Raw genomic sequence first — 114,830 nt, 5'->3', positions numbered from 1 at the left:
GACGACCGGCACGCACTGCGCGAGGCGGCCGTCGCGGTGCGCGACAGCGTGCGCGACCACCTGGACCACGAGGAACCGGTTCTGTTTCCCGCCCTGCGGGCGCACATCACGCCCGTGCAGTGGGCGGAGTTCGCCCAACGAGTCATCGCCACCACGCCCCCGGTGGCCGGGCATCTGATGATCGGCCTCCTCGACGAGGCGGGCACACCGGCCGAGGTGGAATCGATATTCGTGAACATGCCGCCGCCGATGAAGTCCCTGCTGCCCGCCCTGCGCGACCAGGCCGCCGCCGACCTGCGAGTGCTGCGAGGTATCGGCTCGTGACGGACACACACCTCGCCTGGCCGGACACGGCGTACGAGGCGATCACGGGCGACCTGACCGTCGCGGTCGCCTACCTCACCCCCGCCGGAGGGGCGGTGGTCACCAGCGTGTCACCGGTAGGGCTCGCGAACCGGGCAGCCAACCAGGTCAGTTTCACCACCTCGCTGGGCTTCCCGAAGAAACTGGAACGCATCCTGAACAACCCCCGCGTCGCCCTCGCCTATCACACGCGCACGCACGGATTCGCCGCCCACAGCCACTACGTCCTCGCCCAGGGCAAGGCATCGGTGGACCTTCAGCCCTCGGCGCAGCGGCTGGCAGAGCTGATGGACGCCACAGAGCCGTTCTTCGGGAAGACCAAGCACGGAAGAGTGTGGGACTGGCTGCTGCGCGAGTACCACCAAGAGCGCGTCTTCGTCGACGTAGGCCTGGAGCGCATCACCACCTGGCCCCACCTCTCGGCACACGGACCGGCAACCGTGACCGGCCCGTCCTGGCCACAGCACCCCGTCGAACAACGACCCCCGAAGAACGGCACGACACCCCGGATACCCGTCTCCCGGCTCGCCCGGCGGATCGCCGCCCTCCCGCATCGTCTGCTGGCGTACGAGGGGGCCGACGGCAGCCCCGTCATCCTCCCGGTGACGGTCACCGGACACGACGGGACCGGGCTGCGCCTCGGCGCACCGCCCGAACTCCTGCCACCAGGCGGACGCCGAGCCGGATTCCTCGCCCACGCGTTCCGACGGCAGTGCGTCGGTGTGAGCATGCGCACCGCCACCGGCTGGCTGACCGTCGACAACAACGGAGAGGCGTTGTACGCCCCCCACACATCGGTCGGCATGACAGCGCCGCCCAGCAGGACGGTCATGACCGTGGCCAACGGCCTGCTGGCCAAACAGGGACTGCGCCGCGCACGACGCAACGGCACCACCGCGCACCTGCACGACCTCGCAGCCGGCGTCCGCCCCGGCGCGTAGCCCGGATTCCGGGCCTTCAGGTGTGCAGGGCCGCGGCCCAACGCGTCGTCAGTCCGTTGACGGCTCCGACCGTGCCGTGACTGATCACGCCCGCCCCTCCGTCGCTTCCGGTCCTCGCGAGGGCAGAGCCGGAAGCGCCCGACCGACGAGCGGATTGAACTCCGCGGCCACCGGCCGGCGTCCCGGATCTCCGTCGTCCCGGAGTGGCGGTCGGACGGGGGCGGGGGCGAGTGTGGCAGCCCGTACGGTGAGTCAGCGTACGGACACGAAGAGTGGACGGTACGTCTGGTGAACCGTCAGGCTGGAGGTGGGCGCGGGCGGCGTGAGGAGCCGTCGTGGTGCGCGGTGCGGAGCAGAGGAAAGGGGCGGCGGATGGACGTGGTCGGTGTCGAGGGGGAGGCGGCGGCCGGGGGAGGCGCCGGTGCGCGGGCGGTTCCGGTGGGGGAGTGGGAGCGGGAGCCGCATCCGTCGGACAGCCTGCGGACGTTCGGGGCGTTCGTTCAGGCGCTGCGGGAACATGCTGGGCTGAGTCGGGCCGAGCTGGCCGCCCTTGTCCAATACTCCAAACACACGGTCGAGTCGGTGGAGTTGGGCCGGCGCATGCCGGACGAGGCGTTCGTGGAGCGTGCGGAGGAGGCCCTGGGCAACACGGGTGCGCTGCGGAAGGCCGCGCGGCATCTCACGCGGGGGGAGGCGGGGCTGGCGGCGTGGTTCCGACGGTGGGCTCGGCTGGAGCGGGAGGCGGTGAGCCTGTGCACGTACGAGTGCCGGCTGGTGCCGGGGTTGTTGCAGTCGGAGGCCTACGCGCGGGCGGTGTTCGACAACAGCATCCCGTTGCTGACCGACGAGCAAACAGAGGCGCAGGTCACGGCCCGAATGGAGCGACAGGCGATGATGCGGGAGCGGCCGACCGTGCCGTTCGGCTTCATCGTGGAGGAGTCGGTTTTCCGGCGTGGGCTGGGTGGGCTGCAGGTCCAGTCGAACATGCTGGACCACGTGCTTGAGCTGACCGCGCCGCGCAACGTGACGCTTCAAGTGGTGCCGATGGAGTTGGAGTTCCACGGGTGCCTGGACGGGCCGGTGCGAATCCTGGAAACCGCGGAGGGGCGGCGGCTCGGGTACTCGGAGGGGCAGCAGAACGGACGGCTGATCTCCGACGCGAAAGAGATGAGTCTGCTCTGCCGACGCTATGACACACTGCGCTCGCAGGCCCTCAACCCCAGGGAATCCCGGGACCTGCTGGAGCGACTGCGAGGAGAGCTATGAGTAGCGGCACGTCGGAACTCGCCTGGTTCAAGTCCAGCTACAGCGGCACCCAGGGGGACGACTGCGTGGAGGTCGCCGTCACCGAACAGGCCGTCCGCGTACGGGACTCCAAGGACGTGACCCGCCCGTCCTTCGCCGTCGGCCGCGAAGGCTGGGGGCAGTTCGTGCGGTTCGCGTCGGAGCGCTGAGCGACGTGAGGGCGTGCCGTCCGCTGGAGTGGCGGACGCCACGCCCTCACCGCGTTCGGGAGCCCCTGGTCTCGTCCGTGGGGCCGTGGCCGAGGGCCGCGCGGTTGATGAGACGGTCACCGAGGTCGCGCACAGGTGCGGGCTTCGGCTGCTGAGCTGTGCCCTTCGCCGTGGATGCGGTGCCGGGCCCGTACGCGACACCGCCGTGGCCGCGCACATCCACTGCACCGATAGGCGTCGTTCCCTCCTCGACATGGTCGCCGACGGCGGCACACCCGAGGCAACGCGATTCCGTGATGGCTGACTTGCGCCCTTTCGGTGTCCCCTCGCGGCGATCAGACTGCCGCCCACGAACGGGTACGAAGGGGAGGGGCTTCGCTCGTGGCTCGGCGTGGTCGGGGGGCCGTCGCCCGCAGGCGGCGGGCACGGCTGAAAGCGGTGGCAGTCGGTGGGGGCCTGGCGCTGGCCCTGCTGGTGGTGTTCTGGTCGGCCGTGTGGCCCTACGTCACCGGTGCGCTGGTCGTCGGCGGCGCGGGCGCAGCCGGCTGGCGGCTGTGGCGTACGGACCGGCTCCTGCGCGGACGGGACCGTCTCTGGCGGCAGGAGGAAGAGGTACGGGCCGGCCGGCGGACGCTCGGGGAGGTGGACGCGATGACCGGCACCGAGTTCGAGGACCTGATCGCCCTGCTCTGCCGGCGGGACGGCTGCACGGAGGTCCGGCGGGTGGGCGGCGCGAACGACAACGGCGCCGACGTCGTCGGGCGGCTCCCGGACGGGCGGACCCTGGTGATCCAGTGCAAGCGCTACGCGCCGAACCGCACGATCCCCAGCCGGGAGCTGCGCGACCTGCTGGGCGCCCGGGTGCACTTCGGCGCCGACCTCGCGGTGTTCGTGACGACGACGCGCTTCAGCCGGCCCTCCGAGGACTTCGCGCTGCGGAACGGGATCCTGGCCGTGCACCGGGATCTCCTCGGCCTGTGGAACAACGGGGCCACCTTGCAGTCCCTGAGCACGGTGAACGGGCGCGGGCAGGGCGACTCCCGCCACCGCTCGCGCTGGAAGCACGCCTACGGGAAGTGACCCCGCCCCCCACCTGCGGCGCGGACCGGCACGGCAGGGGGGAATCCGGGTCGGACGCACGCCCTCGATGCCCCTGACCCGGGATGTCGTCCGCATCGCGAGGCGGGTGTCCCAGCGGATTCTCACCGAGTGGGCCGCCGACCCCGCCCTGCCCCTCGAAGCCGACTGACGCACGGACGCCGCGCCCTCCCCGCCTCGACGCACGGGGGCGGGCGGCGCGGAGCGACTCGACGTCGGCCCTCCCTGGCTCGCGGAGTGCCCACCCCCCTGTTGCCGTGGCCCGAATGTATCCGCGCGACGTATCCCTGTTCGGGGCCGGCCGGAGAGGCCGATCTGCTCCAGGTCCTCTGGTGTGCCTACGACCACGCGCCGGACTGAGGAGGAGGAGCAGTCGGTGCGCTTCCGGAACGGGCACTCATGAGGCGTTGGGGACCGGGCCGGGAACCGAGTGGGCCGCACCCCGGAGTGGGGTGCGGCCGGGTGCGCGCCCTTGGTGTCAGCTGGCCGAGGATCTGGGGTCCGTCAGCCCTTGGCTGGGGACTGCGGTGTGCTCCGGGCTCGGGGCGGGGGCGGGGACGCGGTCCGTAGAGGAGGGGGTGGCGAAGATCTCGTCGAGGGTGGTGGCGTCGATGGCGCGGTCGAACCAGAGATTCAGGAGCGGCAAGTCGGTGCAGGTGGTGACGCGCTGTCGGGTCTCTTCCGTCAGCGAGAAGCCGCGGCGCTCCATCAGACGCAGCAACTGCTCGGCCTTTCCGGCCACGCGTCCTTCCTTGAGTCCTTCTTCCTGTCCTGCGAGGCGGGCGTCGCCCACGATGGCGCCTCGCCTGGGGGTGAAGAGGGTTTCCATCAGGTTCCTCCAGATTTTACGGGCGTGTTCGCTGCCCAAGCCGTCCTCGATCAGTCCCGCCAGGTCGTCCCGCGCCTCGCGGTCCGTGTCCTGGGCCAACGCCTCGCCCATGACCGTCAGTATGCCCTCGATGTCCGGGTCGTTGCTGTGGATCCACAGGCAGAACGCGGCGAAGTCCAGGTCGGCCGACGCGTCCTGGGTTCGGCTCAGACGCGGCACGTTGGCCGGGCCCAGCACGTGGGGCACTGTCACCTGAGGGGAGGGGACTGTATGTGCCCGACGCGGACAGGCCTGATGCCAGGCTGTGTGCCTGGTCAGGCCCGCAGGTCTTCCGTCAGGGGCAGGCACTCGGCGAGCAGGTCGACGACGTCGCGCCAGGCTCGCTGCGCGTGCTGTGGGTGGTACCCGACGCCGGGGACCGTGGGGTGGTCGACCGGCGGGTGGTGGAAGGCGTGCAAGGCGCCGCCGTAGACCGTGAGGCGCCAGTCGACGCCCGCGGCCTGCATCTCGGCGGTGAAAGCGTCCCGTTGCGCGGGCGGCATGATCGGGTCTTCCGACCCGACCCCGGCCCACACCGGGCAGCGAATGCGCGCTGCCTCGCCCGGTCGGCCCGTGGTAGTTGCGTTGACTGTCCCGATGGCGCGCAGGCTGACGCCGCCGCGCCCGAGTTCCAGCCCGACGGCGCCTCCGGTGCCGTAGCCGATGGCTGCGATCCGGTCGGGGTCGGTCCGCGGTTCGCTGCGCAACACGTCGAGCGCCGCATGGCCGATGCCCCGCATCCGGTCGGGATCAGCGAGCAGCGGCAGGCAACGGGCCAGCATCTCCTCGGGATCGCCCAGATAGCGCCCGCCGTGAAGGTCGAAGGCCAGCGCTACGTATCCCAGCTCGGCGAGAGCATCGGCCCGGCGGCGTTCGACGTCGCCGAGCCCCATGCCCTCTGGTCCGAGCAGCACCGCGGGCCGGCGGTCGACACCGGCCGGGAGCGCGAGGTGCCCGATCATCGTCAAACCGTCGGCCGGATACTCGACCGTACGCGTCGCAATCGTCGTCATGGGACTGGACTGTAGTGATCGTCGAGCCCGGCCCGGCCGGTGTTCTGCCGTCGGCAGAGCAGCGCGCGTGTCCTCTGGGATACGGGGCCGAGCCCTCACGGCTTCAAGATCATCCCGTTGCCCCGACGCGCCGGCCACGACCGGGGCGTTCCAACGGGCCGTCCCGCTCTCGGCCGGCGGTGTCGTACTCCAGGCAACCGAGACCGCGGCGGAACCGCCCGGGATGCCGCAGCTCGACTCTGCCCACCCGGAACTGCGCCACTTCCCCGCGGACGCCTCCCGCCTCGGCGGGTGACGTGGCGGTGCCGGCGAAGCTGTCCGCCGGGCAGGGCGTCGAACGGCTTCCCCTACTCCCCGAGCGTGGCGACGGCCTCCTCGTAACCGCCTGTCGGCGGCGCCGTGTCGGGCCCGTACACGAGGTTCAGCACGCCGGTCGTGAACGTCTCCGACTTCAGCAGCTTCAGCGGGATCGACGGCTCGCCCTCGTCGAACAGGCGCATGCCCTTGCGTACGGCGACGGGGTGGACCAGGAGGTGCAGTTCGTCGAGGAGGCCCGCGGCCAGCAGCTGCCGGACGACGGAGACCGACCCGCTCAGCGCGATGTCACCGCCCGGCTCGCCCTTCAGCGCGGCGGCGACCTCGGCGACGTCGCCCTCCGCCTGCTCGCTGTTCCGCGCCACCGCAGGTCGAGCCGGCTGCGGGAGAACACGATCTTCCGCATGTCGCCGAGTTGCTTGGCGAATCCGGCGTCCTCGCCGCCGGCCGTCTCCCGCCCGGGCCAGGCGCCGGCGAAGCTGTCGTACGTCGTGCGGCCGAACAGCAGCACCTCCGCGGTGTTCAGGCCCGCACCGACGGCGGCCCCCATCTCGTCGTTGAAGTACGGGAAGTGCCACTGGTCGGGCGCCTCGACGACGCCGTCGAGCGAGATGAACAGGCTGGCGGTGATCTTCCGGGGCATGGTGTCCTCCGACTCCGGGTGCTTGTGCTGGATACGACCGTGCCACCCGCCGGAACTCATCGGTGGGCGGCGCGCGACGGTTCGGACCGTGACCGGTGTCGTCGGAACCGCCCGGACGGTCTGCCACCCGCGCCCGCACCCGCACCCGCGCCCGAGCGGGCCGGCGTCTCACTCGCTGTGCAGCACCTGCGCGATCGTCAGCCGCGCCGCACGGCGCGCCGGGACGAAGGCGCCGAGGACGGCGATGGCCACGCCTGCCAGGGCGAGGCCGGCCAGGACCGGCACCTGCCAGACGTCCACCATGTACGGGGGGAGCGTGATGTCCACGGCGTCGGCCATCCGGGGCACGACCCAGTGGTGGCCCGCCATCCCCAACGGGACACCGGCCAGTGAGCCGGCCGCGCCGAGCACCGCCATCGACGTCACCGTCATGGTCGTCACCTGCCGTGGTGTCATGCCGATGGACTTGAGCACGCCCAGATCACGACGGCGGTCACGGGTGTTGAGGACGGCCGTGTTGAAGACGCCGAGCGCGGCGACCACGGCGAGCATGAGGGTGAGCACCGAGGCCGAGCCGACGATGGTCCGCGTGACGTTGTTCGGGCCGACCGGCACCGGATCGATCCCCGGGTCGGCGAGCCGGGCGGAACGCGCGTACGCCGCCCGGTCCGCGCCGTCACCGAGCTTCACGTGATAGGCGATCGGCTCCTCCCGCGGGGCGAACCGCGTCAGCGTCGCCCAGTCGGTGACGACCGTCTCGGCGTTGTTGTTCATGAGCGCGCCGACGACGGTGAACCCCTGCCGCCGGCCGTCCTTCTCCAGCCGGACGCGGTCGCCGAGCTCCAGGCCGTGCCGGTTCAGGAAGGCCGACGTGGCCACGATCTCACCGGTGCGGCCCGCCCAGCGGCCGTCGGTGAGGACGTCGTCCAGCCGGGGCCGGTCACCGCGGCGGCCCTCCAGCCACACCCGCTGGGCGGTGCCGGCGAGGCGCGTTTCGGCGTCCGCCCGTGCCGTGACCTCGCTCGCGCCGGGCAGGGAGCCGAGCTGGGCGTGGAGTTCGCGGTCGTCGTGGCGCGGGAGGATCTCCTTGCCGTCCTGGTATTTCGTCGCGTACACGGTGACGTCGTAGGCGTCCCGCCCGGCATCGCCGAACCGGGTCATCGTGGTGGCCAGCCCGGTCGCGAACGTCACGGTGGTCACGCCCAGGACGATGGCGGCCAGTGTGAGGGCGCTGCGACCCGGCCGGGCGAACGGCAGCCCGACGCCCAGGCTCACCGAACGCGGCAGCCGGCTGCCCGCCAGGCGGCGTTGCACGCCGAGCGCGCGCCCGGCGCGCGGAGCGCCGCCCGCGCTGATCGCGCGTGCCGCGGGGAGCCGGTGGGCGCGCAGTCCCGGAGCGAGCGCGGCCAGGACACACACGAGCGGCATGCCGAGCAGGGCGAGCGCGTTCACCCAGCCGGCGATGCCGACCTCGCCGTGGAACACGCCCGACGCGGGTCCCATGAACACGGCGTCGAAGAACGGCCGCGCCACCGCGTTGCCGAGTACGGTGCCCAGCGCGCAGCCGAGGAGCGAGGGGACGCCGGTCATCGTCAGGTAGACGGCGAGCACCTGCCCCGGTGTGAAGCCGAGGGACTTCAGGACGCCGATGTGCCGGAACCCCGAGATGACGGCGCCGCTGACCACGTTGGCGACGATGAGTACCGCCACCACGATGCCGAGGACGCCGAACGCCATCAGATAGGGGGTGTACGCCCGCGCCGAACTGCCGATCTGGTCCTTGAGGGTGAGATACGACTGCGAACCGGTCAGGGCGTCCTCGGGCAACCGGTCGGTCACGGCGGCCAGCCCGTCCCGCAGCCGGTCGGCCGACGAGGCGTCCTCGAAACGCAGGAGCATCTGTGTGGCCGTCGGGCGCAGGGCCGTGATCTGGCCGGGGGCGACCCAGGCGTTCGCCGTGCCGCTGAGGTCGAAGGCGAACCCGACGATGGTGAGGTCGGGCCCGGACCGGAGCTGGATCCGCCTGCCCAGGTCGTCGGCGCTCCAGTCCGACTGCCGGTTGACGACGACCTCGCCCGGCCGGGTCGCCCAGCGTCCGGCCCAGAGGTCCACCCGCCCCACCGGACCGCCGGGACCGGGACGGCCCGCCACGGTGATCGTGGACCCCAGACCGTAGTCCGCGGAGTCGGCCCGCAGTTCGACCGTCGCCTGCCGGAACGGTCCGGCGGCGCTCTCGACGCCCGGCTGCCGGGCCGCCCGCGCCAGTTCGGCGTCCGAGACCGCGTCGGAAGCGAACGAGGCGACGACGTGGGGGCCGCGCTGCTCGGCGAAGGCCCTGTCGAACGGCGCGGAGGCCGCGTCGACCAGTCCCAGCGCGATGACCGTCGCCCCGGTGGACACCAGCGTGACCAGACCGATCACCAGGGTCTGCAGCCTGCGTCGCCGCACGGCCGCGCGGGCCGCCCGCCAGACCGCCCTCACGCGGCCGGCTCCAGCCGGTGCTCGCCGGTCACCCGGCCGTCGGCCAGCAGCACGAGCCGGCTGGCGCAGCGCCGGGCCAGGCGCTCGTCGTGCGTCACGAGGACCAGCGTCTGGCCGATCTGGTTGAGGTCGAGCAGCAGGTCCATCACCTGCTCGCCGGTACGGCTGTCCAGTGCTCCGGTCGGCTCGTCGGCCAGCAGCAGGGCGGGACGGTTCATCAGCGCACGGGCCACCGCCACCCGCTGCCGCTCGCCACCGCTGAGCACCGCCGGGTAGGCACGGGCGCGGTCGGCGATCTCGAGCTCGTCGAACAGCTCCAGCGCGCGGCGGCGGGCCTGACCCGCGGGGGTGCCGGTCAGCTGTGCGGCCAGGGCGACGTTGTCGAGCGCCGACAGGTCGTCGATGAGGTTGAAGAACTGGAAGACCATCCCGATGTGCCGCCGCCGGTACAGGGCGAGCCCCTTCTCACTGAGCTCCCCCACGTTCTCGCCGCGCACGACGACGCTGCCGGCTGTCGGACGGTCCAGACCGGCGATCATGTTGAGCAGGGTGGACTTGCCGCACCCCGACGGCCCCATCACCGCCACCGCCTCCCCGGCCCGGATCTCCAGCGACACACCGTCCAGTGCCGTCGTCCCGCCGTACTCCTTGCGCACGCCGTCGAGTCGTACGACGGCCTCTCCCCTGATGTCCTCGGTGACCATGCACAGGACGCTAGGCCAGGCGCCGAGCGGCGGCATCCCTCCCCGGACGGCACTTCGGCGCCCGTCTCATCCCGGGGATGCAGGGGCCTGGACCCGTGGACGGATGCGTCCTCGGCCGGCGGTCTGCGAGAGTGAACTCCGTGTGGGACGGGGAGCCCGACGGGCTGATGGTGGCGCTGGGGGCGGTGTGTGCGGCCGTCGTATGGCTGGCCGTGGCACTGGTGAGGACGCGGCGCCGGTGGCGGGCGGCCGTGGGGGAGCGCGGTTGGCTGCTGGAGCGGGAGCGGGAGAGCGCCGCCCGGGCGGCCGTCGTCGCCGAACGCGACCGCATGGCCCGCGAGTTGCACGACATCGTCAGCCACAACGTCAGCCTCATGGTGGTGCAGGCCTCGGCCGCCCGTGAGGTGCTGGGCACGATGCCGGACGAGGCGGCGGGAGCCCTGCGCGCGGTGGAGGACGCGGGCCGGGGCGCCATGACCGACCTCCGCCACCTGCTGGGCGTGCTGGCGCCGTCACCGGACGGCGAGGACAGCGGTCCGGAGGCGGGCGGGGCCGGTGCCGACGACACGGCCGACCTGGCGCCACAGCCCGGCCTCGACCGGCTGGGCCCCCTGGTGGACCGGATATCGTTCGCCGGACTGCCCGTCGACGTGCGGATCTCCGGCGAGCCGCGACCGCTGCCGCGGGGCGTCGACGTGACCGCCTACCGCATCGTCCAGGAGGCGCTGACCAATGCGCTGCGGCACGGCGACGGTGGGAGGGCCGAGGTGACCGTGCGCTACAGCGACCACACCCTGCGCGTGGAGGTGTTGAACACGGGCCCCAGCGTGCTGACGGGCGCGCCGCCCGCGCCACCGGCGCCGGCCCGCACGGCCGCCCTGCGGCGGCAGGGCGCCGGCCGGGGGCTGCTGGGCCTGCACGAACGGGTCGCGGTGTACGGAGGGGACCTGGACGCCCGGCGCCGCCTCGGCGGCGGCTACCGCGTGCGGGCCCGCATCCCCCTGGACCGCCCATGACACCGGACGCGGCCGGGCCCGGGCCTCGCGTACTCGTCGCCGACGACCAGACACTGATCAGGACCGGCTTCCGGCTGATCCTCACCGCCCGCGGGATCGAGGTGGTGGGCGAGGCCGCGGACGGGGTGGAAGCGGTCGCGGCGGCACGCCGACTCCGGCCGGACGTCGTGCTGATGGACATCCGTATGCCGAACATGGACGGTCTGGAGGCCACCCGCCGCATCCTGGAGCGCGCCCCCGAGTGCAGGGTGATCATGCTGACCACCTTCGACCTGGACCGCTACGTGTACGGCGCGCTGGCGCTCGGGGCCAGCGGCTTCCTGCTCAAGGACGTCACCCCGGAGCACCTGGCGGCGGCCGTACGACTGGTCGGCACCGGTGACGCCCTGCTCGCCCCGTCGATCACCCGCCGCCTGGTGGAGCGGTACGCCGCGCAGGCCGCCCGCACACCCGCCGTGCCCGCCGGCCTCTCGGCCCTGACCCCCCGTGAGACCGAGGTCCTGTCCCTGCTGGGACGCGGCCTGTCCAACACCGAACTCGCCGCCGAACTGACCCTGAGCGAAGCCACGGTGAAGTCCCACGTGGCGCGGATCTTCGCCAAGCTGTCGCTCAGGGACCGGGCCCAGGCCGTCGTACTCGCCTATGAGACGGGACTGGTCAGGCCCGGCGGGTGAAGCAACGGTGAGCGGTGAGATCGCCTGGGCCGCCCTGGCGTCCCTCCCGGCCGGGTGTGCTGTGTGCCGGGTACCTCTCGCGGAGCGCTGACAGCCGGACCGTCCGTCCTACCGGATGAGTAAGGGGGAGGCGGACCCACGGACGGCTCAGACGGAGTCCAGCCGACTGGGGTGCTCCGCCCCCGGCACATCGCCCGCCATCCGGCGCGGATCCGTGACGCTGCCCAGCCAGCCCAGCAGGAAGCCGGCCGGCGCCGTCACCAGGCCCGGGATCGTCACGTCCCAGACCCGGAAGTCCAGCCCCGGGAAGATCGCCCCGGGGGTGCCGGACACGTACGGCGACAGCGCGAGCGCGGCGACGCTCAGCGCCGTCGCCCCCCACAGGCACCACAGGGCGCCGCGCGAGGTGAACCCGGGCCAGTAGAGGGCGTACAGCAGGACGGGCGCGAGGGCGGCGCCGCAGACGGTCAGCCAGAGCGTGGAGACGACCACCAGGTTCCAGTCGGCGACGACGACCGCCACGACCGAGCACACCGCCCCCGTCACGGCGGCCGACCACCGCGACACGGCAGCCTCCCTCGTGCCGTACGCACCCAGCACGTCCCGGCCCAGGGCGATCCCGGCGGCGAGGGTCACGTCCACCACGGCCGCGAGCGCGGTGAGGAAGAGGACGCAGGCCAGGGCCGCGACCAGGAATCCGCCGCTGTCGAGCGCCCGCCCGAGCATCAGCGGCGTGAACACCTGCGCCGCCGGGCCCGCCTCACGCAGTGCCTCGCCGACGAGGGCCGCCGCGCCCACACCGACGACGGCCAGCGCGCCGTACAGCAGGACGAGTTCGCCGAGCATCCAGCGGCCGCCGGCCCGGGCCCCGCGCGGACTCTTCGTCGAGATCGCCCGCATCAGCACGGCGGGCATCGCCAGCGTGGCCAGCGACATGCCGAAGATCTGCCCGATGCGGTTCACGGCACCCACCCAGCCGTCACCGGTGTAGCCGCCCGGACGCAGGTACGCCTCGCCCATCCCGGAGCCGAGCGCGGCCGCGTCGAGCAGCCGCCCCATGTCCCCGCCGAAGCGGTCGAGCACGAGCACGGCGGCGACCACCAGCACGGGCAGGGCGATAGCCGACTTCGTGATCATCACCACACCCGTGCCCCGGATCCCGCCACTGACGGCCAGCGCCGTCATCACGCAGCCGATCACCGCGATGCAGCCACTGCGCACCCCGGGCTGACCGATCAGCGCCGCGGCGACGTTGCCGACCACCACCAACTGCACGATCAGCAGCGGGAAACAGACGAACAGGGTCACCGCGCCCCACGAGACGCGCACCGCGGGCCCGCCACTGTCGCGCGCGTCCAGCACGTCCGCTGCGGTCAGCGAGGCGTGCCTGCGCAGCGGCTCGACGACCAGCACGAGGAACAGCATGACCCCGACCAGACTGCCCAGCATGACGCCGAGGCCGTCGAAGCCGAACGTGGCCACCATGCCCACCAGCACGGTGACCGTGGCGACTGTGGTGGTGTCGCCGCCCATCGCGATGCCCTGCTGCCAGGAGCGCAGGCGGCGGTGGTCGGACCGTACGAGCGCCCGGTCGTCCTCGTCGGCGCCGGTGACGACGCACAGCATCAGGCAGACCACGACGAACACGCAGAACACGGCGAAGACCAGGGACCGGGACGAGGGATCGAGCAGCGTGGTCACTCCCACCTCCGGGCGCCCGGCTGCGGCTCGACCAGGTCGACCCGCCGCCCGTACGTCACCAGCGCGTGCGCACCGACGGCGAGGGGCACCACGGCCAGCAGAACGCCGAGGCTCACCGGTCCGGTGACCCGCGTGCCGTACACGTCCGGGACGAGGGCGGCGAGCAGCACGTAGAGCAGCCAGACGGCGGCGATCCGCAGCCCGAGCCGCAGCCCGACGGCCAGCCGCGCCGCCTCCTCGGCGTCCTGCCGTTCGTGCTCCGCCGCGGGGGGTGCGGAGGCTGTGGGTTCGTCGGGGTGCGGCGGCCCGTGCTGCCAGGGCTGCGGTCCGAAGGACATGGGGTGGCTCCGCTCACGTCGGTCCGGCACCCCGGAAGGGGGTGCGCGTCGGGGTGGGGGTGGGCGGGGAGTCAACCAGACTCCCGCCCACCTCCACGCGCCTGGAGCGCAGATCTGTTCCCCCGCCCAATCCGGAGCCGCGCGGACAGTGAGCGGGCACTGCCCGACCGGACACCGGGGAGGCGCCGCGCGAACGCCTCCGAACGTCATGGAAGGATCGGTGGAACAGCAGAACGACAGGGGAAGCTGAGACGTGGTCGCCCTCTACTCCTCCGCGCTGGACGGAGTGGCCGCCAACCCGGCCCTCCCCACACCGCTGCTGCTGCGGCTGATCGCGTTCGACGGCGGAGGGCACGGCCCGCCCTTCCAGGCCCTCCACCGGCCGGGGCTGCCCGAGACGGCCGTGGCCGCCGTCCTCACCCACCCGGTGCTGGACGTGCGCGTCCAGTTCGCGGTGAGCGGCCAGGCGGAGCCCGAGCAGCGTGCCCGGCTCGCGGACGACCCCTCGCCCAAGGTGCGGGCCGCCGTCGCGGGCGGACCCGAGTGGACCCACGATCCCCGGAAGAAGGTCCGTCCGCTGCCGGACGCCGTGTGCCGGCGTCTCCTCGACGACCCCGAACCGGCCGTACGGGGCGCACTGCTGAGCTCGCCCCACGTGTCGCCGTCCTTCCTCGCCTCCCTGGTCCGGCATCCGGACCCGGCCGCACGACGTGCCGCCCTGCGCGTCTGGGACGAACTGACGGCGGACGGGCGCGCCACCCTGCTCGACGACTCCGACCCCGAGGTGCGGCGGTCGGCCGCGCTGTGCGCGTGCCCGCGCGACGCACGGCTCACGGCGGCGCTGCTCCGCGACCCCGCCACCGCGCCCGAGGCGCTTCGCCGGGGGCTTCTCGACCGCGCGCACGCCGAGCGGTTCCTCGCCGAGGGCGCCCACCTGGTCGAGCTCGCCGGCAATCCGTCCCTGCCGGCCGACCTCGTGGACCGGCTCGCCGACGACCCCGACGACGAGGTGCGGCTCGCCGTCTCCCTCCGGCCCGAGCTGACCGAAGCCCGACGCGCCGCGATCGACGTCACTGTCGCCGCGCACGCACGGGGGGACGTGGACTGGGTTGCGGCCGGCATCGCCGACCCGGAGGTGCTGCGCCGGGCCGCGACCTCCACCCACCCCCTGCTGCGCCGCGCCGCGGCCCGCAGCCCCCATCTGCCCCCGGATCTCCTGACGCTCCTGGGCGAAGACGCGGACGTCATCGTGCGCACCCACCTGGCCGTGCATCACCCCGACACCCCCGAAGAAGTCCTGATGAGCGTGTACGCACGGCTCGGCGGAACCTTCTCCGCCTGGATGGCGACCGGCCATCCCCGCTTCCCCCGCGAAGGGATGGCCGCCCGCTACGCCGGCCATCCGGAGGGGATCTACCGGCAACTGGCCGTCCGCGACCCCGCCGCCGGCCCCGATCTGATCGAGCGGCTCAGCCACGACCCGGACGTCCGGACGCGCCAGGCGGCGACCCGCGACCCGCGCCTGCCGCTTCCCCGTCTCCTGGAGGCCCTCGCCCTGCCCGAACTGGCTTACAGCGCGGGCGCCAACCCGGCCCTTCCCCCTGATGAGATGGCCGCCGTCATGGACGAGGCGGGCGTGCCCGGATGACGTCGGACACCCGGTGACGCCGCGACCGAGGTGCTCGGGTCGTCAACAGACAGGCGGCCACACCGCGAAGGGCGAAGGGCCGACCCCGCGCCCTCTTCCGGGTGGTCGACGCGGGCTGGGTACCCGCGTCGACACCAGCATTCAGGACGACACCGTCGCGTCAGATGTCGCGGAAGATCTCGATCTGTGCCCCGATCGAGTTCAGCCGCTCCGCCAGGTCCTCGTAACCGCGGTTGATGACGTACACGTTGCGCAGGACGGACGTGCCCTCCGCTGCCATCATGGCCAGCAGGACGACAACGGCCGGGCGCAGGGCCGGCGGGCACATCATCTCGGCGGCGCGCCAGCGGGTCGGGCCCTCGACCAGTACCCGGTGCGGGTCGAGGAGCTGGAGCCGGCCGCCGAGGCGGTTGAGGTCGGTCAGGTAGATGGCGCGGTTGTCGTAGACCCAGTCGTGGATGAGGGTTTTGCCCTGGGCCGTCGCCGCGATCGCGGCGAAGAAGGGGACGTTGTCGATGTTGAGGCCGGGGAACGGCATCGGGTGGATCTTGTCGATGGGCGCCTCCAGCTTGGAGGGCCGGACGGTGAGGTCCACCAGCCGGGTGCGGCCGTTGTCGGCGAAGTACTCGGGTGTGCGGTCGTGGTCGAGGCCCATCTCCTCCAGGACCGCCAGCTCGATCTCCAGGAACTCGATGGGGACCCGGCGGACCGTCAGCTCGGACTCCGTCACGACGGCCGCGGCCACCAGGCTCATCGCCTCGACCGGGTCCTCGGAGGGGGAGTAGTCGACGTCGGCGTCGATGGTGGGCACGCCGTGCACGGTGAGCGTGGTGGTGCCGATGCCGTCGACCTTGACGCCCAGGGCCTCCAGGAAGAAGCACAGGTCCTGGACCATGTAGTTGGAGGAGGCGTTGCGGATGACGGTGGTGCCGTCGTGCCGGGCGGCGGCGAGCAGCGCGTTCTCGGTGACGGTGTCGCCGCGCTCGGTCAGCACGATCGGGCGGTCCGGGGCGACGGAGCGGTCGACCACCGCGTGGTACTGGCCCTCGGTCGCGGCGATGTCCAGGCCGAACCGGCGCAGCGCGATCATGTGCGGTTCGACGGTGCGCGTGCCGAGGTCGCAGCCGCCGGCGTACGGCAGCATGAAGCGGTCCGCGCGGTGCAGCAGCGGGCCGAGGAACATGATGATGGAGCGGGTGCGGCGGGCGGCGTCCGCGTCGATGGCGGCGAGGTTCAGCTCGGCCGGGGGCACGATCTCCAGGTCGACGCCGTCGTTGATCCAGCGGGTGCGCACGCCGATGGAGTTCAGCACCTCGAGCAGGCGGTAGACCTCCTCGATGCGGGCGACGCGGCGCAGCACCGTGCGCCCGCTGTTGAGCAGCGAGGCGCACAGCAGCGCCACACACGCGTTCTTGCTCGTCTTGACGTCGATGGAGCCGGACAGGTGCCGGCCGCCGACCACGCGCAGGTGCATCGGGCCCGCGTAGCCCAGGGAGACGATCTCGCTGTCCAGCGCCTCGCCGATACGGGCGATCATCTCAAGGCTGATGTTCTGGTTGCCGCGCTCGATGCGGTTGACGGCGCTCTGGCTGGTACCGAGCGCCTCGGCGAGCTGTGTCTGTGTCCAGCCGCGGTGTTGCCGGGCGTCGCGGATGAGCTTGCCGATGCGTACGAGGTAGTCGTCTGCCATGAGGTTGAGGCTATCTCAGATATGAGATGGCGCCTCTTGGGGGGTCCGTTCGGGTGATGTGACGTCAGGGGCCCCCGCCTCAGCGGGACCGAGTGGTTCGGCGCCACCCGAAAGGTCCGGGCAAATCCATCGATGTCGTACGACGTCCCGTGCTGCTGCGGGTGTGGCGGGGGCCGTTCTTGCCGCCGGTGGTGATGGACCACGAACGCTTGTTGATGTTCAGCCGCACCCCCGGAAGGATCCGGAAGCTCTTGCGGAACGTGAGCGGCATCCCTGCCTCCTCTGTGTGGGAACTGACCCGGTCTCAGTCGCCTACCCCGTCCGGGCGTACTGATGACAGTCCTCACCCGGGTCGGGTGGGCGCCGTCACGCGTCCTCCCGTGGCGGGGCGTGGCGGGGGAGTGTCCTCCAGGGTGAGGCGGTCCGGGCGGGCCGGGCGGGCGGAAGGGTGACGGCTCCGCCCGTCGAGCGACCGACGAGGTCACCGTCTCCGGTCCCAGTGTGTCCAGTGCGTCCAGGCGGCCGGCGTCGTCGTCGCGCATGAACTCCGGTGGGTGGACCCCGGGACGCTCACTGCGCGTGCGCCGGTGCCGCCGGCGGGCCGCAGGTGCGGCAGGGCGGCCGGGTTCCGCCGACGGGCGGTGCGTGGTGGCCGACCATGGCCGCTCGCCTTCCGGGTACCCGAAGGGCGGACCCGGGGATCCGGAAGGGCGAACCGGGTTCACCGAAGGCCGAACCGCGCACGGGCCGGGTGCGCCGGACTCCGGTGCGATCACGCGCACGAGCGGGTTGACTGGCGGCAGCAGTCCGCACGACCGGGTCGGCCGGGCCGCGCCTCGACGGGCGGGGTCGCCGGCCGGGCCCGGGCATGACCATTCCGTCCGCGTGTACTAGAGTTATCTCGACATCGAGATATCTGCCGAGGCGCACCGCAGCCGCCACCCTGGTGAGGGTTACCTAACTTAGCCTTACCTTAGCGGATCGGCCAGGGCGGCGTGGCGGCAGGATGCGGTGGTACGTACGCGCACATCAATGAAGGAGACTGTCGTGTCGGCGAACAGCTTCGACGCCCGCAGCACGCTGCAGGTGGGCGACGAGTCGTACGAGATCTTCCGGCTGGACAAGGTCGAGGGCTCCGCGCGCCTTCCCTACAGCCTGAAGGTGCTGCTGGAGAACCTGCTCCGCACCGAGGACGGCGCCAACATCACCGCCGACCACATCCGTGCCCTGGGCGGCTGGGACTCCCAGGCGCAGCCGTCGCAGGAGATCCAGTTCACGCCGGCGCGCGTGATCATGCAGGACTTCACCGGCGTGCCCTGCGTCGTCGACCTCGCCACCATGCGTGAGGCCGTCAAGGAGCTCGGCGGCGACCCGAACAAGATCAACCCGCTCTCCCCGGCCGAGATGGTCATCGACCACTCCGTCATCGCCGACAAGTTCGGCACCCCCGACGCCTTCAAGCAGAACGTCGACCTGGAGTACGGCCGCAACAAGGAGCGCTACCAGTTCCTGCGCTGGGGCCAGACCGCCTTCGACGACTTCAAGGTCGTCCCGCCCGGCACCGGCATCGTCCACCAGGTGAACATCGAGCACCTGGCCCGCGTCGTCATGACCCGTGACGGCAAGGCCTACCCCGACACCCTGGTCGGCACCGACTCGCACACCACCATGGTCAACGGCCTCGGCGTGCTCGGCTGGGGCGTCGGCGGCATCGAGGCCGAGGCCGCCATGCTCGGCCAGCCGGTCTCCATGCTGATCCCGCGCGTCGTCGGCTTCAAGCTCACCGGTGAGCTGAAGCCGGGCACCACCGCCACCGACCTGGTGCTCACCATCACCGAGATGCTGCGCAAGCACGGCGTCGTCGGCAAGTTCGTCGAGTTCTACGGCGAGGGTGTGGCGGCCACGAGCCTCGCCAACCGCGCCACCATCGGCAACATGTCGCCGGAGTTCGGCTCCACCGCCGCGATCTTCCCGATCGACGACGAGACGCTGAACTACATGCGTCTGACCGGCCGCAGCGACCAGCAGGTCGCGCTGGTCGAGGCGTACGCCAAGGAGCAGGGCCTCTGGCTGGACCCGACGGCCGAGCCGGACTTCTCCGAGAAGCTCGAGCTGGACCTGTCCACGGTCGTCCCGTCGATCGCCGGCCCGAAGCGCCCGCAGGACCGCATCGTCCTCGCCGACGCCAAGGCCCAGTTCGCCCAGGACGTGCGCACCTACGTCAAGGACGGCGGCGACGTCGACGAGGCCAGCAAGGAGTCCTTCCCGGCCTCCGACGCCCCGGCCATCTCCAACGGCGCGCCCTCCCACCCGGTCGAGGTCACCGCAGCCGACGGCACGACCTACACGCTCGACCACGGCGCGGTGACGGTCGCGGCCATCACCTCCTGCACCAACACCTCCAACCCGTACGTCATGGTCGCCGCCGCGCTCGTGGCCAAGAAGGCGGTGGAGAAGGGCCTGACCCGCAAGCCGTGGGTCAAGACCACCCTCGCCCCGGGCTCCAAGGTCGTCACCGACTACTTCGACAAGGCGGGCCTGACCCCGTATCTCGACAAGGTCGGCTTCAACCTGGTCGGCTACGGCTGCACCACCTGCATCGGCAACTCCGGCCCGCTGCCGGAGGAGGTCTCCAAGGCGGTCAACGAGCACGACCTCGCGGTCACCTCGGTGCTCTCCGGCAACCGCAACTTCGAGGGCCGGATCAACCCCGACGTCAAGATGAACTACCTGGCGTCCCCGCCGCTGGTCGTCGCCTACGCGCTCGCCGGTTCCATGAAGGTGGACATCACCCGCGAGGCCCTCGGGTACGACCAGGACAACAACCCGGTCTTCCTGAAGGACATCTGGCCCTCCGAGGCCGAGGTCAACGACGTCGTGGCGAACGCCATCGGCGAGGACATGTTCTCCAAGTCCTACGCCGACGTCTTCGCCGGTGACGCCCAGTGGCAGGCGCTGTCCATCCCGACGGGCGACACCTTCGAGTGGGACGCCGAGTCCACCTACGTGCGCAAGCCCCCGTACTTCGAGGGCATGGGCATGGAGCCGGCCCCGGTCGAGGACATCTCCGGCGCCCGGGTGCTCGCCAAGCTGGGCGACTCGGTCACCACCGACCACATCTCCCCGGCCGGTGCCATCAAGGCCGACACCCCGGCCGGCAAGTACCTCACGGAGCACGGCATCGAGCGCCGTGACTTCAACAGCTACGGCTCGCGCCGCGGCAACCACGAGGTCATGATCCGCGGTACGTTCGCCAACATCCGCCTGCGCAACCAGATCGCGCCGGGCACCGAGGGCGGCTACACCCGCGACTTCACCCAGGACGGCGGTCCGGTGTCGTTCATCTACGACGCCTCCCGCAACTACATCGAGCAGGGCATCCCGCTCGTCGTCCTGGCCGGCAAGGAGTACGGCTCCGGCTCCTCCCGCGACTGGGCGGCCAAGGGCACCGCGCTGCTCGGCGTCAAGGCCGTCATCGCCGAGTCCTACGAGCGCATCCACCGCTCGAACCTCATCGGCATGGGCGTCCTGCCGCTGCAGTTCCCGGAGGGCCACACCGCCGAGTCCCTCGGCCTGACCGGCGAGGAGACCTTCTCCGTCTCCGGTGTCACCGAGCTCAACGAGGGCACCACCCCGCGCACGGTGAAGGTCACCACCGACACGGGCGTCGAGTTCGACGCGGTCGTCCGCATCGACACCCCCGGTGAGGCCGACTACTACCGCAACGGCGGCATCCTGCAGTACGTGCTGCGCAGCCTGATCCGCAAGTAAGCGGCAGGGCAGGGCAGTCGGGGGCCGCATCCCCGTGGTCGGGGATGCGGCCCCCGGCGCCTGTTTACAACGGGTGGCGCGTGACGTTACCTTCCCCTCACGGCGAGGTGGGAGCGCTCCCATGCTGTCGGTGGACCGGAACCCGCCGTCGGCGGCGCTACCACCCCGGCCGCGTGCGAGGCGGGCCCGGACGAGGTTCCGGGCCCGCCTCGCGACGAGCGGTCAGCTCAGCAGTTCCACCTCCGCCAGCGTCGCCTCACCGCTCAGGACCAGCCGGTAGCGGCCGTAGGAGCCCGGCTCGTCCACCGAGAAGGCGCGGGTCTGCCGGTCCCAGCGGAAGGACTCGTCCGTCCGCCGGTCCAGGTCCGTCCACGTCTCCCCGTCGGCCGAGCCCTGCAGCACCCAGCCCGTGGGCGCCCCGGTGCGGTCCGAGGAGGTCAGCGTGTACTGCACGGCCTTGGTGGCCCCGGTGACGGGGAGGTCCACGGCGGACACGGTGGCGGCGGTCGCCGACGTGTTGTCGAACAGCGCGCCCGTGCCCTTGAGCGCGTCCTCGCGCGGGGTGGGCACCTCGTCGTCCTGGGTGATGGACACGGGTGCCGCGTCCTTGCCCGTGCCCCACGACGACGGACGCGGACCCATGTCGAACTCCAGCACACCGCCCCTGGCGATCACCGAGTGCGGCAGCGAAGTGGACTTCCACCGCTTGCCGTTGACCTTCAGCCCTTGCACATAGACGTTCTTCGCGCTGTTCTTCGGCGCCTTGACGACCAGTTCGCGGCCGTTCTCCAGGTGCACGGTCGTCTTGGTGAACAGCGGTGAGCCGATGGCGTATTCGCCGCTGCCCATGACCAGCGGGTAGAAGCCGAGCGAGGAGAACAGGTACCAGGCCGACTGCTCGCCGTTGTCCTCGTCGCCGTGGTAGCCCTGGCCGATCTCGCTGCCCGTGTAGAGGCGGGCCAGCACCTCGCGCACGTTCTTCTGCGTCTTCCAGGGCTGCCCGGCCGCGTCGTACATGTACAGGGCGTGGTGGGCGACCTGGTTGGAGTGGCCGTACATGCCCATCCGGACGTCGCGCGCCTCGATCATCTCGTGGATGACCCCGTTGTAGGAGCCCTTCAGCTCCGGGGAGGCCGTCTCGGGCGTGGACAGGTACGCGTCGAGCTTGTCGCCGAGTCCCTTGCGGCCGCCGTACAGGTTCGCCAGGCCCCGGCTGTCCTGGGCGGCGGTGAAGGCGTACCCCCAGCCGTTGGTCTCCGTGTAGTCGTACCCCCAGACCCGCGGGTCGTACTTCGAGGACTCCACCCGCCAGTCGCCCTTGGCGTTCCTGCCCTGGAAGAACCCGGCCCCGGAGTCGAAGAGGTTGACGTAGTCCTGGGCGCGGTCGAGGAAGTAGGCGGACTCCTCCTGGTAGCGCCGCTCGCCCGTCTTCTTGTACAGGGCCTGGCCCATCCTGGCGATGCCGTAGTCGTTGAGGTAGCCCTCGAGCGCCCACGACAGGCCTTCGTGCGTCTCGGTGCCGGTGTAGCCGAGGAACGGCGAGGTCGCCATGCCCTTGCGGCCCACACCGGACGACGGCGGCACCACGGTGGCGTTCTTCACGGCCGCGTCGTAGGCGGCCTCCGCGTCGAAGCCGTCGACCCCCTTGACGTACGCGTCCGCGAACGCGACGTCCGAGGAGGTGCCCGTCATCAGGTCGGCGTAGCCGGGGGAGGACCAGCGGGAGGTCCAGCCGCCGTCCTTGTAGTGCTGCACGAACCCGTCGACCAGCTCACCGGCCTTGGTGGGGGTCAGGAAGGAGTACGCCGGCCAGGTGGTCCGGTAGGTGTCCCAGAAGCCGTTGTTGACGTACACCTTGCCGTCCACGATCTTCGCACCGGTGTGCGTCGGGGTGTCAGGACGCTCCATCTTCGAGAACGGCGAGGCGTACCTGTCCTTCCCGCCGACCTTCTCGAAGCCCGAGTTCGGGTACAGGTACAGCCGGTAGAGGCTGGAGTACAGCGTGGTCAGCTGGTCCGGTGTGGCGCCCTCCACCTCGACCTTGCCGAGGATCCGGTCCCACTGGCGCCGCGCGTCCCGCTTGACCTCGTCGAAGGTGGTGGTGCGGCCGATCTCCTGGCGCAGGTTGTCCTTCGCCTGGTCGACACTGATCAGGGAGGTGGCCAGGCGCAGGGTGACCGTGCGGTTCCTGCCCGCGTCGAAGCGCAGGTGCCCCTTGACGCCCTCCGCGGCGCCGTCGGTGACCTTGCGGTCGAACTCGCCGTACACGAACATCCGGGTCGCACCCGTGGACAGACCGGACTTGACGTCGGAGTAGCCGGTGAAGGTGCCGTTCTCCTGGTCGAGGGTCAGCCCGGCCTGGTCGTTGACGTTGTCGAACAGCACGCTCGCGTCGTCACCGGGGAAGGTGAAGCGCATCATCGCGGCGTGGTCCGTCGGCGCCATCTCGGCCTTCACGCCGTTCTCGAACCGCACCCCGTAGTAGTACGGCCGGGCGGTCTCGTTCTCGTGCCGGAAGGCCAGCTCGCGCGCCTCACGGCCGGTGTCCGGGGTGCCGGAGGCGGCCGACGGCATCACCTGGAAGGTCTGCCGGTCACCCATCCAGGGGCTCGGCTCGTGACTCGCGCTGAACGCCTGGACGGTCGGCAGGTTGTCGTCGTTGTTGCCGCTCGCGTAGTCGTACAGCCAGCTGGTGGAACCGGCGTTGGTGACCGGCGTCCAGAAGTTGAACCCGTGCGGCACGGCCGTCGCGGGGAAGGTGTTGCCGCGGGAGAAGGCGCCGCTGGAGTTGGTGCCCCGGGTGGTCACCGCGTAGTCGGACAGATAGGCCTTCGGCCGCTCGGGCTCCGCCTGCCGCAGCGCCACGTCGTCGAGCCAGCCGCGGAACTTCGCCGGGCCCTTCGGGGAGTCGTAGGCCACCAGGATCCGGTCGACGGTCTTGCCGGCGGCGACCGAGCCGATCGCGGAGCGCACGCTGTTCCACTGGTTGACGTACAGCACCTTGGAGGCGCCCTGGCCGCGCGGCGACAGCGGGAAGCCGTGCTGGTCCGTCGCCCTCAGGTCGCTCAGGTGGGTGCCGTCGGTGAAGGCCAGGTCGACGGCGACGTTCGTGGCGTCGTAGTCGAGGTCCCGGTCCGCCATCGACGGGAAGATCTTGTACGACAGTTCCGTGCGGCGCTCGACCTTCACGTTCACGTCGAAGACCTTGTTGTACGAGTACGCCCGGCCGTCGGCGGTGTGCCGGCCCGCGTACCGCAGGGCGCGCCTGCCGGTGAAACCGGCGTCCGCCTTCGCCGTGGGCGAGCCGCTCGGGCCGCGGTCGACGAGCGAGAGCATGTCCTCGGGTATGGGGTCCGCGACGCCGGTGGACAGCTGGATCTCGGCCAGCTGGAGCGCGTCGCCCGCCCCGTTGTTCTTGGTGAACTCCACCCGCCAGTGGCGGAATTCGGCGGCTTGGGCGAGGTCGTAGGTCCTGGTCTCGAACCGCTCGGGGAAGGACTGTCCGGAGCGGGTGTCCAGCGTCCGCCAGTCCTCACCGTCCGCCGAGCCCTTCAACGTCCAGTCCGCGGGGTCGCGTTCGGCGTGGTCGTTGGCCGAGGTCAGGGCGTACTCGACGATCCTCGCCGGCTCGTCCAGCTCGAACTCGATCCAGCCGGTCGGCGCGAACGTCAGCCACTTGGTGCCGGGTTCCCCGTCGAAGAGGTTCCCCTTCACCTCCTTGGCGCCGGTGTTCTCCCCGCTGGCGCGGACGTCGGTGACGTGGTCGGTGACATTGCCCGGGATGCCGGACGTGAACCCGCCGTCCACGCCCGAGGCGCGTTTGCCGCCGCCCGGAGTGGTGTCCACGGTGTTCAGCCAGTCCGGAGCCGGCTGACCGGCCTCGAAGGAGGAGGCGAACTCCCGGTCCGCCTTCTCCGGTGCCGCGGGCAGGGCGACCGCGGCGCCCTGCGAGCCCGCGGCCAAAGCAAAGGCGGTCGTCGCGACGACCGCCGTTCCCCATCTGTGCCGGACCCTACGTTGCATGCGCGAGCACCCTCCCTGTGCTGGACAACGTTGTCAGTCGAGATGCGCAAGGACCAGTAGTGCGGCAAGTGGCCCGTGGTGTCAAGGGGGTTGAATGCGGCATTCAGGTGCGGCGGCGGTGATTTCTCCGCTGGGCGGCGCGCGACGGGCCCGTATTTCCGCGAGGTCTCAACTCGGAAAAGACAGGTGGGGAACCTTGCATTCGATCTTGCTCCGTCGCCCTGAAGTGGACTATACCTGTCGGCACTCCGGGGCATCTTCACCGCACCCGACCCCAGCACGGCCGCACTTCCTGCACGACCCAGCGTGACCCGAACGCGGTGCCGGTAAGGATCCGGTTCACCGCCTGAGTCCTGGAGAAGGCGAGGACTTGAGCATGGGATCCACTTCCGGCGAGAACAACGGCACCGGTGAGAACGGCACGACCGGCGTGGGGCGCCGCGCACTGATCAAGCGGTCCGCCGCACTCGGCCTGGTTTCGGTACCGGCGATGGGCTTTTTGTCCGCGTGTGCCAGCGGGGGCGGCGACGACGACTCCGGCCAGAACGAGGGAAAGACGTCCGAATCCAACCCGTTCGGCGTCAAGAAGGGGACCAAACTCGACGTCGTCATCTTCAAGGGCGGTTACGGCGACGCCTATGCCAAGGCGTGGGAGGCCGACTTCGAGAAGAAGCACGGCGTCACGTCCGTGCACACCGGAACCCAGGAGATCACGGGCAAGCTCCAGCCGCGGTTCAACGCGGGCAATCCGCCGGACATCGTCGACGACTCCGGCGCCCAGCAGATCCCGATCGACGTGCTGCACAAGAACGGCCAGCTCCTCGACCTCGCGAAGGTGCTGGACGCCCCCTCGGTCGACGACCCGTCCAAGAAGGTGCGCGACACCCTCATCCCCGGCACGATCGACGCCGGCATGCAGGAGGGCAAGGTCGTCGCCCTCAACTACATCTACACGGTGTGGGGCCTGTGGTACTCCGGCAAGCTCTTCAAGGACAAGGGCTGGGAGGCGCCCAAGACCTGGGACGACTTCCTCGCCATCTGCAAGGACGCCAAGGCCCAGGGCATCGGCGGCCTCGCCCACCAGGGCAAGTTCCCCTACTACATCAACGTCGCCATCATGGACCTGATCGCCAAGAAGGGCGGCCTGGACGCCATGAAGGCGATCGACAACCTCGACCCCAAGGCGTTCGTCGGCTCCGACGCCGCCACCGAGGCCATCGAGGCGATCTACGAGGTCGTCGAGAAGGGCTACCTGATGCCCGGCACGAACGGCCTGACCCACACCGAGTCGCAGACCCGCTGGAACCAGTACAAGGCCGCCTTCATCACCAGCGGCTCCTGGCTGGAGAACGAGCAGCTCAAGACGACTCCGGACGACTTCGACATGAAGTTCCTGCCGATGCCGGTGCTGGCGGACAGCGCGCTGCCCTTCGAGGCGATCCGGGCCGGCTCCGGCGAGCCCTTCATCATCCCCTCCAAGGCCAGGAACCTCCCCGCGGCCCAGGAGTTCATGCGGATGATGCTCTCCAAGGACTGGGCGACCATGTTCGCCAAGGAGGCCAACTCGCTGACCATCCTCAAGGACGGCGTCGACCCGAACGTCCAGCTGCGGCCGGGCACCCAGTCCACCGTCGAAGCCTCCCGGGCGGCAGGCGACGACACCTTCCGCTACCTGTACACCGAGTGGTACAGCGAGATGGGCACCGCCATCGAGAACGCCTCCAACGAGCTGATGGCCAAGCGCATCCAGCCCAAGGAGTGGCTCAAGCGGGCCCAGGCCGCGGTCGACAAGCAGGCCAAGGACCCGGCCTCGAAGAAGAACCGCCGCGACTGATCTCGCTCGACCGACGACCGCCGCGGGCCGGGAGGAACACCGGCCCGCGGCGGCCACACCCAGGGGCAGGACGTCATGCGCAAAGGGCAGCACCGGTTCGTCGCGGGATTCCTCTTCCTCCCCGTGGCGCTCTATCTGATCTTCGTGATCTGGCCTTACATCCAGACCTTCGGTTATTCACTGACCGACTGGAAGGGGCAGTCGCAGAGCTTCGACTTCGTCGGCCTGGACAACTACGCGGCGTTGTTCGAGGACGACATCTTCATGGGTGCCATCTGGCACAACATCCTGTTCCTGGTGTTCATCCCGGTGATCACCATTCTGCTCGCGCTGTTCTTCGCCTTCATGCTGAACGCGGGCGGACGCGGACGTTCCGGAGGTGTCTCCGGAGTCGCCGGATCGAAGTACTACCGGGTCATCTACTTCTTTCCGCAGGTCCTGTCGCTGGCCATCCTGGCGGTGCTCTTCGGAGCCGTCTACCGCAGTGACGGCGGCGGCATGCTCAACGGCGTCCTGATCAAGCTCGGACTGGTCGACAGCCAGAATCCCGTGGAATGGCTCAACGAGCCGAACTTCGTGCTGTGGGCCCTGATGGCCGTGGTCGTCTGGCACGGCGTCGGCTTTTATCTGGTGCTTTTCTCCGCCGCCATGCAGTCCATTCCGCGCGACATCTACGAGGCCGCGCTCATCGACGGAGCGAGCCGCACCCAGTCCTTCTTCCGCATCACCCTGCCGCTGCTGTGGGACTCCGTGCAGACCGCCTGGGTCTATCTCGGCATCGCGGCGATGGACATGTTCATCCTGGTCTCCACCATGACCGCCGGCGACTACGGCGGTGGCCCGGACCACCACAGCGAGGTCATGTCCACCGTGATGATGCGCAACTTCCTGCTGTACGGCCGGAGCGGCTACGCCTGCGCCATGGGCGTGGTCATGCTGGCCCTCACCCTGATCGTGTCCGTGGTCATGCTGCGCGCCACCCGTCGCGAGCGCATCGAGTTCTGAGGCGGAGCAACGACGATGAGCGCACCTCTCAAGGAAACCTCCCCCACCCAGGGCCCCACCCCGCCCTCCCCGCCCGCCGGCAAGGCCACCCTCCGCCCCGGAGACCGGCGCGGCGAAGGCGTCGTGCTGAACGTCTTCTCGCACGGCTTCCTCGCCGTGTGGGCGGTGCTGATCGTGCTGCCGCTGGTGTGGCTGGTGCTCAGCTCCTTCCGGACCGACGCGCAGATCGGCGGCTCGGCCTTCGGCCGGCCGCAGAACTGGGACCTGGGCGTCTTCTCCCGTGCCTGGGAGAAGGGCATCGGCGACTACTTCACCAGCACGGTCATCGTGCTGGCCATCTCCGTGCCGCTGACCATGCTGTTCGGCGCGATGGCCGCCTACGTGCTCGCCCGCTACGAGTTCCGGGGCAACCGCCTGCTGTACTACTTCTTCGTCGCGGGCGCCATGTTCCCCGTCTTCCTGGCTCTGGTGCCGCTGTTCTTCATGGTCAAGCGGCTGGACATGCTGAACACCTACCACGGCCTGGCCCTGGTGTACGTCGCCTACTCGCTGCCGTTCACGGTGTTCTTCATGCACGCCTTCTTCCGGACCCTGCCCACGGCGGTCTTCGAGGCGGCCGTCCTCGACGGGGCCTCGCACACCCGGACCTTCTTCCAGGTGATGATGCCGATGGCCAAGCCCGGCCTGCTGAGCGTCGGCATCTTCAACACGCTGGGCCAGTGGAACCAGTACATCCTGCCGACCGTGCTGATGCAGCCGCAGAGCGGGGACGATCCGGAACGCTACGTGCTGACCCAGGGGCTCATCCAGCTCCAGCAGCAGCAGGGCTACGCCTCGGACCTGCCCGTGCTCTTCGCCGGTGTGACCATCGCCATGGTGCCGATGCTGGTGGTGTACCTGTCCTTCCAGCGGCAGGTGCAGGCCGGCCTCACGTCCGCAACCTTGAAGTAACGCTCCGGAATCCACCCTTCACACGCCGCTCCCGCCGCAGGGAGCGGCGTGTCCGTGTGTGTCCATGCACCCGGAAACGGTTCAACCTCTTGACGGGAGGCAACCCGAACAGCTCATCTTAGAGTTCACTAGTTGGACATGAGAGGGGCCTCACCGATGCGGCCCCGCGCGCAGGAGGTCGTCGTGGAGACTCCGGGGTCGCAGTCGTCGCTGCACCGAGCCAACCTGGAGCGGGTCGTCCGGGCAGTACGTCTTGCGGGTTCCCTCACCCAGGCGGAGATCGCGAGGACGACCGGCCTGTCCGCGGCCACGGTCTCCAACATCGTCCGGGAGCTGAAGGACGGCGGGACGGTCGAGGTCACCCCGACCTCGTCGGGTGGACGCCGGGCCCGCAGCGTCTCCCTGAGCGGGGACGCCGGCATCGTCATCGGCGTCGACTTCGGGCACACCCACCTACGGGTCGCGGTCGGGAACCTGGCCCACCAGGTGCTGGCCGAGGAGTCCGAGCCGCTGGACGTGGACGCCTCCTCGACCCAGGGCTTCGACCGGGCGGAACAGCTCGTCAGCAGGCTGATCGAGGCGACCGGCGTGGACCGCTCCAAGGTCGCCGGGGTGGGCCTCGGCGTGCCCGGTCCGATCGACGTGGAGTCCGGCACCCTGGGCTCGACCGCGATCCTGCCCGGCTGGACCGGCACCAAGCCCGCCGAGGAGCTGCGGGGGCGGCTCGGCGTGCCGGTGCACGTGGACAACGACGCCAACCTCGGCGCCCTCGGCGAGATGGTCTGGGGGAGCGGCCGAGGGGTGCGGGACCTGGCGTACATCAAGGTGGCCAGCGGTGTCGGCGCGGGACTGGTGATCAGCGGCAAGATCTACCGCGGACCGGGCGGTACCGCGGGTGAGATCGGACACATCACACTCGACGAATCCGGCCCCGTGTGCCGCTGCGGCAACCGCGGCTGCCTGGAGACCTTCACGGCGGCGCGCTACGTGCTCCCGCTGCTCCAGCCCAGTCACGGCACCGACCTGACGATGGAAGGCGTCGTCAGGCTCGCGCGGGACGGTGACCCGGGCTGTCGTCGGGTGATCGCCGACGTCGGCCGCCACATCGGCAGTGGAGTCGCCAACCTCTGCAACCTGCTGAATCCCAGCCGGGTGGTCCTCGGCGGCGATCTCGCCGAGGCCGGCGAGCTGGTGCTGGGGCCGATCCGGGAGTCCGTGAGCCGCTACGCGATCCCCAGCGCGGCGCGTCAACTGTCGGTCCTTCCCGGGGCACTTGGCGGCCGTGCGGAGGTCCTCGGAGCGCTCGCCCTCGCCCTGGGTGAGATGGGCGATTCGACCCTTCTCGACGGGACTGCGACGGGGTCCCTCAAGTCGGCCAGCCCTGCCTTCACTTAGAGAACGGATGGCACCGTTGCCATCTCGTTAAGGATTTACTTCTTGACGTCGCACGTGTGGCCGAGTTGACTTCCAGCCACCTCGGCCGCAACGACGCGGCCTCGTCAGGGAGGTTTCTGAATGAACACGCGTATGCGTCGTGTCGCCTTTGCCGTTGCCGCCGGTGCGATGGCCGTCTCGCTCGCCGCTTGCGGCAGCGCCGCCGAGTCCGGCGACAAGAAGGACTCCGGCGACTCCGCCGCCGCCAAGGGCGACGACATCAAGGTCGGTCTGCTCCTGCCGGAGAACCAGACGGCGCGCTACGAGAAGTTCGACAAGCCCTTGATCGAGAAGAAGGTCAAGGAGCTCACGAACAACAAGGGCGAGGTGGTCTACGCCAACGCCAAGCAGGACGCCAGCCTGCAGAACCAGCAGGTCGACACGATGATCACCAACAAGGTGGACGTGCTGATCCTGGACGCGGTCGACGCCAAGGCGATCGCCGGCTCGGTCAAGAAGGCCAAGGACGCCGGCATCCCGGTCGTCGCCTTCGACCGCCTCGCCGAGGGCCCGATCGACGCCTACACCTCGTTCGACAACGTGACCGTCGGCAAGACCCAGGGCGAGGCCCTGCTGGAGAAGCTGGGCGACAAGGCCAAGGACGGCCAGATCGTCATGATGAACGGGTCCTCCACCGACCCGAACGCCGCCCTCTTCAAGCAGGGCGCGCACTCCGTCCTCGACGGCAAGGTGAAGATCGGCCGCGAGTACGACACCAAGGAGTGGAAGCCGGAGAACGCCAACGCCAACATGGAGGGCGCCATCTCCGCCCTCGGCAAGGACAAGATCGTCGGCGTCTACTCCGCCAACGACGGCATGGCGGGCGGCATCATCACCGCCCTGAAGGCCGCCGGCATCGCCGACATCCCGGTCACCGGCCAGGACGCCGAACTCGCGGGCGTGCAGCGCATCGTCACCGGTGAGCAGTTCATGAGCGTCTACAAGCCGTTCCCGCAGGAGGCGAACGTCGCCGCGGAGCTGGCCGTCCTGCTCGCCCAGGGCAAGTCGCTGGACTCCCTCGCCAAGGACAAGGTCGACAGCCCCACCACCAAGGGTGTCCCGTCCGTCCTCGTCCCGGTCATCTCGCTGACCCAGGAGAACATCAACGACACCGTGATCAAGGACGGCATCTACACCGTCCAGGAGATCTGCACGGACAAGTACAAGGCCGCCTGCGACAAGATCGGCCTCAAGTAAGCAGTCCCCGAGTCCCGTGACACACGGGGGAGTCCGTGACCCGGACTCCCTCCCGGGACCGACTGCCACGCGCTTCCGCCGGCGCCCCGCACCCATCAGCCCCGCAAGCTACGCGGGGCGCCGGACGGAAACACCCCCCAAATTCTCTGCACAACCTCCCGCCGGGTCAGGCGGCGAAGGAGATGGTTCACGTGTCCGCTACGCCCGTGCTGGCGTTGCGCGGGGTCTCCAAGCGGTTCGGTGCCGTCCAGGCGCTCACCGACGTAGAGCTTGAGGTCCACGCCGGTGAGGTGGTCGCCCTGGTGGGCGACAACGGTGCCGGAAAGTCCACGCTGGTCAAGACGATCGCCGGCGTACACCCCATCGATGAGGGCGTCATCGAATGGGACGGCAAGGCCGTCCAGATCAACCGGCCGCACGACGCCCAGAACCTGGGCATCGCGACGGTCTACCAGGACCTCGCGCTGTGCGACAACATCGACGTCGTCGGCAACCTCTACCTGGGCCGGGAGCTCCGCAGGCGCGGCGTCCTGGACGAGGTCGAGATGGAGCGCCGCTCCCGCGAGCTCCTCGACACGCTCTCCATCCGCATCCCCAGCGTCCGCATCCCGATCGCCTCGCTCTCCGGCGGTCAGCGTCAGGTCGTGGCCATCGCCCGGTCCATGCTCGGCGAGCCGAAGCTGGTGATCCTCGACGAGCCCACCGCCGCCCTCGGCGTCGAGCAGACCGCGCAGGTCCTCGACCTGGTCGAGCGGCTGCGCGAGCGCGGTCACGCGGTCATCCTCATCAGCCACAACATGGCCGATGTGAAGGCCGTGGCGGACAAGGTCGCGGTTCTGCGCCTCGGGCGCAACAACGGCGTCTTCGAGGTCAAGTCGACCTCGCAGGAAGAGATCATCTCCGCCATCACGGGCGCCACGGACAACGCCGTGACCCGTCGTGCGGCGCGCACCAATGGGGAGATCAAGAAGTGAGCACCGAAGACGTGAGCAGCGACAAGACGTCCGTCGGCAAGACGTCCGACAAGACCCCCGCCCCGGTCGAGGACCACGCCGTGGAGAACCCCGAGGCGGCCCCCGCCGCGGTCACCGTGGTCGACCCCCGGCTGCTCGTCCGCGAGCAGGGCTTCCTCGGCTACTGGAACGAGTTCAAGCGGAAGATGAAGGCCGGTGACCTCGGCTCCATCCCCGTCGTGGTCGGCCTGCTGGTCATCTGGGCCATCTTCACCAGCCTGAACTCCAACTTCCTCACCGCCGGCAACTTCTCCGACATGTCCGTCGCCATGGTCGGCACCGGCATGATCGCCGTCGGCATCGTCTTCGTCCTGCTGCTCGGCGAGATCGACCTGTCGGTCGGCTCGGTCAGCGGTGTCGCCGGCGCCGCCTTCGCGGTGATGAGCGTCACCCACGGGATGAACGAGATCCTGGCCCTGGTGCTGGCGATCCTCACCGGCACGGTGGCCGGCGCCATCCACGGCTTCATCTTCGCCCGCATCGGCGTCCCGGCCTTCGCGGTGACCCTGGCCGGACTGCTGTTCTGGCAGGGCTTCATGCTGCAGATCCTCGGCAGCAACGGCACCATCAACCTGGACTCCGACGGCCTGGTCGTCAAGCTGACCAGCTACTACTTCTCGGACGTGGCCGCCGCGTACGGCCTGGCGATCGTCGCGACCGTGGGGTACTTCCTCCTCGCGTTCTTCGACAACCGCCGCCGTGAGGCCGCCGGGGTGCCGTCCCGCCCGCTGAACGAGATCATCGTGCGGACCGTGCTGCTGGCGATCCTGGCCTTCGCCGCCGCGATCGTCTTCAACCAGTACAAGGGCCTGCCGCTGGCCGTGGTGATCTTCCTGGCCTTCCTGGTCCTCACGGACTTCGTGCTGCGCCGCACCGCCTACGGCCGCAAGGTCTTCGCGCTCGGCGGCAGCGTCGAGGCGTCCCGCCGCGCCGGCATCAACGTGGAGATGGTCCGGATCTCGGTCTTCGCGATCGCCGGCACCTTCGCCGCGATCGGCGGTCTGTTCGTCGCGTCGAAGATCGCCTCCGCCAACCAGGGCGCGGGCACCGGTGAGTTCCTGATGAACGTCATCGCCGCGGCCGTCATCGGTGGTACGTCGCTCTTCGGTGGCCGTGGCCGCACGTGGGACGCGCTGCTCGGTGTGATGGTCATCATCTCGATCACCTACGGTCTGGCGCTGGAGGGCATCGCCTCGCCGGTCCAGTACATGATCACCGGTGGTGTGCTGCTGGCGACGGTCGTCATCGACGCGGTCACCCGCAAGACGCAGAAGACGGCCGGTCGCGCCTAGCGGCCCGGTGCGGATCCGTCGTCTGTTGCCCGGTGCCTCCCAGGTGCCGGGCAACAGCGGTGTCGTAGGACGGACGCATTCGGGGTACTGCTGATCGGGTGATGCATGACGCACCGCCCGGAGTCGTTCCTCCCGAGCGGAAGATTAGACTCGACCCGCCCGGCAACTGCTCGATCAGCTCTACTGCAAGGAGGCACGGGTGCCGCTGCTGACCCGCATCAGGGGACCGCGCGATCTGGACCGGCTCGGCCCGGAGGAGCTCGACCGGCTGGCCGGGGAGATCCGGACCTTCCTCGTCGAGGCGGTCTCCAAGACCGGCGGCCACCTCGGCCCCAACCTCGGTGTGGTGGAGCTCACCATCGCCCTGCACCGGGTCTTCGAGTCGCCCAGGGACAAGGTCCTCTGGGACACCGGCCACCAGTCCTACGTGCACAAGCTGCTGACCGGCCGGCAGGACTTCTCCAAGCTGAAGATGAAGGGCGGCCTGTCCGGCTACCCCTCGCAGGCCGAGTCCGAGCACGACGTCATCGAGAACAGCCACGCCTCGACCGTCCTCGGCTGGGCCGACGGCATCGCCAAGGCCAACCAGATCAAGAAGCGCGACAGCCACGTCGTCGCGGTCATCGGTGACGGCGCGCTCACCGGCGGCATGGCCTGGGAGGCGCTGAACAACATCGCCGACGCCAAGGACCGCCCGCTCGTCATCGTCGTCAACGACAACGAGCGCTCCTACTCGCCCACCATCGGCGGCCTGGCGAACCACCTGGCGACCCTGCGCACCACCGACGGCTACGAACGCTTCCTGACCCGCACCAAGGACCTCCTGGAGCGCACCCCGGTCGTCGGCAAGCCCCTCTTCGACACGCTGCACGGCGCGAAGAAGGGCCTGAAGGACTTCATCGCCCCGCAGGGCATGTTCGAGGACCTGGGCCTGAAGTACGTCGGCCCCATCGACGGCCACGACATCGAGGCCCTGGAGTCCGCCCTGACCCGCGCCAAGCGCTTCGGCGGCCCGGTCATCGTGCACTGCCTCACCGAGAAGGGCCGCGGCTACCAGCCCGCCCTCCAGGACGAGGCCGACCGCTTCCACGCCGTCGGCAAGATCCACCCCGACACGGGCCTGCCCATCGCCAGCTCCGGAGCCGACTGGACGAGCGTCTTCGGCGAGGAGATGGTGAAGCTCGGCGAGGAGCGCGAGGACATCGTCGCCATCACCGCCGCCATGCTCCAGCCGGTCGGCCTCGACAAGTTCGCCAAGCGCTTCCCCGACCGGGTTTATGACGTCGGCATCGCCGAGCAGCACGGCGCCGTCTCCGCGGCCGGCCTCGCCCACGCCGGCGTGCACCCGGTCTTCGCCGTGTACGCCACCTTCCTCAACCGCGCCTTCGACCAGGTGCTGATGGACGTGGCCCTGCACAAGTGCGGCGTGACCTTCGTCCTCGACCGGGCCGGTGTCACCGGCACCGACGGCGCCTCCCACAACGGCATGTGGGACATGTCGATCCTCCAGGTCGTCCCCGGCCTGCGGCTCGCCGCCCCGCGCGACGCCGACCAGGTCCGCGCCCAGCTGCGCGAGGCCACCGCCGTCGAGGACGCCCCCACCGTGGTGCGCTTCTCCAAGGGCGCCGTCGGACCGGCCGTGCCCGCCGTGGGCCGCGTCGGCGGCATGGACGTCCTGCGCGAGCCCGGCACGGACACCCCCGACGTGCTGCTGGTCTCCGTGGGAGCGCTCGCACCGATGTGCCTGGAGATCGCCGCTCTGCTGGACCGGCAGGGCATCTCCACCACCGTCGTCGACCCGCGCTGGGTCAAGCCCGTCGACGAGGCGATGGCCCCGCTCGCCGAGAAGCACCGCGTCGTCGTCACCGTCGAGGACAACTCCCGCGTCGGCGGTGTCGGCTCGACCATCGCCCAGGCGCTGCGCGACGCCGGTGTGGACGTGCCGCTGCGCGACTTCGGCATCCCGCCGCGCTTCCTCGACCACGCCTCGCGCGCCGAGGTCCTGGCCGAGATCGGCCTGACCGCTCCCGACATCGCCCGTCAGGTGACCGGTCTGGTGGCCAAGCTCGACGGGAAGTACGAGCACACCTCCGCGGACGCCGTCGACTCGGTGGAACCCGCCCGCGACTGACGTCACTCACGCGTCGCCCGGACGGGCCGCCCGTGCCACTGTGAGGGTGGCGCGCGCGGCCCGTTCGCGTGAGAGCGCCCGCGCCGGGGCATACGAGCTAAGCCCCCTCTCGATCATGTCGAGGACGACAAGCGTGGGAGGTACCCGTGACAAGCCCCCTCTTCCGGACGAAGAAGGTAGAACAGTCCATCCGTGACACGGAGGAACCCGAGCACTCGCTCAAGAAATCCCTGTCCGCCCTGGATCTGACCGTCTTCGGTGTCGGTGTCATCATCGGCACCGGCATCTTCGTCCTCACCGGCACGGTCGCCAAGGACAACGCCGGACCGGCCACCGCCCTGGCCTTCGTGGTGGCCGGTGTCGTCTGCGCGCTCGCCGCGCTCTGCTACGCCGAGTTCGCCTCCACCGTCCCGGTGGCGGGCTCCGCCTACACCTTCTCGTACGCCTCTCTGGGTGAACTGCCCGCGTGGATCATCGGCTGGGACCTGGTCCTGGAATTCGCGCTCGGCACGGCGGTGGTGGCCGTCGGCTGGTCGGGTTACATCCAGTCGCTGATGGACAACGCCGGCTGGCAGATGCCCGCGGTGCTGGGCAGCCGCGAAGGCTCCGACGTCTTCGGGTTCGACATCCTCGCCGCCGTGCTGGTGCTGGTGCTCACCGGCATCCTCGTCCTGGGCATGAAGCTGTCCGCCCGCGTCACCTCGGTGGTCGTCGCCATCAAGGTGACCGTGGTCCTCGTGGTGATCATCGCGGGGGCCTTCTTCATCACCGCGGACAACTACGACCCCTTCATCCCCGAGTCGCAGCCCGTGCCCGCGGGGGACAGCCTCGACTCCCCTCTCATCCAGCTGATGTTCGGATGGGCCCCGGCCAACTTCGGCGTGATGGGCATCTTCACCGCGGCCTCGGTGGTGTTCTTCGCCTTCATCGGCTTCGACATCGTCGCCACGGCCGCCGAGGAGACCAAGAACCCGCAGCGCGACATGCCCCGCGGCATCCTCGGCTCCCTGTTCATCTGCACCGTGCTGTACGTGCTGGTGTCGATCGTCGTCACCGGCATGCAGAACTACCGGGAGCTGTCCGTGGACGCCCCGCTGGCGGACGCCTTCAAGGCGACTGGGCATCCGTGGTACGCGGGCTTCATCAGCTTCGGGGCCGCCGTCGGCCTGACGACCGTCTGCATGATCCTGCTGCTCGGCCAGACCCGGGTCTTCTTCGCGATGAGCCGCGACGGACTGCTGCCGAGGTTCTTCTCCCGGGTCCACCCCCGGTTCAGGACCCCGCACCGGCCGACCATCCTGCTCGGTGTCGCCATCGCGATCCTCGCGGGCTTCACCCCGCTGAACGAACTCGCCGCGCTGGTGAACATCGGCACCCTGTTCGCCTTCGTCATCGTCGCGATCAGCGTGCTCATCCTCCGCAGGACCCGGCCCGACCTGCCCCGCGCGTTCCGCACCCCCTGGGTGCCCGTGCTGCCGATCGTGTCGGTCGCCGCCTCCCTGTGGCTGATGCTGAACCTCCCCGCCGAGACCTGGGTCCGCTTCGGTGTCTGGATGGCGATCGGCGTCGCCGTCTACTTCCTCTACGGCCGCAGGCACAGCCGCCTGGCCAAGGGCGAGAGCGAGCCCGGGGCGCCCGTCGGACGCTCCGGCCCGGACTCGCGCTGACCCCGGTGCCGGGGGTGGCCGGGCTCGCGATCGGGGTACGGCGCCGTGCTCGGGGCGTGCTCGGCACCGCGCCCCCTCGACGGCGCCCGGCCGTGACCTGCACGCCCCTGGGCGCGCTCACGCGGGGACGGCGCGAGCGGCCGGTGAGGAGGGCCGCGGGCGCCGACGTGGTCCCCCTCGTGCGACACCGGCTCCGCGTCCGCCGGGGCGCCGCGCGGGGCCGCCTTCGTCCCGCCGCCCGGGGCGGGCCCGGAGGAACGGCGTCGGTGGTGCCGCCCCGGCCCACCGAGGACGCGGCACCCGAGTACGGGGAGCGGTGCGCAGGGCCGCCCCCGTGCCCGGGCCGTCGCGTCTCGGCGCGGGGTCGGGGGGTGGGCGTCGGCCCTGTCCGGTCCACCGGGGATGCCGCGCGCGGGTACGGCGAGCACCGCGCCGCGCTGCCTCCGTGCCCCGCCGTCGGGAGTGGACGCCCGCCGCAGCCGCGGGAGCAGCCCGCACGACGGCCCACCGGCGGCTCGCCGGCCGGCGGGCGCTGACCGAGGCCCGAGGGGCAGGCGTCGGCTGTCCTGCCCCGGCCCACCGGGGGCGCACCCCCCGCTCGTGCCGCGACGCTCGCGGCGTGGGCGCCCGTGTCCTCCGCCGTCCGGGCGACGCCGTCCCGGTCGGCGGTGAGGGGCGGGAGGCGTCCGCGTCCCGGTGCGTCGTACGACCGCCGCGCGGGTTCAGCGGGGCACGGACCGCGGACCGGTGACCTCCGCGCCCAGGGCGGTCACCCTGCGGCGCAGTTCGCGGTCGGCCGTGACGACCAGGACCGGACGGTCACCCGCCCCGGCCGCCAGCTCGACCATGTGGTCGTCGCCGCTGCCCGGGGCCGACTCCACCCGCACCCCCGGCACCGGCTCCACGCCGCGCGCCGCACCCTCCACGACCAGGACGATGTCCAACGGCCCCGGACGGTCCGGTACGCCGTCCGCGGCCAGCCGGTCACGCAGGCGCTCCGCGGCGCCCCGGCGGTCCCGCCACCACCCGTCGGGCACCGACCCGACGACGTTCGCGGCGTCGACGATCACGAGCAGGGCGGCGGTGTCGTTCATACGGCCAGCGTCCCACGCCGCACCACCGCGCCCCCGGAACGGTGAGGGACAGGGTGAGGCGGCGACCGGCTCCTCCGGCGGCCCCCGACGGCTGCGACCGTTGCCCGGCGGCCCACGGCGAAGGGTGCGGCGGTCTCGGCGCACTCCCCACCTCCGCCCCGGCTCGCACCGCTGGACCGGAGCCCGCCCGGCCACCTCCGGCAAGCCCGGTGAACCGGGAGGCACCGCTCACCGCCGGGGCCCAGCGCCGCCGACCCGGTCGCCGGCCATCGGCCAGGGGTGACCCGCGGCCGGATGTGAGAGATGATCACCGCACGAGATCGTCACATGACAAACGGGATCGGGGAGAACGTATGACAGTGGGACGAAGAGTGTTCCTCGGAGCCTTCACCGCGGGCGCCGTGACCGTCGCGGCTGGTTCGGAGGCGGCGGCCGCCGACGGTGCGTACACGCCGTACGCCGCGCCCGCCTCCTTCTGGGGCGACTCACCGACCGAGCATGTGGTCACCATCAACTACAAGGCCACGACCGGTGACCGGGCCGCGCTGAACGTGACGTCGGTCAACCCGGTGTCGTCCGCGATGTACATCACGGGTCACGAGCAGGGGCCCCGAGGCACCCTGAAGATCGCTCACGTCGGCTACGCCGACGGGTCCGACCCCGGCGCCTCCGGTCTCTCGATCGACCTCCGGACACAAGGCACCGCCGCCCAGGGCATCTTCGTCACCGCCACGGACGGACCCACCAAGGGCGCCCTGATCGTCCTGCGGAACAACCCGGGTGTGGACGACCTCGTCGTCAAGGGCAGTGGTCTGATGGGCGTCGGAGTTGGCCGCGGCGCCAACCCCCAGTCCCAACTCCACGTAGTTCAGGGGCCCGACGCTCAGTCGGCCATCCTCGCCGAGGGCGCGCTGCGGCTCGCGGACGTCGACTCGGTTCCGAACAACGCGCCCGCCGCGGCCGGCGGCGGTTCCCTCTACGCCCAGGACGGCAAGCTGTTCTGGAAGGGCGGCAACGGCACCCCCACCCGGCTGGCGTGAGGGACGAGACCATGCAGCTGACCCCCGAGCAACTTGTGTCCGAGTTCCACGACGCCGTCATGGAGCTGTACTTCGCCCGGAAGCGCATCGCCGCCCTGGAGGAGGAGAACGCCGAACTGAAGGCGCGGCTCGCCTCGGCGGAGCAGGACGGCGCCGGAGTGTGAGAGAAGGGCCTCCGCCGTCACTGCGGAGGCCCTTCTCACCTGCCCTGTGGGGCCGTTACGCCGGCACCGACGCCACGCCGGGCTCCAGGAACCGCTTGCCGTTGACGCGCTCGGAGACGCCCTCACGGTCCAGGTACGGCGTGATGCCGCCCAGGTGGAACGGCCAGCCGGCGCCGGTGATCAGGCACAGGTCGATGTCCTGCGCCTCGGCGACGACGCCCTCGTCGAGCATGAGCCCGATCTCCTGCGCCACCGCGTCCAGCACCCGCGCCCGCACCTGCTCCTCGGTGAGGACGGTGTCGCCCTGCTCGAGCAGCGCGGCGACCTCGGGGTCGAGCTCCGGCTTGCCGCTGTCGTAGAGGTAGAAGCCCCGCTTGCCCGCCTCGACGACCTTCTTGAGGTTCGGGGAGACGGTGAACCGCTCCGGGAACGCCCGGTTGAGGGTCTCGGAGACGTGCAGGCCGATCGCGGGACCGACCAGCTCCAGCAGCACCAGCGGCGACATCGGCAGACCGAGCGGCTCGACGGCCTTCTCGGCGACCTCGACCGGGGTGCCCTCGTCGATGACGTTCTGGATCTCGCCCATGAAGCGGGTCAGGATGCGGTTCACGACGAACGCCGGGGCGTCCTTGACCAGCACCGCGGTCTTCTTCAGCTTCTTGGCGACACCGAACGCCGTGGCCAACGAGGCGTCGTCGGTCCGCTCGCCGCGGACGATCTCCAGCAGCGGCAGGATCGCGACCGGGTTGAAGAAGTGGAAACCGACGACCCGCTCGGGGTGCTTCAGCTTCGACGCCATCTCCGACACCGACAGCGAGGAGGTGTTGGTGGCGAGGATCGCGTGCGCCGGGGCGACCGCCTCGACCTCGGCGAACACCTGCTGCTTGACGCCCATCTCCTCGAAGACGGCCTCGATGATGAAGTCGGCGTCCGCGAAACCCTCGGCCTTGTCCAGCACACCGGAGACCAGCGCCTTGAGGCGGTTGGCCTTGTCCTGGTTGATCCGGCCCTTGCCGAGCAGCTTGTCGATCTCGGCGTGGACGTAGCCCACACCCTTGTCGACGCGCGCCTGGTCGATGTCGGTCAGGACGACCGGCACCTCGAGGCGGCGCAGGAACAGCAGCGCGAGCTGCGAGGCCATCAGGCCGGCGCCCACGACACCGACCTTGGTGACCGGGCGGGCCAGCGACTTGTCCGGGGCGCCCGCGGGGCGCTTGCCGCGCTTCTGCACCAGGTTGAACGCGTAGATACCGGAGCGCAGTTCGCCGCCCATGATGAGGTCGGCCAGGGCCTGGTCCTCGGCGTCGTAACCCTGCTGGAGGTCACCGTTCTTGGCGGCGGCGATGATGTCCAGGGCGCGGTAGGCGGCCGGGGCGGCGCCGTGCACCTTGGAGTCGGCGATGAAACGGCCCTTGGCGACGGCCTGGTCCCAGGCCTCGCCGCGGTCGATCGCCGGGCGCTCGATGGTGATCTCGCCCTTGAGGACGGCCGCGGTCCAGATCAGCGACTGCTCCAGGAAGTCCGCGCCCTCGAAGATCGCGTCCGCGATGCCGAGTTCGTAGACCTGCGCGCCCTTGAGCTGCTTGTTCTGGTTGAGGCTGTTCTCGATGATGACCGAGACGGCCTTCTCGGCGCCGATCAGGTTCGGCAGCAGCGTGCAGCCGCCCCAGCCGGGGACGAGACCGAGGAAGACCTCGGGGAGCGAGAACGCCGGGAGGGCGGCCGACACCGTGCGGTAGGAGCAGTGCAGACCGACCTCGACGCCACCGCCCATGGCGGCGCCGTTGTAGTACGCGAAGGTCGGCACGGCCAGCTTCGACAGCCGCTTGAAGACGTCGTGGCCGCCCTTGCCGATGGCCAGCGCGTCCTCGTGCCGCTTCAGCAGCTCGACGCCCTTGAGGTCGGCTCCGACGGCGAAGATGAACGGCTTGCCGGTGACGCCGACGCCGACGATGTCGCCGTCCGCGGCCTCCTTCTCGACCTGGTCGATCGCGGCGTCGATGTTCGCCAGCGACTGCGGGCCGAGGGTGGTCGGCTTGGTGTGGTCGTGACCGTTGTCGAGGGTGATCAGCGCGAAACGGCCCGCCCCCAGCGGCAGGTCGAAGTGGCGTACGTGCGCGCTGGTGACGACCTCGCCGGGGAACAGCTCGGCCGCACCCTTCAGAAGCTCTGCGGTGGTGCTCACTTGTCCCCCTCGAAGTGCGGGTTCTCCCAGATGACCGTCGCGCCCATGCCGAAGCCGACGCACATGGTGGTGAGGCCGTAACGGACCTCGGGCTGCTCCTCGAACTGGCGGGCCAGCTGCGTCATCAGACGGACGCCGGAGGAGGCGAGCGGGTGGCCGAAGGCGATGGCGCCGCCGTACTGGTTGACGCGGGCGTCGTCGTCGGCGATGCCGTAGTGCTCCAGGAAGGCGAGGACCTGGACGGCGAAGGCCTCGTTGATCTCGAACAGGCCGATGTCGTCGATGGACAGGCCCGCCTGCGCGAGGGCCTTCTCCGTCGCCGGGATCGGGCCGTAGCCCATGACCTCGGGCTCCACACCGGCGAAGGAGTAGGAGACCAGGCGCATCTTCACCGGGAGGTTGTTCTCGCGGGCGAAGTCCTCGGAGGCGATGAGGGAGGCGGTGGCGCCGTCGTTCAGACCGGCCGCGTTGCCGGCGGTGACCCGGCCGTGTACGCGGAACGGGGTCTTGAGGTTCGCCAGGCTCTCGAGCGTGGTGCCCGGACGCATCGGCTCGTCGGCGGTGACCAGGCCCCAGCCCGTCTCGCCCGCTTCTTCGTTCGTGCGGCGCACCGAGACCGGTACCAGGTCGGCCTGGATCTTGCCGTTGGCGTACGCCTTGGCCGCCTTCTCCTGCGAGCGCACCGCGTACTCGTCGGCGCGCTGCTTGGTGATGGTCGGGTAGCGGTCGTGCAGGTTCTCCGCGGTCATGCCCATGAACAGGGCGGACTCGTCGACCAGCTTCTCGGACACGAAGCGCGGGTTGGGGTCGACGCCCTCACCCATCGGGTGGCGGCCCATGTGCTCGACACCGCCCGCGATGGCGACGTCGTACGCGCCGAAGGCGACGGAGCCGGCCACCGTGGTGACGGCGGTCAGGGCGCCGGCGCACATGCGGTCGATGGAGTAGCCCGGGACCGAGGTGGGCAGACCCGCGAGGATGCCGGCCGTGCGGCCGATGGTCAGGCCCTGGTCGCCGATCTGCGTGGTCGCGGCGACGGCGACCTCGTCGATCTTCTTCGGGTCGAGACCGGGGTTGCGGCGCAGCAGCTCCCGGATCGCCTTCACGACGAGGTCGTCGGCGCGGGTCTCGTGGTAGATGCCCTTCGGGCCCGCCTTGCCGAACGGGGTGCGGACGCCGTCGACGAAGACGACGTCCCTGACGGTACGAGGCACGATGGCTCTCCTCCAGGTACGGGATGCTGAGCGCTTGCTTACGGCCCATGCTACTTGCGGGTAACGTGACTGCCCACCCCCGCCGCCTGGAGCGGCGAACATCACACGTCCGGTCGTGCGGGAAACCCGTCACGGGGGCGCCGTGGACCCCCTCGGGGTCAGCACCGGGGTCGGCACCGGATGCGACCCCGGCCCCTCCCCGGAGATCACACCGAACAGCGTCCGCGCCACCTCCGCACCAAAACCATGCACATCATGGCTCATCGCCGACAACGTCGGATGCGTCAACCGGCACAACTGCGAGTCGTCCCACGCCAGCAGCGACACGTCGCCCGGCACCCGCAACCCCATCTCCGCCACCACCGACAACCCCGCCACCGCCATGATGTCGTTGTCGTACACGATCGCCGTCGGCCGCTCGCCGGGCGCGGCCGCCAGCAGCGAGCGCGTGGCCCGCGCCCCCGCGTCCCCGGAGAAGTCCGTCGCCACCTGCCACGCCCGCGCCGCCGGCTCCAGCCCCCGCACCGCCTCCTCGAACGCCGTCGTACGGATGGACGTGTGCCCGAGCGCCGCCGCCCCGCCCACCCGGGCGATCCGCCGGTGCCCGAGCGCCGCCAGATACCGCACCGCCTCCCGCACGGCCGTGGCGTCGTCGGTCCACACGGACGTCAGCCCGCCCGTCAGCGACGGATGCCCGACCGCGACCACCGGCACCCCCAGCCTCCCGGCCACCGCCGGACGCGGGTCGTCGGCCCGGAAGTCCACCAGGATCGACCCGCCGATCTGCCGTCCCCTCCACCACGACTCCAGCAGCCCGGTCTCCTCGTCCGGGCTGCGCACCAGCCGCAGCAGCAGCGAGCAGGACCGCTCCACGAGGACGCTCTCCACGCCGGAGATGAACTCCATGTAGAACGGCTCCAGGCCGAGCAGCCGGGCGGGCCGGCACACCGCGAGACCCACCACGTCCACCCGGGACCCGGCGAGCGTGCGGGCGGTCAGGCTGGGCGACCAGCCCAGCTCGCGCGCCGCCGCGAAGATCCGGTCGCGGGTCGCCTCCGACAGGCCGGGCTTGCGGTTGAAGGCGAGGGACACGGCTCCCTTGGACACACCGGCGCGCGCGGCGACGTCCTTGATGGTGACGCGAGGGGTCGGCGTTGCCGTCATCGAGTGGGCTCCACGCAGTACAGGGCCGAGCGGGCGGTCTTTGGGTCCGGAGTCTTCCAGCCCCGCACCCCGATGGTCACCTCTTCCCCGGGGAGCAGCGTCACCAGCCCCCGGTCGGCCGTCGCGCCCGGATCCAGCCGGTCCGCCTGGAGCAGCAGGTCCCGCACGAGGGTGCGGGCCGTGACCGTGATCCCCTCCGGCACCACGGCGACCTCGAACTCGGGGCGCGGGTACGGGATGTCCCGGTCCGCCGCCGGGAAGCGCAGCGCCCGCAGTCCTCCCGCGTCGGCGGCCAGGAACTCCCCGGGCCCGGCCGGCACCAGCTCACCCGGGACCTCGGCCTGGCCGACGGTCCGCCCCGGCGCGGCCAGCGCGAGACGCGCCTCCCCGAGCAGCGTGCCGTCCACGGACATCCGCCGCAGCCGCAGCGTGCCCCGCCAGTCCCCGGCGGCCTGGTTGACCGCCGCCACCACGAGCCCGTCCCCGTCGGCCCGCACCGTCAGCAGCCGGTCCGCGTACAGCCGCCGCAGCTCGTGGTAGAGCGGCTTCTCCCGCCCGTCCCCGTCGATCGCCGCCCATGAGGTCACCGGCCAGCAGTCGTTGAGCTGCCACATCACCGTGCCCGCGCACACCGGCCAGTGCGCGCGCCAGTGCTCGATGCCGGCGGCGACGGCGCGCGCCTGGTTGACCTGGGTCAGATAGTGCCAGCGGTCGAAGTCGCCCTCCGGCACGGCGAAGTGCGAGGCCAGCCCGCGCTCGAGCTTGCCGTTGCCGTCGTCCGCCTTCTGGTGGTGCAGCATGCCGGGGGAGTCCGGGGCGAGTTCCTCCCCGGGCAGGGCCCGCCGCAGCGTGGCGTGCGCGGGCGGTGCCTGCCAGCCGAACTCGGCGACGAAGCGCGGCACGTCGAGCCGGTAGTCGGCGTAGTCGGTGCGGTTCCACACCTCCCAGGAGTGGTGCGTGCCGTGCGCGGGGTCGTTCGGGTGGTGCCGCCAGGAACCCGACCACGGGCTGCCCGCCGTGTAGGGCCGCGTCGGGTCCAACTCGGCCACCACCCGCGGCAGGAGACCCAGGTAGTACCCCTCGCCCCAGGAGTCCCCGGCCAGCTGGGGCTCCCACTCCCAGTCCCGGAAGCCCCACAGGTTCTCGTTGTTGCCGTTCCACAGCACCAGTGAGGGGTGCGGCATCAGCCGTACGACGTTCTCCCGGGCCTCCGCCTCCACCTCCCCGCGCAGCGGCTGCTCCTCGGGGTAGGCGGCACAGGCGAACGGGAAGTCCTGCCAGACCAGCAGCCCCAACTCGTCGCAGACGTCGTAGAAGTCCTCGCTCTCGTAGATCCCGCCGCCCCACACGCGCACCAGGTCCGCGCCCGCGCCGGCCGCCTGCTCCAGCCGCCGCCGGTAGCGGTCCCGGGTGATCCGGGACGGGAAGACGTCGTCCGGGATCCAGTTGACGCCCCGCGCGAACAGCCGCTCGCCGTTGACGACGAGGGTGAACCCGGTGCCGTGCGCGTCGGGCGAGGTGTCCAGCTCCACCGTCCGGAACCCGATCCGCCGCCGCCACGAGTCAAGCGCCTCCTCGCCGTGCAGCAACGTCAACTCCACGTCGTACAAGGGCTGGTCGCCGTACCCCCGGGGCCACCACAGCCGCGCGCCCGGGATCCGCAGCCGTACGGTCCCCGTCGTCCCGTCCACCTCGGCGCGGGCGCCCAGGCCGCCGACGGTCGCCTCCACGGCGAGCGGTGCCTCGACCCGGGAACGCTCCACGTCCACCGTCAACTCGACCTGACCCGTGCCGTCCTCGACGGTGACCAGCGGGCGCACCCGGGCGATCCGGGCCGTCGACCACCGCTCCAGCCGCACCGGCCGCCAGATCCCCGCCGTCACCAGCGTCGGCCCCCAGTCCCAGCCGAACGAGCAGGCCATCTTGCGCAGGTACTGGTACGGCTCGGCGTACGCGCCGGGCCGCTCACCGATCCGGCCGCGCACGGCTTCGGCCTCCGCGTAGGCCGAGGCGAACCGCACGGAGAGCCGCCCGTTCAGCCCGGTCACGTCGAAGCGGTACGAGCGGTGCATGTTCCGCACCCGGCCCAGCGGCCGGCCGTCGAGCAGGATCTCGGCGACGGTGTCGAGCCCGTCGAAGACGAGGTCCGTCTGCTCGTACGCGCCCGGCCCGGCGCGCAGTTCCGTCTCGTACGTCCAGTCCCGCCGGCCCACCCACGCCACCTCCGCCTCGTTCCGCCCGAGGAAGGGATCAGGGATCAGACCGGCCGCCAGCAGATCGGTGTGCACGCACCCCGGAACCGAGGCGGGGAGCGCGTCCCCCGTGCCGTCCGGGTGTCGCAGGATCCATCCGTCGGTGAGCGGTGTGACCTGACGCATGCACACTCCCTAAACCGGTTGAGACGAGTAACGGCGTCACTTGAGCATCCTTGGCGCAATTGAGACTTTACCGGTTCAGTGACTGCTGCCAGAGTGCCGAATCAGCCATCCCCACCCGTGCTCGTCCGCCCCGTGAACGGAGCCGTGATGCACCTGAACCGCCGCACGACACTCACCGGATCGATCGCCCTCCTCGCCCTCCTGGCCTCCGCCTGCACGGGCACGGGAGGCTCCTCCCGGGGCGCGGACGCCAAGGCCCCCGACGACCCGTCCGAGGTCGAGGGCTCCATCACGGTCCTCACCCACCGGACCGACCTGGTGCAGGACGGGACGATGAAGAAGTACGCCGCCGAGTTCCGCAGGACCCACCCCGGGGTGAAGGTCGAGTTCGACGCCCTCACCGACTACGAGGGCGAGGTCAAGATCCGCATGAACACGGAGAACTACGGCGACGTCCTGATGATCCCCGCGGTCGTCGAGAAGAAGGACTACCCCCGGTTCTTCGCGTCGCTGGGCACCAAGGAGGAGCGCGCCGCCAAATACCGCTTCACCGACTACTCCACGGTCGACGGCAAGGTCTACGGCCAGAGCCCCATCGGCACCGTCCCCGGCTTCCTCTACAACAGGAAGGTCTGGAAACAGGCGGGCGTCACCGAATGGCCCACCACGCCCGCCGCGTTCCTCGACGCCCTGAGGGCAATCAAGTCGAAGACGGACGCGGTGCCTTACTACACCAACTTCAAGGACATGTGGCCGCTGACCTCCTGGACCAACGTCAACGGCTCCGTCGGCTGCGACCCCGGGGCCACCAGCAGACTCGCCGAGGGCGACCCCTGGGCCGAGGGCTCCGACCTGCGCGTGGCCGACACCCTGCTGTACGACATCGTGCGCGGCGGCCTCGCGGAGAAGGACCCGACCACCACCAACTGGGAAGCCAGCAAACCGAAGCTGGCCAAGGGCGAGATCGCCACCATGTGGCTGGGCTCCTGGGCCGTCGTCCAGATGCGGGACGCCGCGAAGCAGGCCGGTACCGACCCCGACGACATCGGCTTCATGCCCTTCCCCGCGCAGAAGGACGGCGCCTTCTGCGCGGTCACCTCCCCGGACTACCAGCAGGCCGTCAACGTCAACTCCGACCACAAGGAAGCCGCCCGCGCCTGGATCGACTGGTTCACCGACAAGTCCGGCTACGCCGCGGCCGATCTGGCCCTCTCCCCGCTGAAGGACGCCCCGCTGCCCGACATCCTCGAGCCCTACGAGGAGGCCGGCGTCACACTCCTCGACCTCGACGACAGCAAGGGCGCCGAGGTGAAGTCCATCGACAACCAGTCCGAGATCGGCATCTACAAGCCCGACTACCGCCAGGAACTCGTCGACCTCGCCCGCGGCGCGCGCAAGGGAAGCCTCGACGACTTCCTCGCCGGCCTCGGCAAGCGCTGGACCGAGGCGCGCGGCTCACTGGGGTCCTGATGACCGACACCACCCGCGAGGCGGCGCGGCCGGTGCCCCCGGCCGCGCCCGCCGGGCCGGGCCGGCCGGCCCCCGCACCCCGCCGCACACGGCTGACACGCCTCCTCACCCCCTGGCTCTTCCTCCTCGCCCCGCTGGCCCTGCTGCTCACCTTCACCTACGCGCCGATCGCCAACATGATCGCGTACAGCTTCACCGACTGGGACGGCGTGAGCCCCGAACTCGACTTCACCGGCACCGAGAACTACGCCGAACTCCTCACCCGCAGCGAGCTGTTCGAGGTCTTCTTCGTCAGCGGCTACTACCTCGTGGCATCCGTCGTGCAGATCGCCCTCGCCCTGTACTTCGCCACGGTCCTCAGCTTCGACGTCCGCTTCCGGAACTTCTTCAAGGGCGTGCTGTTCTTCCCGTACCTCATCAACGGGGTGGCTATCGGCTTCGTCTTCCTCTACTTTTTCCAGGACGGCGGCACCCTCGACTCCGTGCTGCACCTCCTCGGCGTCACGACCGACCACGCCTGGCTGGGCAGCCCCTTCTCCGCGAACACCTCACTCGCCGGCGTCTCCGTCTGGCGCCACCTGGGGCTCAACTTCGTCCTGTTCCTCGGCGCCATCCAGTCCATCCCGGGCGAGCTGTACGAGGCGGCCGAGATCGACGGGGCGAGCCGCCGGCAGCAGTTCCGGCACATCATCGTGCCCGGCATCAAACCGATCCTGAGCCTCAGCGTGATCCTTTCGGTCTCCGGCTCGCTGTCGGTCTTCGAGATCCCGTACATCATGACCGGCGGCGCCACCGGCACCGAGACCTTCGTGATCCAGACGGTGAAGCTGGCCTTCCAGTTCAACAAGACGGGGCTCGCCTCCGCCGCCGCCGTCGTCCTGCTGCTGATCGTCCTCGTGGTCACCTGGGTGCAGCGGCGCATCGTCCCCGACGAGAAGGTGGACCTGGTATGACCCGTCGCACCGTGGCCCGCGCGCTCGTGTACCTGTCGCTGCTCCTGGCGACCCTGGTGGTGCTGCTGCCGCTCACCGTGGTCTTCCTGACCTCGCTGAAGTCCCCGAAGGAGATGGCGGACGGCAGCGGGGCGCTGGCCCTGCCCGACGACCCGCTGAACTTCGGCAACTACGTGACGGCGTTCCGGGACGGCCAGATGCTGTCCGCCTTCGGCAACACGGCCCTCGTCCTCGTCGTCGCCGTCGGCGGCACGGTCCTCATCGGCTCGATGACGGCGTACGCCATCGACCGCTTCCGCTTCCGCCTCAGGAAGCCGGTCGTCGCCCTGTTCCTGCTCGCCGCGCTGGTCCCCGGGGTGACCACCCAGGTGGCCACCTTCCAGATCGTCAACAGCTTCGGCATGTTCGACAGCCTGTGGGCACCGATCGTGCTCTACATGGGCACGGACATCGTGTCGATCTACATCTTCCTGCAGTTCATCCGCTCCATCCCGGTCTCCCTGGACGAGGCGGCCCGCCTGGACGGCGCGAACGCCTTCACCGTCTACCGCAAGGTGGTCCTGCCGCTGCTCAGACCGGCGATCGCGACGGTGGTCATCGTGAAGGGAATCACCGTCTACAACGACTTCTACATCCCCTTTCTTTACATGCCCTCCGAGGATCTTGGCGTGATCTCGACGTCCCTGTTCCGCTTCAAGGGCCCCTTCGGAGCGCACTGGGAGACCATCTCGGCGGGCGCGGTCCTGGTCATCCTCCCCACCTTGATCGTCTTCCTCTTCCTCCAGCGCTTCATCTACAACGGCTTCATGACAGGAGCGACGAAGTAGCCGCCGGCACGCGACAAGCCACGGCGCGGCCGCCCCCATCCCACCGCCGGACGGCGACTAAGCAGCCAGCGCCGCGACCAGCACGGGCGTGACCTGCTCGACCTGCCAGGCGCGCGCCCCGAGCGCGGTCAGCGCCGCCGCCACGGACTCCGCCCCGACCACCGCCGGAGGCTCCCAGCACACCCTGCGCACCGTGTCCGGCGTGATCAGGTTCTCCGCCGGCATCCCCAGCCGCTCGGCGAGCGCGTTCACCCCCGCCCGCGCGGCCGTCAGCCGCGCCGCGGCCTCCGGGTCCTTGTCCGCCCACGCGCGCGGCGGCGGGGGACCGGTCACCTGCTGGCCGGGCTGGGGCAGCTGGGATTCGCTCAGGGCCTTCGCCCGGTCGACGGCGGCCTGCCACTGCTCCAGCTGGCGCCGTCCCACGCGCTGCCCGAACCCGTTCAGCGCGCCCAGGGCGTGGTGGCTGGCCGGCATGGCCAGCGCGGCCTCCACGATGGCCGCGTCGGAGAGCACCTTGCCCGGGGAGACGTCCCGGCGGCGGGCGATCCGGTCGCGGGTCTCCCACAGCTCGCGGACGACGGCCATCTGCCGGCGCCGGCGGACCTTGTGCATGCCGGAGGTGCGCCGCCACGGGTCCTTGCGGGGCTCCGGCGGCGGCGCGGAGGCGATCGCGTCGAACTCCTGCCGGGCCCAGTCGAGCTTGCCCTGCCGGTCGAGTTCCTTCTCCAGCGCGTCCCGCAGGTCGACCAGCAGCTCGACGTCGAGGGCGGCGTAGCGCAGCCAGGGCTCGGGCAGCGGGCGGGTGGACCAGTCCACGGCGGAGTGGCCCTTCTCCAGGACGAAGCCGAGCACGTTCTCGACCATCGCGCCGAGCCCGACCCGGGGGAAACCGGCCAGCCGTCCGGCCAGCTCGGTGTCGAAGAGGAGGCTCGGCCGCATGCCTATCTCGCGCAGGCACGGCAGATCCTGGGTGGCGGCGTGCAGCACCCATTCGACGCCGGACAGCGCCTCGCCCAGACCGGACAGGTCGGGACAGGCGACGGGGTCGATCAGCGCGCTGCCCGCGCCGTCGCGGCGCAGCTGGACGAGGTAGGCGCGCTGCCCGTAGCGGTAGCCGGAGGCGCGCTCGGCGTCGACGGCGACGGGGCCGCGGCCCGCGGCGAAGGCGGCGACCACCTCGGCGAGGGCGGCCTCGTCCGCGATCACGGGCGGGATGCCCTCGCGCGGTTCGAGCAAGGGGATCGGCGCCTCCGTAGCAGAAGATCCGCCGTCGTCCGGAGGGGCGCCTCCGGTGGTGCGCAGTGAACGGTCTGCTGCGGTGTCGTGGGCGTCGGTCACCTGTCAAGAGTATCCGTACGGCCCGGCGCCTGATCTGCCTCTGCGCGGGGGGTCCTCGCCGACCAGCGAAAACAGGCCTCGGCGGACGGCCGGAGCGCGGCGCGCGCGAAGGCGCCCGCCGACGGTGTCGCGTCGACGGGCGCCGTCCGGCCTCGAAAGGGATGGTGAAGGGGCTGGTGCGGGGAACGGTCGGGGACAGGGGGGACAGGAAGGGCGGAGGGTCAGGGACGGTCAGTGGATGATGCCCGTGCGCAGCGCCACCGCCACCATTCCGGCGCGGTCGCCCGTGCCGAGCTTGCGGGCGATGCGGGCGAGGTGGCTCTTGACGGTCAGCGCGGACAGGCCCATCGAGACGCCGATCGCCTTGTTGGACTGGCCCTCCGCCACCAGGCGCAGCACCTCGACCTCGCGGCCGGACAGTTCGCGGTAGCCGCCCGGGTGGCTCGGGGCACCCGGGGGGCGGCGGTGCAGCCGGGCGGCGGCGGCGCCGATCGGGGCGGCACCGGGCCGGGTGGGGAGCCCGAGGTTGGTGCGGGTGCCGGTGACGACGTACCCCTTCACTCCGCCGGCCAGCGCGTTGCGCACGGCGCCGATGTCGTCGGCGGCGGACAGGGCGAGGCCGTTGGGCCAGCCCGCGGCGCGGGTCTCGGAGAGAAGGGTGAGGCCGGAGCCGTCCGGCAGATGGACTTCGGCGACACAGATGTCGCGGGGGTTGCCGACGCGGGGACGAGCCTCCGCGACGGACGAGGCCTCGATGACGTCGCGTACACCGAGCGCCCACAGGTGGCGGGTGACGGTGGAACGCACGCGGGGGTCGGCCACGACCACCATGGCGGTCGGCTTGTTCGGGCGGTAGGCGACCAGGCTTGCGGGCTGCTCGAGGAGAACGGACACCAGGCCTCCTGGGGGGCGGGACGGGGCCGGCTCGTGGGGTGATGGGGGACGAACCGTGCTTTCAAGGTCACAGTCGTCTTCGGCAGCAAACCTGGAGTCCTTTAGGGAATGATCACGAAGTAGTGAGTAACAATCTGGGCAATTCGGACGCGCGGTCGATCATTCGAAGATCGAACGGTTTCGGTCTGCGTCGCAACGCTTCCGAATGTGGCCGTATCGACAAAGAGATCGTCATCGGTGATTGGCTGGAGCCCGAAGGGGGAAGCTCAGCGCGACTGCGGCCCCCGGCGCTGCGGCAGCGTCACGACCGACGCGTCCCCGGGAGCGGCCGGCGGCAGGCCCGCGACCTGCGCCAACAGATCGCACCACGCCACCAGGTGCGTGCCCGTGTCCGGCACCCCGCCCAGCCCCTCCCGCGGCGTCCAGGAGGCCCGGATCTCGATCTGCGAGGCGGACGGCCGCTCCGACAGCCCGCCGAAGTAGTGCGAACTGGCCCGCGTCACCGTGCCGCTCGGCTCGCCGTACGCCAGCCCCCGCGCGGACAGCGCACCGGTCAGCCAGGACCAGCACACCTCCGGCAGCAGCGGATCCGCCGCCATCTCCGGCTCCAGCTCCGCCCGCACCAGCGTCACCAGGCGGAAGGCGCCCCGCCAGGCGTCGTGCCCGGCCGGGTCGTGCAGCAGCACCAGCCGCCCGTCGGCCAAGTCCTCCTCGCCGTCGACGACCGCGGCCTCCAGCGCGTACGCGTACGGAGCCAGCCGCTTCGGCGCGGGGGCGGGATCGACCTCGATCTGCGGCCGCAGCCGCGTGCCCCGCAGCGCGTCGACAGCGGCCCGGAAGGGCGGCGGAGGCGCCCCTCCGTGTCCGAGATTCCCCTCGGCCTCCTTCGGTTCGTCCATTCCGCCAGCGCCGTCCGACAGTCGTCCCTGAGCCGCAGCCATGCGGGGAAGGCTAAACGGAACGGGCCCCCGGCGCAGGGAGGGACACCCGCGCCACCCGGGGGTGTCCGGATCCCGTCCCGCGCGTACCGTGTAGCGGACGACCTCGGGTCCGGCAGGCCGGACCGGTCGTGCGAGACTGGCCGGTGTGAGTGCCAACGCAAGCCCGACGGGCCAGACGCCGACAGCGACCCCCGACGGGGTCAAGAACGACGCGGTCAAGGATTCAGCCTTCCTCAAGGCATGCCGCCGCGAGCCGGTGCCGCACACGCCGGTGTGGTTCATGCGGCAGGCGGGGCGCTCACTGCCGGAGTACCGCAAGGTGCGCGAGGGCATCGGGATGCTCGACTCCTGCATGCGCCCCGAACTGGTCACCGAGATCACGCTGCAGCCGGTGCGCCGCCACCGCGTCGACGCGGCGATCTACTTCAGCGACATCGTCGTCCCCCTCAAGGCCATCGGCATCGACCTCGACATCAAGCCCGGCATCGGCCCGGTCGTCGAGCAGCCGGTCCGCACCCGCGCCGACCTCGCCCGGCTGCGCGACCTCACCCCCGAGGACGTCTCCTACGTCACCGAGGCCATCGGGATGCTGACCCGCGAACTCGGCCCCACCCCGCTGATCGGTTTCGCCGGCGCCCCGTTCACCCTCGCCAGCTACCTCGTCGAGGGCGGCCCCTCCCGCACGTACGAGAACGCCAAGGCGATGATGTACGGCGACCCGGAGCTCTGGGCCGACCTGCTCGACCGCCTCGCCGACATCACCTCCGCGTTCCTCAGGGTGCAGATCGAGGCCGGCGCCTCGGCCGTCCAGCTCTTCGACTCCTGGGCCGGCGCGCTCGCCCCCGCCGACTACCGGCGCTCCGTGCTGTCCGCCTCCGCGAAGGTGTTCGACGCGGTGGCCGGCTACGGCGTGCCGCGCATCCACTTCGGTGTCGGCACCGGCGAACTGCTCGGCCTCATGGGCGAGGCCGGCGCGGACGTCGTCGGCGTCGACTGGCGCGTCCCGATGGACGAGGCGGCCCGCCGTGTCGGCCCCGGCAAGGCGCTCCAGGGCAACCTCGACCCGACCGTCCTCTTCGCCGGCCGTGAAGCCGTCGAGACCAAGGCGCGCGAGGTGCTGGACTCGGCCGCGGGCCTGGAGGGCCACATCTTCAACCTCGGCCACGGCGTCATGCCGGACACCGACGCGGACGCCCTGACCCGCCTCGTGGAGTACGTCCACACGCAGACCGCGCGCTGACCCACCGCGTGCGCGGCGCACGCGCGTCGGACCCCGGGGGCCGGGGTACTGGGCCTCTACGCTGCCCACCACCCGCTCCCGGGGCCGGGCAGGTGGAGGCACCATGAGGCTCGAGATGTTCGACCCGGCCCCCATCGGCGTCGTGGTCACCCAGGGGCCGGACCACCGGCTCGCGTACACCAACGCCGTGTACCGGCGGACCTTCGGCGACCGTCCGCTGGGCCGGACCGTGCGCGAAGCCTTCCCCGACCTCGCCCAGTCCGGCTACTTCGACATGTTCGACCGGGTCCTCGCCACCGGCGAGGCCGAAGTGCTCACGGCCGTGCCCATCGACCTGGCCTACCCGCACACGGCGGCCAGGGGACGGCGCTACTTCTCGTTCAGCATCTCCCGCGCCACGATGAGCGACGGCCGGCAGGGCGTGCTCGGCGTGCTCGCGGAGGTCACCGAGCAGGTGACCGCGGCGGAGCGGATCCGCGTCCTGTCCGAGGAGCGCCGCCGCGCGCTGCAGCGCTACCGCAGCCTGGTGAAAGCCGGGTCCCAGATCGTGTGGGTGACCGGCCCCAAGGGCGGGGTGACCGAGCCGAGCCCCGGCTGGGAGCGGGTGACCGGGCAGAGCTGGGAGGAGTTCCGCGGCGACGGCTGGATCGACGCGCTCCATCCCGACGACCGTGCCGCCGCCGTGGAATCGTGGCACCGGGCACTGACCGGACCGACGCCGCGCTGGGCCCACACCTACCGGCTGCGGCTGGCCATCGGCGGCTACCGGCACTTCGCCGTCCACGCCGCGCCGGTACGGGACGGCGACACGGTGATCGAATGGGTGGGCACCTGCACGGACGTCGAGCAGGAGTGGCAGGAGACCCGCCGTGAGGAGCTGCTGGCGCGGGCCACCGCCGCCACCGCCGGCATCGCACGGCTGGACGACATGCTCGCCGCCCTCTCCGAAGTGATCGTGCCCGACATCGCCGACCACTGCACCGTCCACCTCCTGCCGCACGCCCTGCACCGCCCGCCGGGCACGCCGCTCACCGCCGAACGGGTCGCCGCCGTCAGCCGCCCCGGACTGCCGGACCTGCCCCCGCACCAGGACGAGCACCTCGACCCCGGCAGTCCGCTCGCCCGCGCCGCCGACGGACGCGATCCCGTGCACGCCGTCTTCCCGCCCGGTGAGCCCCCACCGGACCTCTCCCCGCCCGGCACCGCACCGTGGCTGCCCCCCGGCGCCAACAGCGTCGTCCTGCTCCCCGTCGTCGTCGACGGCGTCACGGCCGCCCTGGTCACCGCTTCCGCGAGCGGCGAACGCCCGCCCCTCGGCCAGGCCGAGATCAGTCTGCTGCGCACCCTCCTGGAACAGGCGCACACCCCCCTGCGCAACGCCATGGAGTACCAGCGCACCCGGCAGGTGGCCATGGCCCTCCAGCGCAGCCTGCTCACCGACCCGCCCGATGTGCCCGGCCTCGACATCGCCGTCCGCTACCGGCCCAGCACCGCGGCCGCCGAGGTCGGCGGCGACTGGTACGACGCCTTCGAGCTGCGCGACGGCGCCACCGTCCTCACCATCGGCGACGTCGCCGGCCACGACCTGCCCGCCGCCGTCACGATGAGCCAGCTGCGCAACATGCTCCGCGGCCTCACCCTGGACCGTCAGGAACCGACCGGCACGATCCTGCGCCGGCTGGACGTCGCCGTGCAGACCCTCTACGCCGAATGCACCGCCACCTGCGTCCTGGCCCGCGTCGAACGCCGGGACCCCGGCCGCTTCCGCCTCCACTACTCCGTCGCGGGCCACCCGCCGCCTCTGCTGGTCGGTGCGGACGGCACCGCACGCTTCCTCACCGCCGGCCACTCCCCGATGCTCGGCCTCGTCCCCCACCCCGAGTACGAGAGCGCCTTGCAGACACTCGAACCCGGCTCGACCCTGCTCCTCTACACCGACGGCCTCGTGGAACGCCGTGACGAGGACCTCACCGCCGGCCTGGAGCGCCTGCGCCACCACGCCGCCGAGGCCGTCAACCGCCCGCTGGAGTCCTTCTGCGACACCCTCCTCACCGACCAGCTGACCGTCGACAACGACGACGACGTCGCCCTGATCGCCCTGCGCGTGCCCGGCCCTCCCTGAGGCACGGCGGGCCGATCCGGCCGCGCCCGTCCTCACGGTGATGGTCCGCGCCCCGCGCTGGCCGGCGCCCGCCCCTACCAGGTCCGCCGGGCCTGCCGGCCGAAGCGGACGCCGTGGGGATCCGGTGGTGGGGGAGTGCCGGGTTTGAGCGGCCGGGCCAGGAGCATGCCGAGGACGAACCCGACCACATGGGCCACGTAGGCGACGGTGCCCGCTTGGGACACCCCTTGGCCGGCGGAGTAGAACGCCTGCAGTACGAACCAGGAGCCGAGGACGAGCCAGGCGGGCAGCCGCAGGGGCAGGAAGATCAGGAAGGGGACGAGGACCCAGACGCGGGCCTTCGGATAGAGCACCAGGTAGGCGCCCAGGACCCCGGCGACAGCTCCGGACGCGCCGATCAGGGGGTCGCCCGAGCCGGCGTTGAGGAGGGCGAAGCCGTAGGAGGCCGCGTAGCCGCAGACCACGTAGAACAGCAGGTACCGCACGTGTCCCATGCGGTCCTCGACGTTGTTGCCGAAGATCCACAGGAACAGCATGTTGCCCAGCAGGTGCAGCCAGCCGCCGTGCAGGAACATCGCCGTGAGGACGCTCAGCTCGGGCGACTTGTCGTAGCCGGGCCGGTCCACCACGCATCCCGGCCCCTGGGGGCCCACGCCCGTGCCGCCCGTGGGCACCAGGCTCGGCATCCGGTGGTGGATCAGCTCCTGCGGGACCGCCGCGTAGCGTTCCAGGAAGGCCTGGAGCCGGCAGAGGTCGGCCAGACTGCTGCCGCCGGTGAGGGTGTCGACGACACCGGGTGTGAAGGCCAGGAAGACGACGAAGTTGGCGGCGATCAGCGCGTACGTCACCCACGGGGTGCGTCGCGCCGGGTTCACGTCGTGCACGGGGATGACCACGTTCCCCATGTGCCCGGAGGCGGGTGGGTGAATCCGCGGCTCCGCTGAACGCGGCCGCACGGGTGCGCGTACCACTCGTCGACGTCCGCGGCGCGGGGAAGGCGCCGCGGGGCCGACGTGAGGGAAGTGGCGATGAACGACCGAGTGAGTCCCGCGATGCACGCGCTGCCCGACGGCGAGGCCGAGCTGACGCTGGTGGTGCGCCTCCCCTGGGAGGACGTCGCCCGGCTCGGCCAGGAGGCGGGGCGGCTCGCCTCGCAGATGCGGCGGCCGGTGACGCTGGACGAGGCGGTGAGCCACCGGCTGCGTTCCGCGCGGGCGGCCGCGCACGCGAAGCCGGCGGGGGAGCAGCCGCCGCCCGTGCCGTCGAGCGCCTCGGTGTCCTCGCTGCCGTCACGCCCTCCGGCGGAGCAGGCGCGGCAGGCGATCGAGAGGATCAACGGAACGGGGTGAGGGGGCGCCGCAGGGGACGGCGGGTGCGGTGCGTGGTGCCGGTCCGTCGTGGCTGGTCGCGCCGTTCCCGGCGCCCCTCGACAGGGGCGCCGCACGGCCCCCTACACGACTTCCCTGATCTTCGCCGACGCCTTGCGGGCCGCCACCAGGACCGGGTCCCAGACCGGGGAGAAGGGTGGGGCGTAGCCCAGGTCGAGGGCGGTCATCTGGTCCACCGTCATGCCGGCCGTGAGGGCGACCGCCGCGATGTCGACCCGCTTGCCCGCGCCCTCCCGGCCGACGATCTGCACGCCGAGGAGACGGCCCGTGCGCAGTTCGGCGAGCATCTTCACCGTCATGGGCGAGGCGTTCGGGTAGTAGCCGGCGCGGCTGGTCGACTCGACGGTGACGGACTCGAACCGCAGCCCCACGCGGCGGGCGTCCTTCTCCCGCAGTCCCGTGCGCGCGATCTCCAGGTCGCACACCTTGCTGACGGCGGTGCCGACCACGCCCGGGAAGGTGGCGTAGCCCCCGCCGGCGCCCGCGCCGATGATCTGCCCGTGCTTGTTGGCGTGGGTGCCCAGCGGGATGTGCCGCTGCTGCCCGGAGACCAGGTCGAGGACCTCCACGCAGTCGCCGCCCGCCCAGATGTCCTCGTGCCCGCGCACCCGCATCGACCGGTCGGTGAGGAGCCCGCCGGAGTTTCCCAGGGGGAGCCCGGCCGCCCGCGCGAGGGCCGTCTCCGGCCGCACGCCGATGCCGAGGACGACGACGTCGGCCGGATACTCGGCGCTCTGCGTGGCGACCGCGCGGACCCGGCCGTCGTCCCCGGTCAGCAGCTTCGTGACCTCGGCGTCGTTGACCATGGTGATGCCCATGCCCTCCATGGCCCGGTGCACCAGGCGGCCCATGTCGGGGTCGAGGGTGGCCATGGGCTCCTTGCCGCGGTTGACGACCGTCACCTCGTAGCCGCGTTTGATCATCGCCTCGGCCATCTCCACGCCGATGTACCCCGCGCCGACCACCACCGCGCGGCGGCCGCGCGTACGGTGCAGTGTGTCCAGCAGGGCCTGCCCGTCGTCCAGGGTCTGTACCCCGTGCACCCCGGGGGCGTCCATGCCGGGGAGCTCCGGACGGATCGGCCGCGCACCGGTGGCGATCACCAGTTTGTCGTACGACGTCCAGGACTCGGCGCCGGAGTCCAGGTCACGCGCGCGCACCCGCCCACGGTCGGTGTCGATCTCCGTGACCTCGGTGCGCAGCCGCAGATCGATGTCCCGGGCGCGGTGTTCCGAGGCGGTGCGGGCGATCAGCCGGTCCCGGTCGGGGACGTCCCCGCTCACCCAGTAGGGGATGCCGCACGCCGAGAACGAGGTGAAGCGGCCGCGTTCGAACGCCACGATCTCCAGCTCGTCCGGCCCCTTCAGACGGCGGGCCTGTGACGCCGCGGACATCCCCGCGGCGTCACCGCCGATCACGACGAGACGTTCCCTCGCACCACGCGCATCGCTCTTGTCCATGCGGACACGCTACGGCGCGGGGGCGCCGGGGAGCCCGGGACCCTTCAGGTCGTCCGGTTCTCCTGCCCGCCGCCCGGCCAGGCCGGAGCCGGAACCGGAGCCGTGGCCGGGGCCACGTCCCCGGCCCGCCGGCGTCGCCGCAGCAGCGGCCGCAGGGCCTTCACCCACAGCAGGACCAGCAGCGCCGCCAGCGCCGCGAACGGCAGGACCGCGCCGATCGCCACCGTCAGCCAGCGCAGCACGGTCACGAACGCGTCCCAGCCTCCCGCGAGGGCGTCCACGAAGCCGGGACCGCCGTCGTCCTTCCCGCCCGGATCCGCGGGCGCCCCGGACAGGGACAGCGTGATCGTCGCCAGGCTCGTACGGTCCCTCAGGGACGTCTGCTGGGCCAGCAGGGACTCCAGATCGGCCTGACGTGTGCTCAGTTCACCTTCCAGGGTGACCACGTCGCCGAGCTTCGTCGCCCGGTCCATCAGCTCGCGGACCCGGGCCACGCTGGCCCGCTGCGACGCGACGCGGCTGTCCACGTCGACCACCTGGTCGGTGACGTCCTCCGCCTTCGCGCGGCGCTCGACGAGCTCGCCCGCGCCCTCGAGACCGGCGAGGACCTCCGCGTACCCGGCGACGGGCACGCGCAGCACCACACGCGTGTGCTCGTGGCCCTCCGCGTCCCGGCGGGTGGTCTCGTCACCGACGTAGCCGCCCGCGTTCTCCGCCGCCGTACGGGCCTCCTCGAGCGCCTTGGGCACGTCCTTCACCCGCACGGTCAGCGAGGCGGTGCGGACGACGTGGTCGGCGGTGACCTTCGGCGTGGCCGCCGGGGCACCGTCCGCCGAGCCGCCCGGGGCCCCCTGCCGGGCGCCGCCGTCCCGTGCGGCCTCGTCCCGCGCGCCCTCCTGCCCCGGCGCCACGGCGGCCTTGTCGTCGGCCAGGGAACCGCCCGAGTCGCCGCCCGCGCCACTGCACCCGGTGACCGTGAGGGCCGCCGCCAGCAGGACCCCGGCCAGTGCCGGTGCGGGTCGTACGGATCGTCGTGTGCGCATGTGGGACTCCCCCTGCATCGTGATGACTGACGTTCCTTCGACGCCGTGAGGGGGCGAAACGTTGGCGCCGGACGGTTCCGAAGCGGTCACGGTAGGGACTCGGCAGGGCCACATGGCCCTGGTGGGAGCGCGGGCGCCGTCTGAGAAGGTGGAGGCATGAGCGGAGCACACACGGGCGACGGGCCGCGGGTCGTCGTCGTCGGAGCCGGGATCGCCGGACTGGCCGCCGCGCACCGGCTGCTGGAGCGCGGCGCGCGGGTCACCGTCCTGGAGGCATCGGACCGGGTCGGCGGCAAGCTGCTGCCCGGCGAGATCGCGGGCGCCCGCGTCGACCTCGGCGCGGAGTCACTGCTGGCCCGCCGCCCCGAGGCGGTCGGCCTCGCCCGCGAGGTGGGCCTCGCCGACCGGCTCCAGCCGCCGGCCACCGCCTCCGCCGCCCTGTGGACCCGCGGCGCCCTGCGCCCCATGCCCAAGGGGCACGTCATGGGCGTGCCCGGCACCTCCGCCGCCCTCGCCGGCGTGCTGTCCGACGAAGGGCTCGCCCGGATCGAACGGGACGCCGACCTGCCCCGCACCGAGGTCGGCGAGGACGTGGCGATCGGCGAGTACGTGGCGCGGCGCCTGGGCCGCGAGGTCGTCGACCGTCTCGTGGAGCCCCTGCTCGGCGGCGTGTACGCGGGCGACGCGTACCGCATCTCGATGCGCGCGGCGGTCCCGCAGCTCTTCGAGGCCGCCCGCACCCACACCTCCCTGACCGAGGGCGTCCGGGAGATCCAGGCGAAGGCCGCCGCGGCCGGGCTGACCGGCCCGGTGTTCATGGGCATCGCCGGCGGCGTGGGCACCCTTCCGCTCGCCGTCGCCGAGTCCGTGCGGGCCCGCGGCGCCGAGATCCTGACCGGTACGCCCGTCACCGACCTGCGCCGGGACCCCGAGGACGGCTGGCGGGTCGTCGCCGGCGAGCGGGTGCTGCGGGCCGACGCGGTCGTCGTCGCCGTGCCCGCGCCGGCCGCCGCCGCCCTGCTGCGGGCCGAGGCACCCGGAGCCGCCGCCGAACTCGCCGGTGTGGAGTACGCCTCCATGGCGCTGATCACCCTCGCCTACCGCCGAGCGGAGACGGATCTGCCCGAGGGCAGCGGCTTCCTCGTGCCGCCCGTCGACGGGCACACCATCAAGGCGTCCACCTTCGCCTCCCGCAAATGGGGCTGGATCGACGCGGAGAACCCGGACCTCGTCGTGCTGCGCACCTCGGTGGGCCGCCACGGCGAGACGGAGATCCTCGGCCGTGACGACGCCGACCTCGTGGCGGTCTCCCGGCACGACCTGAAGGCCGCCACCGGCCTCACCGCCGCCCCGGTCGCGGGCCGGGTGACCCGCTGGCCGGACGGCCTGCCCCAGTACCCCGTCGGCCACCAGGCGCGGGTGACGCGGGTCCGCGCGCACCTCGCGGGCCTCGCCGGGCTCGCCGTGTGCGGCGCGGCCTACGACGGTGTCGGCATCCCCGCGTGCATCGCGAGCGCGTACGCCGCCGCCGACCAGATCCACGGTGACCTGCACGGTGTGCAGGAACTCACCGCCGACCCGGTGCAAAGCCTCCACGGCGGAGCAGGAGAATAAGGCACATGAGTGACGACGCCACCACCCCCGACCGCATCCCCAACAAGGGCAAGCTGGCCAAGGACCTCAACGAGGTCATCCGCTACACCCTCTGGTCGGTGTTCAAGCTGAAGGACGTGCTGCCCGAGGACCGCGCCGGGTACGCCGAGGAGGTCCAGGAGCTGTTCGACCAGCTCACCGCCAAGGACGTCACGATCCGCGGCACCTACGACGTGTCGGGGCTGCGCGCGGACGCCGACGTCATGATCTGGTGGCACGCGGAGACCGCCGACCAGCTCCAGGAGGCGTACAACCTCTTCCGCCGCACCCGGCTCGGCCGCGCGCTGGTGCCGGTCTGGTCGAACATGGCGCTGCACCGCCCCGCCGAGTTCAACCGCTCGCACATCCCGGCGTTCCTCGCCGACGAGACGCCCCGCGACTACGTGAGCGTCTACCCCTTCGTGCGCTCCTACGACTGGTACCTGCTGCCCGACGAGGACCGCCGGCGCATGCTCGCCGACCACGGCAAGATGGCCCGCGGCTACCCCGACGTGCGCGCCAACACCGTCGCCTCGTTCTCGCTCGGCGACTACGAGTGGATCCTCGCCTTCGAGGCCGACGAGCTCGACCGCATCGTCGACCTGATGCGCCACCTGCGCGGCTCGGAGGCACGGATGCACGTCCGTGAGGAGGTCCCGTTCTACACGGGCCGCCGCAAGGACGTCGCGGAACTGGTCGCCGGCCTGGCCTGACCACCGGGACCCGCCCGGCGGGCGGGTCCCCGATGCCGGTCCGGCGGGACGCCTCTAGCGCGGACCCGGCCGCTCCACCGGCCGGGTCCGCGGACCCGCCTTCGGCTCCGGGTGCGGTGCGCAGGACGCGCGCCGTCCCGGAACACGGCCCTTCAGGAGGTACGCCTCCAGGTGCCCGTTCACACAGGTGTTGGGGCCGCCCGCGATGCCGTGGCTGCCGGCGTCCCGCTCGGTCACCAGCGTCGACCCCGCCAGCCGCCGGTGCAGTTCCAGGGCACCGGCGTAGGGGGCGGCCGCGTCCCGCTCGGCCGCCAGGATCAGCGTGGACGGCAGTGCGCCGCGCCCCGCGCGCACGTCCAGCGGCCGCTGCCGGGGCGCCTTCCAGTAGGCGCAGGGCAGATTGGTCCACACGTTGGCCCACGTCTCGAAGGGCGCCCGGCGCGCGAGCCGGGTGTTGTCCCGGTCCCACACCGCCCAGTCGGCCGGCCAGGGCGCGTCGTTGCACTCCACGGCGAGGTACACCGCCCGCGCGTTCTCCGCCTCCGCTGCCGCCTCCGGATAGGCCTGGGCCTGTTCGACCAGCGGGGCGTCGTCGCCCTTGAGGTACGCCGACAGGGCCCGCGCCCGGTGCGGCCAGAGGTCGTCGTAGTACGTGGCCTGCAACAGCGTCGCCTGCAACTGCTCCGGGCCGACCCTGCCGCCCGCCGGCCGCTTGGCCAGCCTGGTCCTCGCCTTCTCGTAACTCGCCTGCACCTCGCGCGGGCCGGCGCCGAGTCCGTACACGTCGTGGTGGCGGGCCACCCACGCACGGAAGTCCGCCCAGCGGTCCTCGAACGCCGCCGACTGGTCGAGGTTGTTGCGGTACCAGACCCGCTGCGGGTCCGGGTTCACCGCCGCGTCGAACACCATCCGCCGCACGTGCGCGGGGAACATCGTGGCGTACAGCGCCCCGAAGTACGTGCCGTACGACGAGCCCAGGAACGTCAGCCGCGTCTCGCCGAGGGCGGCGCGCAGGACGTCCAGGTCGCGGGCGTTGTTGAGCGAGTGGTAGTGGCGCAGGGAGGCCCCGGCCCGCTCGGCGCAGCCGCGCGCGTACGCCTTCGCCCGCTCGATCCGCTCGCGCTTGTGCGCGGCCGTGGGGTGGACCGGGGCGTCGGAGGGGGCCTTGTGGAACGTCTCCGGGTCCGTGCAGGACAGCGGGGCCGAGCGGCCCACTCCGCGTGGGGCGTAGCCGACGAGGTCGTAGGCCGCGGCGATGCGCTTCCACTCGGGGAGCGCGCCCATCATCGGGAAGTACATGCCGCCGGCGCCCGGCCCGCCCGGGTTGTGGACCAGGGAGCCCTGCCGGGGCACCGCGCTCCTGCCGTCGTCCGGGTCCGTGCCGGTGGCCCGGGCACGGCTGACGGTGAGTTCGATCTGGGTGCCGTCCGGGCGGGCGTAGTCGAGCGGGACGCGGACCGTGCCGCACCGGACGGTGTCCGGGAGCTGCTGCGCGGCGGGGCAGGCGCCGAAGTCGATGCCCCGGTCGGCGGCGCGGGCGGCGGCCACGGCGGTGCCGCGCAGCTCGGCCGCGTGGGGTGCGGCGGACGTTCCGGCGCCGGCCGGGGCGGCGGCCAGGGCGGTGAGGAGCATGGACCCGGCGGCCACATGGACGGCGGCGGTTCTCATCGGCGATCCCTTCGGTGCACAACAGCGACAAAAGGGATGGTTCGGTCGATGGTGGTGCGAGGCAAGCACCCCTCGCCGGGGTGTGTCGTCAGCGCCCCTGGCGCGGCTCGCGGTGCGCGAAGGACCTCGAACCGGGCGGTGGCCAGGCAGCCCAGTGCCAGGATCAGCGGCGTTCCGCTCGGGTGCGCGTGGCGCCGGGCCGGTCAGTGCCGCAGCAACACCCGTCGCGTGGCCCGCGCCAGCCGCACCGCCGGCCTGCCCGACCGGGGCCTGGGCCCCGACCGCTCCAGCCACCACTCCCGCAGCTCGCGCCGCACCCGCGCGTCCTGCGCCCGGCGGGCGAGGAGCAGTTCCTCGACGAAGTCCATCGCGTCCCGCCGGTAGCCGCCGGTCATCGGCCGCGCCTGCGCGTACGCGAGGAAGGCGGGCCGGTAGCCGTCCCCGAGGATCACCGGCAGTTCGGGCGCGACCTTGGCGACGACGTCGGCCCGCTTGGCGGCGAGCGCCCGCGCCTGCACCGCCATCCGCCCCCGGTCGAACCCCTCCGGCACGGGCATCCCGGCGACCAGCGCGGACAGCACGGCGGTCTGCGCGAGGGCGAGCCGCTGCCGCGCCGCGTCGACCGGGCCCTGCCGCGACGGGGGCCGGGCACCGGCAGGTGCGGCCGCGGCCGCCTCCCGGTTCGCCGCCCCCTTCGCGACCGCGTCCCGGATCGCGGTCAACTCCCTCTCCATCTCCGCCGCTTCGGGGAAGTTCTCGTCCCGCTCCAGCAGGACACCGGGCGGCCAGACACGGGAGGCGAGGTCGGCGAGGACGTCCAGCACCGGCTGCGGGACGGGGTGCGCGTGACTGTCGTGCCACACGCCGTCCCGCTCGAATCCGCCCGCGACATGGACGTACGCGATGGCTTCCAGGGGGAGTTCGGCGAGCGCCTCGGCCGGGTCCTCGCCCCGGTTGACGTGGTTGGTGTGCAGATTGGCGACGTCGATGAGGAGTCGTACGCCGGTGCGGTCGGCCAGCTCGTACAGGAACTGCCCCTCGGTCATCTCCTCGCCGGGCCAGGAGACCAGCGCGGCGATGTTCTCCACGGCGAGCGGTACGGGCAGCGCGTCCTGGGCGATCCGGACGTTCTCGCAGAGCACGTCCAGGGCGTCACGGGTGCGCGGCACGGGCAGCAGGTGCCCGGCCTCGATCGACGGGGAGGCGGTCAGCGTCCCGCCGGCCCGCACGAACGCGATGTGCTCGGTGACGAGCGGGGAGCGCAGTGCGTCGGCCCGCTCGGCGAGGGCGGCCAGCCGTCCCTCGTCGGGCCGCCCGGCCCCACCGAGTCCCAGGGAGACCCCGTGCGGCACGACCGTCACCCCGCGCTCCCGCAGCCGCAGCAGCGACTCGGGCAGATGACCGGGGCAGACGTTCTCGGCGACGACTTCGACCCAGTCGATCCCCGGCATCCGCTCCACCGCGTCGGCGATCTCCGGCCGCCACCCGATCCCGGTCCCCAGCCTCACACCCATCCCCCGCCCCCTCCTGCACCCGGCACTCGCCCCCGGTCCCCGAACGCCCCGGCCGGGACGTGAGGGGGATATGGCCCCGGGGCCCGCCCCCGAACCTCGCGGGACCCGTCTTCAGAGCAACATTTGAGCTTACGGACGCCCCGAGCGGGCGAACTGGCCCAGCACCCGGAAGTCGTCCTCCCGGAGCCCGACCCGCGGATCCACGTGATGCAACAGCCCCGGCCCGCGATGGTGCCGCGCCACGTACGTCCCGTCCAGCCCGCTCTGCTCGTCGTCGACCCAGGCGAAGGGCCGCCCGCCGGCGTGATCGACCAGCGGACCCGTCTTCCAGTGGACACCGTCGGGCCGCTCCCGGGACAGGGCCTCACCGAAGTCGACGAAGGGCAGCACGGGCAGCCCGAGGCGGGGGCCAATCCACCGGTTGGCCTCGTCCATCCAGGTCGTGGCCCAGCACAGCTCGTAGCCGAGTCCGAGGAGCGCCGGGCCGTGGTCCGGGTTGAGCCAGACCCGCAGGGGCCGCCGGCGCGACGACAGCGACTCCCGCTCCACGGGCACCCTGATGGTGAGGTATCCGGCGGGCCGTCGTTGCGGCTTGGCCGCGTACGGATTGAGCGGGCCGTCCACGTCGAGGTACAGCAGGGGTCGGCTCACGCCGGGAAGCCTACGGGGGCGACCGCGGGTGTGCCCGCGGGTTTCTCCGCGGCGGGGTACGGGGCAGCGGTGCGGTTCGCCCTCGTGCGGGACGGAACGCGGGGGGAGACGTACAGTACGGGCGAGGCACGGTGAAGGGGCGGATGCGGTGGCGAAGGTCAATATCGGTCTGGACGCGGAACTCGTGGTGGAGGTGATGGTCCTCGCGGGGATCGGCTCGCCGCAGGACGCGATCGAGGCGGTCGTGCGGGACTACGTCGCCCGTGGCCACCGCACGGAGGCCCGTACCGGACTCACGGACCGGAACCTGCGCGAGGTCGACGCCAAGCCGCAGGAACCCCAGGGCTGAGACCGCGGCGCCGACGCAACACCGGTGTGCTGCGGGCCTGTTGTCAGTGCCTGCTGGCACGATGGTGATCATGAGCCGGATCATTTCGTACAGCACGGCCGACAAGGCCGACGTCGTGGCGTTGCTCGGAGCCGCCGGGAAGCTCACCTCCGACCAGCGGCGCGTCGTCGACGCGGCGCGTGACATGGCGCGCAGGAGTCAGCAGCGCCTCGACGACCAGGGCATCGACTGGGGGCTGACGGTCCCCGAGGCGCTCGACCATCTCCTGGCCGGTCACGCGAGTTCGACCGCGGAGTCCGCGGCCTCCGCCTACTACCAAGCCCTCCAGCACCTCATCGACCGCAACGCGTCCGACCCCAGCGACCTGGGCGTGTACTCGAAGCCCTCCACCTTCTTCTCCCTGCTCGACGACGAACTGCGCCGCCTCGGCGTGAGCGGGGAACTCCTGCTGCACGAGCACCTGTTCTCGGGTCCGCCGGCGGAGATACCCTTCCCCATCCCCTACCCCGTGGACGGCCCGCACATCGGCATGTTCCCGCTGGCCAAGGTGAAACCCGCTGTCGACGCCTACCGCGAGGTGGTCGACCGCATGGACGAGAACCTCGCCTACGACCTCCGGGAGATCATCGAGAAGCTCGAGTGCGAGCACGAGGAGTGGGAGTACGCGACGGAGAAGATCGACTGGTACACCCAGGACACGATCTTCTTCTCCATCACCGGTTGAGTCGCTGCCGCTGCCGGTGCGCGGGGCTCGCGGGTTCAGCGCACCGTGAACGCCGGTGACGTGCCCGTGAACGGGGTGACCGTGCCGACGAGGCTCCTCGCGTCGCCGTGGTAGACGATGCGGTAGGTACCCGGGGGTGTGCCCTGGGGAATGTCCCAGGTGATGGTGACCTTGGAGGCGGCGACTCCGTCGCGCTTCCAGTGGAAGCGGGTCGGCCAGTCGCCGTCGTCGGCGACGGTGCGCCAGGCGCCGCCGGAGTCCCGGCGCTGGATCTCCAGGTAGGTGTCCCCGCGGTGCAGGTCGTTGCCCGGGTGCGCGCCCGCGAACACGGTCTCCGCCCGCCCGCCGGCGCGGTAGTTCTCCCGCGGCGGCACCAGCACGTCCCCGAACTTCCGCAGCAGCGGCGGCGCGTCCAGCACCACACCCGGTTGCAGGGAGAGCGCCTTGCCGGACAGGTCCGGCGCCTTCGGGCCGAGCGGCAGCTCCGTGCCGTCGCGCAGCGAGGTGGCCAGCGCGGCCGCGGTCTGCTGGAGCGCCGGGAGCTGCCAGCGGCCGAAGAGGGTGCTGCCGCCCTCGTACTGCTGAGCGTCGTACTCCTCGGGAGTGGTGACGTAGTGGAAGTAGGAGTTGGCGTACCCGGCGACCAGTACGTCGTCGAGGTCCGCGCCCGTGATCTCGGCGACCGTGCGCCGCAGCCGCAGACCCGCGCAGACGGTCACCTCGCCCGGGATGCCGATGAGGTACAGGGCGCCGATGCGGACCAGCATCACCGGCACCCGCTCCTGCACCCACGGGTAGACGCGGTTCATCTCCCCGATGGGCACGAAGACGTCCTTGGGCGCCTGCGCCTGCTTCAACTCCGGTGAGACCGTGTAGATCACGGAGTCGGAGATGGCGTCCCAGAAGGGGTTCTCCCCCTCTTCGAAGCCGGGGAAGGCCGGCCCGTCCTCCAGGCTGCCGGCCGCCATGGAGGCACCGACGCAGGGCTTGGACGTGCGGTGGGTCCGTCCGTCACCGGTGAACTCCGGGCGCACGGTGACGTCGGAGAGGTCCACGTACACCAGCCGGGAATCGACCGGGCCGGACAACCGGACGCCTGGCTCCAGCAGTTGGGCGGCGGCGGCCTCGTACTGCCGCAGTCCGCTCGCGCGGGTGTGCGCGAAGTCCTCGGGTGTCGTGGGCGGTCGCAGGTCCAGGTTGGGTGACATGTCGCCGCTGTTCGTCTGGGCGAAGGCGGAGACGAACGCGGGGGAGCCGTCGGCCAGATAGTCCACGTCGTGGACCTCACGCTCCCAGTGGTAGGCCGCGTAGCCCTTGTTGTCCGCGCTGACGAGCCGGTTGTCCCCGGACATGCTGGTGCTGTGCACCGGGAACCAGTTGACGGCCCCCACCGCCCGCCCGGCCCGCTCCACGCGGAGCAGGGTGGTGTGCGTGTCGACGGCGTCCGGGAAGTGGTCGCGGTCGGTCTTCGGGTTGCGGTCGAAGGCGGAACGCGAGCGGTTGACGCTGGCGCCGGTCAACGTGCCGTGACTGAGCACGAGTTCGGACGGAGCCAGGTCGTCGTGGGCCCGCTGCGCGGCCTCGAAGAGTCCGTCCGCCACTGCCTCGAAGGTCGAGCGGTGGAACCCGAACGTGGTCGTGTTGTACAGCAGGTGGTGCGAGTAGCCGCCGGGGCCGGCGTGGGTGTGGGTGGCGGTGACGAGCACGTTCTGCTCGGTGTAGAGACCGCCGTACGCCTCGGCGAGCCGGCGCAGCACCGCCTGGTGCACGCTGTGGAAGATCATCGGTGAGTCCGCGACGATCAGCATGACCCGCCGCCCGCTCGCCCGGTCGGCCACGACGAACGCCCGCGCCCGCAGCCGGGTGTGCAGCCCGGCGGCCTGCTGATCGAACCGGCCGTAGCCCATCAGCCCCACCTCGGCCACCTCACCGGTGGCGTCGGCCAGCCCCCGGCCGACGAGGAAACCGTCGGCGGCGGCGGCTGCGGCGGGGCCCGGGACCGCAAGCCGCGCACCCGCCAGCCCCAGGCCGGTGAGGGCGCCCGCCCGCAGGACGGTACGACGGCTGCTGCGCATGGGACGACGTTCCGCGGACATCCGCTGCTCCTCCGGCTCGCTCGGCCCCCCGGCGGCGCGAAACCTGAACAACATTCAAGTTCCGCGCTCCCATTGGTACACCGCCCGTCATGAGCACGGCAAGATGTGTGCGGGCAGGTCCTGCAAACGGGGAACCGGGGCGGCCCGAGTCCGCCCGGTCCCGTCACGTCAGCGCAGCGCCGGGTGGTCCGCCACCACCGTGCACGAGCCGGGGGCGATCTCCGTGAAACCGGCGTCGCGGACCGTGGGAAGGCCGGCCGTGGTCAGGGCGGGCCAGCGGGACGGGGAGGCGGTGCGCACGGCGAGGGGGAAGCCGGTGGCGTGCCAGCCGGCGCGGGCCTCGGGGGAGAGGGCCAGCCAGGCCAGCTGCGCGCCGTGGCCCGCCTGCGCCATCGCCTTGCCGGCCGACATGTCGAGGCCGGGGTTGAGCCAGAGGACGGCGGTCCCGGGGTCCGCGGCGGCGACCGGATCGGGGTCCTCCAGGTCGGTGCCGGAGACCTGGAGGCGCGCCAGGTCCTTGGGCCAGCCGTCCAGGGGGACCGGCGGGAAGACGCGGACCTCGGCGGACTTGCCGGTGACCGTGATGCCGGGGAGCGCCTCCGCGCGGCGCCACTCCGCGCCGCGCGCCCGGCGCACCACCTTGCGGATGCGGCCGTCCTGCCAATCGCGCACCGCGCCCGCCCACTCGCCCTCGCCCGCCGAGCGCTCGTCGGACAGCATCACCAGGACCGCGCGGGCCGCCGTCTCCAGGGCGTCCGTACGGGCCGGGGGCGCCGCCCGTTCGATGCGGACCACGAGGGGCAGCACGAACTGGGGTGCCCGGTCGCGGGCGGCGGGGTCGGGGCGGAAGGGGCTGTCGGCGGCGGAAGGCGTGTCGGTGCTCACGGGGACAAGTGTGCCAAGCCGTGCGGTGACGCCGTCAGCCCGCGCAGGACGTGCGCTCCGCCTCGCGCCATTCGCAGACCGGGCAGAGCGTGATCCCCTTGTACGACTCCGGGTACTCCGTCGGTTCCCGGCACTGCACGCACTCCGCGTACGGCGGCCCGTCGGCCCTGGGCGGCCTGGAGATGTCGATCAGGCAGTAGTCCTCGTCGGTGTCGCTCATGGTTCCAGCGTAGGACGGTCAGCCGCGTCCGCCGGCGGACGCGATGAGCTCGGAGACCTTCACGAAGCGGTAGCCCTGGCGGCGCAGCTCCGGGACGATCGCGCGTACCGCCCGTTCCGTCGTCGGGGCCGCGCTGCGGGTGCAGTGCAGGACGACCACCGAGCCCGGGCGCACGCCGTCCAGCACCTGCCGGGCGACCGCGTCCGCGTCGGTGGCGAACGCGTCGCCGCCGACCACGTCCCACTGCACGGCCGTGACACCGGCCGGGACCAGCGCCTTGAGCGCCCGGCGGTCGTAGCAGCCGCCGGGGAAGCGGAAGTACGGCATCGGATCGTGCACGCCCACCTTGCGGAACACCGCGTACGCGCGTTCCACGTCCGCCCGCATCCGGTCCGCGGTGACGGTCGGCAGGCCGTAGCAGTCACCGGTGAAGGCGTGGTGGCTGTAGGAGTGGTTGGCGACCTCGAAGAGCGGGTCCCGGCCGATGGAGCGGGCCTGGTCCGGGTACTCCTCGGCCCAGCGGCCGGTCATGAACACCGTGGCCGGCACCTTCAGCGCGCGCAGGGCGGTGATGAGCTCCGGGTGGTCGAACCGCTCGCCCGCCGCCGCCCTCGGGCCCTGGCCGGCGGTCATGTCGGCGTCGAAGGTGAGGGCGACCGTCCTGCCGCCGGTGCGCGGACCGTGTGCGAAGACCGGCGTCAGTCCCGCGGGGCCGGGGGCGAGGGTGGGCGTCGCGGGGACGGTGGTGGACGCGGTGGGAGCGGGCCGGGGCGGCTGCCGGACGGGCTGGACGGTGGCGCAGGCGGTGAGTGCGGTGGCCATCGCGCACAGGGCGGCCACCCGACGAGTACGTGTGATCACCGCATGAAGGTATGAGGTGATTTACATGGAATGGTGGCGGCCGTGCGGTGGTGCGGCGGGAGTCACCCGGTCGGCGGCCCGGCCGCCGGCGTCTCAGATGTCCCGCTGCTCCAGCGGCTTGGTCGCCGGACCCTGGACGACCTTGCCGTCCGTGTCGAAGCGGGAGCCGTGGCACGGGCACTCCCAGGCGCGCTCCGCGGCGTTGAAGTCGACCAGACAGCCCAGGTGGGTGCAGCGGGCCGAGACGGCGTGCAGCGCGCCGTCGTCGTCGCGGTAGACGGCGAGGCGTCCGCCGTCAACCCGCACCACCGCCCCCTCACCCGGCGGCAGCGCCTCCACCGGCGGGGACGGACGCAGCCGGTCGCCGACGAAGTGCTTGGCGACCTGCGCCTGGTGCTTGAGGAACGACGGCGCCTCGCGCACGGCGGAGCCCAGGCGGCGCGGATCGTACAGACCGCTCCACTCGCACTCCCGGCCGGTGATCTGCGCGGTCAGCAGCAGGCCCGCCATCATGCCGCCGCTCATGCCCCACCCGCCGAATCCGGTGGCCACGTAGGTGTGCCGCGCGCCCGGGTGCAGCGGGCCGACCAGCGGCACGGTGTCGGTGGGATCGTTGTCCTGGGTCGCCCAGGAGTACGTGAGCTCCACCCCGGGGAAGTGCTCGCGGGCCCAGGCGGAGAGACGGTCGAACCCGGCCCGGGGGTCACCCGTGCCCGGGGTGAAGTGCTCGCCCGTGACCACGAGCAGGCGCCGGCCGCCGTCCTCGCCGTAGGGGGCGGTGCGGACCGAGCGCGTGTTCTCCTCCTGCGTGATGTACATGCCCTCCGGGTCCTGGCCCGCCGGGAGGGGCCCGGCGACGACCAGCTCGCGGCGCGACGAGAGACGGGTGAACAGCAGCGCCCGGTCGAACACGGGGTAGTGGGTGGCGACCACGACGTCGCGGGCCGTCACCGCGGCCCCGGTCGACGTCGACAGCCGGCACGGCGTGCCCTCCTCCAGGCCGATCACGGTGGTGTCCTCGTGGATGCGTCCGCCGCGCGCCACGATGTCCCGGGCGAGGGCCAGCAGGTACTTGCGCGGATGGAACTGGGCCTGCCCCGTCACCTCGACGGCGCCCGCCACCGGGAACGGCAGACCGGTCTCCGTCACGAACGAGGCCGGCAGCCCCGCCTCCCGCGCGGCCCGCGCCTCCGCGCGCAGCTCCTCCACCCCGCCGGCGTCCCGCACGAAGGTGTACGAGCTGCGCCGCTCCCACTCGCAGTCGACGCCCAGCTCCGCGACGACGTCCGCCGTGTGCTCGATCGCCTCGGACTGCGACCGGGCGTACAACCGCGCGCCCTCGCTGCCGCGGGTGCGGCGCAGCTTGTCGTAGATCAGTGTGTGCTGGGCGGTGACCTTGGCCGAGGTGTGCCCGGTGACCCCCGCCGCGATCCGGCCGGCCTCCAGCACCGCGACGCTGCGGCCCGCCCGGATCAGCTCCCACGCCGTGCACAACCCGGCGATGCCCGCGCCGATCACGGCCACGTCGACCTCGAGGTCGTCGGCCAGTGCGGGATGCCGCCCGTCCTGCGCGGTGCGGAGCCAGTACGAGTCGCCGGTCTGCTGCTTGTGCGTCATGCGGCACCGAGTACCCCTCCGCGTCCTGTTCAGTGACCGGGGTCGTCCCCGTGCGGCACGGACGGAGCAGGAGTAACATATAACCACATGGTTGTATATGGGGTCGCCGACGAGTCCGCGGAAACCTCCGCGGAAACCGTGGACCGGCTGTTCCACGCCCTGGCCGACGCGACCCGGCGCGACATACTCCGTCGCTGCGTCCGGGATGAGCTGTCCGTGTCACGTCTGGCCGCGGCCTACCCGATGAGCTTCGCCGCGGTGCAGAAACACGTCACGGTGCTGGAGCGGGCCGGTCTGGTCACCAAGGAGCGACGCGGACGGGAGCAGCTGGTGCGCACCGACCCCGACGCGGTGGGCCGGGCGCGTCAAACACTCGACGAACTGGAGTCGGCCTGGCGGGCCCGGGTGGACCGGATGTCCGGGCTGCTGGCCGGGGACACCGGCGCGGGCACCGGGCCCGTGGCCCCGGCCACCGACGAGAACACGACGGAAGGACCCGACCGATGACTGTCACCGACGTGGACAAGGACGTCGACCACCTCACCCTCACGCTCGTCGCCGACTTCACCGCCCCGGTGGAGCGGGTGTGGCGGCTGTGGGACGACCCGCGGCAGCTCGAGCGCTGGTGGGGCCCGCCGAGCTACCCGGCGACGGTCGAGGAGCACGATCTGACACCGGGCGGCGGCGTGACGTACCACATGACCGGCCCGGAGGGCGAGAAGTACGGCGGCTGGTGGCGGATCTCCTCGGTCACGCCGCCGACCGCCCTGGAGTTCACCGACGGCTTCTCCCGTCAGGACGGCACACCCGATCCCGGGATGCCGACCACCTCGGTACGGATGACGCTCACCGAGCGCGACGGCGGTACGCGGATGGAGCTGCGTTCCGTCTTCGACACCCGGGAGGAGATGGAGCGGCTGGCCGATATGGGCATGGTGGAAGGGCTGAGCCAGTCCGTCGGCCAGATGGACGCGGTTCTCGCGGGCTGAACGCCGTGCCGGGGCGCGGGGCGCGCCGCCCCGCGCCCCGGCACGCCCGCGGCTACCTGCGCCAGGGGCCCGTCACCGCGAACGTCGTACCGGGGTCGTAGCAGTTGACGTACATCGTGTCGCCGTCCGGGGAGAAGGCGACCCCGGCGAACTCGCCCCACTCCGGCTCCTCGGGGCTGCCCACGTTCTGGCGGTTGCGGGCCATCGCGTAGACCTCGCCCCGGCGCGTGACGCCGTAGACGTGCTGGGCGCCGCCGCCGTCCTCGCACACCATCAGTCCACCGGTGGGCGCGAGACAGATGTTGTCCGGCGACTCGCCGGGCAGCTGGACGTCGGTGTCCGGGCCGAAGACGATCACCAGGGTGAGGCGGCGCCGGTCCGGGTCGTACCGCCAGATCTGGCCGTAGTGGTCACCGGCCGACCCCTCGGCGCTGCGGGCGAAGGACGAGACGAAGTAGACCGAACGGCCGCCCCAGTAGCAGCCCTCCAGCTTCTGCGCGTGGGTGATGCCCCTCGGCCCGAAGTCCTGGTGACGGATGGGGGTCTCGGCGGCCAGCGGGTCCGGTACGTCGACCCACTCGATGCCGTCGAAGCGGGCTCCCGTCTCCCGGATCGAGGACAGGTCCGGCACCCCCGGCACCCGCATCGCCTGGAGCCGGCCGCCCGCGCGCAGTGAGCCGGTGCCGCCCAGGGGCTTGCGCGGCAGGAAGCGGTAGAACAGGCCGAAGGGCCGTTCGAAGGCGTCCTCGGTCTCGTACACCACCCCCCGCCCGGGGTCCACGGCGATCGCCTCGTGCTGGAAGCGGCCCATCGCGGTCAGCGGGACGGCGCCGGTGCGGCGCGGGTCCGCGCCGTCGACCTCGAAGATGAAGCCGTGGTCCTTGCTGTAGCCGTTGGTGCCCGCCTTGTCCTCGGTCTCCTCGCAGGTCAGCCAGGTGTCCCAGGGGGTGGGGCCGCCCGCGCAGTTGACGGCCGTACCCGCGATGGCGACCCGTTCGGACAGGACGCGGCCGCGGTGGTCCAGGGTCAGCGCCGTACAGCCGCCCTTGCCCTCCGGGTCGTAGGTCAGGCCCTCGACCACCGGGACGGGGGCTCTGCCGGTGGCGCGGTTCTCGTGGTTGCGGACCAGGTGGACACGGCCGTGACGGCCGGCGAACGCGGCCATGCCGTCGTGGTTGGAGGGCACCGGGCCCTCGCCGGAGCGCAGGGGGTCGCCCTCACGGGAGAGGACCCGGTAGCGGAAGCCCCGCGGAAGGTCGAGCAGGCCGTCGGGGTCGGGAACGAGGGGGCCGTAGCCGCCGTGGCCGAGGTTCCGCGCGACGGCGGTGCCGGTGAAGAGCTCCGAGAGGGCACCGGAGAAGGCGATGGCGATGCCCGCCGCGCCGGTGCGGGCGAGGACGTGACGGCGTGTCGTGGGGGAGGAGGGGGTGGGCACGGTTTCGGACATGCGGGAAACCTTCCTGCTGGCGGACAGGAACTGTGACCCGGCCGTGTCTATCACCTGGTGCGGATCCCGGGAACCACGCGTGTCGCACGTGTCCCCGGGGCGCGGCGGCGGGGACCGCATGCCGGTGCGGCCCCCGCGTCCCTACGGGACGGCCAACGCGGTGGTGCCTTCCTCCGGTACGCGGTCGGTGAGTTTCACCGGGGGCGTGTCCGGGGTGCTGTGGCGTTCCGCCCAGTGCCCGAGGGCCGTGCGGCAGGCGTGGTCGAGGTGGTGGAGGCGGGTGAGGTCCAGTTCCACGGGGCGGTCCTGGGGGAGGGACTCCAGGGTGTCCAGGATCTTCGGCAGGCGCAGGAACGTCGCGTTGCCCGAGAGGTACACCCGGACGGGTCCCGCTCCCTCGTCCCTGACCTCGACCCTGGAGTGCGAGGCCTCCCAGGCGGTCTTGACCACGGACAGGGCGAGACCGATCAGCACGCCCTCGAACATGTTCACCGTGACGATCGACACCGCGGTGACCACCAGGACCAGCGCCTCCCCCCGGTGCCCCCGCCACAGCGTGACGAGCCCGCGGAGCGGGATCAGTTTCCAGCCCGCGTGGATCAGGATGCCCGCCAGCGCGGGCAGCGGGATGAGGGCCAGCGCGGACGGCAGCAGCGCGGCGAACAGCAGCAGCCACAGGCCGTGCAGCACCCGGGACGCCTTCGTCCTGGCGCCCGCCCGGACGTTGGCGGAACTGCGCACGATGACCGCGGTCATCGGCAGCGCGCCGAGGATCCCGCAGAGCGTGTTGCCCGCGCCCTGCGCCATCAGTTCCTTGTTGTACCGGGTGGGCGGCCCGGTGTGCAGCCGGTCCACGGCCGCCGCGCTGAACAGGCTCTCGGCGGAGGCGATCAGGGCGAAGGCGAGGATGGTGCCGAGCAGGCCGATGTCCGCCAGTGAGCCGAAGGCGTCCGCACCGGGCGGCTGGACGGAGTCGAACAGGCCCCGTACCTCGACCGTCGCGACGGGCACGCCGAACGCGAGCGTGACGGCCGTGGCCAGCAGGACCGCGGCGAGAGCCCCCGGCACGGCGCCGGCCGGTCGCGGCATCCGGCGCCACAGCACCATCACCGCCACGGTGCCCGCGGCGACCGCGGTCGAGGCGAGCGCCTCGGTGCTGCCGAGCGCGTCCACGGCCGCCCCGGGCAGACCGAGCACCTTGTCGACGCCGGTCTCGGGCGCTTCCAGCCCGGCCGCCGCGTAGAGCTGACCGGCGATGAGGACCAGTCCGATGCCGGCCAGCATGCCCTCGACCACCGAGATCGACATCGCCCGGAACCAGCGCCCGAGCCCCAGGGCACCCATGACGAGCTGGAGCACTCCGGTGGCCAGCACGATCACGCCGAGCGCGGGCAGTCCGTAGGTGTCGACCGCCTCGAAGACCAGCACGGTCAGTCCCGCGGCCGGCCCGGACACCTGGAGGCTGCTGCCCGGCAGCATGCCGGTGACGAGGCCGCCCACGATGCCGGTGATCAGGCCGAGCTCGGCCGGGACACCGGAGGCGACGGCGACGCCCACACACAGCGGAAGGGCGACGAGGAACACCACGAGTGAGGCGGCGAAGTCCTGTCTGAGGTGGGGGAACCTGGGCACGGGCGCGCTCACCGCGTCCCGGGCGCGTCGCCGCGCACCGGCGGGACGGTGTCGGACGGGAGGCCGGGGGACTGTCCGGAGGTGCGGCAGGTGTCGACGGGGGGCTGCATCTGGCGTTGCCTCCTGGCGCGTGTGGGGACGCGTCTCCCACGCCCGGAGGGGTGACGACGCAGCGCCTCCGGCGTGTGAGGAACGGAGGGCCTGGGCGGATCCGGGCCCGTCGCTCGTGACGGAACGGCGCCGACCCATGGCCCTTGCTTCACGGGGTGTGTATGCGGTTGCGAAGACCGGCCGGGAACGCGAAGACGTGAGGCGCTGACGAGGTGACGGAGAGGGCCCGGGGTGCGGCCCGGTCGCCCCACCTCGGAACACGTCCATTCCCGAGGCGGTTCACGCCTCTTCGACAGGCCAAAGCTTGGTCAACGACTGGTCAAGAAACACGTTAACCCCGCACAGTCATGTGCGGGGTCAACTCGGCGTCCCGTGGCGCAGGGTGCCTGAAAAGACGGCTGCGTTGGCGAGAACGCTGCCCTGATCGACGGCGATTCGCTCGGGGGTCGCACACCCGTGCTACGGAGTCCCGGTGAGCCGTTTCGCGTCGCGGGCCAGCGCGGTGAGCCGCGAGATCGCCCGGAAGTACTTCTTGCGGTAGCCGCCCTTCAGCATCTCCTCGCTGAACAGCTGGTCGAACGGCTGCCCCGAGGCCAGGACCGGCACCTCACGGTCGTAGAGCCGGTCCGCGAGGACCACGAGACGGAGCGCGGTCGACTGGTCCGGCACCGGGCGCACCCCGGTGAGGCATACCGCGCGCAGGCCGTCGGTCAGGGCGCCGTAGCGGCTGGGGTGGACCTTTGCCAGGTGGTCCAGCAGGTCGGGGAAGGCGTCCAGTGAGGCGCCCTCGGTGGCGTGCGCCGTCCGGGTGACCAGCTCGTCCGGGTACGGCGCCGGAGCCTCGGGCAGGCCGCGGTGGCGGTAGTCCTCGCCGTCGATGCGCAGGGCGCGGAAATGGGCCGACAGGCCCTGGATCTCCCGCAGGAAGTCGGCGGCCGCGAACCGGCCCTCGCCGAGCTTGCCGGGCAGGGTGTTCGAGGTGGCGGCGAGCGCGACGCCCGCCTCGACCAGCCTGCCGAGCAGGGTGGAGACGAGCACGGTGTCGCCCGGGTCGTCCAGCTCGAACTCGTCGATGCACAGCAGCCGGTGCCCGGAGAGGGTCTTCACCGTCTGCTGGAAGCCGAGGGCGCCGACCAGGTTGGTCAGCTCCACGAAGGTGCCGAACGCCTTCAGCGGGGGCTCCGCCGGGGTGGCGTGCCACAGGGACGCCAGCAGGTGCGTCTTGCCGACGCCGTAGCCCCCGTCGAGGTAGACGCCGCGCGGGCCCGCCGGGGCCTTCTTCGGGGCCCTGCCGAAACCGAACAGCCGGCGCCGGCCCGCCTCGCCGGCCGGGGCCGCGCCGAGACCCGCCGCGAAACCCTCGAGGACACCCACGGCCTCGGTCTGGCTCGGCTGGTTCGGGTCCGGGATGTAGGTGCCGAAGCGCACCGAGTCGAACCGCGGCGGCGGCACCATCTCGGCGACGAGCCGGTCCGCGGGGACGTGCGGCTCACGGGCGCACAGGGACAGCGGAGCCACGTCGGCTATCGGACCGGGACGGGAGGCGGGGGAGGAGGACGACACGGTCCCCCATGCTACGGGCCGTGGAAGACTGCTCGGTATGCGACGCCTGTTCCCCGTGACCGACGTGACCGACGAAACAGCAGCTCCCGGCGGGGCGGACGGCCGTGAGTGGAGCCTGGCGGAGCTGGCCGCCGCGTACGCCTACCCCGGGCCGGGGCCCGGCGGGCGCGCGCCGTGGCTGCGGGCCAACATGGTGTCCACCCTCGACGGCGCGGCCCAGCACGACGGCCGCTCGCAGCCCATCTCCTGCCCCGCCGACATGCGGATCTTCGGCGTGCTGCGGGCCCTCGCGGACGTGGTCGTCGTCGGCGCGGAGACGGTACGGCAGGAGGGCTACCGTCCGGCCCGCGCGCGGGCCGAGTTCGCCGCGGCCCGGGAAGCGGCCGGGCAGGGCCCGGCGGCCGTGATCGCGGTGGTCACGGCGAGCCTGGACCTGGACTTCTCCCTGCCGCTGTTCACCTCCCCCCTGCTGCCGACCCTGCTCCTGACCGGCGCCGGGGCCGCCCCGGACCGCGTCGCCGCAGCCGAGCGGGCCGGCGCGCGGGTCGTCGTCGCCGGGGAGGGCGCCGCGGTGGACCCCGCGCGGGCGGTGCGGGCGCTCGCGGACCTCGGGCACACCCGGCTGCTGACCGAGGGCGGGCCGCGGCTGCTGGGCCAGATGGTGGCCGCCGGGGTGCTGGACGAGCTCTGCCTCACCGTCTCCCCGATGCTCACCGCGGGTGACGCTCAGCGCATAGCCGGTGGACCGACCGTGACACTTCCGCGGCGTTTCACGCTGAACTCGATGTTGGAAGAAGACGGATTCCTGTTCACGCGGTACCGGCGGAGCTGAGACCGTCCCCGCCCGGAAGCGACCGGGAGGGGCCGGCGAGGCGTTCGGCGGTGACCGCCGGTCCGGCGATCGGCGGAACCGGCGCGCACGCCCCCCGCGGAGCAGGGCGAGGATGAATCCGGCAGTACCCGTGCGTACACGGGGCAGGATGGTTTCCCCGGGGCCCGGCTCGGCCCCCGGAGCGACGAGGGCCCGGCGGCCCTCCGAGGAGAAGGGGCGCACGGTGTTCACCAGCGTACTGATGATCGAGAAGGCCCTGACGTCCGCGGACGTGGAGTTCGTCACCACCTTGCACGGTGACGAGCCGGTCTCCTTCCACGTGCTGCTCCAGCCGCGCGGCGAGCAGGCCGACCGGCTGCTGAGAGCCATCGACGACGTCGCGCTCGGCGAACTCGACGAGGCCGTCCGCGAGCACGAGACCCCCGAGGGCGAGGAGGCCAGGGGCATGGGGGAACGCGCCCTGGCGGTCTCCCTCCAGGCCCTGCGCGCCACCGGCGACACGGCGGACGGGCGGCTCATCGAGGACCACCCGCTGGACGCGCTGAGGGCCATGGTGGAGGAGACCGGGGCGGACGAGGTGATCGTGCTGACCGACCCGCACTACGTGGAGGAGTTCTTCCACCGCGACTGGGCGTCCCGGGCCCGGCACAAGGTCGGTGTGCCGGTGCTGAAACTCTTCTCCCACAGCAAGGCATAGGCTGGGGCGGCGCTCTCCCAGCTGTCCCGCGAGGGCGCGAAGACCGCCGTCCCCGCTCGTCGCACCACTGGGAGAACACGCATGGCACCCGGCCTTCCTACCGCCATGGACCGACCGCACTTCATCGGCATCGGCGGCGCCGGGATGTCGGGCATCGCCAAGATCCTCGCCCAGCGCGGCGCGAAGGTGGCCGGCAGCGACGCCAAGGACTCCCCGACCGCCGACGCCCTGCGCGGCTTCGGCGCCACCGTGCACATCGGTCACGCCGCCCGGCACCTCGCCGACGACGCCAGCTGCGTGGTCGTCTCCTCCGCCATCCGCGAGGACAACCCCGAGCTGCTCCGGGCGGCCGAGCTGGGCATCCCGGTGGTGCACCGCTCCGACGCCCTCGCCGCCCTGATGGACGGCCTGCGCCCGATCGCGGTGGCCGGCACCCACGGCAAGACCACCACCACCTCCATGCTGGCCGTCACCCTCACCGAGCTGGGCCGAGAGCCGTCGTACGCGATCGGCGGCGACCTGGACGCCCCCGGCTCCAACGCCCTGCACGGCGCGGGCGAGATCTTCGTCGCCGAGGCCGACGAGTCGGACCGCAGCTTCCACAAGTACGCCCCCGAGGTCGCGATCATCCTCAACGTGGAGCTGGACCACCACGCCAACTACGCGTCCATGGAGGAGATCCACGAGTCCTTCGGGACGTTCGTCGGCCGGATCGTGCCCGGCGGCACGCTGGTGATCTCCGCGGACCACGAGGGCGCCCGCGAGCTGACCCGCCGGCTGGACGGCTCGGTGCGGACCGTGACGTACGGCGAGGCGGCCGACGCCGACGTGCGGGTGCTGTCGGTCGTCCCGCAGGGGCTGAAGAGCGAGGTGACCGTCGAGTTCGACGGCGCCCCCCTCACCTTCACCGTGTCGGTCCCCGGCAGGCACTACGCGCACAACGCGGTCGCCGCGCTCGCCGCGGTCGACGCGCTCGGCATCCCGGCCGCCGAGACGGCGCCCGCGCTCGCCGCGTACACCGGGGTGAAGCGGCGTCTCCAGCTCAAGGGCGAGGCCGCCGGCGTCCAGGTCATCGACTCCTACGCGCACCACCCGACCGAGATGACCGCCGACCTGGAGGCCATGCGGGCCGCCGCCGGTGACGCCCGGATCCTCGTCGTCTTCCAGCCCCACCTGTTCTCCCGCACCCGCGAACTGGGCAAGGAGATGGGCCAGGCGCTGGCCCTGGCCGACGCCTCCGTGGTCCTGGACATCTATCCGGCCCGCGAGGACCCGATCCCCGGCGTCACCAGCGAGCTGATCATCGAGGCGGCCCGGGCGGCCGGCGCCGACGTGACGGCCGTCCACGACCAGGCGGACGTCCCCGGGCTGGTCGCGGGAATGGCGAAGCCCGGTGACCTCGTTCTCACCATGGGAGCGGGCGACGTCACCGACCTCGGCCCGCGCATCCTGGACCGTCTGCCGAAGTAAGGAGCTGGAAGCTCATGCCGTACGACGTGGAGAAGCCGGACGAGCAGTGGCGTGCGGAGCTGTCGCCGTCCGAGTACGCGGTGCTGCGCCAGGCGGGGACGGAACCGGCCTTCACCGGTGAGTACACCGACACCAGGACCGAGGGCGTCTACTCCTGCCGCGCCTGCGGCGCCGAGCTGTTCACCTCGGGTACCAAGTTCGAGTCCCACTGCGGCTGGCCGTCCTTCTACGACCCGCGGGACAGCGGCGCCGTGGAGCTGATCGAGGACCGCTCGCACGGCATGGTGCGCACCGAGGTCCGCTGCGCCCGCTGCGGCTCGCACCTCGGGCACGTCTTCGAGGGCGAGGGCTACCCCACGCCCACGGACCAGCGTTACTGCATCAACAGCATCTCGCTGAGGCTGCGGCCCACCGGGGGCTGACCCCGCCCCCGCTCCTCACCACCCCGTCGGCACCCGGGGGTCGAGGAGCAGGGCGAGCGCCGCCGGCGCGGCGACGTCGACGGCCGTGACTCCTTACGGAACACGGACGTCGACGGCCCCGACACCCTGAACGCGCGCACGGGGTGCGACGCTGGCCGCATGCAGCAGCCACCACCGCACGACGGGGCCGGGGCCCGGGTCCTCGTCGTGGACGACGATCCCACCGTCGCCGAGATCGTCACCGGCTATCTCGACCGCGCCGGATACGTCGTCGACCGGGCCGGTGACGGCCCCGACGCGCTCGAGCGCGCGGCGGCCCACTGGCCCGACCTCGTCGTCCTCGACCTCATGCTGCCCGGCATGGACGGCCTGGAGGTGTGCCGCCGGATGCGCGGCCACGGGCCCGTGCCGGTCATCATGCTCACCGCCCGCGGTGACGAGGACGACCGCATCCTCGGCCTGGAGGTGGGCGCCGACGACTACGTCACCAAGCCCTTCAGCCCCCGCGAACTCGTCCTGCGCGTCGAGTCCGTACTGCGCCGCACTCTCCGCGCGCCGGCCGCCGCCACCGGCCTCGTGCGGGCCGCCGGCCTCACCGTCGACCCCGCATCCCGCCGGGCCGCCAAGCACGATCGTGAACTCGCCCTGACCATAAGAGAGTTCGACCTCCTCGCCTTCTTCCTGCGGCACCCCGGACGGGCGTTCGGGCGGGAGGAACTGATGCGGGAGGTGTGGGGCTGGGACTTCGGTGACCTGTCCACCGTGACCGTCCACGTACGGCGGCTGCGCGGCAAGGTCGAGGACGATCCGGCGCGGCCCCGGCTGATCCGGACCGTGTGGGGCGTCGGCTACCGCTTCGAGGCCCCCGCCGCTCCCGGGGAGGCGTGACCGTGCGGGACATGCTCCTCATCGCGCTGTTCGCCTTCCTCGGCGCCGCCGCGGCCGGCCTGCTCGGCGCGTGCGTGCTGCTGCTGATCCGGCGGAGGTCGCTCACCGCGCACCTCGCGGTGGTTGCCGGGGTCGCGGTGACGGCGATGCTCGCCGGCACGCTGGCGGTGGCCCGCGCGATGTTCCTCTCGGCGCACGACCTGCGCGTGGTGACCATGGTCGTCGCCATGGCCGCCGTGGTCTCAGCGGTCACCGCGCTGCTGCTGGGCCGCTGGGTCGTCGCCCGCAGCCGGGAACTAACCCTCGCCGCCCGCTCGTTCGGCGACGGCGGCGACTTCGCCGCGCCCGAGGGCCCGGCCACCGCCGAACTCGCCGCGCTCAGCCGCGAACTGGAGGCCACCAGCGTCAGGCTCGCCGCGTCACGGCGCCGGGAGCGGGCGCTGGAGTCCTCCCGGCGGGAGCTCGTCGCCTGGATCTCCCACGATCTGCGCACCCCGCTCGCCGGACTGCGCGCGATGGCCGAGGCGCTGGAGGACGGGGTCGCCGCCGAGCCCGACCGCTACCTGAGGCAGATCCGCACCGAGGTGGAGCGCCTCAACGACATGGTGGGCGACCTCTTCGAACTCTCCCGCATCCACGCCGGCGCGCTCACCCTCTCGCCCTCCCGCGTCTCCCTGTACGACCTCGTCGGCGACGCCCTCGCCGGTGCGGACCCGCTCGCCCGCGAGCACGGCGTGCGGCTCGACGGCGACCGGGTGGAGCCGCTGCCGGTGGAGGTGGACGGACGCGAGATGAGCCGCGTGCTGGGCAACCTGCTGGTCAACGCGATCCGCCGGACCCCGGCCGACGGCACCGTCGCCGTCGCCGCGCGACGCTCCTCCGACGGCGTGGTGCTGTCGGTGACGGACGGCTGCGGCGGCATCCCCGAGGAGGACCTGCCCCGCGTCTTCGACACCGGCTGGCGCGGCAGCCACGCGCGCACCCCGCCGGCCGGCGCGGGCCTCGGCCTCGCCATCGTCCGCGGCATCGTCGAGGCCCACCGCGGCAGCACCACGGTCCGCAACGTCACCGGCGGCTGCCGGTTCGAGGTGACCCTCCCGGCGACGGACGGCTGACCGGGACCAGCGGCTCGGCCGCCGAGCGGCCCCGCGCGGGGTGCGGGGCCGGGCGGGCCGCAGGGTGCCGACGGCGCCATCCGCGGCCGATCGCCCGTCAGGTGCCGCCGCCCAGCGGCAGCCGCACTGACACGGTGGCGACGGCGGCCTTCGCGCTGGGCCCGGACGGCGTCCCGTGGGCGGCCGGGTGGCCCGGGTGCGAGGTGTTCGCCGTGACCGCGGACCGCCGGGCGCCGCGGACCCAAGGGTTTCCCGCGGTCGGATCGGGGCAGGTGGCGACGTAGCCCGTGGCCGGTCGGCCCGGGGGCGGGGTTCCGGGGTTCTGTCGGTGGTGCCGTTTACACTCACCGGCGACACAGAGTGCGCGAACCCGGTCAGAAACATCCGCCACCCGAAGGGCATCGGCGTCTTGATACGGATCGATTCAGTCACCAAGCGGTACCCGGACGGCACTGTGGCGGTCGACCGGCTGTCGCTGGACATCCCCGACCGCTCGATCACCGTTCTCGTCGGGCCCTCGGGATGCGGCAAGACCACCACCCTCCGGATGATCAACCGGATGGTCGAACCCACCGAGGGCACGATCCTGATCGACGGTGAGGACACCCGGCGGCAGCCGGTGACCACCCTGCGCCGGTCCATGGGGTACGTCATCCAGAACGCCGGCCTCTTCCAGCACCGCACCATCGTGGACAACATCGCCACCGTGCCCCGCATGCTCGGCTGGAGCAGGCAGCGCGCCCGGGAGCGGGCGGCGGAACTGATGGAGCGGGTGGGACTGGACCCCTCGCTGGCCAAGAGGTACCCGTACCAGCTCTCCGGGGGCCAGCAGCAGCGCGTCGGCGTGGCGCGGGCGCTCGCCGCGGACCCGCCGGTGCTGCTGATGGACGAGCCGTTCTCCGCCGTCGACCCCGTCGTGCGCAAGGGGCTCCAGGACGAACTGCTGCGCATCCAGGACGAGCTGGGCAAGACCATCGTCTTCGTCACCCACGACATCGACGAGGCGGTCAAACTCGGCACCATGGTCGCCGTCCTGCGCGAGGGGGGCCGGCTGGCCCAGTACGCGCCGCCCGCCGAGCTGCTGTCCCGGCCCGCGGACGGCTTCGTGGAGGACTTCCTCGGCGCCGACCGCGGCATCCGCCGGCTGTCCTTCTTCCCGTCCGCCGCGCTGGAGCCGGTCACCGACGCCGTGATCCCCGCCGACGCGACCGCCGAACGCGTCGCCGCCACCGGGGCGGCCCACCTGCTCGTGACCGACGCCGAGGGCCGCCCGCTCGGCTGGGCCGCGCGTGAGGAGCTGACCGGCGGGGGCGTCCGCACCGACCGGCTGCTGCCGTACGGACGGCCGTTCGTGCCGGGCACCGACTCCCTGCGGACCGCGCTCGACTGCGCGGTGCTCTCGCCCACCGGCTGGGCGGTCGCCGTCGACGCCGACGGACGGGTGACCGGAGTCGTCTCCCAGCAGACCATCGGCGAGGCGATCCGGGCCGCCCACACGGCCACCCACCCGGCCGCCCACACGGCCGGCCGGGCCGAGGACGAGAAGGTCGCCGGATGAGCGGCTTCTTCGACATCCCGAGCGACCTCCAGCACAGCTGGACCGGCCTGATCGGGCTGCACATGAGGGAGGCATTGCTGCCGGTGGCCGCCGGTCTGCTCCTCGCGCTGCCGCTCGCGCTGCTGTGCGGCCGCTTCCGCCGGCTGTACCCGCCGGTGCTCGGCGTGACGACGGTCCTCTACGCCGTTCCGTCCCTGGCGTTCTTCGTCGTCCTCATCGACTACACCGGCCAGAGCGAACTCACCGTGATGATCCCGCTGGCCCTGTACAGCCTCGTGGTGCTGGTCCCGGCGATCGTCGACGGCGTGCGCTCGGTGCCCGAGGAGACCCTCGCCGCCGCCACCGCCATGGGCTTCGGCCCCGTACGGCGCTACCTCCAGGTGCAGTTGCCGATCGCCGCGCCCGCCATCATCGCCGGACTGCGGGTCGCCACCGCGTCCAGCATCTCCCTGGTGAGCGTCGGTGCCCTGATCGGCAACCAGGGCGCCCTCGGCAATCTGCTGGCCGCCGCGCAGAAGTACGACCGTCCCGAGCTCGCGGTCAACGCCGTCCTCACCATGGCCGCCCTGGCGATCGTGTGCGACGTGCTGCTGGTCCTGCTGCGGACGCTGCTCACCCCGTGGATGCCGCGCGGCGGCACCACCCGGCCGAAACCCGCCCCGCGGCGGGCGGAGATCACCCCGGAGGGCGCCGTCCGGTGAACGTCCTCGACTTCGTCAACGCCTTCTTCAGCGACAGCGCCCACTGGCAGGGCTACGACGGCATCCCGCAGCGCTTCGGGGAGCACGTGCAGTACTCGCTGCTGGCCCTGGCGGTCGCCGCCGCCATCGGGCTGCCCGTCGGCCTGCTCACCGGCCACACCGGACGCGGCGGGAACGCGCTCGCCTTCCTCGCCAACGCCGCCCGCGCGCTGCCCAGTTTCGGCCTGCTGGTGCTGGCCGTCCTGCTGATCGGCTTCGGTCTGCTGCCCGTGATGATCCCGCTGGTCGTCCTCGCGGTCCCGCCGATCCTGGTGACCACCTACGAGGCGGTCCGCTCCGTCGACCCCGCCCCGGTGGACGCGGCCCGCGGCATGGGCATGCACGAGTCCCGGATCCTCTTCCGGGTCGAAGTGCCCGTCGCCCTCCCGCTGATCCTCAGCGGACTGCGGTCCGCCGCCATCCAGATCGTGTCCACGGCCACCATCGCCGCGTACGTCAGTCTCGGCGGCCTCGGCCGGTACATCATCGACGGGCTCTACCAGCGCGACTACGAGAAGGTGGTCGGCGGCGCCACCCTCGTCGCGGTCCTGGCGCTCCTCACCCTCGCCCTGTTCTGGGCCGCGGGACGGCTCGCGGTCTCGCCCGGCGTGCGCAGGCGCTGACCCCCGGCCCCACCCGTGTGACAAACCGTGACCACCATGTTCTTGACTGACCGTGAAACGGCTGGATTGGATCGGTGAATGACTCCTACCGCGAAGAAAAGCAGGTCCAGGACGAGGCACACCGGCGCGGCGGCCGTCGCGCTCACCGCCGCGGCGGCCCTGCTCGCGGGCTGTTCCTCCGACGGCGAACCCGACAACCCCCTGGCGGGCGAGAAGGCCGAGGCGGGCACCGTCGTCGTCGGCTCGAACAACTTCGCCGAGAGCACCCTGCTCGCCGACATCTACGGCGAGGCGCTGCGCGCCAAGGGCCTCAAGGTCACCTACAAACACAACATCGGCAGCCGTGAGACGACGTACGGCCTGATGAAGAACGGCTCCATCACGGTCCTGCCCGAGTACAACGGCTCCCTCCTCGCCTACCTCGACCCCGAGGCCGGGCAGGAGACGGCACAGGCGGTGAACGAGGCCGTCAAGGCGAAGCTGGACGAGAAGCTGACGCTGCTGGAGTCCTCACCGGCCGAGAACAAGGACTCCGTCAGCCTCAACGCCGAGACCGCGAAGAAGTACGGCCTCACCGCCGAGTCCACCCTCGCCGACCTCAAGGACACCGCCCCGGACCTGGTGATCGGGGGCTCGCCCGAGTTCCAGACCCGGCAGCAGGGACTGAAGGGCCTGGAGACCGTCTACGGCCTGAAGTTCAAGTCGTTCAAGGCCCTCGACGCCGGCGGCCCGCTGACCCAGGCGGCGCTCACCGGCAACGAGGTCCAGGCGGCGGACGTCTTCACCACGGACCCGACCATCGTGAAGGAGAAGTTCGTCGTCCTGAAGGACCCGGAGAACCTCTTCGGATTCGCCAACGTGACCCCGCTGGTCCACAAGGACGCGCTCCCCCAGGAGGGCGTCGACGCGCTCAACGCCGTGTCGGCGAAGCTCGACACCGAGACGCTCCTGGACCTCGACGCACAGATCCAGCTGGAGAAGAAGGACCCGCTGGACGTGGCCAAGGCCTGGCTGAAGTCGGCCGGACTGGACTGACCGCCGTCCCCCCGGGGGGTGCGGTCGTCCGGCCGCACCCCACGGGCGGCTCACCGTGCCGGGGCCGCCTCGGCTATCAGCCGGTCGATCAGCGCGATCAGCACGTCCCTGCTCGACTCCCGCTCCCGCGCGTCGCACAGCAGCACCGGCACGCCCTCCGGCAGCGTCAGCGCCTCCCGGATGTCCTCCGCCGGGTAGGGGTGCTCACCGTGGAAGCCGTTGGCGGCGACCACGAAGGGTATGCCCCGGCGTTCGAAGAAGTCGATGGCGGCGAAACTGGACTTGGGCCGGCGCACGTCGACCAGGACCACCGCGCCCAGCGCGCCGAGCGCCAGGTCGTTCCACATGAACCAGAACCGCTGCTGCCCCGGCGTGCCGAAGAGATACAGCACGAGATCGTCCGAGACGGTGATCCGGCCGAAGTCCATGGCGACCGTGGTGGCACGTTTCTCCTCGACGCCGTCCAGGTCGTCGACGTCCAGACCCGCCATGGTCAGCGGTTCCTCGGTGCGCAGCGGGACGATCTCGCTGACCGAGCCGACCATGGTGGTCTTGCCCACGCCGAAGCCACCGGCGATCAGGATCTTGACCGTGTCGGGCGACGGACGGTCGGCGGACGCCTGAGCGGTGGTGTCAGAGCCGGCCAAGGCCCTCCCTCACTTTCTGCAGCAGGTCCAGATCCGGGGTGGTCCGGGTGACGGGGTGCGGCGGGTGGGCGGTGATCCGGCCCGCCTCCAGCAGGTCGCAGAGCATGATGACGACCACGCTCACCGGGAGGTCCAGCCGCGCGGCGATCTCGGCCACGGCGACCGGCTCGGCGCACAGCCGGAGGATCCGCAGGTGCTCGGGCTGCGGCCGGGCCGCGCCCGCGGGCTGCGGATCCACCGCCGTCACCGTGGTGATGAGCGTGAAGTCGGCGCGGCTGGGCCGGGTGCGGCCACCGGTCAGGGTGAAGGGCCGTACCAGCCGCCCCGCCGAGTCGCTTCCGCCCACCTCACACGCCGGGGTCGACGGCGGGCCCCGCGGCCTCCCGCGGCGCCGCACTGAGGTGCTCGCCGATCTTCTTCACCAGCATGTTCATCTGGTACGCCACCACGCCGACGTCCGCGTTCGGCCCGGTCAGCACCACCAGGTGGGCGCCGGGGCCGGCCGAGGTGAGGATCAGGTAGCTGTGCGCCATCTCGATGAGCGCCTGCCGCACGGGCCCGCCGCGGAAGTCCATGCTGACGCCCTTGCTGAGGCTCATCAGACCGGACGCGGTCGCCGCGAGGCGCTCGGCGTCGTCGCGCAGGAAGCCGGTGGACTTGCTGACCACCAGCCCGTCCTCGGAGAGCACCACGGCCTGGTTCACGTCGGCGACCCGTTCCACGAGTCCGGTCAGCAGCTGGTCCAGCTGGGTGTGGGTGGCGGGGGCGGGGCGTGTCATGTCGAAGTTCCTTCGTGAGCGGTCGACGGTCGGCTGTCGGCGGGCGGAGCGGGGTGCTCGGCGGGGGCGTCGGGACGCGCCGGTACGGTCTCGCCGGCGTCGCCCGGGGCGCCGTCCCGTGCCCTGCTCGTGCCGCGCTGGAAGCCGGCGAGGGAGGAGGCGGCGCGTTCCGCGGTGAAGTCGGCGCAGGGGTCCTCCGCCTCGTCCGGCACCGGGTCCTCGCGCAGTTCGGCGGCCAGGCTGGTCTGCGGCACCCGGCGGGGGAGCGGGGTGAGCCCGTCGGGGCGGGGGGCGGCCGCCGGGGCGGCGGCCTGCGCGGGCACGGTCCGCACGGGGGTGGCAGGCCGGGGCGCGGCCGCCTGGGGGCCGGCGGCGGTCCTGCCGGGCGGGTCGTCCGCCGTGCGGCTCACAGCCCCCCGGCCCGTGGTGTCCCGGCCGCCGCCGGCGTCCGGCTCGTCGCGCACCACGATCTCGTGCGGGATCAGCACGATCGCCGTCGTCCCGCCGTACGGCGACGGGCGCAGGGTCACGGCGATGCCGTGCCGGTGCGCGAGCTGCGAGATCACGAACATGCCGAGCCGGAGGTCGTCGGCGAGCGCCACCACGTCGAACTGCGGGGGCCTGGCCAACTGGGCGTTCAGGGAGGCGTAGTCGTCCTCCGACAGGCCGAGGCCCCGGTCCTCGATCTCGACGGCGAGCCCCTTGGCCACCATCGCCGCCCGCACCCCGACGGGGCTGGGCGCCGGCGAGTACACGGTGGCGTTGTCGATCAGCTCGGCCAGCAGGTGGATCACGTCGGCCACCGCGGGCGGGGCGAGCGACACCTCCTCCTCGGTGAGCACCTCCACCCGCTGGTACTCGGCGACCTCCCCGACGGCGCTGCGCACGATGTCGATCAGCGCGACCGGCTCGCTCCAGGAACGCCCGGGGCGCTCCCCGCTGACGATGACGAGGTTCTCCTCGTAGCGGCGCAACTGGCTCGCGACGGAGTCCAGTTCGTACAGGCCCTTGAGGACGTCGGGGTCGGTGTGGCGGCGCTCCAGCGCGTCGAGCTTGCTGAGCTGGAGGTTGACCAGGTTCTGGCTCTGGCGGGCGATGCCCAGGATGACCTTCTGGAAGCCCCGCCGGGTGTCGGCGAGTTCGACCGCGGTGTGCACGGCGGTGCGCTGCGCGGTGTTGAACGCGCTGGCGACCTGGCCCAGTTCGTCGTGTCCGTAGTCCAGCGGGGGCGTCGCCGACTCCGCGTCGACCTTCTCGCCGCGCTCCAGCCGGGCCACCACGTCGGGCAGCCGCTCCTGGGCCAGTCCCAGGGTGGCCATCCGCAGACCGCGCAGCCGGCGGGACAGCGAGCGGGTGATGCGCCAGGACAGCCCCACGCACAGCAACAGCGCCAGCAGTCCGGCAGCGCTCAGGGAGGCGGCCGTCACCAGCAGGCTGCGGGCCTCGTCGGCACTGCGGGTGAGCAGCGCGTCGGTCTGGTGGCGGATCATCGCGGAGTACTGCGGGGAGAGCCTGTCCATCGCCTCGTCCCACCGGGCCCGCAGGTCCGGCAGGTCGACGCTGCTGTCCTCGCCCTCCGCGGCGGTGGCGAGCACCTGGTCCTCGACCGCCTGCAGAGCCTGCCACTCGGGGCTCTGCAGGATGCGCTCGGTCTGCGTCCTGGTGCTGCCGCTCAGGGAGGGCTCGATCTGGTCCTCGACCAGCCAGCGGCGGGTGTGGACCAGCTCGGCGAAGGCGCTCCGGCCCTCGGCGTCGAGGCGCCCGGACGGCCAGGCGAGGGTGAGGTGCGCGTCCTCCCGGGAGACCAGCTCGGCCGCGTGCTCCAGCGCGATCAGCGGCTGGGCCTCGGAGGTCAGGTCCCCGTCGTCGACCTGGGAGAGCTCCTGGAAGGCGTGGATCTGGTCGTCGATGATCGAGGTGTACTGCTCGAGGGCCTCCTCGGCCGTGATGTCACTGGGATCGTCCACCTGGTCCCGGTAGTACTCCAGGCTGCCCACCGAGCCGAGCACCGAGTACAGCCGCTCCGAGACGCGGGCCGGCGCCTCGGCGATCGCGTCCGCCTGTGCGGCCAGCTTCGCGACCGCCGCGTCCGTCCGCTCGCGCTGGGCCTCGAGGGCGGACCGCGAGCTCCGCGGCTCGGCCAGCCACGCGGCGGTCAGCCTGCGCTCCTTCTGCAGCGCCAGCGTGGCGTGCGTGCCCATCGCGCCGGTGGAGCGGCTCAGTTGCGTCTGGGACCGCAGCTCCAGCCCTTCCGAGAACATCTGGATGGTCGTCAGGCCCCACATGCCGGCGAGGGTGACGCTGGGCACCAGGGCGAGGAGGAACAGCGAGAGACGAATGGAGCCGAAACGGCGCCGGGCACCTGTCCGTGGAGACATCGTGGTCCTAGAGCGGTCGGGTGTCGGGGGAGGTACGCACGGGCGGCCCGTCAGCGGGTTCCGTCGGCGGCGAATCCGGCGACCGAGTCCGCGTTGGCCTTCGAGACGAACGCCGGCCCGGTCAGCACCGGCGCGACTCCGCCGCCGCTGGTGTTGCCGTTGGTCCGGTACAGCCACAGCGCGTCCACGGCGAGGTAGCCCTGCAGGTAGGGCTGCTGGTCGACGGCGAACCGCACGTTGCCGCCGCGCACGGCGTCCACCAGGTCCTTGTTGAGGTCGAAGGTGGCGACATCGGCGTCGCTGCCCGCCGCCGCGGCCGCCTCGACCGCGGTGAGCGCGAAGTCGGCGCCGTTGGTGACGACTTGGTCGACGCTCGACTCCTGCCGCAGCTTCGCGGTGAGGATGCCGGTGACGGCCCGCGGGTCGGTGCCGTCGACGTAGAGGTTCTCCGTCCTGCCGCCGAACGTCTTGCGCACGCCGGCGCAGCGCGCCTCCAGGCCGACGTTGCCCCGTTCGTGGATGACGCACAGGGCGTGCTCGGCCTTCAGCTCGTTCAGCTTCTCGCCCACGGCCCGGCCCGCCACGCTCTCGTCCTGGCCGAAGAACGCGAGCAGGCCGGCCGGCTTCCAGGCGTCCATGCCCGAGTTCAGCCCGACGACGGGGATGTCCGCGGACCGTGCCTCGTTCACCGGGCCCCTCATGGCCTGCGGCTTGGCCAGCGTCAGCGCGATGCCGTCGGCGCCGTCCCGGACCGCCTCGCGGACCAGTTCGGCCTGGCCAGCGGGGTCCGGGTCGCTCACGTACGTCAGCGCGATGCCGTCCTTGGCCGCCGCCGCCTCGGCACCCTTGCGCACCCGGTCCCAGAAGGCGTCGCCCTCACTGCCGTGGGTGACCATGGTGACCTTCATCCGCCCCGCGCCGGCCCCGCCCGCGCCGTCCGCGTCCGAGGAACCGCCGGACGCCCCGAAGGCGGAGCAGCCGCTCACCAGCAGACCGACGGCGGCTGCCAGGACCGCCGCGCGGGGACGCGGGAAGCGGCGGGACGGGGAAGAGGTGTTCATGAGGAGTGCGGACCTCGCTGTACGGCCGAGCAAGAGCAGGGGAGAGCATGGACGGCCGCCGCGGTGAGCGTTGGCCGGCCGGGTGACTCTCGCTGGCCCGGAGCCAACCCTGTGCGACCACCGGTCGTCAAGTGAAGGGCCACGTGAAGTGAGGTGATGCTGCCGCATTGTGATGAACAGTGAGGGCGGGTGACGCGGCGAGGGCGCCGCCCGGCGGCAGCGGGGCTCCGGGACGCGTCCTCCCGTGCGGCGGGAACGGGCCGGGATCCTACCGGTCGGTGCGGATGAACCGCCTTGCGTGTCCACTTCCGTTCCGATGCGGGGCACAGCCTCACGTTCCCGGTCAACCGCCTGTCACCGAGGGTGGGTTCCCGGTCGGATCGAGGGTTTCCCCCGTATCCGGCCGGCTCGCGGGCTGCCTATCGTTCGACCTCACGCGGCATGTCGACCGGCCCCCTCCGCTTCGAGGGCGGGCGAGTCGGGCGCCGCGGGGGCGAAGTCCGGCGCGGGTGCGGCACGTGGTTCCACGGGCCACCGGCCGGCCGCTGATTCTCCGGGCCGCCCTCACGAACAGGCGGGCCGGCCGGTGCGGATGGGGCACCGGTCGGCCCGCCGTTCTCTTTTGCGCCGTCGCCTGCCACACTTGGATACCGGGCGCGCCGTTTTCTTTCGAAGGGTCCGTTTGTTTTGCCGGATGTGCCCGAGTTCGGTCACCCGCCCGCACGATGGACGTAGCCACAGGGTGAGTTATCGTGTACGGGGCGTTAAAACAAACGGCATGACCCGTTCCTTTCCGGCTCAGGAGTACAGGCGATGGCGAGGCAGGTACGCGCCGAGCAGACCCGCGCGACGATCATCACGGCCGCCGCCGACCTGTTCGACCGCCAGGGATACGAATCGACCAGCCTCAGCGACATCGTGGAGCGCGCCCAGGTCACCAAGGGCGCCCTGTACTTCCACTTCGCCGCCAAGGAGGACCTGGCCCACGCCATCCTGGAGCTCCAGTCCGCGACCAGCCGCCGGCTGGCCCGGGACACCGAGATCCGGGGACACACCTCCCTGGAGGCGCTGATGCGTCTCACCTTCTGCATAGCCAGGATGTCCGCCGAGGACCCCGTCCTGCGGGCCGGACTGCGGCTCGCCACCGGCGGCACCCGCCCGCGCCCGCCGCTCAGCCACCCCTTCACCGAGTGGCTGGACATCGTCACGGTCCGGCTCCTCGGCGCCGTGAAGGAGGCCGACGTCCATCCCGACGTCGACATCGACGTCGTGGCCCACTCCCTCGTCTGCTTCTTCGTCGGGACGCGCGTCGTCGGCCGTTCCCGGGAATCCGTCGCCCGGCAGCCCCGCCGGACGGCGGAGATGTGGCAGATCCTCATCCGCGGCCTGGTCCCCGTGACCCGCCGCGCACGCTATCTCTCCCTGGCCGCACGGCTGGAGCGGGAGATCGCGCCGGTGTGACGTCCGGCGCGCGACCACCGGCCCGCGTTACGGTGATCCGCATGTCCGACATCCCCACCGCGCCCGTGATCGTCGCCGACCAGCCCGGCACGTTCCCGCACGGCGTGCTGGCCGAACGGCACCCCGCGATCATCCGGCAGGTGCGCGAGGCCTTCCCGTACGAACCCGCCCGGCGCCGGGCCCTCGACGCCCTGCTGGCCGAGTGCGCCGGGGGCACCGTCGAACCGCTCCCCGCGGACGCCCACGACCGGGAGCGCTGGCGGGCCTGGGGCATGGACACCTACGCCGGCCGGTCCTGGTTCGAGGTGCCCTGGCTGTGGTCCGAGAGCTTCTTCTACCGCCGACTGCTGGAGGCCGTCGGCTACTTCGCGCCCGGCCCCTGGCAGGGCGTCGACCCGTTCCGCCCCTCCAAACTCGCCGAACTCGACTCGCCCGCCACGGACGAGGAACTGGCCGCGCTCGACGACCTCGCGGACCGCCCCGAGGACGAACAGGCGGCCGCCCTGCTGCACGGGTCCCTGTGGGGCAACCGCGCCGACCTGGGCTTCCGGCTGTCGGCCGAGGGCGCCGAGCGGAGCGCCGCCGTCCCCGCCCTGGTGGCCGACGACAGCGAGCGCCTGTGGCCGCTGCTCGGCGCCTCCTCCGCCACCCTGTGCCTGGTCGCCGACAACGCGGGCCGCGAACTCGTCCCGGACCTGCTGCTCATCGCCCACCTGCTCGCACACGGCCGCATCGGCCGCGCGGTGCTGCACCTCAAGCCGTACCCGTACTACGTCTCCGACGCCACCACCGCCGACCTCGTCGACGCGGTGCGCCGGCTCACCGGCGCCGAGGGGGTGGCGGCCGAGTACGGGCGCGGCCTGTGGGCCGCCCTGGGCGACGGCCGGCTCGCCCTGCGCACGCACCCGTTCTCCTGCTCGCCGCTGCCCTACGCGGACATGCCGGACGACCTCCACGCCGACTTCGCCGCCGCCACCGTCACCGTCGTCAAGGGCGACCTCAACTACCGCCGTCTCGTGGGGGACCGGTACTGGCCCCCGACCACCCCGTTCGCCGATGTCACCCGGTACTTCCCCGGGCCGGTCGCCGCGCTGCGCACCCTGAAGTCCGATGTGATCACCGGACTGAGCGCCGGCACCGAGGGGGCGCTGACGGCCGCGGAGGGGCAGCGCTGGCGCACCGCCGGCACCCACGCGCTGATCCAGGTACGGACCTGAGCCCGTGTCTCCCGTACCGGGCAGGGTTCACGCGATGGTGTGATCACGCTCCGGCAGGCGGATGCCGCCGGCGGGCCACGGGTAGCCCCCGGCCATGACGCAGCCGTTCGAACTCCCGCACTTCTACCTGCCGCACCCCGCGCGGCTCAACCCGCACCTCGAGGAGGCACGCGCCCACTCGACGGCGTGGGCGCGCGAGATGGGCATGCTGGAGGGGAGCGGGGTCTGGGAGCAGGCCGACCTCGACGCGCACGACTACGGCCTGCTCTGCGCCTACACCCATCCCGACTGCGACGGGCCCGCCCTCTCGCTGGTCACCGACTGGTACGTGTGGGTCTTCTTCTTCGACGACCACTTCCTGGAGATGTTCAAGCGCACCCAGGACCGCGGCGCCGGGAAGGCCCACCTGGACCGGCTGCCGCTGTTCATGCCGCTCGAGCCGGGAGCGCCCGTCCCCGAGCCGCGGAACCCGGTCGAGGCGGGCCTCGCCGACCTGTGGGCGCGCACCGTGCCGGCGATGTCCGCCGACTGGCGCCGCCGGTTCGCCGTCGCCACCGAGCACCTCCTCAACGAATCCCTGTGGGAGCTGTCCAACATCAACGAGGGGCGGATCGCCAACCCCGTCGAGTACATCGAGATGCGCCGCAAGGTGGGCGGCGCCCCGTGGTCGGCCGGGCTGGTGGAGTACGCGACCGCCGAGGTGCCGGCCGCCGTCGCCGGAACCCGGCCGCTGCGGGTGCTCATGGAGACGTTCTCCGACGCCGTGCACCTGCGCAACGACCTCTTCTCCTACCAGCGGGAGGTCGAGGACGAGGGGGAACTCAGCAACGGAGTGCTCGTCCTGGAGACCTTCTTCGGCTGCACCACCCAGGAGGCCGCCGACCTCGTCAACGACGTCCTCACCTCACGCCTGCACCAGTTCGAGCACACCGCCTTCACCGAGGTCCCCGCCGTCGCGCTGGAGAGGGGCCTCACCCCGGACCAGGTCGCGGCGGTGGGCGCGTACGCGAAAGGGCTCCAGGACTGGCAGTCCGGCGGCCACGAATGGCACCTGCGCTCCAGCCGGTACATGAACGAGGGCGCGCGCTCCTGCGCCCCGTGGCAGTCGCCGTCCGGCCCGGGGACGTCCGCCGCCGGTGCGGGCGCGCTGCTCGCCACCACCGGGGCCCGGCGCCGGCGCGCCTACACCCAGGTGCCGTACCCGAAGGTCGGCCCCTCGCTGATCCCCGAGATCGAGATGCCGTTCCCGCTGCGGCTCAGCCCGGCGCTCGACGGATCGCGCCGGCACCTGCTGGAGTGGTCACGGCGGATGGGCATCCTCAGCGAGGGCGTCTGGGACGAGGACAAGCTGGAGAGCTGCGACCTGCCGCTCTGCGCGGCCGGCCTCGACCCGGACGCCACCCAGGAGCAACTCGACCTCGCCTCCGGCTGGCTGGCCTTCGGTACCTACGGCGACGACTACTACCCGCTCGTCCACGGCCACCGCCGCGACCTGGCCGCCGCCCGGCTCACCACGGCCCGCCTCGCCGCCTGCATGCCCCTCGACGACGGCCCCGTGCCGCCGCCCGCCAACGCCATGGAACGCTCCCTGGCCGACCTGTGGGCGCGCACGACGGCCGGCATGACACCCGACGAGCGCCGCCCCCTGAAGGCGGCGATCGAGGTGATGACCGAGGCCTGGGTATGGGAGCTGTCCAACCAGATCCAGAACCGGGTCCCGGACCCGGTGGACTACCTGGAGATGCGGCGCGCCACCTTCGGCTCCGACCTCACCCTGGGCCTCTGCCGGGCCGGGCACGGACCGGCGGTCCCGCCCGAGGTCTACCGCAGCGGCCCCGTGCGGTCCCTGGAGAACGCGGCGATCGACTACGCGTGCCTGCTCAACGACGTCTTCTCCTACCAGAAGGAGATCGAGTTCGAGGGCGAGATCCACAACGCGGTCCTGGTCGTGCAGAACTTCTTCGGCGTCGACTACCCGACCGCGCTGCCCGTGGTGCAGGACCTGATGAACCAGCGCATGCGCCAGTTCCAGCACGTCGCGGCGCACGAACTGCCCGTGGTCTACGACGACTTCCACCTGTCGGAGGAGGCGCGGGCCGTCATGCGGGGGTATGTCACGGACCTGCAGAACTGGATGGCGGGCATCCTCAACTGGCACCGGAGCGTGCCGCGGTACAAGGACGAGTACCTGTCCGGCCGGGTCCACGGCTTCCTCCCGTGCCGCGCGCCGGCCCTTCCGGCCCTCGTCTGACGTCCGGGCCCCTTCCGCCGGAGGCGAACCATGGAACAACCAGCTCTGCGGCCCCGGCCGATGCCCGGGGAGAGGACCGGAGCGGACGGCCCCGGCGGCCCGGAGCGCCGTGCCGAGTCCGTACGGGCGTCCGGGCAGCACGCGGGGCGACGCCGCGGGCGGCGGCTGACGGCCGCCGCGCTCGGAGTCCTGGCCGGTGTGGTGCTGGTGCTGTCCGGCGTCGGGCTGGGGGCGATGGGAGCCACCGTCGTCGGCGCGGGCGGGATCGCCGAGCTCAGGCGGCAGCCGGGGACGGCTCCCGTACCGGGCCCGTCCGGCCCGCCGCGGCACCTCGCGCCCTCCGGGCCGGGGGCGGCGCCCGCACCGGTCGCCGCCCGGCTCGGGGTGGAGGTGGCCGACGACCGCGGACCGGGAGCCCGGATCGTCGGTGTGCACGTCCCGGGCCCGGGGTTCTCGGCCGGTCTGGTCCGGGGGGACGTGCTCCTCGCCTTCGGCGGCACCCGCGTCGACTCGGCCGCCGACCTGGCCCGCGCCGTCGCCCGGGCCCGCCCGGGCGACGAGGTGGAACTGACGGTGCGCCACCGCGGAGGCGCCCGTCAGCGGATCACGGCGGTCCCCGGCATCGTCACATGACCACGCGGAAGTGGCTGGTGAGCCGGCCGCCGTCGTCCAGGAGGTGGAAGGCGAGACCGGCCGGGGCGTCCCGGTCCGCGACCGGCTCGCCCTCCCAGGGCAGCCGCAGCGTCCAGGTGACTCCCGGCCCCACCAGCACCGGGCGGCCCGCGAAGGTGGTGGCGGCCGGGGTGTGGGCGTGACCGGTGATCAGCCCGTCGATCCGGGGCCGCCGCGCCGGCGTGGAAGGGCAAGGAAGTCCCGCCGGTTCGCGTGGAGCGTGCGCGGCGAACACCGTCAACCGGCTCGCGCCGCCCCCGTCCGCCGGGCAGGATGCTGCCCGTATCCCCGACGTCCGCCCTGGGAGGCCACCGGATGACCGGCACCACGCCCGCACCCTTCACCGCCGACGACTACCGGACCCGCATGGACCGGGCGGTGCGGCAGGCCGCCGGGGCCGGGCTCGCCGGACTGCTCGTGGCGCCCGGCCCCGACCTGGTGTGGCTCACGGGCTACACCCCCACCGCGGCCACCGAGCGCCTCACCCTCCTGGTCCTGGCCCCCGGCCGCGAACCCGTGCTCGTCGTCCCGACCCTGGAGGCCCCGGACGCCGAGCACGCCCCCGGCGCCCCCGCGGTCACCCTGCGCGACTGGACCGACGGCCAGGACCCCTACGCCGCCACCTCCGCCCTGCTGGACACGCAGGGGCGGTTCGGCATCAGCGACAACACCTGGGCCATGCACCTGCTCGGCCTGCAGGAAGCCCTGCCCGGCACCTCGTACGCCTCCCTCACCGAGGCCCTGCCGATGCTGCGCGCCGTCAAGGACGCCGCCGAGCTGGAACTCATGGCCGCCGCGGGCGCCGCCGCCGACGCGGCCTTCGAGGAGATCAGGAAGGTCCCCTTCGCCGGCCGCAGGGAGACCGACGTCGCCGCCGACCTCGCCGCCCTGCTGCGCCGTACCGGACACTCCCAGGTCGACTTCACCATCGTCGCCTCCGGCCCCAACGGGGCCAATCCGCACCACGAGATCGGCGACCGCGTCATCCAACGCGGTGACATGGTCGTCCTGGACTTCGGCGGTCTCAAGGACGGCTACGGCTCCGACACCTCCCGCACCGTCCACGTCGGCGCGCCCACCGACGAGGAACGCCGGGTGCACGACCTGGTGCGCGAGGCCCAGGAGGCGGGCTTCCGCGCGGTACGGCCCCACGTCGCCTGCCAGGACGTCGACCGGGCCGCCCGCGCCGTCATCGCCGCCGCGGGATACGGGGAGTACTTCATCCACCGCACCGGGCACGGCATCGGCGTCACCACGCACGAACCCCCGTACATGATCGAGGGGGAGGAGCAGCCCCTCGTCCCCGGCATGTGCTTCTCCGTCGAGCCCGGCGTCTACCTGCCCGGCCGGTTCGGCGTGCGCATCGAGGACATCGTGACCGTGACCGAGGACGGCGGCCGGCGGTTGAACAACACCACACGGGAGATGGTCATAGTGGACTGAACGGCCCCTCCCGTCCCCTCCCTGCCTCCCCGAACGGCAATGGCGCGACCATGACCCAGGCACCGACACCCACCGCGGACACCGTCCGCCGACTGGCCCGCTCCCTGCTCGAGGACGGCGGGCCACGAGAGGGCGCGGCATCCACCGACGGACCCGACGTACGCCCCGTCACCGAAGACGCCGCCACCTGGTGGGTGGGCACCCGCCACGTGCTGCGCCTCGCCCCGAACCGCGAGGTGAGCGCCCGCAGGCGCCGCGAGGTGCGGCTGCGCGACCTGGTCCGCCCGCACGTCCCGCTCGCCCTGCCGGCCGGAGTGGCCCAGGGGGAGTGGGCGCCCGGCCTGCTCTGCACGCTCGACACCAGGCTGCCCGGCGGCACCGCGGACGAACACGCCGTCTCCGCCGTCGGCGAGACCGACCTGGCGGGGCTGCTCACGGGGCTGCGCGAGGTGCCGGCGCGGCAGGCGGAGACGCTCGGGGTGCCGCGCGTCCCCCCGCGGTCCCTGGAGGCGCTGCGCCGGGTCGCCGCGGAGGCCGCCGAACGGCTCGCCGCCGCCGACGAGTTCGATCCCGTGCGGCTGCGCGGCCTCACCCCGTCCGCCGCACTCCAGCTCGCCGCCCAGCCCGGCACGGCGGTCCTCGTCCACCACGCCCTCACCGGCAGGCACCTCGTGGTCGGCACGGACGGCCGGGTACGGGGAGTCCTCGGCTGGGACGCGGCGGTGGTCGGCGATCCGGCCGAGGACATCGCCGGCCTGGCACTCGCCGTCGGAGCGCCGGCCGCGGTACGGGCCGCCACCCTCGCCGGCTACGGCGCCCGCCCCTGTCTGCGCGGCCTGTGGCTGGCCCGCTGCGACGCCCTCATCCAGCTCACCGCGGCACTGGCCGGCAGCTCCGCCGCCCCGCCGCTGCGGTCCCCGCGCCTCAGGCTCCGGCGCGCGTGGGAACCGATCATGCTGGAGCGGGTGACGGATCTCAGGGGCGGCGACGAGGCGCCCTAGGCGTGCTGCCCCGGGGCCGGCCCGCCAACTCGCCGGGGAACTCCGGGAGGCCGGTCCGCCTGTCCTCGACGGGCACCACGGACGTGTCCGGGGCCGACTCCTTCGCTGCCGGCGTGGCGGGCGGCCGAGGACTACCTGCGGCTGCTCACCGAGCGGCCGGAGCGGATCCGGGCGTGCGGCAACCCCGAGTGCATCCTGCACTTCCACGACGTCTCCGAGAACGGCACGCGTCGCTGGTGCTCGATGGCCGGCTGCGGGAACCGGGCGAAGGCGCAGCGCCACTACGCACGTCGGAAGGAGGCCTGACCGCCGGGGTCAGGCCTCCTCGTGCGACACGGTCCCGCAGGGTGCCGTCACGCCACCCCCACGGGGGCCACTCACTCCTGGAGCAGGACCACCGCCGACTCCGCGGGCAGGTGCAGCACCCCGTCCGCGCCCGGCGTCCGCACGGGCTCCCACGCGGCCAGGACGCGCGCGCTGGGGACACCGAGCGGGACGGCCGCCGGCCGGTCCCCGAGGTTCACGGCCACCCGGACGTCACCGCGCCGGAAGGCGAACCAGCGGTCCTCCTCGTCGTAGGCCACCTTGGTGTCGCCGAGGTCCGGGTCGATGAGGTCGGGCTGCGCGTGGCGCACGGCGACGAGCAGCCGGTACCAGGCCAGCACCCGCGCGTGCGGATCGCGTTCCGGCTCCGACCAGTCCAGGCAGGAACGGTCCCGGGTGGCGGGGTCCTGCGGGTCGGGCACGTCCTCCATCGCCCAGCCGTGCGAGGCGAACTCGCGCCGCCGGCCGTCGCTCACCGCCCTGGCCAGGTCCGGATCGGTGTGGTCGGTGAAGAACTGCCACGGCGTGCCCGCCGCCCACTCCTCACCCATGAACAGCATCGGTGTGAAGGGGGCGGTCAGGGTGAGGGCCGCCGCGCAGGCCAGCAGCCCGGGGGAGAGGAGCGAGGCCAGACGGTCCCCCTGGGCGCGGTTGCCCACCTGGTCGTGGGTCTGGCTGTACCCGAGGAGCCGGTGCCCGGCCACCCGGGTGCGGTCCAGCGGGCGGCCGTGGTGCCGGCCCCGGAAACTCGAGTACGTGCCGTCGTGGAAGAACCCGCCGGTGAGCGTCTTGGCCAGGGCCGCGAAGGGGGCCCGCGCGAAGTCGGCGTAGTAGCCCCGCGATTCACCGGTCAGGACGGTGTGCAGGGCGTGGTGGAAGTCGTCGTTCCACTGCGCCTGGATCCCCAAGCCGCCGCCCTCGCGCGGCGTGACGATCCGGGGGTCGTTCAGATCCGACTCGGCGATCAGGAACAGCGGCCGGCCCGTGTCGGCGGACAGGGCGTCCACCGCGCGGGACAGCTCCTCCAGGAAGTGCTGGGCGCGCGTGTCCACCAGCGCGTGCACCGCGTCCAGCCGCAGCCCGTCGATCCGGTAGTCCCGCAGCCACGCCAGCGCGCTCCCCAGCAGGTAGGCGCGCACCTCGTCGGAGCCGGGCGCGTCGAGATTGACCGCGGCGCCCCACGGGGTGTGATGGGTGTCCGTGAAGTACGGTCCGAAACGCGGCAGATAGTTGCCGGACGGCCCCAGGTGGTTGTGCACGACGTCCAGGACCACACCGAGGCCCAGCGCGTGCGCCCGGTCGACGAACCGCTTCAGCCCCTCGGGACCGCCGTACGGCTCGTGCACCGCCCACAGCGAGACCCCCTCGTAGCCCCAGCCGTGCCGGCCCGGGAACGGGCACACGGGCATCAACTCCACGTGCGTCACGCCCAGGTCCGCGAGATGGCCGAGCCGCTCCGCGGCCGCGTCGAGGGTGCCCTCGCGGGTGTACGTGCCCACGTGCAGTTCGTACAGCACCGCGCCGGGCAGCGCACGCCCCGCCCATCGCGCGCTCCAGGCGAAGCGGTCGTGGTCCACGACGGCGCTCGTCCCGTCCGGCCCGTCGGGCTGGCGGCGCGAGCGCGGATCGGGCAGGACGGGCCCGTCGTCCAGTGCGAAGCCGTACCGGGAGCCGTCCCGCGCCTCGGCCTCCCCCCGCCACCACCCCTCCCTCTCGGGGTCGCGCTCCAGCGCACTCCTCACGCCGTCGCACTGGAGCGTCACTCTGCCGGCCTGCGGTGCCCACACCTCGAACTGCACGGACGGTTCCCCTTCGTCTGCTCACCGTGATGTAGCCCGTCCATCGTGCGGCATCACCGATCGATTCGCCGGGGGATCGCCCCTTCCGCGGCAGGTGTCGCCGGGTGCGCCGACGGACCGGCCGTTTCCCCGGATTGTGGACAGCCGGGCCGTCGCTGACCGACAATCGACGGCGTGACGTCGTCCTTCGAGTTCCACACGTACCCCGCGCGGCTGTCCGACGCGGAGCGCGACAAGGCGCTGAGCGTGCTGCGGGACGGGGTCGCCATGGGGCGCCTGTCCCACGACACGTTCGTCCGGCGCATGGAACTCGCCCTGGTCGCACGCCGTTCCGAGGAGCTCGCCGCGCTCACCGCGGACCTGCCGAAGGAAAACCGCTTCGCACGCGTGGTGTTCGGCTCCGTGGAGGCGGTGTCCGGGTTCACCGTGCGGCTGCGCCGCGCCTGGCAGGCCGAGAAGCTGCCCAAGCTGCTGCTGCCGCACCCGGCGTCCGGACATCCGCTGCGCATAGGGCGCGATCCCGCCAGCGGACTGCGGATCAGCCACGAGACGGTCTCCCGCGTCCACGCCGAACTCCGGCACCAGGGGGGCCTGTGGGTGCTGCGCGACCTCGGCTCGACCAACGGCACCACGGTGAACGGGCGTCGGGTGGTCGGCGCGGCCGTCGTCCGCGAGGGCGACCAGATCGGCTTCGGCCGCATCACCTACCGGCTCGCGGTGAACTGACCGGTCGGGCCCGGGACGTGCCAGGCCCTTCCGCCCGGGACGTCCCGGGGTCCGCCGCCGGCGCCGGCCGTACGGAAGGAGCCGGCGCCCTCCCGTTCGGGTGAGCGGGGTGGGGTTCGGGGGCCGCCGTGCCGATGCATCGGGCATGACGCACACCTCACTGAGAACGGTACGGGCCGGACTGGTCGTCGCCCTGGTCCTGCTCGCCTGTGCGGCGCCCGCACGGGCCGCCGGTACGGAGCACCCCTCCGCGCCCGTCCCCGACAGCCGGCTGCTGCTGACGGTCGGCCACGGGGAGAAGCCGTCCGCGGCGGGCGGCGGCACGGTGCTGAGCTGCGACCCGCCGCGGGGGCACCGGCGGGCCGCGGACGCCTGCGCGGAGCTGGACGCGGCGGACGGACGCATCGAGAACATCCCGGCGAGGGAGGTGTACTGCCCCATGGTCTACGCGCCGGTGACGGCTCGGGCGAGCGGGACGTGGCGGGGGCAGCGGGTCGACTACACCGAAACCTTCCCGAACTCCTGCACCCTGACCGCCCGGACCGGCGCCGTCTTCGCCCTGGACACCCCCTGACCCCACTGCAGCCCCGGGCCCCCGCCGCTTCCGCCGGCAGTCGTGCCGCGGGGGCGGCACGGGCGGAGTGGACGCGGTGGCGGGGGCTACGGGGCCTGTTCGCGCGTGTGGTGGGCCGCTGCCACCACCGTGCGGGACTGGTGCTCGACCTGGTGCTCCACCGGCACCCACCGCGCCCGGAACCGGGTGGCGAACGCGTCGCTCCAGTGCGCCACCAACCGCTCCAGCCGACCCGCCGCCCCCGCGTCCGTCCCGCTCAGCGCCCGCCGCAGCATCGCCGCCGCCCTGAGCGGCACCCGGCGCGCGAACGCGTCCACGCTCCCCACGTACGCCCGTGTCCCGTCCGCGGGCGGTGTGCGGACCAGGTCGTCGGCCAGCCCCGGCACCAGCTCCAGGCCCCACACGGCCGCCCGCAGCAGCGGACCGCCGGCATCCCCGAGCGCCGCCCCCGCGTCCGTCCCGCCCAGCGCCCGCCGCACCTCGCCCGCGTCCGCCAGCAGCCGCTCCGCGAGCCGGTGGATCGCCGCGTCCGGTGCCGGATGCGGAGCGGGGTCGTCCACCAGGTCGCTCGCCCACATCGGCACCTCGATCACCGCGGTCATGCCGCCGTGCCGGTGGGCGTGGTACCAGGTGCTGTGCCGGGCGTCGTCGGTCAGGCTCGGGTAGGCCCGCCCGGCCTCCGCCGCCGGCATCACATGGACCCCGGGACCGGACGCCGGCCAGCCCGCCGCGTCCGACGCACCCGTCTCCACCGGAATGTGCAGCTGCGCGGCGGATTTGGCGAACGGCTCGGCCAGACCGGGCACGTCCCTCGTCAACTGCACCCAGCTGCCGCCGAGATCGGTGCCGTGCAGGGACACCTGCAGATAGGGCCGCAGCTCGTCGATCACCCCGGTCAGGGCCAGGGTCTCCGGCGGCAGCCGGTCGGGAGGCAGCACCGACGGTGCCCACTCCGGCTGCTCCGGCCCGGCGGGACGGAAGAAGCCCAGGTGGTAGTCGTACAGACTGCGCGGGGCGGGGGTCACATGGAGGCTCGCCCCGTCGGGGTCCGCGCAGAGCAGGAAGTGCCACGACACCCCGTCGCGCAGCTCCCGCTCCCGGACGGCCCGCCGCGCCAGCGCGAGCAGCGTCCCCCCGGCGGCCGGTTCGTTGGCGTGTGCGCCGGCCACCACGAGCACGGCCCGCGACGCGCGGCCCACGGACAGCAGGTGCAGGGGCCGCCCCGCGCGGGAGACCCCCACCTGCCGCAGCGCACACAGCCCCGGCCACTCAACGGCCAGCGCCCGGGCGGCGAGAACCAGTTCGGCCACCGTCGGATAGCGTGACTCCCGCAGCGGACCCACCCCCCGTCACCACCTGAATCCGCACCGCATGCGCAGTACCCCACGGCCGGAGAACCGTGTCAAGGGCGCGACGGGGGAGCCCTGCGGGGGCGCCCGGTGGCGCGCCGGAAGCCCGGCCCCGCGCGCGGTCCCCCGGGCCCGGTCAGTCGGTCGGGGCCGGGTTCAGCCGTACCGCCATCAGGGCCACGTCGTCGCGGCCGTCCGCCGGCAGGCGTTCCAGCAGCTGGGTGCAGGCCTCCTCGGGATCGCTGGTGATCCGGCCGACCACGGAGGCGAGGGTCCGCAGGGAGTCCTGGAGATGGACGTGACGGCGCTCGATGAGGCCGTCCGTGACCAGGAGGAGCAACGAGCCCGGCATCACGGTGACCCGGTGTGCGGGCGGGTGCGGCAGACCGAGACCGAGCAGGGGTCCGTGCTCGTCGATGTAGAAGGTCGAGCCGTCCGGATTGCGCACCAGCGGGGGCAGGTGTCCCGCGTTCGCGATGCGGAGGGTGTCACCGGCCTCGATCAGGACGATGCACAGCGTCACCGTGGCGCCGGGTTCGACGGACGTCAGCAGGTGGTCGAGCCGTTCCAGGATCACCTCGGGCGGGTGTCCCTCCACCGCGTAGGCCCGCAGGGCGTGCCTGATCTGGCCCATCACCATGGCGGCGTCCAGGGAGTGGCCGGCCACGTCGCCCACCGCCACGACCAGGCCCTCCGGCGTGTCGACGGCCTCGTAGAAGTCACCGCCGATCTCGGTGTGCTGGCCGGCCGGCAGATAGCGCACGGCCAGGTCCGCGTACGCGGTGTCCGGAAGGCTCTCGGGCAGGAAGCTGCGCTGCAGGGTGAGCGCGAGGGCGTGCTCCTCGCTGTAGCTGCGCAGTGCCTCCAGCGCCAGCGCGCCCGCCTGGAGGAGCTGGTCGAGCAGCTGCTCGTCGTCGGGCGTGGTGACCGCGTCCGCCGGGATGACCACGGCGATGGGCGGGCGAGGGGACTTGGCGCGGCCGAGCGCGGTGCGCCGGTGCTCCGGGTCCTTCAGATGCGGCGGAAGACAGGGCGGTTCGAACGCGGCGGGCTGACCCGGACGGGTCCGGGCGGGGTCCTCACCGTGCGGCCAGGCGGGGACGGCGTGCACCACCGGTGTCCCGGACGGCGCGGGGGCGTCCGGGTCGTGCCAGGTGTGGGCCACCAGCACACCGCCCTCCGGAGCCGTGAGGAAGGCCGCCGCCTCGCAGCGCAAGAGGGTCGCCGCCCCCTCGGCCACGACCCCGGCCAGCTCCCGGGCGTCCGCGGCGCTGTACAGCGCCAGCGTGGTGCGGTTGAGCAGGCTCAGGCGGTCCGCGAGGAGCTCCGCGCGGCGGCGGGCGCGGGCGTAGCGCAGGTTGGCGAGGACCGTCGCGAGCAGTTCGTCGGGGGCGATGGGCTCGACCAGATAGGCGTCGGCCCCGCGGTAGAGGCCCTGCGCCCGGTCGTCGACGGTGATGGCGGAGGCGGAGATGTTGATCACCGGTACGGCGGCCGTGGCGGGGTTGCCCTTGATGCGCTCGCAGACCTCGAAGCCGGTCATGTCGGGCAGCCGTACGTCGACGACGGCGAGCTCGGGCAGGGGGCCCGGCGCGTCGAGCAGTTCGAGCGCGCGGGTGCCGTCCTCGGCCTCGGTGACCTCGTGCCCGGCCCGGCGCAGGGTGGTGGCGAGGACGTAGCGGTTGGTGGGAGTGTCGTCCACCACCAGGATGTGCGCCGGACGGTTGTCCGTGTCGAGGGGAAGGGTCATGGGTGTTCCTTGGCCGTGGACGGCTTCGACTGATCGGCGGCCGATGTCCCCGTGGGCGGGACGGTGCCGAGCTCCTGCAGGGTGTCCGCGAGAACGGAAGCGGTCAGGCGTGACTTGTTCAGCACCGTACGGACGCCGGCCAGACGCGTGAGGTCGACGGCGTCGGTTTCCAGCGCCGTCAGGACGATCACGGGCACGCCGGCCGTGGACGGGGTGCCGGCCAGCAGTCGCCGGACCTCGTAACCGTCCGGGCCGGGCATGGTGAGGTCCAGGAACACCGCGTCGGGCCGTACGCGCGCGACGGCCGCCACGGCCTCGGCGCTGTCCGTGACCGTGGTGACCGTCTCGGCCAGGTCCTTCGCCATGGCCCGGAACGCGGTCACGAAGGCGTGGTCGTCGTCGACGACCACGAGGGAGCGCACCGGGCCGCGGCCGCTCGCGGCCTGCGCCTCGGCAGCGGCGGGCCGCGCGGGCCGCGCCGGGATCCCGATGGTCACCCGGGTGCCGCGGTCCACCTCGCTGTCCAGCGTCAGGGTGCCGCCCAGGAGTTCCGTCAGTTTGCGGGCGTAGGGCAGTCCGAGGCCGGTACCGGGCCTCCCGCGCTGGTGCGGCCCGCGCACCTGGTAGAACTCCTCGAACACGCGCTCGATGTCGGGTGCGGGGATGCCGACGCCGGTGTCCTCGACCCGGAAGACGACGCGGGCGTCGTCCCCGCGGCCCGTCCCGGTGACGTCGAGCACCACCGAGCCGTCGTCGGTGAACTTCAACGCGTTCGACAGCACGTTCCGCAGGACGCGGGCCAGCATGACCTCGTCGGTGACGAGCGTCCCGGCCGGCACCTCGTCCGGGATGCGCAGGTCGACGCCGGGCTGCGCGGTGCTGCGCAGCATGCCGCGCAGCTGGTGCAGCAGCGAGCGCAGGTCCACCTCGGCGAGGTGCGGCTCCAGGCGGCCGGACTCGGCCTTGGCGACGTCGAGGAGCTCGTCGACGAGGGCCAGCAGGGTGCTGCCGGACGCGTGCACCATGGCCACCTGCTGGCGCTGTTCGGCGGAGAGCGGATCCGCCGCCGTGTCCAGGAGCAGCTGGGCGAGGGCGATGACGGAGTTCACGGGTGACCGCAGCTCGTGGCTGACGTTGGCCCAGAAACGGGTCTTGTACTCGTCGGCCAGTTCCAGCCGGCGGGTCTTGTCCTCCAGCTCCGCGTAGAGGGCGACGACCCCGCTGTTGGTCTCCTCCAGCTCACTGGCCAGCTCGGAGTAGAGCGCGAGGACACCGGCGTTGGTCTCCTCCAGTTCGGCGTTGAGCCGTTGCAGCTCCTCCTGCTGCCGCTCGGACTCCTCCAGCGCTGCCAGCAGGTGACGGTTCTGGGTCCGCAGGGCCCCGATGAGGTCGGCCGCCGTGTCGGCGCCGGTCAGCGCGTCGCGCACCTCGTCGGCCAGCTCGGCGGCGGACGCCGCCGGGGCGGCCAGGCGCTGGGCGAGGACGAGCCGGTGCGGTCCGTCCCCGTCGGAGAGCAGCAGCCGGCTGTCGTCCAGCAGGCGGGAGGCCGCGGTCAGCAGGGTCGGAGGCGGCCGGTGCGCCTCCCGCCAGGTGAAGTGCACCGCCAGGCGGAGCCCGTCCCCTTCCTCCAGGCAGAGGTGCGCGGTCAGGTCCGAGGCGCCCTTCAGGTGCTCCCCGGCCTCGCTCACCACGGTCGTCAGCCTGACGAGCGGAGTGCCGGTCAGGCCCGCCGCGCGGCAGGCCGACTGGGTGCACCGGCGCAGCGTGATCACGTCACCCTCCTGCGGGAGCAGCACGGTGGCCAGTTCGTGGACGGACGCCCCGGCGGTCATCGCTGCCCGTGGGTGGCGACCACGACGCCCGCGTCGTCCCTGCGGATCGCGGCCTGGTTGAGGATCTGCGCGGCGGTCACGACCGGATCCTGGGCGAACAGCCCCGGGAAGTCCGTGGGCCGCCACCGGTCGCTGAGTCCGTCGGTGTGCATGACCAGACAGGCTCCGGGCGCGAACGCCGCCTCGAAGGTGCGCGGCCTGCCCATGTGCGCCCCCACGATGCCGGGCGTGGACGGCAGGCCGTGCCGGGCGTCCGCCGTGGCCACCACCGCGGTGACGTTGCCGCTCCCGCTGAGCCGGACGCGCCGGGCGGCGACGTCGATCAGGGCGACGGCGACGGCGGCGCCGCGCGTGCCGCGCAGCCGGAGGTGCACCTCCTGGAGCACGTCGGCCGGGCTCGTCCGGGTGCTCTCGCGGAAGGCGGCGGCGGCGCGTTCGGCCGCCCTGGCCGCCAGGGGGCCGTGTCCCAGTCCGTCGCACATCATCAGCAGCAGGGCGTCGGGGCCGTGGGCGCCTGCCGTCCGCACGGCCCAGGTGTCGCCGCACATCTGTTCGCCGCTGATCGGGCGGGTCAGACCGCCGGCCTCCACCGGACCCGCCGCCGGTGCCCGCCCGTCGTCCCAGAAACGCGCCAGCACGATCGTGCCCCGGCCGCTGAGGGAGTGGACGCCGTGGACGTCGGCGAGCCGGCCGATGGCGCCCATGCCGATGCCCAGGCTGCCCGCGGTGGACGTGCCGTCCAGCAGGGCCCGGTCCAGGTCGTGGATGCCGGGCCCGTTGTCCAGGGACAGGCACTCCACGGCGGCACGGCCGGCCGTGCGCACCACCCGCAGGGCCAGCGAGCCGTCATGGGCGTGCTTGAGGAGATTGGTGGCCATCTCCGTCACGCACAGCTCGATCCGTGCCACCCGCTCCTCCGAGAAGCAGAGGCGGCGGGCGAGCTGCGCGGCCTGGCGGCGGGCGGCGGCGGCCAGCGCCACGTCCGCGCGCAGCCAGTGCACGTCACCGGCCTCGATCACGAGGCTGTCGTTCACTTGGCCCACTTCACGATGCGCACGGTGGTGCCGGACGGCCCGGACTCGATGTCGAACTCGTCCACGAGCCGCTTGGCGCCGCTGAGGCCGAGTCCCATGCCGTTGCCCGAGGTCCAGCCGTCGGTCAGCGCCAGCTCGAGGTCCGCGATGCCCGGGCCCTTGTCCCGGAACTCCACGTAGACACCCTGCCGGCCGGCGTCGACCACCGATGCCGCGCGGACGGTTCCGCCGCCGCCGTACACCAGCATGTTCCGCCCGAGTTCGCTGGCGGCCGTGACGAGCTTGGTCTGGTGCACCAGGGACAGGCCGCCCCGCTGCGCGAGGATGCGGACCATCTGCCGCATGCTGACCACGTCACCGCTGGTGGAGACCGGGACCGTCTCGAGCGAGGCGTTCTCGGCCGCGTAGTCCTTCATGCGCGGCCTGCGGCGATGCGCCGCAGCAGCTTGAGCCCGCGCTCCAGGTTGAGCGCCGTGCGCACGCCGCTCATCGACAGCCCGAGCTCGACGAGGGTCATCGCGACCGCGGGCCGCATGCCCACGACGATCGTCTCGGCGCCGAGGATGCGGGAGACGGCCGCGTTGTGGGCCAGCATCCGTCCGACGAAGGAGTCGACGATCTCGAGCGCGGAGATGTCGATCACGACGCCCTTGGCACCGGTCGCGACGATGCGGTTGGACAGGTCTTCCTGCAGATCGAGCACCATCTGGTCGTCCAGGTCGGTCTGGATGGAGACCAGGAGGACCTCACCGATCTTGAGGACGGGGACGCGGTCGGTCACAGGAGACCCCGCACGTCGTCCTCGGCGTCCAGCGCCACTTCCTTCAGCGCCTGGCGCAGCGCGTCCGACAGTGAGGCGTTGGTGGGGATGTCGCCGAACTCGATGCCGAGCGCCACGATGGTCTGGGCGATCTGCGGCCGGATGCCCGAGATGGTGCACCGGGCGCCCATCATGCGCGCGGCGACCACCGTCTTCAGCAGGTGCTGCGCGACCTGGGTGTCGACCGTCGGGACGCCGGTGATGTCGATGATGGCGTGGGTGGAGTCGGTGTCGACCAGGGTCTGCAGCAGCTTCTCCATGACGACCTGGGTGCGGGCGCTGTCGAGGGTGCCCACCAGGGGGACGCCCACGACGCTGTCCCACAGCTTGACCACGGGCGTCGACAGCTCGAGGAGCTGCTCGGCCTGGGAGGAGATGATCTCCTCGCGGGTGCGCAGATACGCTTCGCTGGTCAGCAGGCCGAGGCTGTCGAGCAGGCGGGCGAACTGGAGGTAGGCGCCTGCGCTGTCCGCGTCGCCGGTGAGGGAGGGTTCCAGGACCTCCTTCAGGGCGAATACGCTGCGCACGGTCTCGGTGGGTGTGAAGCCCTGCCGGGCGCGGTTGCGGGACAGTTCGATCAGCAGGCTGCGCGTCTCGGCGAAGTGTTCGCCGTGGCTGTCCAGGGAGCCGGCGGTCACGGCATCGAGGACGGCGTCGTACAGCTCGCCCAGCTCGCGTCCGAGCTCGGCGGCGCTCAGCCTGCCGCGCAGGTCCTCGCCGACGGTCCGGGTCCACCGGGCGAGGAACTCCTCGCGCTGCCCGGTCAGGGTGTCGACCAGCAGGCGTATGTTGCTCTCTGTATTCACGTCTTCCCCATCAAACACTCATTCGATGTGCCGTGAACGACGATACGGCACCCCGCCGCGGCCCTGCCGTGGCGGCACGGGGCGAGGGTTCGGCAGCCGCCGTCCACGGCGCGGGGTCAGTCCGGGAGCCGCTCCAGGAGGGCCACCGGGAGGCGCTCGAAGAGCTCGTCCGCGCGTACGTGACCGCTGAACCGGCGGCCCGGCTCCAGCGCGTCGGCCCACCGTCCCGGGGGCAGCGGCAGTCGGGTGTCGCGCCATCCGCCCTCCCGGGCCAGGCGGAGCGACAGCCGCGTCACCGCCGTCAGCACCTCCCCGGAGCGCGCGAAGGCAACGCAGTGCGCCGCGGCGGGGCCCTCGGCGGACAGCGGCTCGTACGACGCCGTGTCGCCGAAGACGTCCGGCCGCCGGGCCCGCAGCCGCAGCGCCGCCCGCGTCACCGTCTCCTTGTCGCTCCCGTCGCCGGCGAACCGCACGGTGCGCCGGTTGTCCGGGTCGACCAGGGCCCGGTATTCGCGCTCCGTGCCCTGGTAGACGTCCGGCACCCCGGGCATCGTCAGCTGCACCAGGGCGGCGCCCAGCACGTTCGCCCCGATGTGCGGCGCCAGCGACGTGCGCAGCGCCGCCACCCGCTCGCCGGGCGCCCCGCACGGTCCCGCCGCCACGAACCGGGCCACCGCCTCCTCGTACGCCGGCTCCTGCTCCGTCCAGGCGGTGTGCAGGCCCGCCTCGCGCACGTGCTTCAGCAGTGCCTCCCGCACCCGCTCCTCCCGCGCGGGACCCAGCCCGAACACCGTCTGCCAGGCGGCCCACACCAGCTGGGCGTCCGGCACCCCCTCACCGCCGCGCGTCACCTCGGCGAGGACGTCCGCCCAGCGCTCCGGGCACTCGGTGAGCACGTGCAGCGCCGCGCGCACGTCGGCGCTGCGCTTGGCGTCGTGCGTCGACAGGACCGTCCCGGTGGCCGGCCAGTCACGCTGCACGCGCGCGCAGTACGCGTGGAACCGCTCGGGGGACACCGCCGGGTCGCCGGGGTCCTGGCCCACCTCCGTCGCCGACAGCAGCGGCACGTAGCGGTAGAACGCGGTGTCCTCGACGGACTTGGCCCGCAGCGCCGATGCGGTCTGCGCGAACCGCGTACGGAACTCCACGTACGCCGGGCCGTCCCCGTACCGCCCGAGGACCAGGTCCCGTACGACGTCCACGGCCCCGGCCTCCTCGGGGACGGCGAAGGCGAGCCGGGCCTCGGCGGCGGCCTCCTCGGTGACCACCGCGGACGCGTCGGCGGACTCGTAGGGGCGGTAGACCTCCATCCGCACCAGCAGTTCCGTCAGGGCGGTGCGCAGCGCCCACGGCGCGCGGTCGCGCAGCCCGGTCTCCGCGGCCCTCGCGCACAGCCGGCCCGCCACCCGGGTCAGCCGGTCCGTCTCGGTCGCCAGCTCGTGCGTCAGCACCTTGTACGCGGCCCGCCGCACGGTGGCGTCCCAGTCGCCGCCCCGGTCGGTCTGCGGGGCCGCGAACCGCCGGTACTGGCCGAGCAGCTCGCCGAAGCCGGCCGGGTCGGCGAAGAGCCCGTCCACGTGCCGCAGGGCGTCGTAGCCGGTGGTGCCCGCGACCGGCCAGGAGGCCGGCAGCGGCTCGCCGTCGGCGAGGATCTTCTCCACCACGGTCCACCGGCCGCCGGTGGCCTCGTGCAGCCGCCGCAGATAGCCGTCGGGGTCGGCGAGCCCGTCGGGGTGGTCGACGCGCAGCCCGTCGACCACCCCCTCCCGGAGCAGCTCGAGGATCTTGGCGTGGGTCGCCTCGAAGACCTCCGGATCCTCCACCCGCACCCCGATCAGCTCGGAGATGCTGAAGAACCGCCGGTAGTTCAGTTCGGTGCGGGCCAGGCGCCACCACACGGGCCGGTACCACTGCGCGTCGAGCAACTGCGGCAGCGGCAGTCCCGCGGTGCCCTCCCGCAGCGGGAAGGCGTGGTCGTGGTAGCGCAGCACGTCGCCGTCCGCCTTCAGGTCGCCCGCGACCGTGCCCAGGGGCCCGCCGAGCACCGGCAGCAGCACCTGCCCGCCCTGGGCCTCCCAGTCGATGTCGAACCACCGCGCGTAGGGCGAGGAGGGGCCGTCGCGCAGCACCTCCCACAGGGCGCGGTTGTGGCGGGGGGACATCGCCATGTGGTTCGGGACGATGTCCAGGACCAGCCCGAGCCCGTGTTCCCGCGCGGTGCGGGCCAGCTCCCGCAGCCCTTCCTCACCGCCGAGTTCCTCGCGCACGCGCGTGGGGTCCACCACGTCGTAGCCGTGCCCCGAGCCGGGCACGGCCTCCAGGACGGGCGACAGATGCAGGTGGGAGACGCCGAGCGAGGCCACGTACGGCACCGCGTCCGCCGCCGCTCGGAACGGGAAGCCGGGCTGCAGCTGCAGCCGGTACGTGGCCGTGGGCACCGCCGGGTCAGGTCGCCTTGGGGTCATGGGAACCTACGTACCCGCGTGGCCGCCTTTCGTGTCATCGCCCGCGCCACCGGGTCACCCGTCGCCCGGACGGGTGAACCCGGACGGCGCCGCAGCGGCCGCTACGCCGGACGTCGCAGCACCGTCATGCTGCGGTCGGTGAGGGTCAGGGGGGTGCCGGCCGACACCTTCCGGCCGGTCCCGGGCGGCACGCCGTCCGCGCGTGCGGT

Annotated in this window: 96 protein-coding genes and 3 pseudogenes (2 of these 99 running past the window's edge); 51 read left to right on the top strand and 48 right to left on the bottom strand. The window is 72.3% G+C overall.

Annotation, left to right across the window (positions count from 1 at the left end):
• From ACZ6A9_RS13220 to ACZ6A9_RS13200, 5 genes are all read left to right on the top strand, one after another.
• A protein-coding gene (locus tag ACZ6A9_RS13220) for a hemerythrin domain-containing protein (protein ID WP_468983821.1) crosses the window boundary here: on the top strand, positions 1-324 show its 3' portion. Its footprint begins 345 nt before the window's first position; only the last 324 of its 669 coding nucleotides appear in the window; its start codon lies beyond the left edge, outside the window; its stop codon occupies positions 322-324.
• Entirely contained in the window at positions 321-1,304 is a 984-nt protein-coding gene (locus ACZ6A9_RS13215; protein WP_468983818.1) for a hypothetical protein, read from the top strand. The genes ACZ6A9_RS13220 and ACZ6A9_RS13215 overlap by 4 nt, the downstream gene beginning before the upstream one ends.
• A 372-nt stretch (positions 1,305-1,676) precedes the next feature.
• Complete coding sequence (locus ACZ6A9_RS13210; RefSeq protein ID WP_468983815.1) at positions 1,677-2,570, top strand: helix-turn-helix domain-containing protein; 894 nt, start codon at positions 1,677-1,679, stop codon at positions 2,568-2,570.
• A complete protein-coding gene (locus tag ACZ6A9_RS13205; protein WP_468983812.1) occupies positions 2,567-2,758 on the top strand; it encodes a DUF397 domain-containing protein in 192 nt (63 codons plus the stop codon). Before ACZ6A9_RS13210 ends, ACZ6A9_RS13205 begins: the two co-directional genes overlap by 4 nt.
• A gap of 438 nt (positions 2,759-3,196) precedes the next feature.
• Entirely contained in the window at positions 3,197-3,838 is a 642-nt protein-coding gene (locus ACZ6A9_RS13200; protein WP_468983809.1) for a restriction endonuclease, read from the top strand.
• A gap of 496 nt (positions 3,839-4,334) precedes the next feature.
• On the opposite strand, the gene ACZ6A9_RS13195 is transcribed toward ACZ6A9_RS13200, so the two are convergent.
• From ACZ6A9_RS13195 to ACZ6A9_RS13175, 5 genes and pseudogenes are all read right to left on the bottom strand, one after another.
• Entirely contained in the window at positions 4,335-4,937 is a 603-nt protein-coding gene (locus ACZ6A9_RS13195) for a hypothetical protein (RefSeq protein WP_468983806.1), read from the bottom strand.
• Between the two features lie 62 nt (positions 4,938-4,999).
• Positions 5,000-5,737 carry a dienelactone hydrolase family protein gene (locus tag ACZ6A9_RS13190; RefSeq protein ID WP_468983803.1) on the bottom strand — a complete coding sequence of 246 codons (738 nt, stop codon included), beginning with the start codon at positions 5,735-5,737 and terminating at the stop codon, positions 5,000-5,002.
• Between the two features lie 347 nt (positions 5,738-6,084).
• Positions 6,085-6,695: pseudogene (locus tag ACZ6A9_RS13185) on the bottom strand (dihydrofolate reductase family protein).
• A 168-nt stretch (positions 6,696-6,863) separates the two neighbouring features.
• On the bottom strand, positions 6,864-9,176 hold the full coding sequence (locus tag ACZ6A9_RS13180) for an ABC transporter permease (protein ID WP_468983800.1): 2,313 nt from the start codon (positions 9,174-9,176) through the stop codon (positions 6,864-6,866).
• Complete coding sequence (locus ACZ6A9_RS13175) at positions 9,173-9,880, bottom strand: ABC transporter ATP-binding protein (protein WP_468983797.1); 708 nt, start codon at positions 9,878-9,880, stop codon at positions 9,173-9,175. Before ACZ6A9_RS13175 ends, ACZ6A9_RS13180 begins: the two co-directional genes overlap by 4 nt.
• A 140-nt stretch (positions 9,881-10,020) precedes the next feature.
• Between ACZ6A9_RS13175 and ACZ6A9_RS13170 the strand changes: the two genes are divergently transcribed.
• Together ACZ6A9_RS13170 and ACZ6A9_RS13165 are read left to right on the top strand one after the other, a co-directional pair.
• Positions 10,021-10,896 (top strand): sensor histidine kinase, encoded by an 876-nt coding sequence (locus ACZ6A9_RS13170; RefSeq protein WP_468983794.1) that lies wholly within the window; start codon positions 10,021-10,023, stop codon positions 10,894-10,896.
• Positions 10,893-11,570, top strand: a complete 678-nt coding sequence (locus tag ACZ6A9_RS13165) for a response regulator (RefSeq protein WP_468983791.1) — start codon at positions 10,893-10,895, stop codon at positions 11,568-11,570. The genes ACZ6A9_RS13170 and ACZ6A9_RS13165 overlap by 4 nt, the downstream gene beginning before the upstream one ends.
• 147 nt (positions 11,571-11,717) lie before the next feature.
• On the opposite strand, the gene ACZ6A9_RS13160 is transcribed toward ACZ6A9_RS13165, so the two are convergent.
• Both ACZ6A9_RS13160 and ACZ6A9_RS13155 read right to left on the bottom strand, forming a co-directional pair.
• A complete protein-coding gene (locus ACZ6A9_RS13160) occupies positions 11,718-13,271 on the bottom strand; it encodes a sodium:solute symporter family transporter (RefSeq protein WP_468983788.1) in 1,554 nt (517 codons plus the stop codon).
• Positions 13,268-13,609 (bottom strand): hypothetical protein, encoded by a 342-nt coding sequence (locus tag ACZ6A9_RS13155; RefSeq protein ID WP_468983785.1) that lies wholly within the window; start codon positions 13,607-13,609, stop codon positions 13,268-13,270. Before ACZ6A9_RS13155 ends, ACZ6A9_RS13160 begins: the two co-directional genes overlap by 4 nt.
• 253 nt (positions 13,610-13,862) lie before the next feature.
• Here ACZ6A9_RS13155 and ACZ6A9_RS13150 point away from each other — a divergent pair, with 253 nt between their 5' ends.
• Positions 13,863-15,257 carry a Mucin-2 gene (locus ACZ6A9_RS13150; RefSeq protein WP_468983783.1) on the top strand — a complete coding sequence of 465 codons (1,395 nt, stop codon included), beginning with the start codon at positions 13,863-13,865 and terminating at the stop codon, positions 15,255-15,257.
• A 160-nt stretch (positions 15,258-15,417) separates the two neighbouring features.
• Here the strand turns inward: ACZ6A9_RS13150 and ACZ6A9_RS13145 are convergent, their stop codons facing one another.
• Both ACZ6A9_RS13145 and ACZ6A9_RS13140 read right to left on the bottom strand, forming a co-directional pair.
• The gene (locus tag ACZ6A9_RS13145) at positions 15,418-16,947 is read right to left on the bottom strand and encodes a helix-turn-helix domain-containing protein (protein WP_468983781.1); all 1,530 of its coding nucleotides are present in this window, start codon (positions 16,945-16,947) and stop codon (positions 15,418-15,420) included.
• Between the two features lie 79 nt (positions 16,948-17,026).
• Positions 17,027-17,218 (bottom strand): DUF4236 domain-containing protein, encoded by a 192-nt coding sequence (locus ACZ6A9_RS13140; protein ID WP_189557888.1) that lies wholly within the window; start codon positions 17,216-17,218, stop codon positions 17,027-17,029.
• Between the two features lie 776 nt (positions 17,219-17,994).
• Between ACZ6A9_RS13140 and acnA the strand changes: the two genes are divergently transcribed.
• A complete protein-coding gene (acnA, locus tag ACZ6A9_RS13135; RefSeq protein WP_468983777.1) occupies positions 17,995-20,718 on the top strand; it encodes an aconitate hydratase AcnA in 2,724 nt (907 codons plus the stop codon).
• Between the two features lie 222 nt (positions 20,719-20,940).
• Here acnA and ACZ6A9_RS13130 read toward each other — a convergent pair whose 3' ends face one another.
• Positions 20,941-24,741, bottom strand: coding sequence for a GH92 family glycosyl hydrolase (locus ACZ6A9_RS13130; protein WP_468983775.1), 3,801 nt, complete (start codon positions 24,739-24,741; stop codon positions 20,941-20,943).
• 376 nt (positions 24,742-25,117) lie between these two features.
• On the opposite strand from ACZ6A9_RS13130, the gene ngcE reads away from it, so the two are divergent.
• The 9 genes from ngcE (at position 25,118) to ACZ6A9_RS13085 (ending at position 37,265) form a co-directional block, all read left to right on the top strand.
• Positions 25,118-26,575, top strand: coding sequence for an N-acetylglucosamine/diacetylchitobiose ABC transporter substrate-binding protein (ngcE, locus tag ACZ6A9_RS13125; RefSeq protein ID WP_468983772.1), 1,458 nt, complete (start codon positions 25,118-25,120; stop codon positions 26,573-26,575).
• A gap of 75 nt (positions 26,576-26,650) precedes the next feature.
• Complete coding sequence (locus tag ACZ6A9_RS13120) at positions 26,651-27,580, top strand: carbohydrate ABC transporter permease (RefSeq protein WP_468983770.1); 930 nt, start codon at positions 26,651-26,653, stop codon at positions 27,578-27,580.
• A gap of 15 nt (positions 27,581-27,595) precedes the next feature.
• Positions 27,596-28,531 carry a carbohydrate ABC transporter permease gene (locus tag ACZ6A9_RS13115; protein WP_468983741.1) on the top strand — a complete coding sequence of 312 codons (936 nt, stop codon included), beginning with the start codon at positions 27,596-27,598 and terminating at the stop codon, positions 28,529-28,531.
• 183 nt (positions 28,532-28,714) lie between these two features.
• Positions 28,715-29,926: an ROK family transcriptional regulator gene (locus ACZ6A9_RS13110; RefSeq protein WP_468984594.1), complete on the top strand. Its 1,212-nt coding sequence runs from the start codon at positions 28,715-28,717 to the stop codon at positions 29,924-29,926.
• A gap of 120 nt (positions 29,927-30,046) precedes the next feature.
• Positions 30,047-31,162, top strand: a complete 1,116-nt coding sequence (locus tag ACZ6A9_RS13105) for an ABC transporter substrate-binding protein (RefSeq protein ID WP_468983737.1) — start codon at positions 30,047-30,049, stop codon at positions 31,160-31,162.
• 182 nt (positions 31,163-31,344) lie between these two features.
• Complete coding sequence (locus ACZ6A9_RS13100) at positions 31,345-32,136, top strand: ATP-binding cassette domain-containing protein (protein ID WP_037940698.1); 792 nt, start codon at positions 31,345-31,347, stop codon at positions 32,134-32,136.
• An 80-nt stretch (positions 32,137-32,216) separates the two neighbouring features.
• Positions 32,217-33,467 (top strand): sugar ABC transporter permease, encoded by a 1,251-nt coding sequence (locus tag ACZ6A9_RS13095; RefSeq protein WP_468984590.1) that lies wholly within the window; start codon positions 32,217-32,219, stop codon positions 33,465-33,467.
• A 199-nt stretch (positions 33,468-33,666) separates the two neighbouring features.
• Positions 33,667-35,598: a 1-deoxy-D-xylulose-5-phosphate synthase gene (gene dxs / locus ACZ6A9_RS13090; protein WP_468983733.1), complete on the top strand. Its 1,932-nt coding sequence runs from the start codon at positions 33,667-33,669 to the stop codon at positions 35,596-35,598.
• Between the two features lie 146 nt (positions 35,599-35,744).
• The gene (locus tag ACZ6A9_RS13085) at positions 35,745-37,265 is read left to right on the top strand and encodes an amino acid permease (RefSeq protein WP_468983730.1); all 1,521 of its coding nucleotides are present in this window, start codon (positions 35,745-35,747) and stop codon (positions 37,263-37,265) included.
• Positions 37,266-37,987: 722 nt separating this feature from the next.
• Here ACZ6A9_RS13085 and ACZ6A9_RS13080 read toward each other — a convergent pair.
• Positions 37,988-38,359 carry a PIN domain-containing protein gene (locus ACZ6A9_RS13080; protein WP_468983727.1) on the bottom strand — a complete coding sequence of 124 codons (372 nt, stop codon included), beginning with the start codon at positions 38,357-38,359 and terminating at the stop codon, positions 37,988-37,990.
• A 353-nt stretch (positions 38,360-38,712) separates the two neighbouring features.
• Here ACZ6A9_RS13080 and ACZ6A9_RS13075 point away from each other — a divergent pair, with 353 nt between their 5' ends.
• Both ACZ6A9_RS13075 and ACZ6A9_RS13070 read left to right on the top strand, forming a co-directional pair.
• Entirely contained in the window at positions 38,713-39,399 is a 687-nt protein-coding gene (locus tag ACZ6A9_RS13075; protein ID WP_468983724.1) for a hyaluronoglucosaminidase, read from the top strand.
• Between the two features lie 11 nt (positions 39,400-39,410).
• Positions 39,411-39,563: a hypothetical protein gene (locus ACZ6A9_RS13070; RefSeq protein WP_468983721.1), complete on the top strand. Its 153-nt coding sequence runs from the start codon at positions 39,411-39,413 to the stop codon at positions 39,561-39,563.
• Positions 39,564-39,618: 55 nt separating this feature from the next.
• Here the strand turns inward: ACZ6A9_RS13070 and ACZ6A9_RS13065 are convergent, their stop codons facing one another.
• The 4 genes from ACZ6A9_RS13065 to ACZ6A9_RS13050 form a co-directional block, all read right to left on the bottom strand.
• Positions 39,619-41,748, bottom strand: coding sequence for a 3-hydroxyacyl-CoA dehydrogenase NAD-binding domain-containing protein (locus ACZ6A9_RS13065; RefSeq protein ID WP_468983718.1), 2,130 nt, complete (start codon positions 41,746-41,748; stop codon positions 39,619-39,621).
• Complete coding sequence (locus ACZ6A9_RS13060; protein ID WP_468983715.1) at positions 41,745-42,962, bottom strand: thiolase family protein; 1,218 nt, start codon at positions 42,960-42,962, stop codon at positions 41,745-41,747. The genes ACZ6A9_RS13065 and ACZ6A9_RS13060 overlap by 4 nt, the downstream gene beginning before the upstream one ends.
• A 129-nt stretch (positions 42,963-43,091) precedes the next feature.
• Positions 43,092-44,126: a LacI family DNA-binding transcriptional regulator gene (locus ACZ6A9_RS13055; RefSeq protein WP_468983712.1), complete on the bottom strand. Its 1,035-nt coding sequence runs from the start codon at positions 44,124-44,126 to the stop codon at positions 43,092-43,094.
• Positions 44,123-46,504 (bottom strand): glycoside hydrolase family 2 protein, encoded by a 2,382-nt coding sequence (locus tag ACZ6A9_RS13050; protein ID WP_468983710.1) that lies wholly within the window; start codon positions 46,502-46,504, stop codon positions 44,123-44,125. The genes ACZ6A9_RS13055 and ACZ6A9_RS13050 overlap by 4 nt, the downstream gene beginning before the upstream one ends.
• A 147-nt stretch (positions 46,505-46,651) precedes the next feature.
• Between ACZ6A9_RS13050 and ACZ6A9_RS13045 the strand changes: the two genes are divergently transcribed.
• The 3 genes from ACZ6A9_RS13045 to ACZ6A9_RS13035 are packed head-to-tail and all read left to right on the top strand — an operon-like array spanning position 46,652 to position 49,754.
• Positions 46,652-47,974 (top strand): ABC transporter substrate-binding protein, encoded by a 1,323-nt coding sequence (locus tag ACZ6A9_RS13045; protein ID WP_468983707.1) that lies wholly within the window; start codon positions 46,652-46,654, stop codon positions 47,972-47,974.
• Entirely contained in the window at positions 47,974-48,927 is a 954-nt protein-coding gene (locus tag ACZ6A9_RS13040) for a carbohydrate ABC transporter permease (RefSeq protein WP_468983705.1), read from the top strand. The genes ACZ6A9_RS13045 and ACZ6A9_RS13040 overlap by 1 nt, the downstream gene beginning before the upstream one ends.
• Positions 48,924-49,754, top strand: a complete 831-nt coding sequence (locus ACZ6A9_RS13035) for a carbohydrate ABC transporter permease (RefSeq protein ID WP_468983702.1) — start codon at positions 48,924-48,926, stop codon at positions 49,752-49,754. The genes ACZ6A9_RS13040 and ACZ6A9_RS13035 overlap by 4 nt, the downstream gene beginning before the upstream one ends.
• Before the next feature lie 57 nt (positions 49,755-49,811).
• Here ACZ6A9_RS13035 and ACZ6A9_RS13030 read toward each other — a convergent pair whose 3' ends face one another.
• The 3 genes from ACZ6A9_RS13030 to ACZ6A9_RS13020 all read right to left on the bottom strand — a co-directional run bounded on the left by ACZ6A9_RS13030 (position 49,812) and on the right by ACZ6A9_RS13020 (position 52,927).
• Positions 49,812-51,092 carry a ribonuclease D gene (locus ACZ6A9_RS13030; RefSeq protein WP_468983699.1) on the bottom strand — a complete coding sequence of 427 codons (1,281 nt, stop codon included), beginning with the start codon at positions 51,090-51,092 and terminating at the stop codon, positions 49,812-49,814.
• Positions 51,093-51,323: 231 nt separating this feature from the next.
• A complete protein-coding gene (locus ACZ6A9_RS13025) occupies positions 51,324-51,986 on the bottom strand; it encodes a helix-turn-helix transcriptional regulator (RefSeq protein ID WP_030212648.1) in 663 nt (220 codons plus the stop codon).
• A gap of 266 nt (positions 51,987-52,252) precedes the next feature.
• Positions 52,253-52,927: a DUF3000 domain-containing protein gene (locus tag ACZ6A9_RS13020; protein ID WP_468983696.1), complete on the bottom strand. Its 675-nt coding sequence runs from the start codon at positions 52,925-52,927 to the stop codon at positions 52,253-52,255.
• 145 nt (positions 52,928-53,072) lie between these two features.
• Here ACZ6A9_RS13020 and hemE point away from each other — a divergent pair, with 145 nt between their 5' ends.
• A complete protein-coding gene (gene hemE / locus ACZ6A9_RS13015; RefSeq protein WP_468983693.1) occupies positions 53,073-54,167 on the top strand; it encodes a uroporphyrinogen decarboxylase in 1,095 nt (364 codons plus the stop codon).
• 103 nt (positions 54,168-54,270) lie between these two features.
• A complete protein-coding gene (locus ACZ6A9_RS13010; protein ID WP_468983690.1) occupies positions 54,271-56,289 on the top strand; it encodes a SpoIIE family protein phosphatase in 2,019 nt (672 codons plus the stop codon).
• A 74-nt stretch (positions 56,290-56,363) separates the two neighbouring features.
• Here ACZ6A9_RS13010 and ACZ6A9_RS13005 read toward each other — a convergent pair whose 3' ends face one another.
• Complete coding sequence (locus ACZ6A9_RS13005; RefSeq protein WP_468984587.1) at positions 56,364-57,185, bottom strand: rhomboid family intramembrane serine protease; 822 nt, start codon at positions 57,183-57,185, stop codon at positions 56,364-56,366.
• 132 nt (positions 57,186-57,317) lie between these two features.
• Between ACZ6A9_RS13005 and ACZ6A9_RS13000 the strand changes: the two genes are divergently transcribed.
• Positions 57,318-57,638: a hypothetical protein gene (locus ACZ6A9_RS13000; protein WP_468983688.1), complete on the top strand. Its 321-nt coding sequence runs from the start codon at positions 57,318-57,320 to the stop codon at positions 57,636-57,638.
• A gap of 101 nt (positions 57,639-57,739) precedes the next feature.
• Here the strand turns inward: ACZ6A9_RS13000 and ACZ6A9_RS12995 are convergent, their stop codons facing one another.
• A complete protein-coding gene (locus ACZ6A9_RS12995) occupies positions 57,740-59,137 on the bottom strand; it encodes an FAD-dependent oxidoreductase (RefSeq protein ID WP_468983686.1) in 1,398 nt (465 codons plus the stop codon).
• 44 nt (positions 59,138-59,181) lie between these two features.
• Entirely contained in the window at positions 59,182-60,180 is a 999-nt protein-coding gene (locus ACZ6A9_RS12990) for a DUF4349 domain-containing protein (RefSeq protein ID WP_468983684.1), read from the bottom strand.
• Between the two features lie 156 nt (positions 60,181-60,336).
• Here ACZ6A9_RS12990 and hemG point away from each other — a divergent pair, with 156 nt between their 5' ends.
• Positions 60,337-61,794: a protoporphyrinogen oxidase gene (gene hemG, locus ACZ6A9_RS12985; protein WP_468983679.1), complete on the top strand. Its 1,458-nt coding sequence runs from the start codon at positions 60,337-60,339 to the stop codon at positions 61,792-61,794.
• Positions 61,795-61,799: 5 nt separating this feature from the next.
• The gene (gene hemQ / locus ACZ6A9_RS12980) at positions 61,800-62,525 is read left to right on the top strand and encodes a hydrogen peroxide-dependent heme synthase (protein WP_468983676.1); all 726 of its coding nucleotides are present in this window, start codon (positions 61,800-61,802) and stop codon (positions 62,523-62,525) included.
• A 54-nt stretch (positions 62,526-62,579) separates the two neighbouring features.
• Here the strand turns inward: hemQ and ACZ6A9_RS12975 are convergent, their stop codons facing one another.
• From ACZ6A9_RS12975 to ACZ6A9_RS12965, 3 genes are all read right to left on the bottom strand, one after another.
• The gene (locus ACZ6A9_RS12975) at positions 62,580-64,193 is read right to left on the bottom strand and encodes an alpha/beta hydrolase (protein WP_468983673.1); all 1,614 of its coding nucleotides are present in this window, start codon (positions 64,191-64,193) and stop codon (positions 62,580-62,582) included.
• 203 nt (positions 64,194-64,396) lie between these two features.
• Positions 64,397-65,707, bottom strand: a complete 1,311-nt coding sequence (locus tag ACZ6A9_RS12970) for an MbnB/TglH/ChrH family RiPP precursor modification enzyme (protein ID WP_468983671.1) — start codon at positions 65,705-65,707, stop codon at positions 64,397-64,399.
• Positions 65,708-65,836: 129 nt separating this feature from the next.
• Complete coding sequence (locus ACZ6A9_RS12965; protein ID WP_468983668.1) at positions 65,837-66,358, bottom strand: HAD domain-containing protein; 522 nt, start codon at positions 66,356-66,358, stop codon at positions 65,837-65,839.
• A gap of 148 nt (positions 66,359-66,506) precedes the next feature.
• Here ACZ6A9_RS12965 and ACZ6A9_RS12960 point away from each other — a divergent pair, with 148 nt between their 5' ends.
• Positions 66,507-66,707: a DUF2191 domain-containing protein gene (locus ACZ6A9_RS12960; RefSeq protein WP_468983665.1), complete on the top strand. Its 201-nt coding sequence runs from the start codon at positions 66,507-66,509 to the stop codon at positions 66,705-66,707.
• Between the two features lie 70 nt (positions 66,708-66,777).
• A complete protein-coding gene (locus tag ACZ6A9_RS12955; RefSeq protein WP_468983663.1) occupies positions 66,778-67,431 on the top strand; it encodes a DUF7691 family protein in 654 nt (217 codons plus the stop codon).
• 35 nt (positions 67,432-67,466) lie between these two features.
• Here the strand turns inward: ACZ6A9_RS12955 and ACZ6A9_RS12950 are convergent, their stop codons facing one another.
• The 5 genes from ACZ6A9_RS12950 to ACZ6A9_RS12930 form a co-directional block, all read right to left on the bottom strand.
• Positions 67,467-69,527 carry a neutral/alkaline ceramidase gene (locus ACZ6A9_RS12950; RefSeq protein WP_468983661.1) on the bottom strand — a complete coding sequence of 687 codons (2,061 nt, stop codon included), beginning with the start codon at positions 69,525-69,527 and terminating at the stop codon, positions 67,467-67,469.
• A gap of 168 nt (positions 69,528-69,695) precedes the next feature.
• Positions 69,696-70,412, bottom strand: a complete 717-nt coding sequence (locus ACZ6A9_RS12945; protein ID WP_468983656.1) for a peptidyl-tRNA hydrolase — start codon at positions 70,410-70,412, stop codon at positions 69,696-69,698.
• A 34-nt stretch (positions 70,413-70,446) separates the two neighbouring features.
• A complete protein-coding gene (locus ACZ6A9_RS12940; RefSeq protein WP_468983654.1) occupies positions 70,447-70,632 on the bottom strand; it encodes a hypothetical protein in 186 nt (61 codons plus the stop codon).
• An 18-nt stretch (positions 70,633-70,650) separates the two neighbouring features.
• Positions 70,651-71,493 (bottom strand): polysaccharide deacetylase family protein, encoded by an 843-nt coding sequence (locus ACZ6A9_RS12935; protein ID WP_468983651.1) that lies wholly within the window; start codon positions 71,491-71,493, stop codon positions 70,651-70,653.
• 93 nt (positions 71,494-71,586) lie between these two features.
• Positions 71,587-73,110, bottom strand: coding sequence for an FAD-dependent oxidoreductase (locus ACZ6A9_RS12930; RefSeq protein WP_468983648.1), 1,524 nt, complete (start codon positions 73,108-73,110; stop codon positions 71,587-71,589).
• A gap of 87 nt (positions 73,111-73,197) precedes the next feature.
• Here ACZ6A9_RS12930 and ACZ6A9_RS12925 point away from each other — a divergent pair, with 87 nt between their 5' ends.
• Both ACZ6A9_RS12925 and ACZ6A9_RS12920 read left to right on the top strand, forming a co-directional pair.
• Positions 73,198-73,617, top strand: a complete 420-nt coding sequence (locus tag ACZ6A9_RS12925) for an ArsR/SmtB family transcription factor (protein WP_468983644.1) — start codon at positions 73,198-73,200, stop codon at positions 73,615-73,617.
• Positions 73,614-74,099: an SRPBCC family protein gene (locus tag ACZ6A9_RS12920; RefSeq protein WP_468983640.1), complete on the top strand. Its 486-nt coding sequence runs from the start codon at positions 73,614-73,616 to the stop codon at positions 74,097-74,099. The genes ACZ6A9_RS12925 and ACZ6A9_RS12920 overlap by 4 nt, the downstream gene beginning before the upstream one ends.
• Positions 74,100-74,151: 52 nt before the next feature.
• Here the strand turns inward: ACZ6A9_RS12920 and ACZ6A9_RS12915 are convergent, their stop codons facing one another.
• The 3 genes from ACZ6A9_RS12915 to zapE all read right to left on the bottom strand — a co-directional run bounded on the left by ACZ6A9_RS12915 (position 74,152) and on the right by zapE (position 78,852).
• On the bottom strand, positions 74,152-75,546 hold the full coding sequence (locus ACZ6A9_RS12915) for an alkaline phosphatase PhoX (RefSeq protein ID WP_468983637.1): 1,395 nt from the start codon (positions 75,544-75,546) through the stop codon (positions 74,152-74,154).
• Positions 75,547-75,687: 141 nt separating this feature from the next.
• Positions 75,688-77,178 (bottom strand): SulP family inorganic anion transporter, encoded by a 1,491-nt coding sequence (locus ACZ6A9_RS12910; RefSeq protein ID WP_468983634.1) that lies wholly within the window; start codon positions 77,176-77,178, stop codon positions 75,688-75,690.
• A gap of 570 nt (positions 77,179-77,748) precedes the next feature.
• Positions 77,749-78,852, bottom strand: a complete 1,104-nt coding sequence (gene zapE, locus ACZ6A9_RS12905; RefSeq protein ID WP_468983632.1) for a cell division protein ZapE — start codon at positions 78,850-78,852, stop codon at positions 77,749-77,751.
• Positions 78,853-78,889: 37 nt separating this feature from the next.
• Between zapE and ACZ6A9_RS12900 the strand changes: the two genes are divergently transcribed.
• The 10 genes from ACZ6A9_RS12900 (at position 78,890) to ACZ6A9_RS12855 (ending at position 88,232) form a co-directional block, all read left to right on the top strand.
• The gene (locus ACZ6A9_RS12900) at positions 78,890-79,684 is read left to right on the top strand and encodes a pyrimidine reductase family protein (protein WP_468983628.1); all 795 of its coding nucleotides are present in this window, start codon (positions 78,890-78,892) and stop codon (positions 79,682-79,684) included.
• A 223-nt stretch (positions 79,685-79,907) separates the two neighbouring features.
• A complete protein-coding gene (locus ACZ6A9_RS12895; RefSeq protein ID WP_468983625.1) occupies positions 79,908-80,381 on the top strand; it encodes an indole-3-glycerol phosphate synthase in 474 nt (157 codons plus the stop codon).
• 81 nt (positions 80,382-80,462) lie between these two features.
• Positions 80,463-81,851, top strand: a complete 1,389-nt coding sequence (gene murC / locus ACZ6A9_RS12890; RefSeq protein WP_468983623.1) for a UDP-N-acetylmuramate--L-alanine ligase — start codon at positions 80,463-80,465, stop codon at positions 81,849-81,851.
• 14 nt (positions 81,852-81,865) lie between these two features.
• Positions 81,866-82,273, top strand: a complete 408-nt coding sequence (gene msrB, locus ACZ6A9_RS12885) for a peptide-methionine (R)-S-oxide reductase MsrB (RefSeq protein ID WP_468983621.1) — start codon at positions 81,866-81,868, stop codon at positions 82,271-82,273.
• Positions 82,274-82,432: 159 nt separating this feature from the next.
• Positions 82,433-83,161, top strand: a complete 729-nt coding sequence (locus ACZ6A9_RS12880; RefSeq protein WP_468983618.1) for a response regulator transcription factor — start codon at positions 82,433-82,435, stop codon at positions 83,159-83,161.
• Positions 83,162-83,163: 2 nt separating this feature from the next.
• Positions 83,164-84,276 (top strand): sensor histidine kinase, encoded by a 1,113-nt coding sequence (locus ACZ6A9_RS12875; protein ID WP_468984584.1) that lies wholly within the window; start codon positions 83,164-83,166, stop codon positions 84,274-84,276.
• 409 nt (positions 84,277-84,685) lie between these two features.
• Positions 84,686-85,834, top strand: a complete 1,149-nt coding sequence (locus ACZ6A9_RS12870; protein ID WP_468983614.1) for an ABC transporter ATP-binding protein — start codon at positions 84,686-84,688, stop codon at positions 85,832-85,834.
• A complete protein-coding gene (locus ACZ6A9_RS12865; RefSeq protein WP_468983611.1) occupies positions 85,831-86,535 on the top strand; it encodes an ABC transporter permease in 705 nt (234 codons plus the stop codon). Before ACZ6A9_RS12870 ends, ACZ6A9_RS12865 begins: the two co-directional genes overlap by 4 nt.
• Positions 86,532-87,197 (top strand): ABC transporter permease, encoded by a 666-nt coding sequence (locus ACZ6A9_RS12860; protein WP_468983609.1) that lies wholly within the window; start codon positions 86,532-86,534, stop codon positions 87,195-87,197. Before ACZ6A9_RS12865 ends, ACZ6A9_RS12860 begins: the two co-directional genes overlap by 4 nt.
• A gap of 78 nt (positions 87,198-87,275) precedes the next feature.
• Positions 87,276-88,232: an ABC transporter substrate-binding protein gene (locus ACZ6A9_RS12855; protein ID WP_468983606.1), complete on the top strand. Its 957-nt coding sequence runs from the start codon at positions 87,276-87,278 to the stop codon at positions 88,230-88,232.
• A 50-nt stretch (positions 88,233-88,282) separates the two neighbouring features.
• On the opposite strand, the gene ACZ6A9_RS12850 is transcribed toward ACZ6A9_RS12855, so the two are convergent.
• Genes ACZ6A9_RS12850 through ACZ6A9_RS12830 form a run of 5 tightly spaced genes read right to left on the bottom strand, consistent with a single transcriptional unit; the run spans position 88,283 to position 93,097 of the window.
• Positions 88,283-88,879 carry a GTP-binding protein gene (locus ACZ6A9_RS12850; protein ID WP_468983602.1) on the bottom strand — a complete coding sequence of 199 codons (597 nt, stop codon included), beginning with the start codon at positions 88,877-88,879 and terminating at the stop codon, positions 88,283-88,285.
• Positions 88,866-89,225, bottom strand: coding sequence for a DUF742 domain-containing protein (locus ACZ6A9_RS12845; RefSeq protein ID WP_468983599.1), 360 nt, complete (start codon positions 89,223-89,225; stop codon positions 88,866-88,868). The genes ACZ6A9_RS12850 and ACZ6A9_RS12845 overlap by 14 nt, the downstream gene beginning before the upstream one ends.
• 1 nt (position 89,226) lies before the next feature.
• On the bottom strand, positions 89,227-89,658 hold the full coding sequence (locus ACZ6A9_RS12840) for a roadblock/LC7 domain-containing protein (RefSeq protein ID WP_190097841.1): 432 nt from the start codon (positions 89,656-89,658) through the stop codon (positions 89,227-89,229).
• A complete protein-coding gene (locus ACZ6A9_RS12835) occupies positions 89,655-92,036 on the bottom strand; it encodes a sensor histidine kinase (protein ID WP_468983595.1) in 2,382 nt (793 codons plus the stop codon). Before ACZ6A9_RS12835 ends, ACZ6A9_RS12840 begins: the two co-directional genes overlap by 4 nt.
• A gap of 50 nt (positions 92,037-92,086) precedes the next feature.
• A complete protein-coding gene (locus ACZ6A9_RS12830; RefSeq protein WP_468983593.1) occupies positions 92,087-93,097 on the bottom strand; it encodes a substrate-binding domain-containing protein in 1,011 nt (336 codons plus the stop codon).
• 813 nt (positions 93,098-93,910) lie between these two features.
• Here ACZ6A9_RS12830 and ACZ6A9_RS12825 point away from each other — a divergent pair.
• The 4 genes from ACZ6A9_RS12825 to ACZ6A9_RS12810 all read left to right on the top strand — a co-directional run bounded on the left by ACZ6A9_RS12825 (position 93,911) and on the right by ACZ6A9_RS12810 (position 98,659).
• Positions 93,911-94,558 carry a ScbR family autoregulator-binding transcription factor gene (locus ACZ6A9_RS12825; protein WP_468983590.1) on the top strand — a complete coding sequence of 216 codons (648 nt, stop codon included), beginning with the start codon at positions 93,911-93,913 and terminating at the stop codon, positions 94,556-94,558.
• A 41-nt stretch (positions 94,559-94,599) separates the two neighbouring features.
• Positions 94,600-95,775 (top strand): damage-control phosphatase ARMT1 family protein, encoded by a 1,176-nt coding sequence (locus ACZ6A9_RS12820; RefSeq protein WP_468983588.1) that lies wholly within the window; start codon positions 94,600-94,602, stop codon positions 95,773-95,775.
• A 94-nt stretch (positions 95,776-95,869) separates the two neighbouring features.
• On the top strand, positions 95,870-98,026 hold the full coding sequence (gene cyc2, locus ACZ6A9_RS12815; RefSeq protein WP_468983585.1) for a germacradienol/geosmin synthase Cyc2: 2,157 nt from the start codon (positions 95,870-95,872) through the stop codon (positions 98,024-98,026).
• 30 nt (positions 98,027-98,056) lie between these two features.
• Positions 98,057-98,659, top strand: a complete 603-nt coding sequence (locus ACZ6A9_RS12810; RefSeq protein ID WP_468983582.1) for a PDZ domain-containing protein — start codon at positions 98,057-98,059, stop codon at positions 98,657-98,659.
• Here ACZ6A9_RS12810 and ACZ6A9_RS12805 read toward each other — a convergent pair.
• Positions 98,652-98,876, bottom strand: a pseudogene (locus ACZ6A9_RS12805) (phosphodiesterase); the annotation flags it as partial. The gene ACZ6A9_RS12810 and the pseudogene ACZ6A9_RS12805 overlap by 8 nt on opposite strands.
• Positions 98,877-99,013: 137 nt before the next feature.
• Here ACZ6A9_RS12805 and ACZ6A9_RS12800 point away from each other — a divergent pair.
• The 3 genes and pseudogenes from ACZ6A9_RS12800 to ACZ6A9_RS12790 all read left to right on the top strand — a co-directional run.
• The gene (locus ACZ6A9_RS12800; RefSeq protein ID WP_468983578.1) at positions 99,014-100,141 is read left to right on the top strand and encodes an aminopeptidase P family protein; all 1,128 of its coding nucleotides are present in this window, start codon (positions 99,014-99,016) and stop codon (positions 100,139-100,141) included.
• Between the two features lie 50 nt (positions 100,142-100,191).
• On the top strand, positions 100,192-101,142 hold the full coding sequence (locus ACZ6A9_RS12795) for an aminoglycoside phosphotransferase family protein (protein ID WP_468983573.1): 951 nt from the start codon (positions 100,192-100,194) through the stop codon (positions 101,140-101,142).
• Positions 101,143-101,250: 108 nt separating this feature from the next.
• Positions 101,251-101,448 (top strand): annotated as a pseudogene (locus tag ACZ6A9_RS12790) (CGNR zinc finger domain-containing protein); the annotation flags it as partial.
• A gap of 71 nt (positions 101,449-101,519) precedes the next feature.
• On the opposite strand, the gene treZ reads toward ACZ6A9_RS12790, so the two are convergent.
• Complete coding sequence (gene treZ / locus ACZ6A9_RS12785; RefSeq protein WP_468983571.1) at positions 101,520-103,265, bottom strand: malto-oligosyltrehalose trehalohydrolase; 1,746 nt, start codon at positions 103,263-103,265, stop codon at positions 101,520-101,522.
• Between the two features lie 174 nt (positions 103,266-103,439).
• Here treZ and ACZ6A9_RS12780 point away from each other — a divergent pair, with 174 nt between their 5' ends.
• Both ACZ6A9_RS12780 and ACZ6A9_RS12775 read left to right on the top strand, forming a co-directional pair.
• Positions 103,440-103,991: an FHA domain-containing protein gene (locus ACZ6A9_RS12780; RefSeq protein WP_468983569.1), complete on the top strand. Its 552-nt coding sequence runs from the start codon at positions 103,440-103,442 to the stop codon at positions 103,989-103,991.
• 145 nt (positions 103,992-104,136) lie between these two features.
• Positions 104,137-104,565, top strand: coding sequence for an SSI family serine proteinase inhibitor (locus ACZ6A9_RS12775; RefSeq protein ID WP_468983566.1), 429 nt, complete (start codon positions 104,137-104,139; stop codon positions 104,563-104,565).
• Between the two features lie 86 nt (positions 104,566-104,651).
• Here the strand turns inward: ACZ6A9_RS12775 and ACZ6A9_RS12770 are convergent, their stop codons facing one another.
• From ACZ6A9_RS12770 to glgX, 9 genes are all read right to left on the bottom strand, one after another.
• Positions 104,652-105,875 (bottom strand): M14 family zinc carboxypeptidase, encoded by a 1,224-nt coding sequence (locus ACZ6A9_RS12770; RefSeq protein ID WP_468983563.1) that lies wholly within the window; start codon positions 105,873-105,875, stop codon positions 104,652-104,654.
• A gap of 175 nt (positions 105,876-106,050) precedes the next feature.
• A complete protein-coding gene (locus ACZ6A9_RS12765) occupies positions 106,051-107,664 on the bottom strand; it encodes a SpoIIE family protein phosphatase (protein WP_468983561.1) in 1,614 nt (537 codons plus the stop codon).
• Positions 107,661-109,496 carry a hybrid sensor histidine kinase/response regulator gene (locus tag ACZ6A9_RS12760; protein ID WP_468983559.1) on the bottom strand — a complete coding sequence of 612 codons (1,836 nt, stop codon included), beginning with the start codon at positions 109,494-109,496 and terminating at the stop codon, positions 107,661-107,663. The genes ACZ6A9_RS12765 and ACZ6A9_RS12760 overlap by 4 nt, the downstream gene beginning before the upstream one ends.
• A complete protein-coding gene (locus ACZ6A9_RS12755; RefSeq protein ID WP_468983556.1) occupies positions 109,493-110,530 on the bottom strand; it encodes an anti-sigma regulatory factor in 1,038 nt (345 codons plus the stop codon). Before ACZ6A9_RS12755 ends, ACZ6A9_RS12760 begins: the two co-directional genes overlap by 4 nt.
• Positions 110,527-110,946, bottom strand: a complete 420-nt coding sequence (locus ACZ6A9_RS12750; protein ID WP_468983552.1) for an anti-sigma regulatory factor — start codon at positions 110,944-110,946, stop codon at positions 110,527-110,529. Before ACZ6A9_RS12750 ends, ACZ6A9_RS12755 begins: the two co-directional genes overlap by 4 nt.
• Complete coding sequence (locus ACZ6A9_RS12745; protein WP_190097823.1) at positions 110,943-111,311, bottom strand: STAS domain-containing protein; 369 nt, start codon at positions 111,309-111,311, stop codon at positions 110,943-110,945. Before ACZ6A9_RS12745 ends, ACZ6A9_RS12750 begins: the two co-directional genes overlap by 4 nt.
• Positions 111,308-112,156, bottom strand: a complete 849-nt coding sequence (locus ACZ6A9_RS12740) for an STAS domain-containing protein (RefSeq protein WP_468983548.1) — start codon at positions 112,154-112,156, stop codon at positions 111,308-111,310. The genes ACZ6A9_RS12745 and ACZ6A9_RS12740 overlap by 4 nt, the downstream gene beginning before the upstream one ends.
• Before the next feature lie 116 nt (positions 112,157-112,272).
• Positions 112,273-114,621 carry a malto-oligosyltrehalose synthase gene (gene treY, locus ACZ6A9_RS12735; protein WP_468983545.1) on the bottom strand — a complete coding sequence of 783 codons (2,349 nt, stop codon included), beginning with the start codon at positions 114,619-114,621 and terminating at the stop codon, positions 112,273-112,275.
• A gap of 101 nt (positions 114,622-114,722) precedes the next feature.
• On the bottom strand, positions 114,723-114,830 hold the final stretch of the coding sequence (glgX, locus tag ACZ6A9_RS12730) for a glycogen debranching protein GlgX (protein WP_468983542.1). The gene runs 2,031 nt beyond the window's last position; only the last 108 of its 2,139 coding nucleotides appear in the window; the start codon falls outside the window, past its right edge; its stop codon occupies positions 114,723-114,725.

It is taken from the genome of Streptomyces sp. NPDC041124 (assembly GCF_055592385.1).
This window is presented reverse-complemented; position numbering and strand designations above follow the sequence as displayed.

Bases quoted from the DNA above. Each gene is read 5' to 3' on its own strand.
- ACZ6A9_RS12765 (WP_468983561.1), bottom strand. From the start codon at position 107,664: ATGACCCTTCCCCTCGACACGGACAACCGTCCGGCGCACATCCTGGTG.
- ACZ6A9_RS13140 (WP_189557888.1), bottom strand. From the start codon at position 17,218: ATGCCGCTCACGTTCCGCAAGAGCTTCCGGATCCTTCCGGGGGTGCGG.
- ACZ6A9_RS13175 (WP_468983797.1), bottom strand. From the start codon at position 9,880: ATGGTCACCGAGGACATCAGGGGAGAGGCCGTCGTACGACTCGACGGC.
- ACZ6A9_RS12930 (WP_468983648.1), bottom strand. From the start codon at position 73,110: ATGACGCACAAGCAGCAGACCGGCGACTCGTACTGGCTCCGCACCGCG.
- hemQ (WP_468983676.1), top strand. From the start codon at position 61,800: ATGAGTGACGACGCCACCACCCCCGACCGCATCCCCAACAAGGGCAAG.
- ACZ6A9_RS12920 (WP_468983640.1), top strand. From the start codon at position 73,614: ATGACTGTCACCGACGTGGACAAGGACGTCGACCACCTCACCCTCACG.
- ACZ6A9_RS12900 (WP_468983628.1), top strand. From the start codon at position 78,890: ATGCGACGCCTGTTCCCCGTGACCGACGTGACCGACGAAACAGCAGCT.
- ACZ6A9_RS13145 (WP_468983781.1), bottom strand. From the start codon at position 16,947: ATGGCAGACGACTACCTCGTACGCATCGGCAAGCTCATCCGCGACGCC.
- ACZ6A9_RS13055 (WP_468983712.1), bottom strand. From the start codon at position 44,126: ATGACGGCAACGCCGACCCCTCGCGTCACCATCAAGGACGTCGCCGCG.
- ACZ6A9_RS12820 (WP_468983588.1), top strand. From the start codon at position 94,600: ATGTCCGACATCCCCACCGCGCCCGTGATCGTCGCCGACCAGCCCGGC.
- ACZ6A9_RS13020 (WP_468983696.1), bottom strand. From the start codon at position 52,927: ATGGCTGCGGCTCAGGGACGACTGTCGGACGGCGCTGGCGGAATGGAC.
- ACZ6A9_RS13165 (WP_468983791.1), top strand. From the start codon at position 10,893: ATGACACCGGACGCGGCCGGGCCCGGGCCTCGCGTACTCGTCGCCGAC.
- murC (WP_468983623.1), top strand. From the start codon at position 80,463: ATGGCACCCGGCCTTCCTACCGCCATGGACCGACCGCACTTCATCGGC.
- ACZ6A9_RS13155 (WP_468983785.1), bottom strand. From the start codon at position 13,609: ATGTCCTTCGGACCGCAGCCCTGGCAGCACGGGCCGCCGCACCCCGAC.
- ACZ6A9_RS13070 (WP_468983721.1), top strand. From the start codon at position 39,411: ATGCAGCTGACCCCCGAGCAACTTGTGTCCGAGTTCCACGACGCCGTC.
- ACZ6A9_RS12995 (WP_468983686.1), bottom strand. From the start codon at position 59,137: ATGGACAAGAGCGATGCGCGTGGTGCGAGGGAACGTCTCGTCGTGATC.
- ACZ6A9_RS13010 (WP_468983690.1), top strand. From the start codon at position 54,271: ATGAGGCTCGAGATGTTCGACCCGGCCCCCATCGGCGTCGTGGTCACC.
- ACZ6A9_RS12990 (WP_468983684.1), bottom strand. From the start codon at position 60,180: ATGCGCACACGACGATCCGTACGACCCGCACCGGCACTGGCCGGGGTC.
- ACZ6A9_RS12925 (WP_468983644.1), top strand. From the start codon at position 73,198: ATGGTTGTATATGGGGTCGCCGACGAGTCCGCGGAAACCTCCGCGGAA.
- ACZ6A9_RS12855 (WP_468983606.1), top strand. From the start codon at position 87,276: ATGACTCCTACCGCGAAGAAAAGCAGGTCCAGGACGAGGCACACCGGC.
- ACZ6A9_RS12835 (WP_468983595.1), bottom strand. From the start codon at position 92,036: ATGTCTCCACGGACAGGTGCCCGGCGCCGTTTCGGCTCCATTCGTCTC.
- ACZ6A9_RS13210 (WP_468983815.1), top strand. From the start codon at position 1,677: ATGGACGTGGTCGGTGTCGAGGGGGAGGCGGCGGCCGGGGGAGGCGCC.
- ACZ6A9_RS13040 (WP_468983705.1), top strand. From the start codon at position 47,974: ATGACCGACACCACCCGCGAGGCGGCGCGGCCGGTGCCCCCGGCCGCG.
- ACZ6A9_RS13190 (WP_468983803.1), bottom strand. From the start codon at position 5,737: ATGACGACGATTGCGACGCGTACGGTCGAGTATCCGGCCGACGGTTTG.
- cyc2 (WP_468983585.1), top strand. From the start codon at position 95,870: ATGACGCAGCCGTTCGAACTCCCGCACTTCTACCTGCCGCACCCCGCG.
- ngcE (WP_468983772.1), top strand. From the start codon at position 25,118: ATGGGATCCACTTCCGGCGAGAACAACGGCACCGGTGAGAACGGCACG.
- ACZ6A9_RS13205 (WP_468983812.1), top strand. From the start codon at position 2,567: ATGAGTAGCGGCACGTCGGAACTCGCCTGGTTCAAGTCCAGCTACAGC.
- msrB (WP_468983621.1), top strand. From the start codon at position 81,866: ATGCCGTACGACGTGGAGAAGCCGGACGAGCAGTGGCGTGCGGAGCTG.
- ACZ6A9_RS13000 (WP_468983688.1), top strand. From the start codon at position 57,318: ATGAACGACCGAGTGAGTCCCGCGATGCACGCGCTGCCCGACGGCGAG.
- ACZ6A9_RS12955 (WP_468983663.1), top strand. From the start codon at position 66,778: ATGAGCCGGATCATTTCGTACAGCACGGCCGACAAGGCCGACGTCGTG.
- ACZ6A9_RS13045 (WP_468983707.1), top strand. From the start codon at position 46,652: ATGCACCTGAACCGCCGCACGACACTCACCGGATCGATCGCCCTCCTC.
- ACZ6A9_RS12750 (WP_468983552.1), bottom strand. From the start codon at position 110,946: ATGAAGGACTACGCGGCCGAGAACGCCTCGCTCGAGACGGTCCCGGTC.
- ACZ6A9_RS13115 (WP_468983741.1), top strand. From the start codon at position 27,596: ATGAGCGCACCTCTCAAGGAAACCTCCCCCACCCAGGGCCCCACCCCG.
- ACZ6A9_RS12950 (WP_468983661.1), bottom strand. From the start codon at position 69,527: ATGTCCGCGGAACGTCGTCCCATGCGCAGCAGCCGTCGTACCGTCCTG.
- ACZ6A9_RS13075 (WP_468983724.1), top strand. From the start codon at position 38,713: ATGACAGTGGGACGAAGAGTGTTCCTCGGAGCCTTCACCGCGGGCGCC.
- ACZ6A9_RS13080 (WP_468983727.1), bottom strand. From the start codon at position 38,359: ATGAACGACACCGCCGCCCTGCTCGTGATCGTCGACGCCGCGAACGTC.
- ACZ6A9_RS13100 (WP_037940698.1), top strand. From the start codon at position 31,345: ATGGTTCACGTGTCCGCTACGCCCGTGCTGGCGTTGCGCGGGGTCTCC.
- ACZ6A9_RS13035 (WP_468983702.1), top strand. From the start codon at position 48,924: ATGACCCGTCGCACCGTGGCCCGCGCGCTCGTGTACCTGTCGCTGCTC.
- ACZ6A9_RS12775 (WP_468983566.1), top strand. From the start codon at position 104,137: ATGACGCACACCTCACTGAGAACGGTACGGGCCGGACTGGTCGTCGCC.
- ACZ6A9_RS12760 (WP_468983559.1), bottom strand. From the start codon at position 109,496: ATGACCGCCGGGGCGTCCGTCCACGAACTGGCCACCGTGCTGCTCCCG.
- ACZ6A9_RS13050 (WP_468983710.1), bottom strand. From the start codon at position 46,504: ATGCGTCAGGTCACACCGCTCACCGACGGATGGATCCTGCGACACCCG.
- ACZ6A9_RS12840 (WP_190097841.1), bottom strand. From the start codon at position 89,658: ATGACACGCCCCGCCCCCGCCACCCACACCCAGCTGGACCAGCTGCTG.
- hemG (WP_468983679.1), top strand. From the start codon at position 60,337: ATGAGCGGAGCACACACGGGCGACGGGCCGCGGGTCGTCGTCGTCGGA.
- ACZ6A9_RS12810 (WP_468983582.1), top strand. From the start codon at position 98,057: ATGGAACAACCAGCTCTGCGGCCCCGGCCGATGCCCGGGGAGAGGACC.
- ACZ6A9_RS13120 (WP_468983770.1), top strand. From the start codon at position 26,651: ATGCGCAAAGGGCAGCACCGGTTCGTCGCGGGATTCCTCTTCCTCCCC.
- ACZ6A9_RS12830 (WP_468983593.1), bottom strand. From the start codon at position 93,097: ATGAACACCTCTTCCCCGTCCCGCCGCTTCCCGCGTCCCCGCGCGGCG.
- ACZ6A9_RS12800 (WP_468983578.1), top strand. From the start codon at position 99,014: ATGACCGGCACCACGCCCGCACCCTTCACCGCCGACGACTACCGGACC.
- ACZ6A9_RS13130 (WP_468983775.1), bottom strand. From the start codon at position 24,741: ATGCAACGTAGGGTCCGGCACAGATGGGGAACGGCGGTCGTCGCGACG.
- ACZ6A9_RS12880 (WP_468983618.1), top strand. From the start codon at position 82,433: ATGCAGCAGCCACCACCGCACGACGGGGCCGGGGCCCGGGTCCTCGTC.
- ACZ6A9_RS12825 (WP_468983590.1), top strand. From the start codon at position 93,911: ATGGCGAGGCAGGTACGCGCCGAGCAGACCCGCGCGACGATCATCACG.
- ACZ6A9_RS12970 (WP_468983671.1), bottom strand. From the start codon at position 65,707: ATGGGTGTGAGGCTGGGGACCGGGATCGGGTGGCGGCCGGAGATCGCC.
- ACZ6A9_RS12795 (WP_468983573.1), top strand. From the start codon at position 100,192: ATGACCCAGGCACCGACACCCACCGCGGACACCGTCCGCCGACTGGCC.
- ACZ6A9_RS12975 (WP_468983673.1), bottom strand. From the start codon at position 64,193: ATGAGAACCGCCGCCGTCCATGTGGCCGCCGGGTCCATGCTCCTCACC.
- ACZ6A9_RS13105 (WP_468983737.1), top strand. From the start codon at position 30,047: ATGAACACGCGTATGCGTCGTGTCGCCTTTGCCGTTGCCGCCGGTGCG.
- treY (WP_468983545.1), bottom strand. From the start codon at position 114,621: ATGACCCCAAGGCGACCTGACCCGGCGGTGCCCACGGCCACGTACCGG.
- ACZ6A9_RS12915 (WP_468983637.1), bottom strand. From the start codon at position 75,546: ATGTCCGAAACCGTGCCCACCCCCTCCTCCCCCACGACACGCCGTCAC.
- ACZ6A9_RS12940 (WP_468983654.1), bottom strand. From the start codon at position 70,632: ATGAGCGACACCGACGAGGACTACTGCCTGATCGACATCTCCAGGCCG.
- ACZ6A9_RS12865 (WP_468983611.1), top strand. From the start codon at position 85,831: ATGAGCGGCTTCTTCGACATCCCGAGCGACCTCCAGCACAGCTGGACC.